Origin of the sequence: Paenarthrobacter sp. NPDC057981, from assembly GCF_042886835.1 — a bacterium.
In the GTDB taxonomy this organism is placed as follows: Bacteria; Actinomycetota; Actinomycetes; order Actinomycetales; family Micrococcaceae; genus Arthrobacter.
The window spans coordinates 1-100,353 of the sequence record NZ_JBHVQI010000017.1 but is presented as its reverse complement, the minus strand read 5'-3'; the positions used below and the strand labels follow the sequence as shown (position 1 = coordinate 100,353).

General features: G+C 63.0%; 100 protein-coding genes, 1 tRNA gene, 1 rRNA gene and 1 riboswitch. Of the genes, 51 read left to right on the top strand and 51 right to left on the bottom strand.

Annotated elements, in window-relative coordinates; genetic code table 11:
* From rrf to ACFVSI_RS15665, 3 genes are all read left to right on the top strand, one after another.
* A 5S ribosomal RNA gene (gene rrf, locus ACFVSI_RS15675) occupies positions 1 to 94 on the top strand; the annotation flags it as partial.
* A 184-nt stretch (positions 95 to 278) separates the two neighbouring features.
* Positions 279 to 770: an SRPBCC domain-containing protein gene (locus tag ACFVSI_RS15670; protein ID WP_387825463.1), complete on the top strand. Its 492-nt coding sequence runs from the start codon at positions 279 to 281 to the stop codon at positions 768 to 770.
* Entirely contained in the window at positions 763 to 1,284 is a 522-nt protein-coding gene (locus tag ACFVSI_RS15665) for a GNAT family N-acetyltransferase (RefSeq protein WP_387825460.1), read from the top strand. Before ACFVSI_RS15670 ends, ACFVSI_RS15665 begins: the two co-directional genes overlap by 8 nt.
* A gap of 25 nt (positions 1,285 to 1,309) precedes the next feature.
* On the opposite strand, the gene ACFVSI_RS15660 is transcribed toward ACFVSI_RS15665, so the two are convergent.
* Both ACFVSI_RS15660 and ACFVSI_RS15655 read right to left on the bottom strand, forming a co-directional pair.
* Positions 1,310 to 2,332 carry a LacI family DNA-binding transcriptional regulator gene (locus tag ACFVSI_RS15660; RefSeq protein ID WP_387825457.1) on the bottom strand — a complete coding sequence of 341 codons (1,023 nt, stop codon included), beginning with the start codon at positions 2,330 to 2,332 and terminating at the stop codon, positions 1,310 to 1,312.
* Positions 2,333 to 2,351: 19 nt separating this feature from the next.
* The gene (locus tag ACFVSI_RS15655; RefSeq protein ID WP_387825454.1) at positions 2,352 to 4,079 is read right to left on the bottom strand and encodes a glycoside hydrolase family 13 protein; all 1,728 of its coding nucleotides are present in this window, start codon (positions 4,077 to 4,079) and stop codon (positions 2,352 to 2,354) included.
* A gap of 234 nt (positions 4,080 to 4,313) precedes the next feature.
* Here ACFVSI_RS15655 and ACFVSI_RS15650 point away from each other — a divergent pair, with 234 nt between their 5' ends.
* From ACFVSI_RS15650 to ACFVSI_RS15640, 3 genes are all read left to right on the top strand, one after another.
* Positions 4,314 to 5,774, top strand: a complete 1,461-nt coding sequence (locus ACFVSI_RS15650; protein WP_387825451.1) for an FAD-binding oxidoreductase — start codon at positions 4,314 to 4,316, stop codon at positions 5,772 to 5,774.
* A 252-nt stretch (positions 5,775 to 6,026) separates the two neighbouring features.
* Positions 6,027 to 7,373, top strand: coding sequence for an MFS transporter (locus ACFVSI_RS15645; protein WP_387825448.1), 1,347 nt, complete (start codon positions 6,027 to 6,029; stop codon positions 7,371 to 7,373).
* Positions 7,339 to 7,824, top strand: a complete 486-nt coding sequence (locus ACFVSI_RS15640) for a pyridoxamine 5'-phosphate oxidase family protein (protein WP_387825445.1) — start codon at positions 7,339 to 7,341, stop codon at positions 7,822 to 7,824. The genes ACFVSI_RS15645 and ACFVSI_RS15640 overlap by 35 nt, the downstream gene beginning before the upstream one ends.
* Positions 7,825 to 7,907: 83 nt before the next feature.
* Here ACFVSI_RS15640 and ACFVSI_RS15635 read toward each other — a convergent pair whose 3' ends face one another.
* The 6 genes from ACFVSI_RS15635 to ACFVSI_RS15610 all read right to left on the bottom strand — a co-directional run bounded on the left by ACFVSI_RS15635 (position 7,908) and on the right by ACFVSI_RS15610 (position 15,180).
* Positions 7,908 to 9,167 (bottom strand): amidohydrolase family protein, encoded by a 1,260-nt coding sequence (locus tag ACFVSI_RS15635; RefSeq protein ID WP_387825442.1) that lies wholly within the window; start codon positions 9,165 to 9,167, stop codon positions 7,908 to 7,910.
* Between the two features lie 37 nt (positions 9,168 to 9,204).
* Positions 9,205 to 10,227 carry an ABC transporter ATP-binding protein gene (locus ACFVSI_RS15630; protein WP_387825439.1) on the bottom strand — a complete coding sequence of 341 codons (1,023 nt, stop codon included), beginning with the start codon at positions 10,225 to 10,227 and terminating at the stop codon, positions 9,205 to 9,207.
* 7 nt (positions 10,228 to 10,234) lie between these two features.
* Positions 10,235 to 11,281: an ABC transporter ATP-binding protein gene (locus ACFVSI_RS15625; protein ID WP_387825436.1), complete on the bottom strand. Its 1,047-nt coding sequence runs from the start codon at positions 11,279 to 11,281 to the stop codon at positions 10,235 to 10,237.
* Complete coding sequence (locus tag ACFVSI_RS15620) at positions 11,278 to 12,279, bottom strand: ABC transporter permease (RefSeq protein WP_144662842.1); 1,002 nt, start codon at positions 12,277 to 12,279, stop codon at positions 11,278 to 11,280. The genes ACFVSI_RS15625 and ACFVSI_RS15620 overlap by 4 nt, the downstream gene beginning before the upstream one ends.
* A 73-nt stretch (positions 12,280 to 12,352) precedes the next feature.
* A complete protein-coding gene (locus ACFVSI_RS15615; protein ID WP_387825433.1) occupies positions 12,353 to 14,077 on the bottom strand; it encodes an ABC transporter substrate-binding protein in 1,725 nt (574 codons plus the stop codon).
* 35 nt (positions 14,078 to 14,112) lie between these two features.
* Positions 14,113 to 15,180 (bottom strand): ABC transporter permease, encoded by a 1,068-nt coding sequence (locus tag ACFVSI_RS15610; RefSeq protein WP_387825430.1) that lies wholly within the window; start codon positions 15,178 to 15,180, stop codon positions 14,113 to 14,115.
* 142 nt (positions 15,181 to 15,322) lie between these two features.
* Here ACFVSI_RS15610 and ACFVSI_RS15605 point away from each other — a divergent pair, with 142 nt between their 5' ends.
* Together ACFVSI_RS15605 and ACFVSI_RS15600 are read left to right on the top strand one after the other, a co-directional pair.
* Positions 15,323 to 16,789 (top strand): chlorohydrolase family protein, encoded by a 1,467-nt coding sequence (locus tag ACFVSI_RS15605; protein WP_387825426.1) that lies wholly within the window; start codon positions 15,323 to 15,325, stop codon positions 16,787 to 16,789.
* A 52-nt stretch (positions 16,790 to 16,841) separates the two neighbouring features.
* Positions 16,842 to 17,525: a GntR family transcriptional regulator gene (locus ACFVSI_RS15600; protein WP_260842513.1), complete on the top strand. Its 684-nt coding sequence runs from the start codon at positions 16,842 to 16,844 to the stop codon at positions 17,523 to 17,525.
* On the opposite strand, the gene ACFVSI_RS15595 is transcribed toward ACFVSI_RS15600, so the two are convergent.
* The 5 genes from ACFVSI_RS15595 to ACFVSI_RS15575 form a co-directional block, all read right to left on the bottom strand.
* The gene (locus tag ACFVSI_RS15595) at positions 17,526 to 18,947 is read right to left on the bottom strand and encodes a DUF4032 domain-containing protein (protein ID WP_274262604.1); all 1,422 of its coding nucleotides are present in this window, start codon (positions 18,945 to 18,947) and stop codon (positions 17,526 to 17,528) included.
* Positions 18,944 to 20,533: a beta-N-acetylhexosaminidase gene (locus ACFVSI_RS15590; RefSeq protein WP_387825422.1), complete on the bottom strand. Its 1,590-nt coding sequence runs from the start codon at positions 20,531 to 20,533 to the stop codon at positions 18,944 to 18,946. Before ACFVSI_RS15590 ends, ACFVSI_RS15595 begins: the two co-directional genes overlap by 4 nt.
* An 88-nt stretch (positions 20,534 to 20,621) precedes the next feature.
* Positions 20,622 to 21,704, bottom strand: a complete 1,083-nt coding sequence (locus ACFVSI_RS15585) for an ABC transporter ATP-binding protein (RefSeq protein WP_262277492.1) — start codon at positions 21,702 to 21,704, stop codon at positions 20,622 to 20,624.
* Positions 21,705 to 21,910: 206 nt separating this feature from the next.
* Positions 21,911 to 22,708 (bottom strand): trehalose-phosphatase, encoded by a 798-nt coding sequence (gene otsB / locus ACFVSI_RS15580; RefSeq protein WP_387825418.1) that lies wholly within the window; start codon positions 22,706 to 22,708, stop codon positions 21,911 to 21,913.
* Positions 22,698 to 24,197, bottom strand: a complete 1,500-nt coding sequence (locus tag ACFVSI_RS15575; protein ID WP_144662835.1) for a trehalose-6-phosphate synthase — start codon at positions 24,195 to 24,197, stop codon at positions 22,698 to 22,700. The genes otsB and ACFVSI_RS15575 overlap by 11 nt, the downstream gene beginning before the upstream one ends.
* A 176-nt stretch (positions 24,198 to 24,373) precedes the next feature.
* On the opposite strand from ACFVSI_RS15575, the gene ACFVSI_RS15570 reads away from it, so the two are divergent.
* On the top strand, positions 24,374 to 25,252 hold the full coding sequence (locus tag ACFVSI_RS15570; protein ID WP_387825413.1) for a DsbA family protein: 879 nt from the start codon (positions 24,374 to 24,376) through the stop codon (positions 25,250 to 25,252).
* A 162-nt stretch (positions 25,253 to 25,414) separates the two neighbouring features.
* Positions 25,415 to 25,491: transfer RNA gene (locus ACFVSI_RS15565), tRNA-Thr, on the top strand.
* 96 nt (positions 25,492 to 25,587) lie between these two features.
* On the opposite strand, the gene ACFVSI_RS15560 is transcribed toward ACFVSI_RS15565, so the two are convergent.
* Together ACFVSI_RS15560 and ACFVSI_RS15555 are read right to left on the bottom strand one after the other, a co-directional pair.
* A complete protein-coding gene (locus ACFVSI_RS15560; RefSeq protein WP_387825410.1) occupies positions 25,588 to 26,196 on the bottom strand; it encodes a putative toxin-antitoxin system toxin component, PIN family in 609 nt (202 codons plus the stop codon).
* A 6-nt stretch (positions 26,197 to 26,202) separates the two neighbouring features.
* Positions 26,203 to 26,664: a helix-turn-helix domain-containing protein gene (locus ACFVSI_RS15555; protein ID WP_387825407.1), complete on the bottom strand. Its 462-nt coding sequence runs from the start codon at positions 26,662 to 26,664 to the stop codon at positions 26,203 to 26,205.
* A gap of 485 nt (positions 26,665 to 27,149) precedes the next feature.
* On the opposite strand from ACFVSI_RS15555, the gene ACFVSI_RS15550 reads away from it, so the two are divergent.
* The 4 genes from ACFVSI_RS15550 (at position 27,150) to ACFVSI_RS15535 (ending at position 28,669) form a co-directional block, all read left to right on the top strand.
* The gene (locus tag ACFVSI_RS15550) at positions 27,150 to 27,659 is read left to right on the top strand and encodes a hypothetical protein (protein WP_387825404.1); all 510 of its coding nucleotides are present in this window, start codon (positions 27,150 to 27,152) and stop codon (positions 27,657 to 27,659) included.
* Entirely contained in the window at positions 27,652 to 27,834 is a 183-nt protein-coding gene (locus ACFVSI_RS15545) for a hypothetical protein (RefSeq protein WP_387825402.1), read from the top strand. Before ACFVSI_RS15550 ends, ACFVSI_RS15545 begins: the two co-directional genes overlap by 8 nt.
* A 332-nt stretch (positions 27,835 to 28,166) precedes the next feature.
* Positions 28,167 to 28,403 (top strand): hypothetical protein, encoded by a 237-nt coding sequence (locus tag ACFVSI_RS15540; protein WP_387825399.1) that lies wholly within the window; start codon positions 28,167 to 28,169, stop codon positions 28,401 to 28,403.
* Complete coding sequence (locus ACFVSI_RS15535; protein ID WP_387825396.1) at positions 28,400 to 28,669, top strand: hypothetical protein; 270 nt, start codon at positions 28,400 to 28,402, stop codon at positions 28,667 to 28,669. The genes ACFVSI_RS15540 and ACFVSI_RS15535 overlap by 4 nt, the downstream gene beginning before the upstream one ends.
* A gap of 15 nt (positions 28,670 to 28,684) precedes the next feature.
* On the opposite strand, the gene ACFVSI_RS15530 is transcribed toward ACFVSI_RS15535, so the two are convergent.
* From ACFVSI_RS15530 to ACFVSI_RS15520, 3 genes are all read right to left on the bottom strand, one after another.
* On the bottom strand, positions 28,685 to 28,948 hold the full coding sequence (locus ACFVSI_RS15530; protein ID WP_387825393.1) for a hypothetical protein: 264 nt from the start codon (positions 28,946 to 28,948) through the stop codon (positions 28,685 to 28,687).
* A 518-nt stretch (positions 28,949 to 29,466) separates the two neighbouring features.
* Entirely contained in the window at positions 29,467 to 29,970 is a 504-nt protein-coding gene (locus ACFVSI_RS15525) for a DUF2306 domain-containing protein (protein ID WP_387825390.1), read from the bottom strand.
* Between the two features lie 4 nt (positions 29,971 to 29,974).
* Positions 29,975 to 30,622, bottom strand: a complete 648-nt coding sequence (locus ACFVSI_RS15520) for a hypothetical protein (RefSeq protein WP_387825387.1) — start codon at positions 30,620 to 30,622, stop codon at positions 29,975 to 29,977.
* Positions 30,623 to 30,797: 175 nt separating this feature from the next.
* Between ACFVSI_RS15520 and ACFVSI_RS15515 the strand changes: the two genes are divergently transcribed.
* Together ACFVSI_RS15515 and ACFVSI_RS15510 are read left to right on the top strand one after the other, a co-directional pair.
* Complete coding sequence (locus ACFVSI_RS15515; RefSeq protein ID WP_387825384.1) at positions 30,798 to 31,001, top strand: hypothetical protein; 204 nt, start codon at positions 30,798 to 30,800, stop codon at positions 30,999 to 31,001.
* Positions 31,002 to 31,026: 25 nt separating this feature from the next.
* Complete coding sequence (locus tag ACFVSI_RS15510) at positions 31,027 to 31,485, top strand: Clp protease N-terminal domain-containing protein (RefSeq protein ID WP_387825381.1); 459 nt, start codon at positions 31,027 to 31,029, stop codon at positions 31,483 to 31,485.
* Between the two features lie 5 nt (positions 31,486 to 31,490).
* Here ACFVSI_RS15510 and ACFVSI_RS15505 read toward each other — a convergent pair whose 3' ends face one another.
* From ACFVSI_RS15505 to ACFVSI_RS15475, 7 genes are all read right to left on the bottom strand, one after another.
* The gene (locus ACFVSI_RS15505; RefSeq protein WP_387825378.1) at positions 31,491 to 31,880 is read right to left on the bottom strand and encodes a response regulator transcription factor; all 390 of its coding nucleotides are present in this window, start codon (positions 31,878 to 31,880) and stop codon (positions 31,491 to 31,493) included.
* Between the two features lie 303 nt (positions 31,881 to 32,183).
* A complete protein-coding gene (locus tag ACFVSI_RS15500; RefSeq protein ID WP_387825375.1) occupies positions 32,184 to 33,077 on the bottom strand; it encodes a glucose 1-dehydrogenase in 894 nt (297 codons plus the stop codon).
* A 104-nt stretch (positions 33,078 to 33,181) separates the two neighbouring features.
* Positions 33,182 to 34,255 carry a LacI family DNA-binding transcriptional regulator gene (locus tag ACFVSI_RS15495; RefSeq protein WP_387825372.1) on the bottom strand — a complete coding sequence of 358 codons (1,074 nt, stop codon included), beginning with the start codon at positions 34,253 to 34,255 and terminating at the stop codon, positions 33,182 to 33,184.
* Between the two features lie 38 nt (positions 34,256 to 34,293).
* Positions 34,294 to 35,202 carry a carbohydrate ABC transporter permease gene (locus ACFVSI_RS15490; RefSeq protein ID WP_387825369.1) on the bottom strand — a complete coding sequence of 303 codons (909 nt, stop codon included), beginning with the start codon at positions 35,200 to 35,202 and terminating at the stop codon, positions 34,294 to 34,296.
* Entirely contained in the window at positions 35,199 to 36,080 is an 882-nt protein-coding gene (locus ACFVSI_RS15485) for a carbohydrate ABC transporter permease (RefSeq protein WP_387825367.1), read from the bottom strand. Before ACFVSI_RS15485 ends, ACFVSI_RS15490 begins: the two co-directional genes overlap by 4 nt.
* Positions 36,081 to 36,129: 49 nt before the next feature.
* Positions 36,130 to 37,467 (bottom strand): ABC transporter substrate-binding protein, encoded by a 1,338-nt coding sequence (locus tag ACFVSI_RS15480; RefSeq protein WP_387825364.1) that lies wholly within the window; start codon positions 37,465 to 37,467, stop codon positions 36,130 to 36,132.
* 45 nt (positions 37,468 to 37,512) lie between these two features.
* Positions 37,513 to 38,949 (bottom strand): GH32 C-terminal domain-containing protein, encoded by a 1,437-nt coding sequence (locus ACFVSI_RS15475; protein WP_387825361.1) that lies wholly within the window; start codon positions 38,947 to 38,949, stop codon positions 37,513 to 37,515.
* Positions 38,950 to 39,276: 327 nt separating this feature from the next.
* On the opposite strand from ACFVSI_RS15475, the gene ACFVSI_RS15470 reads away from it, so the two are divergent.
* Positions 39,277 to 40,836, top strand: coding sequence for a glycoside hydrolase family 32 protein (locus ACFVSI_RS15470; RefSeq protein ID WP_387825358.1), 1,560 nt, complete (start codon positions 39,277 to 39,279; stop codon positions 40,834 to 40,836).
* Positions 40,837 to 40,856: 20 nt separating this feature from the next.
* Here the strand turns inward: ACFVSI_RS15470 and ACFVSI_RS15465 are convergent, their stop codons facing one another.
* Together ACFVSI_RS15465 and ACFVSI_RS15460 are read right to left on the bottom strand one after the other, a co-directional pair.
* A complete protein-coding gene (locus ACFVSI_RS15465) occupies positions 40,857 to 41,324 on the bottom strand; it encodes a hypothetical protein (protein WP_262277508.1) in 468 nt (155 codons plus the stop codon).
* A 207-nt stretch (positions 41,325 to 41,531) separates the two neighbouring features.
* The gene (locus tag ACFVSI_RS15460; protein WP_387825355.1) at positions 41,532 to 42,140 is read right to left on the bottom strand and encodes a TasA family protein; all 609 of its coding nucleotides are present in this window, start codon (positions 42,138 to 42,140) and stop codon (positions 41,532 to 41,534) included.
* A gap of 270 nt (positions 42,141 to 42,410) precedes the next feature.
* Between ACFVSI_RS15460 and ACFVSI_RS15455 the strand changes: the two genes are divergently transcribed.
* The gene (locus ACFVSI_RS15455; protein ID WP_387825352.1) at positions 42,411 to 44,090 is read left to right on the top strand and encodes a RecQ family ATP-dependent DNA helicase; all 1,680 of its coding nucleotides are present in this window, start codon (positions 42,411 to 42,413) and stop codon (positions 44,088 to 44,090) included.
* On the opposite strand, the gene ACFVSI_RS15450 is transcribed toward ACFVSI_RS15455, so the two are convergent.
* Genes ACFVSI_RS15450 through ACFVSI_RS15440 form a run of 3 tightly spaced genes read right to left on the bottom strand, consistent with a single transcriptional unit; the run spans position 44,087 to position 46,289 of the window.
* Entirely contained in the window at positions 44,087 to 44,593 is a 507-nt protein-coding gene (locus ACFVSI_RS15450) for a hypothetical protein (RefSeq protein ID WP_387825349.1), read from the bottom strand. The two genes, ACFVSI_RS15455 and ACFVSI_RS15450, sit on opposite strands and share 4 nt — an antisense overlap.
* 21 nt (positions 44,594 to 44,614) lie before the next feature.
* Positions 44,615 to 45,526: an NAD(P)H-hydrate dehydratase gene (locus ACFVSI_RS15445; RefSeq protein ID WP_387825346.1), complete on the bottom strand. Its 912-nt coding sequence runs from the start codon at positions 45,524 to 45,526 to the stop codon at positions 44,615 to 44,617.
* Complete coding sequence (locus ACFVSI_RS15440; RefSeq protein ID WP_387825466.1) at positions 45,504 to 46,289, bottom strand: histidine phosphatase family protein; 786 nt, start codon at positions 46,287 to 46,289, stop codon at positions 45,504 to 45,506. Before ACFVSI_RS15440 ends, ACFVSI_RS15445 begins: the two co-directional genes overlap by 23 nt.
* Before the next feature lie 127 nt (positions 46,290 to 46,416).
* Here ACFVSI_RS15440 and ACFVSI_RS15435 point away from each other — a divergent pair, with 127 nt between their 5' ends.
* Positions 46,417 to 47,712 (top strand): NAD(P)/FAD-dependent oxidoreductase, encoded by a 1,296-nt coding sequence (locus tag ACFVSI_RS15435; RefSeq protein WP_387825343.1) that lies wholly within the window; start codon positions 46,417 to 46,419, stop codon positions 47,710 to 47,712.
* Here ACFVSI_RS15435 and ACFVSI_RS15430 read toward each other — a convergent pair.
* On the bottom strand, positions 47,698 to 47,982 hold the full coding sequence (locus ACFVSI_RS15430) for a DUF3040 domain-containing protein (protein ID WP_387825340.1): 285 nt from the start codon (positions 47,980 to 47,982) through the stop codon (positions 47,698 to 47,700). The genes ACFVSI_RS15435 and ACFVSI_RS15430 overlap by 15 nt on opposite strands.
* A 141-nt stretch (positions 47,983 to 48,123) precedes the next feature.
* Here ACFVSI_RS15430 and ACFVSI_RS15425 point away from each other — a divergent pair, with 141 nt between their 5' ends.
* Positions 48,124 to 48,585 (top strand): GatB/YqeY domain-containing protein, encoded by a 462-nt coding sequence (locus tag ACFVSI_RS15425; RefSeq protein WP_387825338.1) that lies wholly within the window; start codon positions 48,124 to 48,126, stop codon positions 48,583 to 48,585.
* A gap of 11 nt (positions 48,586 to 48,596) precedes the next feature.
* On the opposite strand, the gene ACFVSI_RS15420 is transcribed toward ACFVSI_RS15425, so the two are convergent.
* The 7 genes from ACFVSI_RS15420 to ACFVSI_RS15390 form a co-directional block, all read right to left on the bottom strand.
* Complete coding sequence (locus tag ACFVSI_RS15420) at positions 48,597 to 49,328, bottom strand: DUF72 domain-containing protein (RefSeq protein WP_387825335.1); 732 nt, start codon at positions 49,326 to 49,328, stop codon at positions 48,597 to 48,599.
* Between the two features lie 103 nt (positions 49,329 to 49,431).
* A complete protein-coding gene (locus ACFVSI_RS15415) occupies positions 49,432 to 50,079 on the bottom strand; it encodes a hypothetical protein (protein WP_387825332.1) in 648 nt (215 codons plus the stop codon).
* Positions 50,080 to 50,171: 92 nt separating this feature from the next.
* Complete coding sequence (locus ACFVSI_RS15410) at positions 50,172 to 50,699, bottom strand: hypothetical protein (RefSeq protein ID WP_377549607.1); 528 nt, start codon at positions 50,697 to 50,699, stop codon at positions 50,172 to 50,174.
* Positions 50,700 to 50,831: 132 nt separating this feature from the next.
* Positions 50,832 to 53,138, bottom strand: coding sequence for a DNA/RNA non-specific endonuclease (locus tag ACFVSI_RS15405; RefSeq protein WP_387825329.1), 2,307 nt, complete (start codon positions 53,136 to 53,138; stop codon positions 50,832 to 50,834).
* Between the two features lie 32 nt (positions 53,139 to 53,170).
* Positions 53,171 to 53,506, bottom strand: a complete 336-nt coding sequence (locus ACFVSI_RS15400; RefSeq protein WP_387825326.1) for a DUF6507 family protein — start codon at positions 53,504 to 53,506, stop codon at positions 53,171 to 53,173.
* Between the two features lie 17 nt (positions 53,507 to 53,523).
* The gene (locus ACFVSI_RS15395; protein WP_387825323.1) at positions 53,524 to 53,829 is read right to left on the bottom strand and encodes a pore-forming ESAT-6 family protein; all 306 of its coding nucleotides are present in this window, start codon (positions 53,827 to 53,829) and stop codon (positions 53,524 to 53,526) included.
* A gap of 3 nt (positions 53,830 to 53,832) precedes the next feature.
* The gene (locus ACFVSI_RS15390) at positions 53,833 to 54,171 is read right to left on the bottom strand and encodes a hypothetical protein (RefSeq protein WP_387825320.1); all 339 of its coding nucleotides are present in this window, start codon (positions 54,169 to 54,171) and stop codon (positions 53,833 to 53,835) included.
* A 450-nt stretch (positions 54,172 to 54,621) separates the two neighbouring features.
* On the opposite strand from ACFVSI_RS15390, the gene ACFVSI_RS15385 reads away from it, so the two are divergent.
* The 6 genes from ACFVSI_RS15385 (at position 54,622) to ACFVSI_RS15360 (ending at position 62,448) form a co-directional block, all read left to right on the top strand.
* Positions 54,622 to 54,885 (top strand): hypothetical protein, encoded by a 264-nt coding sequence (locus ACFVSI_RS15385; RefSeq protein WP_387825318.1) that lies wholly within the window; start codon positions 54,622 to 54,624, stop codon positions 54,883 to 54,885.
* A complete protein-coding gene (gene eccD / locus ACFVSI_RS15380) occupies positions 54,882 to 56,234 on the top strand; it encodes a type VII secretion integral membrane protein EccD (RefSeq protein WP_387825317.1) in 1,353 nt (450 codons plus the stop codon). The genes ACFVSI_RS15385 and eccD overlap by 4 nt, the downstream gene beginning before the upstream one ends.
* Positions 56,235 to 56,301: 67 nt before the next feature.
* Positions 56,302 to 57,246 carry a hypothetical protein gene (locus tag ACFVSI_RS15375; RefSeq protein ID WP_387825315.1) on the top strand — a complete coding sequence of 315 codons (945 nt, stop codon included), beginning with the start codon at positions 56,302 to 56,304 and terminating at the stop codon, positions 57,244 to 57,246.
* Between the two features lie 6 nt (positions 57,247 to 57,252).
* The gene (gene eccCa, locus ACFVSI_RS15370) at positions 57,253 to 61,212 is read left to right on the top strand and encodes a type VII secretion protein EccCa (RefSeq protein ID WP_387825313.1); all 3,960 of its coding nucleotides are present in this window, start codon (positions 57,253 to 57,255) and stop codon (positions 61,210 to 61,212) included.
* Complete coding sequence (locus ACFVSI_RS15365) at positions 61,202 to 61,582, top strand: hypothetical protein (protein WP_387825311.1); 381 nt, start codon at positions 61,202 to 61,204, stop codon at positions 61,580 to 61,582. The genes eccCa and ACFVSI_RS15365 overlap by 11 nt, the downstream gene beginning before the upstream one ends.
* On the top strand, positions 61,579 to 62,448 hold the full coding sequence (locus ACFVSI_RS15360) for a DUF6177 family protein (RefSeq protein WP_387825310.1): 870 nt from the start codon (positions 61,579 to 61,581) through the stop codon (positions 62,446 to 62,448). The genes ACFVSI_RS15365 and ACFVSI_RS15360 overlap by 4 nt, the downstream gene beginning before the upstream one ends.
* 12 nt (positions 62,449 to 62,460) lie before the next feature.
* Here the strand turns inward: ACFVSI_RS15360 and ACFVSI_RS15355 are convergent, their stop codons facing one another.
* From ACFVSI_RS15355 to ACFVSI_RS15340, 4 genes are all read right to left on the bottom strand, one after another.
* Positions 62,461 to 63,693 carry a MinD/ParA family protein gene (locus ACFVSI_RS15355; protein WP_387825308.1) on the bottom strand — a complete coding sequence of 411 codons (1,233 nt, stop codon included), beginning with the start codon at positions 63,691 to 63,693 and terminating at the stop codon, positions 62,461 to 62,463.
* Positions 63,694 to 63,844: 151 nt separating this feature from the next.
* A complete protein-coding gene (locus ACFVSI_RS15350; protein WP_387825306.1) occupies positions 63,845 to 64,363 on the bottom strand; it encodes a hypothetical protein in 519 nt (172 codons plus the stop codon).
* A gap of 90 nt (positions 64,364 to 64,453) precedes the next feature.
* The gene (locus ACFVSI_RS15345) at positions 64,454 to 64,675 is read right to left on the bottom strand and encodes a hypothetical protein (RefSeq protein WP_387825304.1); all 222 of its coding nucleotides are present in this window, start codon (positions 64,673 to 64,675) and stop codon (positions 64,454 to 64,456) included.
* A 138-nt stretch (positions 64,676 to 64,813) separates the two neighbouring features.
* A complete protein-coding gene (locus tag ACFVSI_RS15340; RefSeq protein WP_144662785.1) occupies positions 64,814 to 65,272 on the bottom strand; it encodes a MarR family winged helix-turn-helix transcriptional regulator in 459 nt (152 codons plus the stop codon).
* 139 nt (positions 65,273 to 65,411) lie between these two features.
* On the opposite strand from ACFVSI_RS15340, the gene ACFVSI_RS15335 reads away from it, so the two are divergent.
* From ACFVSI_RS15335 to ACFVSI_RS15285, 11 genes are all read left to right on the top strand, one after another.
* Complete coding sequence (locus ACFVSI_RS15335) at positions 65,412 to 66,350, top strand: SDR family NAD(P)-dependent oxidoreductase (protein ID WP_387825300.1); 939 nt, start codon at positions 65,412 to 65,414, stop codon at positions 66,348 to 66,350.
* Positions 66,351 to 66,352: 2 nt separating this feature from the next.
* The gene (locus ACFVSI_RS15330) at positions 66,353 to 67,243 is read left to right on the top strand and encodes an amidohydrolase family protein (RefSeq protein ID WP_387825297.1); all 891 of its coding nucleotides are present in this window, start codon (positions 66,353 to 66,355) and stop codon (positions 67,241 to 67,243) included.
* Position 67,244: 1 nt separating this feature from the next.
* Positions 67,245 to 68,459, top strand: a complete 1,215-nt coding sequence (locus tag ACFVSI_RS15325; protein WP_387825294.1) for an acyl-CoA dehydrogenase family protein — start codon at positions 67,245 to 67,247, stop codon at positions 68,457 to 68,459.
* Between the two features lie 35 nt (positions 68,460 to 68,494).
* Positions 68,495 to 68,950, top strand: a complete 456-nt coding sequence (locus ACFVSI_RS15320) for a MaoC family dehydratase (protein ID WP_039239911.1) — start codon at positions 68,495 to 68,497, stop codon at positions 68,948 to 68,950.
* A gap of 73 nt (positions 68,951 to 69,023) precedes the next feature.
* Positions 69,024 to 70,349 (top strand): MFS transporter, encoded by a 1,326-nt coding sequence (locus tag ACFVSI_RS15315; RefSeq protein ID WP_387825291.1) that lies wholly within the window; start codon positions 69,024 to 69,026, stop codon positions 70,347 to 70,349.
* Positions 70,350 to 70,359: 10 nt separating this feature from the next.
* A complete protein-coding gene (gene menE, locus ACFVSI_RS15310) occupies positions 70,360 to 71,910 on the top strand; it encodes an o-succinylbenzoate--CoA ligase (protein WP_387825288.1) in 1,551 nt (516 codons plus the stop codon).
* A 244-nt stretch (positions 71,911 to 72,154) separates the two neighbouring features.
* Entirely contained in the window at positions 72,155 to 72,646 is a 492-nt protein-coding gene (locus ACFVSI_RS15305) for a DUF805 domain-containing protein (protein ID WP_387825285.1), read from the top strand.
* A 125-nt stretch (positions 72,647 to 72,771) separates the two neighbouring features.
* A complete protein-coding gene (gene lhgO, locus ACFVSI_RS15300) occupies positions 72,772 to 73,971 on the top strand; it encodes an L-2-hydroxyglutarate oxidase (RefSeq protein ID WP_387825282.1) in 1,200 nt (399 codons plus the stop codon).
* A 70-nt stretch (positions 73,972 to 74,041) separates the two neighbouring features.
* Positions 74,042 to 74,248 carry a hypothetical protein gene (locus ACFVSI_RS15295; protein WP_387825279.1) on the top strand — a complete coding sequence of 69 codons (207 nt, stop codon included), beginning with the start codon at positions 74,042 to 74,044 and terminating at the stop codon, positions 74,246 to 74,248.
* 127 nt (positions 74,249 to 74,375) lie between these two features.
* Entirely contained in the window at positions 74,376 to 74,678 is a 303-nt protein-coding gene (locus tag ACFVSI_RS15290) for a DUF4193 domain-containing protein (protein ID WP_387825276.1), read from the top strand.
* A gap of 216 nt (positions 74,679 to 74,894) precedes the next feature.
* Positions 74,895 to 75,440: a hypothetical protein gene (locus ACFVSI_RS15285; protein WP_387825273.1), complete on the top strand. Its 546-nt coding sequence runs from the start codon at positions 74,895 to 74,897 to the stop codon at positions 75,438 to 75,440.
* Between the two features lie 107 nt (positions 75,441 to 75,547).
* Here ACFVSI_RS15285 and ACFVSI_RS15280 read toward each other — a convergent pair whose 3' ends face one another.
* The 4 genes from ACFVSI_RS15280 to map all read right to left on the bottom strand — a co-directional run bounded on the left by ACFVSI_RS15280 (position 75,548) and on the right by map (position 80,097).
* Positions 75,548 to 77,098: an APC family permease gene (locus ACFVSI_RS15280; protein WP_387825270.1), complete on the bottom strand. Its 1,551-nt coding sequence runs from the start codon at positions 77,096 to 77,098 to the stop codon at positions 75,548 to 75,550.
* Between the two features lie 12 nt (positions 77,099 to 77,110).
* Entirely contained in the window at positions 77,111 to 78,136 is a 1,026-nt protein-coding gene (locus tag ACFVSI_RS15275; protein WP_387825267.1) for an agmatine/peptidylarginine deiminase, read from the bottom strand.
* Positions 78,133 to 79,149, bottom strand: a complete 1,017-nt coding sequence (locus ACFVSI_RS15270) for a nitrilase-related carbon-nitrogen hydrolase (RefSeq protein WP_387825264.1) — start codon at positions 79,147 to 79,149, stop codon at positions 78,133 to 78,135. The genes ACFVSI_RS15275 and ACFVSI_RS15270 overlap by 4 nt, the downstream gene beginning before the upstream one ends.
* Positions 79,150 to 79,317: 168 nt before the next feature.
* Positions 79,318 to 80,097 carry a type I methionyl aminopeptidase gene (gene map / locus ACFVSI_RS15265; RefSeq protein WP_387825261.1) on the bottom strand — a complete coding sequence of 260 codons (780 nt, stop codon included), beginning with the start codon at positions 80,095 to 80,097 and terminating at the stop codon, positions 79,318 to 79,320.
* Positions 80,098 to 80,165: 68 nt separating this feature from the next.
* On the opposite strand from map, the gene ACFVSI_RS15260 reads away from it, so the two are divergent.
* Positions 80,166 to 80,468 (top strand): helix-turn-helix domain-containing protein, encoded by a 303-nt coding sequence (locus tag ACFVSI_RS15260; RefSeq protein ID WP_387825258.1) that lies wholly within the window; start codon positions 80,166 to 80,168, stop codon positions 80,466 to 80,468.
* On the opposite strand, the gene ACFVSI_RS15255 is transcribed toward ACFVSI_RS15260, so the two are convergent.
* Positions 80,465 to 81,058, bottom strand: coding sequence for a helix-turn-helix domain-containing protein (locus ACFVSI_RS15255; RefSeq protein ID WP_387825256.1), 594 nt, complete (start codon positions 81,056 to 81,058; stop codon positions 80,465 to 80,467). The genes ACFVSI_RS15260 and ACFVSI_RS15255 overlap by 4 nt on opposite strands.
* A gap of 102 nt (positions 81,059 to 81,160) precedes the next feature.
* On the opposite strand from ACFVSI_RS15255, the gene ACFVSI_RS15250 reads away from it, so the two are divergent.
* A complete protein-coding gene (locus tag ACFVSI_RS15250) occupies positions 81,161 to 82,162 on the top strand; it encodes an NAD(P)/FAD-dependent oxidoreductase (protein WP_387825253.1) in 1,002 nt (333 codons plus the stop codon).
* A 41-nt stretch (positions 82,163 to 82,203) separates the two neighbouring features.
* Complete coding sequence (locus tag ACFVSI_RS15245; protein WP_387825250.1) at positions 82,204 to 82,416, top strand: hypothetical protein; 213 nt, start codon at positions 82,204 to 82,206, stop codon at positions 82,414 to 82,416.
* Positions 82,417 to 82,498: 82 nt separating this feature from the next.
* Here ACFVSI_RS15245 and ACFVSI_RS15240 read toward each other — a convergent pair whose 3' ends face one another.
* The gene (locus ACFVSI_RS15240; RefSeq protein WP_387825247.1) at positions 82,499 to 83,740 is read right to left on the bottom strand and encodes an amidohydrolase; all 1,242 of its coding nucleotides are present in this window, start codon (positions 83,738 to 83,740) and stop codon (positions 82,499 to 82,501) included.
* 106 nt (positions 83,741 to 83,846) lie between these two features.
* On the opposite strand from ACFVSI_RS15240, the gene ACFVSI_RS15235 reads away from it, so the two are divergent.
* Complete coding sequence (locus ACFVSI_RS15235; protein ID WP_387825244.1) at positions 83,847 to 84,506, top strand: cyclodeaminase/cyclohydrolase family protein; 660 nt, start codon at positions 83,847 to 83,849, stop codon at positions 84,504 to 84,506.
* Positions 84,507 to 84,509: 3 nt separating this feature from the next.
* Here the strand turns inward: ACFVSI_RS15235 and ACFVSI_RS15230 are convergent, their stop codons facing one another.
* Complete coding sequence (locus ACFVSI_RS15230) at positions 84,510 to 86,060, bottom strand: MFS transporter (protein WP_387825242.1); 1,551 nt, start codon at positions 86,058 to 86,060, stop codon at positions 84,510 to 84,512.
* 72 nt (positions 86,061 to 86,132) lie between these two features.
* Between ACFVSI_RS15230 and ACFVSI_RS15225 the strand changes: the two genes are divergently transcribed.
* From ACFVSI_RS15225 to ACFVSI_RS15180, 10 genes are all read left to right on the top strand, one after another.
* A complete protein-coding gene (locus ACFVSI_RS15225; RefSeq protein WP_387825239.1) occupies positions 86,133 to 86,672 on the top strand; it encodes a TetR/AcrR family transcriptional regulator in 540 nt (179 codons plus the stop codon).
* 93 nt (positions 86,673 to 86,765) lie between these two features.
* Positions 86,766 to 86,863, top strand: a riboswitch (glycine riboswitch).
* Positions 86,864 to 87,040: 177 nt separating this feature from the next.
* Positions 87,041 to 89,887 (top strand): aminomethyl-transferring glycine dehydrogenase, encoded by a 2,847-nt coding sequence (gcvP, locus tag ACFVSI_RS15220; protein WP_387825236.1) that lies wholly within the window; start codon positions 87,041 to 87,043, stop codon positions 89,885 to 89,887.
* 9 nt (positions 89,888 to 89,896) lie between these two features.
* Positions 89,897 to 91,030, top strand: a complete 1,134-nt coding sequence (gene gcvT / locus ACFVSI_RS15215) for a glycine cleavage system aminomethyltransferase GcvT (protein WP_387825233.1) — start codon at positions 89,897 to 89,899, stop codon at positions 91,028 to 91,030.
* 100 nt (positions 91,031 to 91,130) lie between these two features.
* Positions 91,131 to 91,517: a glycine cleavage system protein GcvH gene (gene gcvH / locus ACFVSI_RS15210; protein WP_377546084.1), complete on the top strand. Its 387-nt coding sequence runs from the start codon at positions 91,131 to 91,133 to the stop codon at positions 91,515 to 91,517.
* Positions 91,518 to 91,715: 198 nt separating this feature from the next.
* The gene (locus tag ACFVSI_RS15205) at positions 91,716 to 93,128 is read left to right on the top strand and encodes an L-serine ammonia-lyase (protein ID WP_387825230.1); all 1,413 of its coding nucleotides are present in this window, start codon (positions 91,716 to 91,718) and stop codon (positions 93,126 to 93,128) included.
* Positions 93,129 to 93,443: 315 nt separating this feature from the next.
* The gene (locus tag ACFVSI_RS15200; protein WP_387825227.1) at positions 93,444 to 94,265 is read left to right on the top strand and encodes a DNA/RNA non-specific endonuclease; all 822 of its coding nucleotides are present in this window, start codon (positions 93,444 to 93,446) and stop codon (positions 94,263 to 94,265) included.
* Positions 94,266 to 94,313: 48 nt separating this feature from the next.
* A complete protein-coding gene (locus ACFVSI_RS15195) occupies positions 94,314 to 94,865 on the top strand; it encodes an NUDIX hydrolase (RefSeq protein WP_387825225.1) in 552 nt (183 codons plus the stop codon).
* 161 nt (positions 94,866 to 95,026) lie between these two features.
* Positions 95,027 to 96,115, top strand: coding sequence for a lipid II:glycine glycyltransferase FemX (locus ACFVSI_RS15190; RefSeq protein WP_387825222.1), 1,089 nt, complete (start codon positions 95,027 to 95,029; stop codon positions 96,113 to 96,115).
* A 111-nt stretch (positions 96,116 to 96,226) separates the two neighbouring features.
* Entirely contained in the window at positions 96,227 to 97,543 is a 1,317-nt protein-coding gene (locus ACFVSI_RS15185; RefSeq protein WP_387825219.1) for a peptidoglycan bridge formation glycyltransferase FemA/FemB family protein, read from the top strand.
* 28 nt (positions 97,544 to 97,571) lie between these two features.
* Positions 97,572 to 99,059, top strand: a complete 1,488-nt coding sequence (locus ACFVSI_RS15180; RefSeq protein WP_387825217.1) for a threonine/serine exporter ThrE family protein — start codon at positions 97,572 to 97,574, stop codon at positions 99,057 to 99,059.
* Positions 99,060 to 99,075: 16 nt separating this feature from the next.
* Here the strand turns inward: ACFVSI_RS15180 and ACFVSI_RS15175 are convergent, their stop codons facing one another.
* Together ACFVSI_RS15175 and ACFVSI_RS15170 are read right to left on the bottom strand one after the other, a co-directional pair.
* The gene (locus ACFVSI_RS15175; protein ID WP_387825214.1) at positions 99,076 to 99,915 is read right to left on the bottom strand and encodes a siderophore-interacting protein; all 840 of its coding nucleotides are present in this window, start codon (positions 99,913 to 99,915) and stop codon (positions 99,076 to 99,078) included.
* A 136-nt stretch (positions 99,916 to 100,051) separates the two neighbouring features.
* On the bottom strand, positions 100,052 to 100,353 hold a 302-nt coding region (locus ACFVSI_RS15170; RefSeq protein WP_387825211.1), incomplete at its 5' end, for an IS3 family transposase.

Genomic DNA, 100,353 nt, shown 5'->3' with positions numbered 1-100,353 from the left:
AACGCCCGGTCCCATTCCGAACCCGGAAGCTAAGACCCACAGCGCCGATGGTACTGCACCCGGGAGGGTGTGGGAGAGTAGGACACCGCCGGACACACATTCAGAAAGGCCCCAACCACGACGGTTGGGGCCTTTCGACTTTAACAACCACACACGCCATGCAATGAGGGCAGCCTCCTCCACCCCCGGCGCCTCCACCCCCGGCGCCTCCACCCCCGGCGCCTCCACCCCCGGCGCCTCCACCCCCGGCGCCTCCACCCCCGGTAGAGTTGGTGGTCATGGAAAACCTCTTCAGCCACCCTGAACAAGAACCCGAGGCGGCCCGCGAAGGCGAGGATCTTAAGCCACTCATCGTCAACGTCGTTGTGCCCACGACCGTCCCCCACGCCTTCCAGGGGTTCACGGATCATCCTCATCTCTGGTGGCCGCTGGAAGAGGAGAGCGTTTACGGCGCTGGCTCCCACGTGGAGTTCGAGGAAAACCTCATCCTGGAGACGGCCGAGGATGGCCGCACCTCGGTGTGGGGAACTATTGACGACTGGCAGCCTCCGTTGTCCTTCCACGCCAGCTGGTACCCCGCGGGCACCCCTTTGTGGTCCACCGAGATCCGTGTGGTTTTCAGTGCAGTGGAGGGCGGTACGGAAGTCCGCCTGATCCATGACGGCTGGGAGGGTGCAGAAGATCCTGCAGCTTCGAGGGCGTCGTACGCGGACGGCTGGCCACGGGTTCTGGAGCGTTACGCGAGGTTCATGGGCGGAGCAGTTGCCTAGGGTTCGCAGGCTCAACGCAGGGGACTGGCAACTCCTGAAGAAGATTCGTTTGGAGATGCTCGCGGATACGCCCATGGCCTACATCGAGAGCATTGACGCTGCACGACGCCAGACGGACAGTCAATGGCAGGAACGGGCCGTGGCCATGTCCGGTGACGCGAGCATAACGTTGGTGGCTGACGACGGTGAGGACGGCTCCAGGTTCTGTGCCCTCATGCGGGTAGCCGTGAAGCATCCCCAGGATCCGGCAAGGCCGCTCCAGGCAATGCTGATCAGTGTGTACGTAGCACCCGAATTTCGTGGACTTGGATTGGCCGATGAACTCCTGCAGGAGGCGTGCGAGGCGGCGGCTAAGGAGCTCAGCGCGCATTCCCTTGAACTGGGTGTCCACGAGGACAACGCGCGTGCCCAGGCGTTCTACCGCCGCCACGGTTTCGGGATCAACGGCGCCAGCCGTCCGTATCCGCAGGACTCCTCCAGGCTGGAGCTCTTCATGGAGCGCCCGCTGCCGTAGAGACCCCGGACGCCGACATCCGCGCCTAGGTAACAACAGCTTTCGGCACAGCCGTGCTGTTCCGAACCACCAACGTGGTGGGGTGCTCAGCATCGGCGGGCTCAAGGGCCAGGCCGTTGTTGATCGCTCCAAGGAGAGTTTGGACGGCCAAGGCCCCCTGGCCTTTGGCGTCCTGATCGATCGTGGTCAGGCCCAGGACACCTCCAAGGTCGTGTCCGTCGATGCCCATGACGGAGAGGTCCTCAGGAATGCGTAGTCCGAAATCGCGGGCGGCCAGAATGGTACCTATAGCCATTTCATCAGAGGCCGCAAAGACGGCGGTGGGCCGGTCACGTGCACTCGCCAGCAGATGACGCGCAGCGGCGTAGGCGCCTTCGATGGTGAAATCAGCCGAAACGATCCATTCGGGCCTCACTTGGCAGCCGGCGTCGTTCATTGCCTTTTCGAAGCCGCTGCGGCGGGTTCCGGGCAGCTGGAAGTCTTGGTCGTAGGCTTCGTTTCCCGTGATGTGCGCGATCTTGCTGTGGCCGAGTCCCAACAGATGGTTGGTGGCCTGCATTGCGATGCCGACATCGTTGATCCGAATAGTCGAAGCTCCCGGAAGTGGACCGCCAATGCCGACGATGGGCCGGTGCATGGCGTGGAGTTGCCGGGTCTCACGTTCGCTGAGCTCCAGGGACACGGCGATCACGGCGTCGACGCGTTTGCGCAGCAGGAAATCGCTGAAGACACTGTGCCGGCGCGCAGGGTCTTCGCCGATGTTGTACAGGGTGAGGTCGTAGCCGGCTTCGAGGAGCGCTGCTGAAGCACCCTCGACCACCGCTGAATAGAACCAGCGGTGGACCGAGGGAACCACCAGGCCAACGTTGTGCGTACGGCCGGAGGCCAGGCTGGAGGCATGGTAGGACAACACAAAACCGAGCTCGGCAGCCGCGGCGCGTGCACGCTCCCGGCTGGCGGGGGAGACGTGCCCTTTGCCGCTCAAGGCCCGCGACACCGTGGCGACGGAAAGCCCTGCGTGCTCGGCTACGTCCTTGATGCCGGTCATGCTGCTCCTTGGTGGGAAATTAGCTGGCTGACAGCCAGATTGTCTCCCCCGAGCCTAGTGGATGCGTGGCTTCGGCCGCGGAGCTGCGCAGGATGACCTCGCCCGCTGGCAGCGGGAGGGGTTCTGCCCCGACATTCATGATTACCAGGGTGTTTCCGTTGAGATAGGCGAGGGTGGATTCCGTGCAGTAGTCCTCCACCCAGGCGAGCGACCCTGCGCCCAACCGCAACCGCGCCCGTTCGGCAAGCAGCGCGCGGTACAGGTTAAGGTGCGACGCCGGATCGGACTCCTGCTGGTCCCTCGCCAACGTGGGCCAGGACTCGGGTTGCGGCAGCCAGGGATCCAGGCCGTGCCCAAATCCAGCGTGGGTTTCAGCGGAACGCCAGGGCAGCGGTACTCGGCAGCCGTCGCGTCCGATTCTTGCCCCGCCAGTGCGGGCGAACGTGGGGTCCTGGCGCATGCTTGCCGGGATGCTCGTGGAGTCGGGAAGGCCAAGCTCTTCGCCTTGGTAGAGGTACGCCCCGCCCGGCAGGCCGAGCATGAACGCGGTTGCTGCGGCAGCCCGCCGTCGTCCGAGTTCTTCGTTGGGTTGGACGTCGTCCGGACCGATGCCGTCGCCGTCGCGGGGGCCCGGGCCGTCGTAGCCGAAGCGCGAGACGTGGCGGACGACGTCGTGGTTGGACAGAACCCAGGTGCTCGGGGCGCCCACGGCGTCCAAGGAGATCAGCGAGTCGGTGATGATCTGGCGCAGGCGGTGGAGGTCCAGGCCTGCGTGCAGGTAGGGGAAGTTGAAAGCCTGGTGCATTTCGTCAGGGCGGACCCATTGGGCCAGGCGGGGGAGCGGATCCACGTTGGCCTCGGCGCACAGGATGCGGTCCGGGCCGTACTCTTCCAGGATGGAACGCCAGCGGCGGTAAATGTCGTGCAGGGCTGGCTGGCCAAACATGGGAGCGTCCTGCCCCGGGAAGCCTTCTGAACTGTTGCCGTCGGCCCGTCCGCCCCAGTTCGGCAGGCCGGGAGCCTTGACCAGTGCATGGGCTACGTCCACCCGGAAGCCGGAAATTCCACGGTTCAACCAGAAGCGGAGGACGCGTTCGAATTCGGTGTGGACCGCAGGGTTGTCCCAGTTGAAGTCCGGCTGCGAGGAATCGAAGAGGTGGAGGTACCACTGTCCTGCCTGGCCGTCCGGCTCGATGACCCGGGTCCAGGCCGGTCCGCCGAAGTGCGACTGCCAGTTGTTGGGTGGTTCGTTGCCGTCCGGTCCAAGTCCGTCCCGGAAAATGAAGACCTCGCGCTCGGGACTGTGCGGTCCCGCTGCCAAAGCGGCCTGGAAAGCGACGTGCTGATCCGAGCAGTGGTTGGGGACGATGTCGGCAATCACCCGGAGATTGAGCCTGTTGGCTTCGGCAATCAGGGCATCGAAGTCTGTCAGCGTTCCGAACAGGGGATCGACGTCGCAATAGTCGCTGACGTCGTACCCGGCGTCACGCTGCGGCGAGCGGTAGAACGGCGACAACCAGACGGCGTCGACTCCCAGGCCTGCCAGCTGCGCGAGCTCGGCGGTGATGCCCGCGAGGTCGCCGATGCCATCGCCATTGAGGTCCCGGAAGGACCGCGGATAGATCTGGTAAATCACTGCGGAACGCCACCAACCGTGGGCCGTGGAGGCATCGTGGATGGGGGTGATTTGCGTAAACGCTGCAGGGGGCTCGAGGGCGGAATCCTGGAGCAAGGAATCAACGGACATGGAGTCATCGTAGAAGAGGATCGCCAAAATTGTAAACGTTTCCAGTGCTAAGGCTGCTGTTATTACAAGCCTTTAGCTATGCATGCCGTATTGCGTGCAGTGTGACAGCCGCACGGGTGGAAACGTTTGCAGACGCGGCCCTGAAAGCATCCGCGATGCTCTGGCTAGACTGGCCTGAAGACTGCGAAGACTGCCGGTTTGGCGTGTCCGCGGTGCTCATGTGGAGGGAATGTCTTGTCGGACGAAACGGCCATCGCCGGAACATCAGCAGAAAGCATCAGAAGCCGCACCATCGGTGAGGCAGAAGCCGGGGTGCGCACTGAACGTGTAGCCTTCCTTGACGAGCTCGCCACCGGGCTTGAGGCCCGGCAGGTAGCCAGGGACGAAGCAACTTTGACGGTCTACTCGATCGATCAAGGCCCAATGATTGAGCGACACCTGCCGCTCGCCGTCGTGTGGGCAGAATCGGTGGACGACGTGCAGCACGTAGTTCGTAGTTGCGCGGCCCACCAGGTACCGATCGTCGCCCGAGGCGCCGGAACCGGCGTGTCGGGAGGGGCCCACGCCACCGAAGGCTGCATAGTGCTGAGCCTGGAACGGATGAACCGCATCCTGGACCTTAACCCCGACGACGAGACCGCCGTCGTCGAACCCGGCGTCATCAACGCCGACCTGAATGTTGCCGCCGCGGAATACGGCCTCATGTACGCGCCCGACCCCGCCAGCTACAAAATGTCCACCATCGGCGGCAACGTAGCCACCAATGCCGGAGGACTTCGCTGCGCCAAATACGGGGTGACGCGCGATTCGGTACTGGCGCTGGATGTCGTCATGGCGGATGGGTCACTGATGCATACCGGCCACCAGACCTTCAAAGGCGTGGCCGGCTACGACCTCACCGCGCTGCTGGTGGGCTCGGAAGGAACCCTCGGCATCGTGGTGGGGGTGACCGTCCGGCTGAAATACCTGCCGCGGGAAGTCCACACCATCGCCGCGTTCTACCAGGACTTCCGCGGTGCGGCCGCGGGCGTTCTGGCCGTTGGCAAGGCGCGCGTGCAGCCAGCCATCATGGAATTGCTCGACAACGGAACACTGGTCCAGCTTGATGAACTCCACGGTGGGGATCTGCAAAAGCGTGGCAAGTCGTTGCTCCTGATCCAAACCGACGGTTTCGGTGCGGCTGCAGAGGCCGACGTCGTGCGGCAGGTTCTCGCCGCGGGCGGCGCCACCGTGACCACGGAAGCCAGCGCCGAGGCTGAAATGCTGGTGGAAATTCGCCGCAACAGCCGCGGCGTGGAGGTGGACGATGAGTTCAGGGTAGGCGAGGACATCGCCGTGCCGCGGTCACGCCTGGTGGACTTCGTGGCCTCGCTCGAGGCAATGGCCAAGCGCTTCGAGGTCAACCTCAAAGTGGTGGCCCACGCCGGCGACGGTAACCTGCACCCAACGTTCTGGATGGACCGGGTCGATCCCGCAACAGACGCCGATGCCCTGGTGCGACTCAATGCTGCCCTGGACGAATCGATCCGTGTGGGCCTGGAGATGGGTGGCACCATCACCGGTGAGCATGGGGTAGGGCAGTACAAGCTGCGGTGGCTCGGGCTGGAGCAGCCTGAGCCGGTGCGCGAGCTGCAGCGCAGGATCAAAGAGCTGTTTGATCCGCAGGGGATCCTGAACCCGGGGAAGGCCATCTAGCGGGTTTTTGTACAGCTAACGCGCTCAAAAGGGCGTCTTAAGGACGTTAGCTGTACAAAAACTCCATGGGGGCGGGCGTAACTCCGAAGGGGCGGGCGTGTGGCGGGGTTCCTGGATCCCACGAATTGGTATCCCAAGGCTGTCACTACGTAAGGCCTGGTTACTTCGTGCCGCTTGTGGACGCGGATTTACATCCGGACGATCAACCCATACTCTTGTTTGGTATACCAAAGAAGCTATGAGGAGATCGACGTGTCAGAACAGCGCCGGGTGGTGCCCCAACCTTCGGGACGTCGCTCCCACGTCTCAACGGCTTTGGTGTTGCTCGCCTTGGTGCTGGTGTCTGTCAATCTCCGTCCCGCCATCACCACCGTTGCAGGCGTCATGGCGCAGGTACCCGGAGTGTTCGGCCTGGATCCGGCTTTGCTGCCCTTGTTGGGCACCCTGCCTGTGTTGGCTTTCGGCGTGTCCGGGCCGATCGGACCGTGGTTGGCCCGACGCCTCGGGACGGGCCGGGCCGTCGCCGTCGCGCTTCTGGTATTGGCGGCAGCATTGATTATTCGGTCGACCGTACCGACACTCCTGCTGCCAGGGACCTTCTTGGCCGGTATGTCCATCATGACCGCCAGTGTGCTGGTGCCCCAGATCGTCAAGGCCAACAGAGGGACTGGTTGGTGGACGGGTCTGTGCACCATGGGATTTGGTCTGGGCGCTGCGCTTGGAGCAGGCCTGGTCCAGCCACTGGAACAGGCCTTTGGCGGCAATCTGGCTTCAGCCCTGGCGGTGTGGGCTGTCCCGGCCCTCATCGGCGCATTCCTGATTCACCGCTCCGGAGGACGGCCGACGGCGGCACTCGCGTCCTCCGCGTCCGTCACCACGGCGGTCGTCACCACGGCGGTCGGCGCCGAAGCAGCGACGACGGGAGCCCCGCCGTCGGACGTTAGCGCTCCGCTCCGAAGGCAACCCACCGCGTGGGCCGTGACGGCGTTCTTTGGCCTGCAGGCCATGCTGTACTTCGCCATCACATCCTGGCTGGCGGTCTACCTGGTATCCCGTGGACTTGGCTCTGCCGATGCCGCTGCGCTCCTTGCGTGGTTCAGCCTCGCCGGACTCCCGGCCAGCCTGTTGGCTCCCGTGCTGGCCAGCCGGCCTGTGATCCTTCGGATCCTGGCGCCGGGTCTGGGACTCTCTGTGGCTGCGGCACTGCTGGGTGTTCTGGTGGCGCCTGCGGAGCTCCAGTTCCTGGCAGTGGGGATCCTGGGGGTTGTGCAGAGTGCCGGGTTCGGACTCGGCATGGCGTTGGTGGTGATTCGATCAGCCGGACCGGAGTCGGCCGGGAAACTGTCCGCCATGAGCCAAGGGTTTGGCTTCGCGCTGGCCTCGTTGGGTCCGTTGCTGGCAGGGCTACTGCACGAGATGACCGGAGGCTGGGAGGTAACCTTCTGCGTGCTGGCCGCGGAAGCGGTGGTGCTCGCCGTCGCCGGCTTCTTCGCCATCCGCGGGCCTTTGGTGAGCGTCGGTCCCGGGACTGTCAGAGGGCAATCCAGCGGCGTATCCTCGCGGTATGAGCAACTCATCATCGACGAACCAGCCAAGTAGCCCGGCCACGGAAATCCTTGAAACCAACGAATGCTGGGAGCTGCTCCGCGGCGTTTCTGTGGGCCGGCTGGCCGTGGTGGTGGACCACCACCCGGACATTTTTCCCGTGAACTACAAGGTGGACCACGGCACCATGGTGTTCCGGACAGGAGAAGGCACCAAGCTGCACGCGGCACTCAGCGATACCCCTGTCGCCATCGAGGCCGACGGCGTGAATCCTGAAACCGGAGTGGCCTGGAGCGTAGTCGTCAAGGGACAAGCCACCGCCGTGAGCCTGACCCAGGAAGTGCTGGATACCATCGGCCTCCTGCTCTTCCCCTGGGAGGCGGGCCAGAAAGACCAGTTCATCAGGATCATTCCCTCTTCCGTGACCGGACGCCGGTTCATGGTGACACCACCGGATACGTGGTGGACCCCCATGGATGGAGCGCCCACAGCGAGGAGTGAGTAGGCCGGGAATGACAAACCCGCCCTTACGCGGAGCCCTCACCGTACGACGGCCAGGGCTCCGTGCAAGAGCGGGTTCGGCAACAGCTAAACGAGTTCCAGCTGGTCCGCCACAACGCGACCGGCGTGAATGACCGTGCGGTCCTTGCCCCGGTCCATCACCGTGGAGGCCACGGTTTCGCCGTCCACCAGGAGCAACTCCGCGGGATCGCCGACCTCGACGCCGGGACGGTGGGCGGTGTCCTTCAGCCTGGTCGCGTCGGGGTCCAGAATGCTGGCGCCACCGATGGTGGCGATAGCCAGGCAGTGCTCAATCAGCTCGTCCTTCCGGAAACCGTGGGTGAAGGCCAGCTGCCAGGTCCGGTCCAGCATGTCCGTGTTGCCATAGGGGGACCAGTAGTCGCGCTGGCCGTCCTCGCCCAGGCCAAGGCGGACCCCGGCCTCGGTCAGCAGAGGTATGGGCAGCTGACCGGCGGCAGCGGGAGCAACCGAAGCCAAGGAGACGTCAAGCTCCGCGAAGGCATCAATCAACCTCCGGGTGGTGGACTCATTAACGCTGCCCAGTTGGTAGGCATGGGACATGGTCACCTTGCCCTGCATGCCCAACGCGCGGGTGCGCTCCAGTACCAGATCGGTGCTGAAGACCCCCAGCTCGCCCGGTTCGTGGAGGTGGATATCGATGGGAACCTGGTATTTCTCCGCCAGGCCGAACACGATGTCCAGATGCTTGGCCGGATCCCGGTCCAAACTGCAGGGATCGATCCCGCCCATCACGTTGGCCCCGGCTTTGAGGGCTTCTTCCATGAGTTCCACGGTGCCCTCCTCCAGCAACAGGCCGGCCTGCGGGAAGGCGATGAGGTCCACGGACGCCTGCGCCGCGAACTTCTCCTTGGCGGCAGCAACGGCCTCGAAACGCTCCAGACGGCAGTCCACGTCGACCTGGGCGTAGGAACGCACCCGGGTCGTGCCCCGCGCGATCATCCGGCCCAGGGTGTCGTTCACACGGTCCTGCAAGGGCACCTCGGCGTTGCGCCAGTTCTGCCGGTCGTTCATCATCATGGTCCACACACCCGGGCCGCCGGTGTGCTCACGGAACGGCAAGCCGACCCGGGTGGAATCCAAGTGGACGTGCACGTCGGAAAAGGACGGCAGCAGCAAGCGCCCACGGCCTTCCACTACGGTCACGTCACCTGGAATGACGCGTGACGGGTCATGCGGTTCGACGGCGGTGATCTTGCCGCCCGCTTCGACGCCGCCCGCTTCGGCGCCGCCCGCTTCGCCTGCGGCGAGGGTGACGTCGCTGAGGGCCTGCCCCCAGGGGCGGACGGCGCGGATCAGGGTATTCAATGGTTGCTCCTTCGGTTGTGAATCCATTGACTGCCGGTTATTGCGCGGCGGTCAAGACTTTTGCGGCATTGTCCACGTGGTGGCAGGCCGGCGAGGCGGGGGTGGCCGGTGCAGGAATCGAGTCGATGCAGCGCCGGCGTTGTTCCTCCGGCAGCGTGCCAATCAGCGGGCAACGGGTCCGGAAGACACATCCGCTGGGCGGATTGGCGGGAGAGGGGAGATCACCCCGGAGCCGCACCTTCACCTGTTCCCGGGCAGCACGCGGATCCGGCAGCGGGACCGCGGACAGCAGGGCCTTGGTGTACGGGTGCAAGGGGTTGCTGAACAAAGCATCACGGGGTCCTTGTTCCACGATCTTGCCCAAGTACATCACAGCGACTTCGTGGGAGATGTGCCGGACCACAGAGAGATCGTGCGCAATGAAGATGTAGGAAACCCCGGTGTCGCGCTGGATTTGCTGCAGAAGGTTCACCACCTGCGCCTGCACCGAAACGTCCAAGGCGGACACAGGTTCGTCGCACACGATCACCGACGGATTCAGTGATATGGCCCGGGCGATGCCCACCCGCTGCCGCTGCCCGCCGGAAAATTCATGGGGGAAGCGGTTGTAGTGCTCCGGCTTGAGGCCCACCTGGTCCAGGAGTTCCTTGACCCTGTTCTTGAGTCCACCCGGAGGGTTGATCTTCTGCGCCACCATGGGAGCCGCGATGGCGGTCCCCACGGATTGCCGCGGGTTCAGGGATGCGAAAGGGTCCTGGAAGATCATCTGGACCTTGCGCCGGAAGTTGTACAGGTCCCGGCCGCGCAGCTGGCTGATGTCCTCGCCGTCCACCAGGATTCGTCCGCCGGTCGGATCCAGTAGCCGGGCCACCATGCGTCCGGTGGTCGACTTACCGCACCCGGACTCACCGACCAGCCCCAAAGTCTGGCCTCGGGCGAGACTGAACGATACGCCGTCGACCGCTTTTACCGAACGTTTGGGGGCGCCCGGAAGGAGGCCGCCCTTCAGCGGGAAATGCTTCTGCAGGTTCTCAACCTGGAGGATTGCTTGCTGTTCCATGGCAGTCCTAACGGGAATTCCGGATGGTGATGATCTGTGGGCCGCTCAGGTGGCAACGCGTGCCGTGCCCATCTTCGACGCGAAGCCCGGGCCGTTGACTGATGCAGACGCCGTCGCCGGCAAGGTCGGCGTACTGGCACCGTGCGCTGAAGATGCAGCCCTTGGGCAGGTCAAGGAGCGACGGCGGCTGGCCGGGGATGGGGGTCAGCTGGCTTGCGGAGCTGTTGAGGGTCGGCATCGAGTTCAGCAGACCCAAGGTGTAGGGGTGCTGGGTGTCGTAGAAGACTTCGTCCACCGTTCCGGACTCGACACACTGGCCGCCGTACATGACCAAAACGTTGTCGCAGACCTCAGCCACGACGCCGAGGTCGTGGGTAATGAGGATGAGCGCCGAGTTGGTCTCCTCCTGGAGCTCTGACATGAGATCCAGGATCTGCGCTTGGACCGTCACATCCAAGGCTGTGGTGGGCTCATCTGCGATCAGGAGTTCGGGTTCGCAAATCAGCGCCATCGCGATCATGGCACGTTGGCGCATGCCGCCGGAAAAGTGGTGCGGGTACTCGTCGTAGCGCTGCTCCGGGCTGGGGATTCCCACCCTTCCCAGCATGTCGACGGCGGCAGCCCGGGCCTGCTTCTTGCTGGCCTTGTTATGGACCAGGTACGCCTCGGCGATCTGGTGCCCCACCGTGTAAAAGGGGTGAAGGGCCGAGAGCGGATCCTGGAAGATCATGCCGATGTTGCGGCCGCGGAGTTGGCGCATGGCCGACTCCGGCAGGGCCACCAAGTCCTTGCCCTGGAACATTGCCTGGCCGGTCACCTTGGCCGAGGTGCCCTTCAACAGGCCCATCAGCGCCTGGCTGGTGACGGACTTTCCGGAGCCCGATTCGCCCACGATGCCAAGGGTCTGGCCGCGATCCAGCGTGAAGTCCATGCCATTCACTGCGGAGACAACGCCGTCGTCCGTAGGGAATTTCACGGTCAGGTCGCGGACCTCAAGGAAAGGCGCGGTAGCTGTGGCGCTCGCCGATGTTGTTGCGGTGTGCAGCTGGGTCATTGGAGCCTCACTCGGGGATCGATGGCGGCATAGGCGAGGTCCACGGCAACGTTGGCGACGATGACGAAGAACGCCGCCAGCATGGTGATGGCCATGGTGACAGGGAGGTCGCCGGAGATGGCGGCGTGCACTGCCGTGAAACCCAGCCCGGGGACGGAGAAGATCTGCTCCGTGAGGACAGCGCCACCGAGCAAGAGGCCAATGTCCATGCCCAGCATCGTCACTACCGGGGTAATTCCGGCCCGGACGCCGTGCTTGAACGTGACGGTCCGGGGTGCGAGGCCTTTCGCGCGTGCTGTGCGGATGAAGTCCTCACCGAACGTCTCAATCATGTTGGTGCGCGTCACCCGGATGTAGGAGGCGCTGAAGAGCACTGCCAAGGCGATCCAGGGCAGCAGGTAATTGGCCACCCAGGCTCCCGGACCCTGTGGACCGAACGGGCTGTTGATCTCGTTGGTGGTGAAGGGCAGCAGATGGAGTTGGTTGACGAACAAGAGCAGCAGGAAGAGGCCTGTGACGGGGATGGGCAGCGACACGCCCACAGAGGCGGCCCCCACGATGAACTTGTCCACCGGAGTTCCCTTGCGCAACGCAGCGAGGAGGCCGAGCCCCACGCCCGTGATGGTCCAGAGCACCAACGCGCCGATGGCCATGGAGAACGTGTAGGGGAGAGAACGGCCGATGATGTCAGCGACGTTCTCGTTGGTTTGGAAGGACTTGCCCAGGCAAGGCCATTCGCAGAGGGTCTGTGCCCCCGGGGCTCCGATCATCCTCGAGGAGAAGAGCCCTCGGATGTAGTCGAAGTACTGGATGAAAAACGGTTGATCCATGCCCAAGGCAACACGGGCCTCGGAGACGCGCTCGGGTGTGCACTCCTGGCCGCAGGCAGCCGCTGCGGGGTCGGACGGTCCCAGCTGGAACAAGGTGAAGGTGATGAAACTTACCGCGAAGAGGAGCAGGACCAAAGATCCGGCCCGGCGAAGAATGAACGTCATCATGGTGGTGGTTGCGGGCCGCCCGCTACTGCAGGCGGCCCGCTTCTCCTTCTGGACTAATGGTTCGAAAGCGCAGTTAGTGCTCGACGCCGACGATCGAGAGGTCGATGCCACCGAAGAAGTAGCCCACCTGTGCGTTGCGGACATTGGAGCCCACCACGCTGTTGGTGTGGGTGCGGATGAGCGGCACAATCGGGTAGGTCTTCAACGCCGTACCAAAGGCTTCCGACCACTTCTTACCGAGTTCCTCGGAGGAGCCGTCCGTGTTGCGCAGCTCGAACATCGTCTTGGAAACTACGGGATCGAAGTAGCGGGACGTGTTGGAGAAGCCGTAGCTGGTGCCGTCATTGTTCGGTCCCAGCAACGGATCCGCGGAGGTGCGGACGGATGCCGGGTCGGCGCCGCCACACCAACCGGAACGGCCCATGTCCGGGAGCTGCTCGCTTGCAAGGACCGAGTAGTAGTTCGGGGCAGGAATCGGCACGAGCTCCACCTCGATTCCCAGGGCCTTCAGGTTCTGCTGGACCACGGTGCCGGTGTTCTTGAAAGCATCGCGGTTGTTGGCGTAGCCGTAAGTGAGGGTCTTGGGGTACTCCTTGCCCTCGAGCAGCTTCTTGGCTTCTTCGAGTTTGGGCTTACCGGCCGGATCCAGTTCCAGCTGCGTCTCCACGTAGCCGCGCATCTTGTCGTTCAGCGGGCTCTGGGTCAGTTCGCCAAAGCGTCGTCCGCCGTACTGCACCAGAATCGATTGGCGGTCCAGGGCCAGGGCGATCGCCTTACGGACATCCGGGTCCTTGATCTTTTCCGTGTTCAGGCTCAGGACGTCGTTGCAGCCAAGCAGTCCGGATGCCACACGGTCCTTGACCTTGGCGTCAGCGAGCTTCGCCGAGTCCGAGGTCTGCAGGGCGCCGTTGGAATCAAGCGTGATGGCGTTTGGATCCGAGTCCGCCAGCAGCTGTTGGCTGATGGTGGCCTGGGACGTGGAGAGGGAGAAGCTGAACGTGTCCGGAAGCGCCGAACGGTTGGGGTCCGTGGACGGATCCCAGTGCGGGTTGCGGACCAGCTTCAACGACTTGCCCCGGTTGTAGGACTCCACCATGTACGGACCGGACGATACCGGGTGGTTGGTGTAGTCCAGCTTGGTGTCCTTGGCCTTGGGGACCGGCGCGGTGTTGGACCGGGAAGCCAGCGCCGGGAATTCGGCGAACGGCTTCTTCAGGTGGAAGACCACGGTGCGCTCGTCCGGTGTTTCAACCGCCTTGAGCACAGCGGAAGGATCCTTGTAAGGCCCCTTGTACCCGCCGGCGTCGAGCGCTGCATTCAACTCCTGCGGCGCCTGGGTGAACACGTCCTGCGCAAAGGTGCGCTCCACGCCGTACTTGATGTCGGCCGAAGTGATGGGCGTGCCGTCCTCGAACTTCACGCCTTCCTTGAGGGTGAAGGTCCAGCTCAGGCCGTCGTCGGAAGCCTTGCCGGTGTCCGTAGCGAGGTCCGGCACCACTGTCGGCGGTTGCCCCGCCGTTTCCTTGGCCATGGTGAGTGTCCGGTAGTAGAGCTGTCCGACGTTGGCGGTCTGAACGTAGTTGCTGTTTCCGGGATCCAAGGTCTGGAAGTCCGAGGACATCAGGACGTTGATGTTGCCGCCCTTGCCGGTGAAGCCGGACTTGACCACAACGGGCGCCAGTTCGGTGACGGATTCGGCAGGCTTGGAACTGCCGGGCTGGTTTTGACCTGCCGCGCAGCCGGTAGCGGCCACTGCGATCAGCACGGAAAGCGCCAGTGCTCTCGTGGGGGTTTTCATAATGCTCCTAGGGATGTGAGTGAAACGGAGGTTTGTTAGTGGCGTGAGGCCTTGGGATCGAGTGCATCCCGGACGGCATCGCCCAGGAGGTTGAACGCCAGCACGGTGACGATGAGCATGACGCCCGGGACGGCAAGGAACCATGGATCGCTGAGGTACCAGTTGCCGGATTGGGCGGCGTTGAGCATCTGACCCCACGACGGTGTGGGGTCCTTGACGCCGACGCCCAGAAAGGACAGGGCCGCTTCAGCGGAGATGTTGGTGGGGATCAGCATGGTGGCGTAGACCAGGACGACACCCATGACGTTGGGGATGATCTGTTTGAACAGGACGCTCAAATGCGACGCACCGAAGGATCGCGCGGCTTCGACGAACTCGCGCTCGCGGAGGCTCAGCACCTGGCCGCGGACGATCCTGGCGAGGTAGGCCCAGCCAAAGAAGCCAAGGATGATCACGAGCGAGGCCATGGGGAGGAAGCTGCCTTCGCCCAGCGGGGTGTCGCGGAGGCGTGACTGCAGGATGGGCGTGAGGGAGAGCACCAACAGAAGGTGCGGGAAGGCGAGGAACAGGTCCATGATCCGGCTGATGATGGCGTCGGTCTTGCCGCCAAAGTAGCCGGCGGCGGCGCCGAGGACCGTTCCAAGGACCACGGAAACCGCCGTGGACAGCAAGGCGATGGTCAGGGAAACCTGGCCGCCGTATGCGAGCCTGGCGAAGAGGTCCCGGCCCAGGCCGGGCTCCACGCCCAACCAGTGCTGGGCCGAGGGGTACATGTAACCGGGGAGGGGCAGCCCGGGGGTCTGGAAATCGTCCAGTACTTCAGGGCTGGTGTTTGAGGTGAAGGGGTCGTTCCCGGACATTGCGCTGAGCACGGGTGCCAGGACCGCGAACAGCATGATCGCCACGACGACGCACAAGCTGGTGAGGGCGATCTTGCTGCGCCTGATCCTCATCCACGCGGTGGCGAGCAGGGATCGTGCTTCGGCGGTGGCGGCGGCAGTGCCCTCCGGCGTCGTCGCCAGCGTCGTTGCTGGTGGAAGCGGCGGGCTGCCGGTGTTGGGCTCGACGGACTGTATTTGGGTCAACGGTTCTGCTCGTTTCATGATCTGGAGCGGGCTCCGGAGTTCTTGTATACCAAAATAGATTAGATCAGGATTCATGCGATGTAAATCACAAATAATGTACTGTTTGGAATACCAGAGACTATTACGAGCTGTCCTTCCCGGACAGGAAACAGGAGCTGCCGTGCCCACCAAGGTCACCGCCCGCTATGTGCTGGGCCATCACAATGGACACCATGTCCTGCTCGAGAACGCCTGCGTGGTCTACAGCGGCCACACCATCGACTACGTGGGCCATGACTATGCCGGCCCGGTGGATGAGCGACGTGATCTGGGCGATGCCCTGCTGATGCCGGGATTGATCGACCTGGATGCCCTCACGGACATCGACCACCTCATCCTGGACAGCTGGGCCGGTCCGGAGCAGGCCAAAGGCCATCAGTGGTCGGAGGACTACTTCCGGAATCGCCGCGCCAACGTCTTTACCGCCGAAGAACGCCAGGAGATCCGCGAATACGCCTTGATCCAGCTGGTCCTGCACGGCATCACCACCTACATGCCCATTGCCTCCGAAGTGCACTCCGAATGGGCCGAGCCCGTCGAGGAACTGGTGGGCATGGCGGAGACCAGCCGGCGCCTGGGGCTGCGCGGATACCTCGGCCCCGCCTATCGCTCGGGCGTGAACGTGGTGCTGTCCAACGGTGAACGTTCAGTGATGTTCGACGACGACCGCGGCCGTGAGGGGCTGGCCGGTGCCTTGCGCTTCATTGACTACGCCAACGAACTCAACGATCCCTTGGTCAACGGAGTACTGCTTCCCTGCAGGATAGAGACCTTGGACCTCCAGCTGCTCAAGGAGACTGCAGCTGCCTCCACCGAATGGGACGTCCTGGTGCGCCTTCACTCGCTCCAAGGCCTGGTTGAACGTCAGCTCATCATGGACTGGCACGGCATGACGCCCCTGGAACTCCTGGATCAGGTTGGCCTGCTCAACGAGCGCCTCCTGATACCGCATGCCACCTACACTGACAGAAATCCCGCAGTATACGGCGAAGACCGCGGAGACCTCGCCCGGCTGGCCGACAGTGGCGCCAGCATCATCCACTGCCCCCTGACCTCCATGCGCTACGGCAGCACACTGGATTCCTTCAACGCCTACAAGGAAGCGGGAATCAACATCTCCCTGGGCTCGGACTCTTTCCCGCCCGATCTCATTCGCGGCATCGATGCCGGAGTTCAGCTCGCCAAAATCCTCGCCGGAACCAACGACGCCGGTGACGTCGCCGGGTACTTCGACGCCGCAACCCTGGGCGGTGCGCAGGCGCTAAGGCGCCCTGACCTCGGCCGGCTCGAACCGGGTGCCCAGGCAGACTTGGTGGCGTTCTCCTTGGGGGACATTCGCGACGGCGTACACGAGGACCCGCTGCGAACCCTCCTTCTCAACGGAACAGCCCGCCAGGCCGTGCTGTCAGTAGTAGCCGGACGGACCATCATGGCCGATGGTGCCATCGACGGTGTGGACCTGGATTTCTGGCGGTCCAGGGGGCAGGAACTTTTCGACACGATGCGCCGGGCCTACAGCCAACGTGACATCAGGAACCGTCCTGCCGATGAGCTGTTTCCTCCCGTGTATGCTCGGTTGGAACGCTGACCGGCGCCGACCGGTGACGGGAGCGTACGCAGGATTGAAGGGAAGTTCCACAGTGGCTGAGGCGACGCCGGAAACCGGGAATGGCCGCGATGACGAGGCCCGCGCGGAGAACGTGTACCAACTGGTGCTCGAAGGCATTGTCACAGGCAAATACGCCCAGGGTGCCCGACTGCGTGAACGTGAACTTTCCGAGATCTACAACGTCTCCCGCATCCCGGTCCGTGAGGCCATCCAGCGGCTGGAACAGGACGGCTTCGTGGCCACCTTTCCGCGCCGCGGCGCCGTGGTGCGACAACTGACGCTCACCGACGTCAATGAACTCTTCGACGTCCGGCTCTGCCTGGAGACGTTCGCTGCCCGCATGGCTGCAACCCGCGTGGCCGAAGGTGGCGACGGCGGGCGGCTCGAGGAACTCATGGAGGCCTCCCGTGCGGCCATCGACGACGACCGCACTGACGACGTCGCCTTGATCAGCGCCGAGCTGCACGCCGAAATCGTGCGCCTCTCCGGAAACAGCCTCTTGATCGAGTCGGTGAAGCCGTTGTTCGGGCGCATGCGCTGGATTTTCGGCCTCACCCACAACCGCAGCCACGAACTCCAGCGCGACGAACACACCGAGCTGTGCAATGCGATCCTCAAGGGCAAGCCCGACTTGGCCTACTCCCTGGCGTACTCGCACATTGAACTGGGCCGTGAGCCCGTACTGGCCGGTCTCGCGGAGACCCTGGAACCCTGACTAGTCGTCGGCGTCGGGGTAGGCGTCTTCTTCTTCGTCGTCGTACCGGCCGGATTCTTCCACCTCGACCTCAAGGATCTTGAGCAGTTCCGTGTCCGGGTTCAACATGATGGCTGCCTCGTCGCGGCGGTGCTGCAGCACGGTGTCCAGATACGACTGCACCGTCTCAGCCAGGGGCACGTAGCGGTCCTGCTTCTGGCTCATGTACCAGCGGTGCTCCAGGACTTCGTGCACCACCTCCGCGGGCTCCAGCTTTCCAGCGAGGTGCCTGGGGATGGAACGCACGATGGGTTCGAAGATCTGGCTGACCCAGATGTGGGCACTAATTTCCTCGTCCAAATCCGGGTTGTTGTCAGCGCGGAACTGGTCCATGTCGTTCAGGAGCCTGCGTGCCTGGTTCTCCTGGGCATCCAAACCGGTAAGGCGCAGCAACCGCCGCTGGTGATGGCCGGCGTCGACGACTTTTGGCTGAAGCTGGATGGTGGAGCCGTCCGCCGTGGTCTTGATGGCGTATTCCTCGACGTCGAAGCCGAGCTCGTTGAGGCGACGGATGCGGGCACCCACGCGCCAGCGCTCGCCCAGTTCGAACGATTCCTTCTCAGTCAGCTCTGTCCAGAGCCGGCGGTAGCTGCCCATGATCAGCTCGCTGGTGGCCACTGGATCCACCTTCTCCTCGATGAGCCCGCCGTCGAGGAGGTCCATCAGCTCGCCGGCGATGTTCACACGGGCGATCTCGAGATCGTATTCCCGCTGGCCCATGGACAGGTCCGGGTAGAGCTCGCCCGTCTCCGCATCCACAAGGTACGCCGCAAAGGCGCCCGCATCACGGCGGAACAGCGTGTTGGACAGGGAAACGTCGCCCCAATAGAAGCCAATCAGGTGCAGCCGGACCAGCAGCAGCGCCTGCGCGTCGATCAGACGGGTCAGCGTGTCCTTGCGGAGCATCTGCGAAAACAGGGCGCGGTACGGCATGGAGAACTTCAAGTGCCGGGTCACGAGCACGGGGTTGAGCGGCTTGCCATCGGCTGTGGTGCGGCCCGTAATGACGGCCACGGGCTCCACGCACGGGACGTCCAGACGGGCGAGTTTGCGCAGCATGTGGTACTCATGGCGTGCTACGTGCTCGGAGGTTTCCTTGATGGCGATCACCGAGCCGCCCAAGTGGGCGAAACGGACGATGTGCCGGGAAATACCGCGGGGGAGCGCAGCCAAGTACTCGGCTGGCCAATCCTCCAGGGCGATGTGCCACGGCAGGTCCAGGAGCTCAGGGTCGGCGGCCGCGGCCGTGATGTTCAGCGAACCAATGACGCTGGCCGGAGGCGCAGAATCCTGTGCACTTGCGGCCTCGGTCCGGGGGAGCTTGCCGATCTGCCCGTAGTCGGTTGGTTCGTCGTGCCACTGGGCTTCGTTTTGCTCGCTCATGCCTCAATTGTTCCGTATTCGGGGGATCCCGGCGCACCTGGCGCCGGGAAGGGATCTGCCGGCTTTGCCGACCATTCGACGTCGGGGGCCTCCTGAAAGACGACCCCCTGCTTGGCGAGGCGCTCACCAAAGGCGCCCAGCCGACGTCGGAAGTCGCCGGCGTTGCGGACCTCCTGTTCGGACCAGCCGACTTCCGCAAGGGAAATGGCCCGGGGGTACAGGAGCCACTGTGCCTGTTGGTTGTTGCGCACAGTTTCGGTCCAGAGTGGTCCTTCGATACCCAGGATTTGTTCGTCGTGCAGGCCGCCCTGGGCCGGATCCCAGTTGTAGTACTCGGCCCAGGCGAAGGGCCCGCCCTCAACCCATTCGAGGCCGATGGGGCTTTCCGGAGAGTACTTCTGGTCCAGGTACGTGTTGGCCGCGGGGGACATGATCACAGTGGGTGCGGTAGCGGAGGCTTTCCGGACGGTCGCGTCCAGATCGCCGAACCAGTACTGGATCACCGAACCCTCTGGAAGCTCGACGGCGGCGTACTCGTTCCAGCCGACCACCGCCTTGCCGGTTTCCGCGCCGATCCGAACGAACTCCTGGACCATGGTGATGTAGTCATCGTGCCCGGTGAGGTGGGCCTCGTCGCCGCCTATGTGCACATAAGGGCCGGTCGTGATCGCGGCAAGCTGGCCGAGGACTTCGCGGACGAATTCGTAGGTCACCGGCAGGTCCGCACTCAACGTTGACCATCCCACCTCCGAGGTGGTGCTCATGGGCTTGGCCTGACCGTCCGGGTTGAGCTGGGGGATAGCCGCGAGGGCCGCGTTGACGTGGCCGGGAAGGTCGACCTCAGGTATCACCACCACGTTCTTGGAGGCGGCATAGGCCTGGAGGTCCTTGAAATCCTGCTGGGTATAGAAGCCGGAGGTGCCCCGCGGCGGAATTGCCGTTGGCACCTCCACAGCGCCCTGCCCGCCGATCGCCGTCAGCTGCCGGTAGTCCAGGCCGGAAGGGCTCTCCGCCGGTTGGTGGATCTCGATCCGCCAGCCCTGGTCATCGGTCAAGTGCAGGTGGAGGGCGTTGAACTTGAACTGGGTCATGACATCGATCTGCTCCTTCACCTCCTCCACTGTGAGGAAGTTCCGGGCAACGTCCAGCATGAGCCCGCGGTAGCCAAAGCGGGGGGCGTCCAAAATTTCGACGGCGGGAACCGCCCAGGTGCCGGCGTCGCCGGCGCCGGAGCCGTCCTCAATGGCGGCCGGGAAGAGCTGCCGCAGCGTCTGTACTCCATTGAAGAGGCCCGCAGGGGTGGAGGCCGTAAGCCGGACACCGTCGACGGCGACGTTCAGCGAATAAGCCTCAGGGCCGCCGTCGGGCGATTCATCCAGCTCCAAGGCGATGTCCCCGGGGCGGGAAGCTTCGACGATGGGCAGTTCATGGCCCGTGCCAGAGCGGAGCAACGCGGCCAGCTGTTCGGCGGGCTGCGTGGCGGAGCCGCTGGCTACGATCCTTGCGTCGGCTGCGAGGGTGAAGGCCGGGCCGTTTTGGGGCGCAACGTGGGAGGGCCGGGGAATCAGGTTGTCTGTGGTGTTCATGCCGTTCTTTCCGGGAAGAAGGTTAACGTGATAACGGCCCGACCGGAAGGGTCGGGCCGCCATCACACTGCGGAACGTACAGACGCGATTAGTCGCCCAGGCGCAGGCCCGTCTTGGTGTCGAACAGGTGCACGTGGCCGGACTGCGGACGGACGAAGATGGACTCACCCTTCATCGGAGGGCGGCGGCCGTCGACGCGTGCAACGATGTCGTGGCTCTTGCCATCGAGGACGGTGTGGCCGTAGACGTAAGCGTCGGCGCCGAGCTCTTCGACGACGTCCACCTCAACCTGGAGGCCTTCGCCCTGCGGAGCGGTCTCGAGGTCCTCGGGGCGGGAACCGACGGTGACGGTCTGGCCGTGTGCCTCTTCGAGGACGTCGCGCGGCACGGGGTAAACCGTTCCACCGAACTGGACGCCGCCGTCGACAACCGGCAGTTCCAGCAGGTTCATGGCAGGGGAGCCGATGAAGCCTGCAACGAAAACGTTCTGCGGGCGGTCGTAGAGGTTGCGCGGGGTGTCAACCTGCTGGAGCAGGCCGTCCTTGAGGACTGCTACGCGGTCACCCATGGTCATGGCCTCGACCTGGTCGTGCGTCACGTAAACCGTGGTGACGCCGAGGCGACGGGTCAGGGATGCGATCTGCGTACGGGTCTGGACACGGAGCTTGGCGTCAAGGTTGGACAGCGGCTCATCCATGAGGAAGACCTGCGGGTTACGGACGATTGCACGGCCCATGGCAACACGCTGGCGCTGACCACCGGAGAGTGCCTTCGGCTTGCGGTCCAGGTACTGCTCAAGGTCAAGAAGCTTGGCGGCTTCGCGGACACGCTCTGCGCGCTCTTCCTTGGAGACGCCGGCGATTTTCAGAGCGAAGCCCATGTTGTCCGCAACGGTCATGTGCGGGTACAGGGCGTAGTTCTGGAAGACCATTGCGATGTCGCGGTCCTTCGGGGGAACATCCGTCACGTCGCGGTCACCGATCAGGATGCGGCCGGCGTTCACGTCCTCAAGACCTGCGAGCATGCGCAGGGAGGTGGACTTACCGCAACCGGAGGGTCCAACGAGGACCAGGAATTCGCCATCGGCGATGTCGATGTTGAGCTTATCGACGGCGGGCTTATCTGTGCCCGGGTACAGACGCGTAGCGTTATCAAAAGTAACTGTAGCCACAGTTATCAATCCCTTCACCGGCAGGTACGTGCCGGACGATCCGTTGTGAATGGTTCATTTTCTTCAGTTGAACTCCCCGGCCGAGGGCCGGGGAGGATCCATAACGCCGCACGGTTACTGTGCGTCACGTCACAAGCAAGAGTATGTCAGACTTTTTGAGTAACCGCCTAAATGTTACGAACATCACATGTTGACTTGATCACGTTCTAGGCTTCGGCCGTCACGCGGCGACGCTCCTTGAGCAACGCTTCCAGCAACTCCGCAACATGGACCGGAGCTTCCACCCGGAACTGCGCCTGGGTGAAATCAAGGCCTACTTTGATGCCTACGTCGTCCCCCATGAGCCTGCCCAAGGCGTCTTCGTCCGTGACGTCGTCACCGGCAAAGAGGATGGCCGTGGCACCTGTTGCCTGCCGGAGGAACTCCACCGCCTCACCCTTGGAAGCATGGACCACAGAGGTTTCCAGCACGCGTTTGCCCGTCTTCAGGTAGACGCCCGGGTGCTTGCTGAGGACCCTGGTTGCGGCTTCGACGGCGTCCTCGGCTACGTCGTCGTCAGCCATCCGGGTGTGGAGGACCACCCCGGCGGGCTTGTCTTCGAGCACAGTGCCGGGGGCGATGTTCACGATTTCGGCAAGGACTTCACGGACGGCGGCCAGTTTCTGCCGCTGGTCATCGTCGAGTTCCAGTCCGAGGGATCCTTCGCCCAGCCACACCTCGGCCCCGTGACTGCCGATCAGCAGCGTGCCTGCCGGCGGAGAGGCGACCAGCCGCAGACTGTCCAGGGCGCGTCCCGAGATGAGTGCCGTCGTCGTGCGTGGCAGTTCGGCGAGGCTCTCCAAGGCCGCCGCCGACCGTGGCAACGGCCGTGCGTCCTCGGCCCGGTCAACGATCGGTGACAGTGTTCCGTCGAAGTCCAATGCCACCAGCAGGTGTTCAGTGGAGGAAATGCGCCGCACCGCGTCCAGCAACTCCGGGGACAAGGTCAGATGCTCAGCTGTCATCCCGAACCACCTTCTCTTCGAGGGCAGCCAGGAAAGCAGCCGACCAGTAGTCGACGTCGTGGTCCAGGATTTGCTTGCGCATCAGCTTCATGCGCCGACGTGCTTCCTTCGGCGGGAGGTTCACGGCCCGCAGGATCGCGGACTTGAGGCCGTCGATATCGTGCGGGTTGATCAGGAACGCCTGCTTGAGCTGGTCGGCGGCACCGGCAAACTCGCTGAGGACAAGCGCGCCGTCGTCGTCCGAGCGTGCCGTGACGTATTCCTTGGCCACCAGGTTCATGCCGTCGCGCAGTGCCGTCACCAGCATCACATCCGCGGCGAGGTAGAGGGCCACCATTTCCTCCACCGGGTAGCTGTGGTGCAGGTAGCGGACTGCAGTGTTTTGGATGGTGTCGTAGGTGCCGTTGATGTGCCCCACGGTGCCTTCGATTTCCTCGCGGAGAAGCCGGTACTGCTCCACGCGCTCCCGGCTGGGGCTTGCGACCTGGATGAGGGTGGCGTCTTCGACCTTGATCTGGCCGTCCGCCAGGAGTTCCTCGAAAGCCTTCAGCCGGTGGCCGATTCCCTTGGTGTAATCCAGGCGGTCCACGCCCAAAAGGATGGTTTTGGGATCGCCGAGGTCCTTGCGGATCTGCTTGGCGCGCTCAATGATGTCCGGGCGGCCTGCAAGCTCGCGGATCTGGTCGACGTCGATGGAGATCGGGAAAGCCTGCGCCCTGGCGATATGCGTGACTTCGCCGTCCGGGCCCTTCACGTGGACCTGCTGCTGCTTGACGCTGGCACCTAGGAAGCGGCGAGCCGAGCGCATGAAGTTGCCGGCATCGCTGGGCCGCTGGAAACCGAGAAGGTCGGCTCCAAGCAAGCCGTCGATGATGTCACGGCGCCACGGGAGCTGCGCGAAGATCTCCGGGGGAGGGAACGGGATGTGGTTGAAGAAGCCGATCTTGAGGTCCGGCCGGGCTTCACGGAGCAGGCGGGGAACCAGCTGGAGCTGGTAATCCTGGACCCAAACGGTGGCGCCGTCGGCAGCGTGGCGGATGACGGCGTCGGCGAACTTCTTGTTCACGGCACGGTAGGAATCCCACCACGTACGGTGGAACTCCGGCGGAGCGATTACGTCGTGGTACAGCGGCCAGATGGTGGCGTTGGAGAAGCCTTCGTAATACAGCTCAACTTCATGGCTGCTCAGCTGTACCGGGACCAGGTCCATGCCTTCGTGGCTGAACGGGCGCACGGTCTCATCCGGGGCGCCATGCCAACCCACCCACGCGCCGTCGGACTTCGTCATCATTGGCGCCAAAGCCGTGACCAAACCGCCGGGCGAACGGCGCCAGCCACCTCCGCCGTCGTCTCCGTCGTCATTGCAACGGTCCACCGGCAGTCTGTTGGAGACCACCATGAACTCGAACTTGCTCGCCGTGGGCTTCTTGGTCGGAGACGACCGAGTGCCCTGCTCGGTTGTGAGTTTTTCGCTTGCCGGTTCCTGCATTAATGCTCCCTGGGGTTGCTGTGACTCAACTCCCAGCCTACTAGCGGAATCTTCCCCGGCGGTTGATCGTTCAACAACCGGACGGGAGGGTATGCGGTGGAGCTCCAAGTTGGCTCCCGTAAACTGTCCCCGTTGCCCTAGCTATTCACTACGACGTCGAGTAACCCGAGGAACTGATGAGCCCCGCAAACGAATCCCGCCTGTCAAAGGCTGAACGCACCGCCCAGGCACGGGAGAAAGCGCGGGCAATCCGCGAAGAACAGTTGAAGAAGGACAAGCGCAACAAGCTTCTGGTCGGCTGGGGCATCGTGGTTGCCATCGTCGTCATTGTTGCGATCATCGCAGCCGTGGTTGTCGGCAATATCCAGAACAACGCCCCGATCGCCGATCAAGGCCCGACGCCGGCCAACGGCAACGTCCACGGCGGCGTCACGCTGCTGGCAGGCAGCGAAGTTCAGAAGTCTGAGCCCAGCTCAGTCAACCTGGCAGACGTCCCCTCCGCTCCTGCCACCAAGCCTGCCACGGTGACCGTGCCCGGCGGCGAGGCCGAGGCCGGGAAGCCCGTCAAGGTGGTTGCCTACATCGACTTCATCTGCCCGATCTGCAAGCGCTTCGAAACCACTTACGGTGATGCGCTGACCAAGCTCCGCAACGACGGCAAAATCTCCCTCGAGTACCGTGCCCTCGGGTTCCTGGACCAGCAGTCCACCACCAACTACTCCTCCCGCGCTGCCAACGCAGCAGCTTGCGTAGCGAACACCTCCCCTGAGAAGTACGCGGACTTCTTCAACCTGCTCTTCGAGCGTCAGCCGGCCGAAGGAAGTGCGGGTATCTCCGACAAGGACCTCAAGGCCATGGCCACGGAGGTTGGAGCTGCCAACATCGACTCATGCGTGGACAGCAAGCAGTACCGTCCGTGGGTGAAGTTTGCCACCCAGGAGGCCGCAGCAATCGGCATCACGGGCACTCCGACCGTCTTCGTCGACGGCAAGCAGTGGGACGGCAGCACCGACCTCAACGCCGAGATCCAGACCGCCATCACCGCAAAGGGCTAAGCCTCTTAGTTGAATTACGACGGCGGCCGGTCACCTTGCGTTATGGGGTGGCCGGCCGCTGTGGTTCAGCCGGGTGTTGGTTCAGGCAGATTTCGTTGAAGGGAATGGTCTGGGCTACCCTTATCTAGCGCTCTTTAGCGTGGCTCCGGGATACCGGAGCGCGCCTCCTTAGCTCAGTTGGCCAGAGCACCGCTCTTGTAAAGCGGGGGTCGTCGGTTCGAATCCGACAGGAGGCTCCAACGAACCCGGAACCACGACGCGCCTGCGGGCGTACCACTTGTCCGGGACCTCAAGCTGACCCCTGAGGTGGCCGACCGTGCCCCTCGCACCAGTGATCACCCACCCGGGACCGTTCCGTGCGCGGTGCCCGCAACAAACTCCAGATAAACGCCCGCTCCTTCTGATTCCTGAGCGGCATCAGCAAACTGTGGTGCTGTCTGGCTGAGACTGTTATAGAACTCGGACCGGGTGAAGCTCGGGTTCCTGTAGGCGGCTCGCTGCTGTTGCAGACATCGGGTTGTTTGTTGCGGGTAGAGGTCGAGCTGGTCCAGCAGAAACTCGTCCGGGTGCACCGCCTCGATGCCATAGGGCGCCAAAGCCTCGGCTGGGAAATCCTTGAGGTTCGCCGTGACGATGAGTGCAACTTGTCCGTGGATGGCTGCGGCCAGCACATGGCGGTCCTTGGGATCGTTTGTCATGGCCGGGACCAAGGCCTCATATCCGATCACGGTTGCGTGCGGGAAGACTTTTCGCATCTGCCCTACACGACGGGCGGCCTGCTGCTCCGTCCGGCCCAAGGATGTGACCAGGTTGCGTTCAACTTCTTCCAGGATCTGGTCGGACCATAGCGGCTGGTAAATGTCCGTTTCGCCAAGGCGAAGGAGCAGATCGCAGAGCTGATAGGGCAGCAGGACGCACGCGTCAATAAGTACTCTGAAAGCCATGGACGCTTAGCGGGTTTCGATGAAGGTGTTCAGCTTGGCATAGGAGTCATCTTCCGCGGCATCTCTGGTCATGGTATCCAAGGTTTCCCGTCGCGTTTCTCGAAGCCGCTGCTGATAAGCCAGCACGTCCGCGAGATAGACGCGGCGGTGGCGGCCGGGCTGCGTGAATGGGATCTCTCCCGCTTCGAGTAGCCGCACCAGAGTGGGGCGGGACATATTGAGCAGATCCGCCGCTTCCTGGGTCGTCAGCACGGTGTTGTGAGGTGCGATAGTGATGGCCTGACCGCCGGCCATTGCCGTCACGACGTCGCGCAATGCCTCGTATACCTCTGCCGGCAGTTCCAGCGTGGAACCATCGCCCGTCACCAGCGCAGCGTGGTCATTGCGGTGCAGTGCTTCTGCGACAGCAGGCAACGCGTCTTCGTTCGCGGGAGGTAGGACTGTGTGGTCCGGCAAGAGTGCAGTCATACCTTTGAGGATAATCGAAAAATTCGAACACACAAGCGATAGGAGGATGGCTGCAGGCTCTTGTTCATAGGAAGTCCCTCGCGGCGGCAGCGACAGCGGCAGGCTGGAGTCCGAGCTTCTCCAAGACCTCGGCAGGCGGCCCCGGCGTTGGCCGGTCCGCAGGAATGCCCCCAGACGATGCCGTGCTCGTCCTGACGGGTCGTCGACGCCAGGATGCCGATCGGTTCGGTGCGGTGCACTACGCAGACGGCCGGCCCGTCCTCCCGGCTGCCGATGATCTCGAAGTCCACCTTCCAGTAGTGACCGACCGGGTCAATGATGTGATCACCACTTCCACAGTGCTCTCTGGGTCGACGGGCAGTGGAACTTCTTCCGAAATAATCCCAAGGTCAGAGGTAACCACAACTTGGGGCTGGATGCCGACTGCTACATTGATCCCGATGGGGGCGCACTGGGTACTCCCTGCACTCTTAGAGGGAACCCGTATGAGCCTGCAACTTCCTCGCCCAAGCGACTTACCTACAACTGCTGCGCCAACCGCGGCCACGAAACAACTCCGCAAGGGACGAACCAGCGTCGGAATCGCCCTTCTTGTTGTTGGCGCGTTCAACATCTACAGCATGATCTGGGCGTACTCGACCTACGGCTATCTTCTCGAAACCCTCACCGCGAGCCAAAAGAGCGAGGTCGTGGTGGCGGATACCCTTGTCGTTCTTCTCATTCTGGCGCTGGTTGGGGTCGGAATCTGGAACATTCTCGCCCGCAGAAGCCCGTCCTTGATGCCGCTTACCGCTGCCCTGGTCATCGCGGTGATCAGCTTGGCGTCCGATCTGTTGAGCATCGTCGACACCGTTGAGGTCAGTGGCAGCTTCCCGTACTTCATACTGTTCCTCCAGTTCGGCCTCATCGTGCAGACGATCCGACTCCTGCGGCTCAAACCGGACGCCACCGAACCGGACTCCGGCCGCGGGCAGACAAGTCAGAACGTTGAATAAGGAACTGCGGACGTTCTTCCACACGGCACTTGGTGTCTGGGGAGGGCCAGCCAGAGCCTCCGACGTCTTCGCACGGCAGCACGGCTTTGACGACGCCGCCGCCTTCACCGCATGGCGGCAGGAGCTCATGGCGCAGATGGAAGCCGGTACTGCCCTCTCCCTGGCGGCGCTGTGACGGTTACTTCGGATCGCGCGCATTGCCGTCTATGACGACTACTACGGGGCAGGCTGGGAGTGGATCCATGTCACGCCTTACAGCCAGCAGGAAGCCGAGCAACTGCTGCAGCAAGCAGAAACGCAACTGCAGGCACTCGAGAATCAAAACTGACGCAGGAAAGCCCGCCGATGGGGACCGGCGGGCTACCACTTCCAAGCTATGCTGACTGGTTTCCGCCATCACTTGGATTCGCTGACAGTGTTTCCGGAGCTGCCGTCCGACTACCCGCTTCGCGGTGCGGCAGAATCACGACGGACTGAACTGAGCGAGGCGAGGGGGAGGTGATGGTCATGTCCAACGAAGCACGGAAGAATGCGGCTTTGCGGACCCTGTCAAAGTCCGTGCTGCGCGCACGCTTGGTCCAAGAGCACTCTTTGGCCGCAGACAAGCAACTACTCGCGAAGCATGCTGCATGGACGCTGTCGTTCAATATGATCGTCAGCCCTGTCACTGGTGCGAAATCCGTCGGGAGGCGGACCCTGACTATCGGCAGGGCCGGCCCCGTGCAACTCGATCGGCGCCCATGACGTCGAACAAGGAGATCGCCGGAGCTTGGCTGCACGGTCACCTTCTGCATGAAGATGACGTACGCCGCTCCTACGCGCAGGGCATCGCCGCCGAAGAAATGCTGCTGAACGCCACGAAAACCGTGTGCAGCGAAATGCTCGCAACCGTCGAGGGCCTCCATTTGATCGAGCGGCTCGTCGTTAGCGGTGGGCAAGCACCTCAACGATCCGGTCGTCTTCCCAGCGGATGTGAAGTCGGTACGTGCTGCCTTCCGGTGCCAACGTGACTGTGCTGACCGCGCTTAAACCCCTGTTGATCCTGTCGGGGTTTTAATCATGACGGCATTCAAGTTGCCTACGAGACTGAGCTCCTCTACGGCGTCGAGCCGAAAGACCACATCGGACTCTTCTTCGTGGAGTCGGCCCAATCGGTCGGTGATGCGCCGGAGCACGATCTCCACTGAGTAGCCGTGGTTTTCCGGGCTCAAGTTTGTCAGCAAGGACTCCGTAAGGGATGCGTTATCGGCCAGCCACGCACTTACAGCCTCCGCCGAACCGATTCTCACGTTTTCGGCACCTCGCGCGACATCTCGCTATTCACCGAGCAATCCTGCCATGAACCAGCCCGAGCTTCCGTTCCAGCTCACCTGGTCGAGGGTAACTTGCTTAGGACTCCAACGACGAGGTGCCGGAACTGCCCTGTGGTCAGGGACCTAGGAGACCTTTGAACGTCGACGGATTCCAGGCGCCGCCGAGAACTGACTGAAGACCCGTGATGAGGTCATTCAGCCATCCATAACCTAGGTTGCGTTGTCAAATAACAATAGCCGGGAAAACCTGACTTAGGTTATAACGCTTCAGTCAAGCACGATCTTGCTGACGCGGCACGTCCAGAGGTAGACCCGGCGGTGGCAACCGGGCTGCGTGGATCCGCCCAACCTCTTACTGGCTCCCGGTCCTCCCTGGAGTCCCGGGTTCCTTTGAGAAGACTAAGAGGTAGTTTTCTCATATTGAAGGGAAAATGAGAATATCCGGCCTGCTTGTTCTCAAGACTGCAACGCTCGTCGCAACGGCCTTCAGGAAGCTAGGCGTCGGACTTGCGGGACTGGAGAACGCCATCGGCTGTCCCGCGCAGCTGCGCCAATCCTGCAACAGTCAGTCCAGCAGTGAGCGCCAGCGCGGCAACCCAGAGGGCGAGTCCAGCGATGTCGTGGACGGCCATCTGCGGCAAGCGCCGTTCGGGTACGGCGACGACTCCGATGAAGGCTCCAACGAGCCCGAAATAGCTGCCCGTCATGAATCGCTGGTGGGATGCTATGTTGCCTTTGCGCACCGCCCACAAACCCAGGGTGAGGGTGCAGAACGTTAGCGCGGAGAGGGCATGCAGCCAGTTGAATCCGCCGTCGATGGTCCGGATCCCGAAGGAGCTGAGCACCACTATGTACATGCTCGCTGCCCAGATGCGGCCCAGGATCTTGTGGGCTGATGTGCCCTTGTTGCGGCGAAGCAGGTTAACTGCGCCAAAGATCAGCGCGTAGCCTGCTGCGATGGCGTGCAGGGCGATAAGCACGGTCCACGGTGATGCCATGGGTTCAGCCCTGGGTTCCCGCGGAATTGTCGGTCCAGAACGCCTTGGCCCCCGCGGCCGCGGTCCGCAGTTGTCCGCCGTCGAGAATCAGGGAGCTTTCATCGATGCCGAGGGCGGGCCATTGCGTGACGATCCGGAGGTTGCCGGCCTCGGGCAGGGGCCATAGCCAGAGCGATCCCGAGCCTGCCAGTTCGTCATCCCCGCCGCTGCCACCACCGCCGTTGAAGGTCAGGACGGGAGCCGTTGGTTGCTGGGACGGGTCCATGTACCGGTTGCCTCCGTGAGCCCCGGTGAAGGCGCGGGAACCGTCAGGGAGTTCGACGCCGAACAGAAACAGCACATCCAGCAGGTTCTGGCCGGCTTTCGGCCGGAATCCGTGCTGGAAGAACACCCCGTTGAGCGCTTCCCACTCCTCGTCGGTCTCGGCGGCCCGGCGGATGATCCAGGTCAGGTCGATGTTGCATCCGGTCGAGAAGACCTCGACGCCCTTGACGGCGATCACGCGACTCGGGCTGTAGTGCAGGAACTGGCCCACCTGGACCAGCGCGGGGAGCTCGTAGCGGGGTGCGCCGGACCACGGTGGTGGAACGTACCGGACCTGGCGGCCACGTTGTGGCTGCGTCGGGAGGGGGAAATCCTGGAAGAAGGCCACAGTAGTCCTTTGCTCGCTGGTTTCGACCGACCAGCGGAACGACGATTTCGCGTCGTATGGATCCCCCAATCCGTCCTTCTGATGATGAGTCTAGCTGCGACGGCAAGCCATGACAGCCAAAGCATCCTGTCAGTCTGCATTGACAACCCCATCCTGTCAGTCTAGCCTGACGGATATGGAAGCCGATGAACTGTCCCAGCAGATCCACTCCACCAGCCCCGCCGTCGGATTGCGGGCCGTGGGTGCCCTTCATCGCCTGGCCGAACAGGTCGAGGCCGTCCACGTCCGGGCTGCCCGCGAGCAGGGCTGGACGTGGGAGCAGATCGGTGACGCCTTAGGGGTGTCCCGGCAATCGGTGCATGCCAAGTACAGGGAATGAGCAACTACAGGGAGTGAGTTGAGCCATGTTTGAGCAATTTACGCATGACACCCGTCGGATCGTCGGGTATGCCATGGAGGAGGCTCGCAGCCTGGGCGACAAGAGGATGGGAACCGAGCACCTTCTGCTGGGCGCCCTCCACGAACGTGGTCCGTCCGAGGCTCTGGGAGTCTCGCTCGAGGATGCCCGGAAGGCGGCGGCGCGATTGGACGCCGCTGCGTTGGAGGCCATCGGATTCGACAGCAAAGACCTGACCCGGGCAGCGATGCCGACCCGTGGAAGGAAGCCTCCCTTCAGTTCCGGCGCCAAGGAAGTCATGGCCGCGCTGCTGAAATCCGCGGTGGACCAGAAATCCAGGAAGATCACGGCGTCGAACCTTGTGGTTTCACTACTGGAGAGGGGGGAGCACGACCCCGTGACCGCCCTGCTTCAAGAACTCAGGGTGGATCGCGCGGCCGTTCGCGACCGCCTGATGGCTCAATAGCCGAACTACGCCAGCGGGGTGGGAGCCAGCTCGTGGGGAGTCAAGTCCAGTGCGGCTTCCCGGAGTTGCCGGGGCCGGAATGGCTTGATCAGGTAAGCCGAAGCGCCAGAGGCGATGCCGTGGAGTTCATCCTCCCGCTCAGCGAACGCCGTGATCATCAGGATGGGTGCCGGGGAAACGGCGGCGATCAGCTTTGCCGCCTCACGGCCGTCCATGTCTGGAAGCCCCAGATCCAGGGTCACGAGGGTGGGGTTCAGACGCTCGGCAGCCATCACGCCTTCGGTTCCCGTTTCGAACGCGTGGACCTCGAAGCCTTCGGCGCTCAGGATCAGGTCGATGAGGTCGCGGATGTCGTGGTCATCTTCGATGACAACGCAGATCCCTCGTGACGTCATGTGCACCCCCTTCAAGCCCAAGTGTAGGGGTTCCGGCGCGAGCAAGTAGCTCCAGCTCCGAAAGTGTCAAAAAGCGAGTACCCATTACTCGTGTCTTTGCCCGCCGGCGCGCCTTTACTGAATCCAGCGGATCCTTGCAACGGCCCATGACCCCCCTCGTCGGCCGGTGCTGCCCAAGGGATCCGCGGCGCAGGGCCGGACTCATTTCCCTGAAGTGCTGTCCGGCCCTGACGCGAGGGCGGTACGACGACGGCGACGCCCCCGCGCGTGGAGGCGTCGCCGTCGTACTTCTGCTGTGTCGCGTTACGGCGTGGGGCTGCCGCCGTTGACGTTCAGCGTCTCTCCCACGATGTAACTGGACTCCGGAGAGGCCAGGAAGACATAGGCGGGTGCCAGTTCTGCCGGTTGACCGGCGCGGCCCAAGGGAGTGGACTGGCCGAACTCGGGCAGCTCCTCCTTGGGTTGGCCGCTGCTGACCTGCAGCGGGGTCCAGATGGGGCCCGGCGCCACGGCGTTGACGCGGATGCCCTTGGGTGCGAGCTGCTGGGCAAGGCCCTTGGTGAAGTTGTTGATGCTGGCCTTGGTGGTGGCGTAATCCACCAGGGTGGGCGACGGGTTGTACGCCTGGATGGACGTCGTGTTGATGATCGTGGAGCCGGCGGGCATGTGGGGGAGCGCCGCTTTCGTCAACCAGAACATCGCGTACACGTTGGTTTTCTGCGTGTGGTCGAACTGCTCGTCGGTAATATCGGCCAGGTTTTCCTGGGCCACCTGCTTGCCGGCGTTGTTGACCAGGATGTCGATGCCGCCCAGAACCGCGACGGCGGTGTCCACCACTTCCTGGCAGGTTGAGGAGTCCTTGAGGTCGCCCGGGACCTTCACGGCCTTGCGGCCTGCGGCCTCGATAAGTCCCGCGATCCGCGCTGCGTCCTCTTCTTCTTCCGGAAGGTAGGAAAGCACGACGTCGGCCCCCTCGCGTGCGAAGGCGATGGCGGTGGCTGCGCCGATTCCTGAGTCCGCGCCCGTGACGATAGCCTTGCGGCCCTCGAGCCGCCCGGTGCCGCGGTAGCTTTCCTCTCCGAGGTCCGCCTTGGGTGTGAGTTCGGCGTCGAGGCCCGGTTCGGGCTGGTGTTGCTTTGGCGGGGAGATCTGCTCGTAGGCAGTGACCGGGTTGCGGAAGGTGTACTGGTCAGTCATGGTGGTCCTCCGGTTGCTTAGGCGTGGAACACAAAGCTAAGTAAGCTTACGATTTCCAGCCTAGACAGGTGAAGGCGTCTCTGCCAAACCCGGCGGGCCCGGTATCAAGCAGCCGAGTGCACCGCCACCGAGGCCCGCTCAACGGCTGGGCACTCGATTTTCACCGGACCATCACCGCTTGCCTGGTCCAGCCCCAGCAAAAGGCGGACCCCTGCCGCGCCAAGTTCGTAGTGGGGGAGGGACACCGTGGACAGCGGAGGCCGAAGGTGGGCGGCGATGACCTCCTGGTTATCGAAGCCCACCACGGCAATGTCGTCGGGGATGGCGAGCCCGTGCTCCCGGAGACCGTCGTAGAGGCCCATGGCCATGCGGTCGTTGTAGCAGTACACGGCGGAAACGTTGAGCTTGAGCAGCTCCTCCGTAGCGCCGTAGCCACCTTCCTGGTCCGGGTAGGCCTCCAGCACCAGCCCGGGATCAAACGCAATTCCTTCAGCCGCCAGAGCATCCATGTAGCCCTGAAGCCGTCCATCCTTGGCCGGCGCAGGAGTGGTGGTGTTGATGAAGGCAACGCGACGATGCCCGCCGCGGAGCAGGATTTCAGTAGCCGACTTCCCGCCCTGCGCTTCATCCGGCACTACCGCGCGGGAGGTCAATGAATCGGGCGAAAAGCAGTTGACCAGCACAAAGTCCGACTCCCGCAGCGTTTCCGGCACCTCCGTGGCGCGATGGAACCAGGTGGAGTACAGGATGCCGCGGACCTTGTATTCCAGCATCATGGCGATGGCGTCTTTTTCCAGGTCCACGTTGCCCTCGGTGTTGGCGATCAACAGGGCATAGCCGTGCTTCCACGCTTCGTCCTGAGCGCCATGGATGATCTGGCCGGCGAACGGGGTGGTAGCGACACCGTCCGCTACGAGCCCGATGAATTTGGAGGTTCCGCTGACCAGGTTCTTGGCCATGGCATTGGGCCGGTAACCCAGTCGCCGGATGGCCTCCTGGACGCGCCGCCGTGTCTCATCCGCGATGCGGGCATTCTTCTTTTTGTTGATCACCAAGGAGACCGTGGCCGTTGAAACACCGGCTGCTTCAGCAACTTCGCGGAGGGTGACCGGATGGACGCGGTCGGTGGTGAGTGGAACATCGGCCGCGCTGCCTGAATTTTTCTCCTGCGAAATCATCTGTCCTCCATCAGGAGTATATCCACCTGCCGTGACGGTCATCCCTTTGTCGCCCCACTCTCGAGGCCCTGGATCATGGCCTTGTTCAGCACCAGGAAAACCAGCAGCAACGGCGTGATGGTGACGCAGACTGCAGCGAACGTGGCCGTCCAGTCCACCTTGCCCATGGCCCCGATGTAGTTCTGCAGGCCCAGGGGGATGGTCTTGAGCTCTTCGGAGAGGACAAAGGTGTTGGCGAAAATGAAGTCGTTCCAGATGAAGATGCTGTTGACCAGGACCACGGTGACCACGGTGTTCAGGGACAGTGGCAGGGTAATCAGCCCGAAGATCCGGTAAGGCCCGGCACCGTCCAGGGAAGCGGCCTCGTAGGTTTCGCGGGGGATGTACTCAAAGAAGGACGAGAACAGGTAGATGGACATAGGCAGGGCAAACCCGGCCAACGGAATGATCATGGACTGGTAGGTGTCCAGGAGGTTCACGGTGGAGTAGTCGATGAACAGGGGGACCAGGGCGATCTGGACGGGAACGATGATGCCCACCATGAACAAACCGCGCACAAACCTGCTGAAACGGAAGCCAAGGACCTGGAGGGCGTAGGCAGCCATCATTCCGAACAGGACGATCAGCAGGTTGGCGCCCATGGTCACAATGAAGCTGTTCAGGATGTTCCGGCCAAGGTCGCCGGTTTCAAAGGCCCGGGCGTAGTTCTCCCACGTGAGCGAACTTGGCAGGGCAAAGGGGTCTCCGGTGGCGAAGTCGTGTTCGGTACGCAGGCTGGTGAGGAACAGCCAGGCCAGCGGGTACACCTGGACGATCACGATGAGCAAGATCAGGACCCGTGAAAGCGTCCGGTACAGGCTCGGCTTGCGGCGTCGCCGCTTTGCCACGGGCCGCGACGACGGCGGGACCGTCGGAGTGTGGGTGGCCGGGGCTGTCTGGGCGATCATGAGTCTGCCTTCCGCTTGAGCAAGAAAAGAATGAGGCCGACGGCGACGAGGCACTCGATCACGATGAACACGGAGATAGTGCTTGCGTACCCGAAGTCCGTGCTGGTGAATGCCGTCTTGTACATGTAGGTGGTGAGCAGCTCGGAGGATTGTCCGGGGCCGCCGTTGGTCATGAGGTACGGGATGTCGAATCCGCGCAGGCCGTAGGTGGTGGCCATGATGGTGGTGGTGATCCAGACGGGACGGATGTAGGGGAAACGGATCTTGGTGAAGAGGGTCCACTTCGACGCGCCGTCCAGGACGGCGGCTTCTTCCAGTTCCTTGGGGACCGCGATGAGTGCGGCGTAGATGATGAGCATGTAGAGCCCGGTGAACCGCCATCCCTCGGGAGCGGAAACAGCGGCCAGCACTGTGTTGACATCTGAAAGCCAGGCGCGTTCAAGGGACCCGAGCCCAATCCAGTTCAGGAGCTGGTTGAGCAGGCCGACGGGATCGATCGAGTAGATCCGGACGAAGAGGAAGGCAATCGCCACGGTAGAGATCACCGCGGGCAGCAGATAGAGGGTTTTGATGAGCTCCCGGCCGCGGCGCAAGGAGGTCAAGAGGCTGGCTACCACAAGGGCACCGCCGAGCTGCAGGACCAGGCAGATGGCCAGGTAGAGCAAGGCATTGAAGAAGGAACGCCAGAAGATGTCGTCCGCCGTCAGCATGCGGATGTAGTTCTGGAGTCCCACGAATTCCATGTCACTGATGCCGTTCCAGGAGAAGAAGCTGAGGAACAACGACTGCAGGATGGGAAAGAGCACGGCTGCGCAGTAGAGCAGCAGTGGCGGGAGCAGGAAGACCAGGACGGACGTCCTTGACCGGTTGGGAAGCATGGCAGGGCCTTTCGGGGCGGGGGGCCTTGCGGCCCCCCCGCTGCTACGTTTACTTGAAGAACTTGGGCGCGTTCTGCTTGATGGCGTCGTTCATCGTGGTGGTGAACTGTTCGGGCGTGATGTTGCCCTGGACCAGCAACACCAGCTCTTGTTGGAGCCTGCCGTTGGTGGTGGGGTCCAATTGCGTATCCCACGGCATGGCCTGCTTGTCCCCGAGGTCGTTCGCAGTCTCCAGAGCCTTCTTGTAGAGCGGCGTGGCGTTGGCCGGAATGGTGGTCTGCACGTTGGTGGTGGGGGACAGGGCGCCCGTGGCCGCATACTCGGTGGGGTACTTCTCCAGCGCGAACTTCAGGAAGTCGCTCACCAGGGGGTCGTACGTCTTGGAGTTCACGGCCATGCCGATGCCCGACGGCGAGACGAACTCATTGGCCGACGTCACCGACCCCGTCGTGGTCGGAAGGGTGAAGAAGTCGACGTTGTCCCGGACGGCCGGGTTCAGCTTGTCGGTGGCAAGGCTCGGCAGTTCCCACGTTCCGATGTTGTACATGGCGGCCTGGCCGGACGTGAACTGGTTCTGCGCGTCCGAGTATCCCTGCGAGGAGAAGCCATCCTGGAAGCAGTTGGCCTTGCCGAGCGCAGCCATCCACTGCACCGTCTTCTGGCCGGGAGCGTCCGAGAATGATGCTTCGCCCTTCTTCAATTTCTGGACGAAGTCGGGGCCGGCCTCACGGAAGGGTTGGTAGGCAACGTAGCGTTCCAGCGGCCATTGGTCCTGTCCGTCGATGGCGATCGGGGTGATTCCGGCGTTCCGCAAGGACGTGCACATGGCGGGGATGTCATCGAGCGACTTCGGAACGGAAACTCCGGCCTTCTCCAGGAGGGCTTTGTTGTACCAGATGAATTCGAGCTCGAACTGGAACGGAATCATGTACAGCGAGCCGTCGTCGAAGCGTTGGTAGTCCAGGGCGCCCGGGCGGTAATTGTCGTAGAGGTTCAAGGACTTCAGCAGCTTGTCGGCGTCCACCATCTTGCCTTGCTTCGCCAGTTGCTGGGCGAACGGTGTGGCGTCGGTGTCGAACAGCTCAGGGAGCTTGTTCGCTGCGGCCAGTGTTTCCAGCTTTTGGATGTAGGACGGGCGGTCCGGTGTGGTGATGAGGTTCAGCGAGAAGCCCGGGTGGTCCTTGGCATAGTCATCGGCGAGCTTCTTCATGATGTTGATGACCGCACCGTCGGCGGGCCTGGAGAGCAGCCATGAAATTTCGCGTGGTTTGATCTCGCCGGTGGGGCTGACGTTGGCTGGGTTGGCGGTGCTTCCTCCACCGCCGCAGGCTGTCAGAGCCAGTGCGGCTGCGGCAGCGACGGCGGCAGCGCGGAGTAGTTTTTTCATTGCGGGCAATCTCCCTTGATTGGATCTGAGGTGGGGTTGGGGTGTTTAGTTTTCGATGCGTTGGCGGATTTCAAGTTCGGTGACGCTGACGGAACCCTCGCCGGCGAAGACGCCGATCCGTCCCGTCGTCAGGTCGTAGATTCTGGCGCTGAGCGCAACCTGACGGTCGACGACGGCGACGCACGTGTCGCCGTCGACGATCACCTCGAGGGTGTGCTCGCCGGGGGTGAGGCTGCAGGGGCGCTCCAGTTCGATGTCGAAGGGAACGTCTCCGGAGACGTGCCACTGGGCGTCGCCGGTGATGGTGCGCGGCCAACGGTCGAAGACGAGGCGGTTCCGCTTGGGCTCCAGGCGCAGGATGTAGGACTGGTCGCCGTCGTCGCTTGATCGCAGGAGCAGCCCGCATTCGGTGGTGTCGGCTGCGATGTCCAGCACCGCTTTTGCGTAGAACTGCGAGGGCAGTTCTTCCTGCGAGACCAGGGCGGCGTAGCTGTCCGGCACGTCCAAGCGCGCTGGCAATTCCGAGGTCAGGGACACCGGCACGTCCTCCCAGAAGCTCTCCACCAGTTCATCCGCGAAGGAGAAGCCGAGGGTGCCGTCCGGATTCTGTCTGGCCTCCAGGACGGACATGGTGCCGGCCCATTCCCAGGGCCCTTGGTCCCTGTTTCCTTCTTTGCTGGCGATCCAGCCGAAGAAGAAGCGCCGTCCGTCGCGTTCAGCGGTTTTGGATGCATAGAAGGCCCTGCCATCGATGCTGTCCAGGGCCGGCACTGTCCACGGGCCGTCGGGGCTCTTCGCCATCCTGTACCTGGTGGTGAAGGACTCGGAGAACTCGGAGTACACCATGTACCACCAGTCGCCCCACTGGAACACGTCCGGGCATTCATGGGTGATGTATCGGCGTGGATCCCAGAAGGGCTCGGCGTGCTCCCACGTCATCAGGTCCGTGGAGAGGCACTGGGCGATCACGCCGCGGCGCCGTTCCGGGCCGGTTGAATGCCGGGCTGCGAGCAGCATCCGCCACTGGCCTTTGGCCTCGTCGCGGAAGACGAACGGATCCCGCCAGTCTCCGGACTCGTAGCCTTCCGGAGCGCCGAATGTCAGTTCCGGGTGCTTGGTCCAGCTCTGCATGCCGTCAGTGCTGGTGGCGTGCATGACCAGTTGGAGGGGGAGGCCATCGGGGCCGAGGTTGCGGGGGTTCTGGCCGGTGTAGAACAGGTGGTGGACACCGGATTCATCGACGACGACGCTGCCCGTGTAGGCGTTGAAGTCCAGTTCGGCGGTGGTTCCGTGGGGGAGGGCGACTCCGTGATCCTCGAACTGCGTGAGGTCCTTGGTGGTGATGAGGTTCCAGGAGGTGCCGGGTTTGGGGTCCGAGCGTACTTCGTGGAGGTAGAAGAGCCAGAACTCCCCGTCTTTCTCGAAGGGGATAAGGTCTCCGACCCAGCCGTTGGCGGGTTGGAAGAAGACTGGGCGTTTCATCTGCGCTGATGTCCATTCTGCTAAAGCGTTTGATCACCATGAAGGTAGCGCAGGTCGCGCTGGCTGATCAAGCGTTTTAGCAAACTTAATTTTCGACAGGAACTTTCCTCGCTAAAACGCTTGACCAACGAAACCCCAAGCCGCTAACGTCCTTGCTACCGACGGCACACCCATGTCCCCTCGACGCCGAGCGGACACACCGGGAAAGCCTTCCGGACGAAGTAATCCAGCCCCTTTGATGGCGCACTTTGGCGTGCCCGGATGCGCAGTTGTGTCCGCGCCGCCATCGCGTTCTCAACCAATGAATGCTTGAGAGGAACCCACTTCATGACGCCCGAATTTTCACGACGAACCATCCTGCAAGGAACTGGAGCGGGTGCCCTGGCGCTCCTGATGGGTGGAGCGGCCGCCGATCCAGCCAGGGCCTCCGCGTCCCAGCGGGCGGTCTATCACATGACCCCGCCATCGGGATGGCTCTGCGACCCCCAGCGACCGGTGTACACGAACGGGGCCTACCAGCTCTACTACCTGCACTCCAGCATCAACAACGGCCAAGGCGGTTGGGACCACGCGACCACAACCGACGGGGTGTCGTTCGCCCACCACGGTGCCGTCCTGCCGCTCCAACCGAACTTCCCCGTATGGTCCGGGTCAGGGGTGGTGGACAACGCCAACACCGCCGGCTTTGGTGCCGGGGCCGTCGTCGTACTGGCTACCAAGCCGACGGGAGGCATCCGCAAGTACCAGGAGCAGTACCTGTACTGGTCCACGGACGGCGGCTACACCTTCACTGCGCTCGCGGACCCGGTGATCGTCAATACGGACGGCCGGACGGCAACTACCCAGGCCGAGATAGACAACGCCGAGTGGTTCCGTGACCCGAAGATTCATTGGGATGCGGTACGCGGTGAATGGGTGTGCGTGATCGGACGCGCAAGGTACGCCGCGTTCTATACCTCACCGAACCTCAAGAACTGGCAGTGGAAATCCAACTTTGACTACCCCAACCACGCGCTTGGAGGTATCGAGTGTCCCGACCTGTTCGAAATGACGGCAGGGGACGGCACCCGGCACTGGGTTTTCGCAGCGAGCATGGACGCGTACAGCATTGGGCTGCCCATGACCTACGCGTACTGGATGGGAACGTGGAACGGCACGTCGTTCGTGGCGGACAACCTTACCCCTCAGTGGCTCGACTGGGGCTGGGACTGGTACGCCGCGGTGACCTGGCCGTCGGTGGATGCCCCGGACACCAAGCGGCTGGCGACGGCATGGATGAACAACTGGAAGTATGCCGCCCGCGACGTCCCGACCGATGCCACGGATGGCTACAACGGCCAGAACTCCATCACGCGGGAGCTTCGCCTGGAGAAGCAGGGTGGCGGCTGGTACTCCCTGCTGAGCACGCCGGTCAGCGCGCTCAGCGGATACGTCACCGCAACAACCACCGTTCCCAGCCAGGCCGTGAACGGCAGTTACGTCCTGCCATGGACCGGCCGTGCCTACGAGCTTGAACTCGATATTGCCTGGGATACCGCGGCGAACGTTGGAGTATCCGTAGGGCGCTCCGCAGATGGAGCGCGGCACACAAACATCGGTAAGTACGGCAACGAGGTGTACGTCGATCGGAGCCCCTCGGACCTGAACGGGTACTCCTTGGTTCCTTACACGCGGGCTGCCGCGCCGATCGACGCCAGTGCCCGTTCAGTGCACCTGCGGATCTTCGTGGACAAGCAGAGCGTGGAAGTGTTCGTCAATGCGGGGCACACAGTACTTTCGCAGCAGGTCCACTTTACGGACGGCGATACGGGTATCTCCCTCTATTCCGACGGCGGTCCAGCGAACTTTACGGGGATAACCATCCGGGAGTTCGGCAACCCCATCTGAAGCGTCGGCTGCGGCGGCACTCAGGGGCAGTTCAGTGTGCCGGTAAGGGGCAGGCCAGCCCAGCTGTTGGTGGAGTTGGGAACTTTGTAGTAACCACGGATCTGGTAGGTCCACGTTCCACTCAGGCTCGCAGCATTCTGGACACCCGAACTGTAGGACCGGCCGGCCGTCTTACTCAGGTCACCGGTGAACTGCACCACGCCATCGGGGTCAATGACCTTGAGTTCGTAGTAGTTGGCGTACGTAATCGCCGTGTAGCTGCCGACGCTGATCTTGGCCTGGCCAAACCACAGGAAAGAGTCGCAGCTCTTGGTCACGGTAACAGTGTTGGCTGCGGGCGCCTGGATCTTGGCCGCGGCCACTGGCATGCCGGCACTTTCGGTGTCGTTGAATCTGGCGTGCGCCGGCGAAATCGAAAAGCCCATCAGCACGAGCAGGAGGGCCACAAAGGTGGCCGGTACCCGCCAGAGGATGGGCTTGACGTGCATGATTCGTCGTCACTTTCGTTTCGATGGTGTGGATTGCGTTGTTCCAAGTCTCCCAAGCGGACCTCAGGAAAGAATCCTTCGTAGCCTCAAGGTCCGCTCAAGAGTCCAGGAACCGTGTGGTGCCCGGCCCAGGAACGACCCACGACAATGGCCGGAAACCGGCCCGAAGGGCAAGCGGGCCGGTTTCCGGGGTCTGGGGCTTGGTGGTTATTTGGTGGTTTCGGTGCGTTGGGTGCCGGTGAAGGCGAAGGCGATGGTGGAGGTGGCGCCTTGGAAGGTGTTGTCCGCGGTGGTGGGGAACGCGGTGGTGACTTTGAGGTTGTCGGTCTTGGTCGAGGTCAGGGAGGTGAGGTTGTTGAGGACCTTGTTCGCTGCGATGACCGGCGCCGAGGCCAGGACGGTGGTTTTGGTTCCGCCGCAGGTGTAGGGCGCTGCCGCACCGGTCCAGGCAACACTGCAGTTTTCGATGGTCAGTTGCAGGCCGTTGGTGGTGTCGGTGGTGAGCAGGGATCCGGTGGCTCCGGCGCTGGTGGTGAGGGTGACGTTGTTCAGGTCGGAGTTGCCGGTGTTGGCCAGGGTGACGAGTTTTTCGACTTTGTCCCCGGGGAGGAGCCCTGCGATGGGGACGTTGAGGGTGTTGGCGGGGCCGGGGGCGCCCAGGGCGATGGTGACGGTGCCTGCGGTGACGGCTTGGGAGGCGGAGGTCGAGGAGGTGAACGCGCCGTAGGTTCCCATGCCGGCGACGGCGGCTGCGGTGCCGACCAGTGCGACGGAGGCGAGGATTTTGCCGGAAGTGGTTTTGAGGCTGATGGCCATGGGGATCAGTGTTCCTTTCCTGTGGCCACCGTGAGACCGGCCGGCCTGTTGTTCCAGCCTGTGTGGCTGACAGGAATTACTTTGCCGGGCCCGGATCAAGAACAAATCCTGCAAACCCGCAACACTTCCTCAGGAAACCCTCAAGAAAACCGCAATGGTTATCCACAGCTCCCATCCGGCGAAAAGACGCTTCCCTCCGGCTCGCGCTAGGCTGGAGATCTCGGCTGATGCAGGTGGCCGCAGGAACCACCAAGCGGAGCCATCTCTTACATGTCAGCTGACCTTGACCTGACTGCCCTCGCGGCGTCCTCCTTTTCGCTTCCGGAGTTGCGCGACGGCCAACTCGCCGGGATGAGCGCCCTGGCCGAGGGCCGCGACGTTCTGGCAGTCATGCCTACAGGGTACGGAAAATCCGCTACCTACCAAGTCGCGGCCCTGTACCTTCACCAACAAACGAAACGTCCCGCCGTCGTGGTTTCACCCCTCATCGCCCTGCAGGAAGACCAACTGGAGGGGCTCGCAGAGGACCTTGGCGACGGGGCTGCCGTCGCCATTAACTCTTCGCGCACCGATGCGGAAGTTGAGGCGGCCTGGCAGGCAGCGGAGTCGGGCCAAGCAGTGTTCCTCTTCCTCGCCCCGGAGCAACTGGCCAAGCAGGAAACCGTCGAGCGGATCGCCAGGCTGGACGTCACCATGTTCGTGGTGGATGAGGCCCACTGTGTTTCGGCCTGGGGTCATGATTTCCGGCCGGACTATCTTGAGCTGGGCAACGTCCGGGAGCGCTTGGGGAATCCGCCGGTGATCGCCCTGACTGCCACGGCGTCGCCACCGGTTCGTGACGAGATCGTGGAGCGGCTTGGCATGCGCGACCCCTTGATCTTGGTCCGGGGTTTCGACCGTCCCAACATCAGCCTTGATGTGGTGCGCCACCAGGAGGACAAAGCCAAGCGCAAAGCCGTGGTGGAACACGTGGTGGAGCTGGCCGGCTCGGAAGGGCTGGGCCTGCTCTACGCCGCCACGCGGAAAGACACGGAGAGCTACGCTGCCAAGCTGGCGGAGCAGGGTCTGCGGGCGGAGGCCTACCATGCGGGGCGCGCGGATGCTGACCGCGAGGACATCCACGAGAGGTTCCTGGAGGACCAACTGGATGTCGTGGTGGCCACGACGGCCTTCGGCATGGGCATCGACAAGGCCAACGTGAGGTTCGTGGTGCACGCGGACATTCCGGAGTCCCTGGACTCGTACTATCAGGAAATCGGTCGCGCCGGCCGTGATGGTGAAGCCGCCGCGGCGATCCTTCATTACCGGGCCGAGGACCTGGGTTTGCGCAAATTCTTCGGCACCCACTCACCGGATCCCGAGGCCCTGAGAGCTGTGCTGAAGGTTGTTAAGAACGCTGGAGGGCCGGCTCCCAAGCCCGCGATAGCGGAGCTGACAGGATTCCCGGCGCGGCGCGTTACCGGGCTGGTAAACCAGCTGGAAGAAGCCGGTGCAGTAAAGAGCGGCAAGCGCGGAACCCGGCTCGCTTCCAAAGCGAAGCCCGCCACGCTGGTCAAGCGCGCGGTGGAACTGGCCGAAGCGCGGCAACGTGTTGACCAGTCCCGGCTCACCATGATGCGGGCCTACGCCGAGACGGACGGTTGCCGTCGCCAGTTCCTGCTGGGTTATTTCGGTGAAGACCTGCCCGATCCATGCGGCAACTGCGATGCCTGCGCTGACACCCGGAACCATGACGCCCGGAACCATGACGAGCCGGCTGCGGGCAGCCCGGCAGATTCCGGCGCGGAGCAACTGTTCCCCCTGCAGTCCACCGTGATCCACAAGGAATGGGGTCCCGGCTTGGTGATGCGGCACGAGGACGACGTGATGACTGTCCTGTTCGAGCAGGAGGGCTACAAAACCCTGTCCAGTACCGCCGTCGTCGAACATGAACTGCTGAAACCCGCCTAGGCGCGGGCCGTGGCGGCCCCGTAGCGCCTCCGAAAGATCGTCACCAACAGTGCTGCCGTCAGGGCCGCGGCACTCACCAGACACAGCAAGCCACCCCACGGTGCGTAGTCGCCACCGGAAATGAAGAACGCATCAGCCAAGGCCATGCCGGCCGGGAATGATGTGACGAAATAGATGGGCGCGCCCATGGACAGGATCAGCAGGTCCAAGATCACAACGATTCTCATCCGTGAAACAACCCGTGTTGCAGTCAGCAGAACCACCACGCCGGCAAGAACCGTGCCAATGCTTGACCACGCTACAACCGCCGCCACTGAAATTGACTCGTTGCCTCGGGCCAGACCCGCATGTATCTCCTCCAGCGAGGCACCCGGAACAGCGGCGAGCGGATTCCATACAAGGATCTGCAGAGCTGCGGCCACGGAATATACGGCTATTACGACCAGCCCGAGCAAGCTAACCGTGACCCGCCCTGTTTGAGTGCTGCTTTCAATTGTCCCCATGCAGGGAGCCTAGCCGAAGGTTCAGGTATTCAGTTCCAACATCAGCGCCGGCAGTTCGTCGGCCAGCTCGCGTGCCAGGAATCCGAGCGGACCCAGCTTGCTTGCCAGGCGATCCGCGGCGGCCGCATGCAGATGGGTGCCCCAACAGGCGGCCTGGGCATTGCTCGTTCCGCGGGCCCTCAGTCCGGCAACCGCGCCCGCCAGGACGTCGCCGCTGCCGGAAGTCCCCAGGCCACCGTAACCGGTGGTGATCTTCCAAAGTTCAGGCTCCGTGCGCTCCGGACCGGCGATGAAACCTTGGCAGCTGACCACGGCGTCAAAGCGCCGGGCAATGTCCATCAGGGCAGCTGGCAGGTCGTCGACATCCTTGCCCAGCAGGATTCCGGCCTCCGTCGGGTTCGGGGTGAGGATCAGGCGGCCACGCCATGGTCCAAGGAGCTCCTCAACCTTCCCCAGCGCCCCTAAGGCATAGGCGTCAAGCACGACGGCGGGACCCCGGTCGGCGTTCGTGCCGCCGTCGGCTTCCTCCCGTTCCAACAGCGTTCGAAGCAGGGTCTCGGCGAGATCGAGGTCGTCCAATCCAGGGCCGACCAGCAGGGTGTCGGCGCGTTCCAGATAGGTGGAGATCCTGTCCAGCCCCTCGCCCGTCAGCGAACCGTCAGCCGTTTCCGGCAGCCCGATCGAACCGCACTCCGGCAGCGCAACGCCCACCTGGACCGCCGCGGATTCGGCAACGGCCAACGTGATTTTGCCGGCCCCCGCACGCAGCGCCGCAGTCCCTGCAAGAATGGCCGCTCCCGGGGTCGCCCGCGCACCGCCGATGACAAGGACCGCTCCACGTGAATACTTATCGTCTCCGGGGGCCGGCAGCGGCCAGTCACGCAGAAGCGATGGAGTGACCAGGGTGGGTTCACTGCGGGTGGACACTGGCATCCCCGGCGTGTTCGGTGACTGTGACACCCTGCTCTGTCAGGTGGTCGGCAACGTTGAAACTCTCCAGTTCCCAAGGCCCGGACCCGGTGGGCCGTACGTATCGCGTGATGGAGGCATTGAGCACTGATGTGGTGGCGGCGAGGTCCAGGATTTCGTCTTCCGACATGCCCTCCAACACGTACCGGACCAGGAGGATCACAGCATCGTGACAGACCAACATCACCCGTTGGCCCGTTCCCAGGGTGTTGAGTTCGTCCAGGACCGAGCGAAGACGCAGGGCCACATCCGCCCAGGACTCACCTCCGGGCGGCCGGTAGTACAGCTTGCCCAGCCACGCACGGCGCTCGAATTCATCGGGGTAGCGGTTCTTCACGCCGAGGCTCGTCAGCCTGTCCAGAATGCCCAATTCCCTGTCACGGAGTCGCTCGTCGGTGAGTACCTTCACGGGCCACCCTGCAGTTTCGACGGCGATTTCCGCGGTCTGCCGGGCGCGGGCGTAGGGGGAGGAAACAACCGCGTCCGGTCGCAGGTCCTCGGCGATGCGGGCCAGCGCGGTCCCCAAAGCCTTGGCTTGGTCCTGGCCGGTGCCCGAGAGGTTTACGTCCGGGTCCCTCGCGGGCACGTCGATGATCTCTGCTCCCGCCAACCGCGCCTCGGTGGCGGCCACGTTTCCTTCGCTCTCACCATGCCGGACCAGCAACAATTCCACGGCACCGGCCTCCTGCACGGCGTCCGTCAGACCGTCCTCGTTCACACAAGCCACCCCTTTCGCGTGCGTTGCCGAATTGCAGAACACTACCCACTGCGTACCCACCGGTCCAGAGAATAAACGCCCGACGGCGGTTCGGGAACCTCTGTTGCCTGGACCGCCAGTGAAGTATGTTGCTCGCATGAAGGACTCATACCAGGTCATTGTGGTCGGTGGCGGATTCGCGGGCGTTGCGGCAGCCAAGGGACTCGGCCGCAAGGGTGTACGCGTCTTGCTCATCGACTCGAACAACTACCACCAGTTCCAGCCCCTTCTCTATCAGGTTGCCACCTCCCAGATAGGGGTGTCGGCCATTGCACGGCCACTGCGCTCGGTGTTCCGTCGCCTCAAGACGGTCAAGGTCCTCACAGCCAGGGTGGAATCCGTGGACGCAGCACAACGGACCGTTACCACCGCGGACGGGCAGACCCTCAAGGCCCAAATATTGGTCCTTGCGGTCGGGGCTGTTCCGAACTTCTTCAATACCCCGGGTGCGGAAGAGCTGGCCTTTCCCCTGTATTCCGTCACTGACGCCACCAGGCTTGGGGCTGGGCTCACCCGGCTGTTGGATGAGGCCGATGGAAATCCGGACATGTCCGTGGACGTGGTGGTGGTTGGCGGCGGTCCGACCGGTGTTGAAACCGCCGGAGCCATGGCTGAAAACGTCAAGTACGTAGTGCAGAAGTACTTTTCACCCGAGCTTGCCGCCCGTTGCCGGGTGCATCTGGTGGACATGGTTCCCAGCGTTCTGAACATGTTCTCGTCCAAGTCCCAGAAGTACGCCACCGAGCATCTGCAGAAGGTGGGCGTTCAACTTCACATGGGCGTCGGTGTTACCGAGGTCCGGCGCGATGGTGTGACGTTGGCTAACGGAAGCTCCGTTCCGGGGCAGATTGTGGTGTGGGCCGGAGGCCTGAAGGCCGGCGACATCATTGCCGGTTCAGGGCTTGCTCAGGGGAGGGGCGGGCGGATCGACGTCAACCCGGACCTGACTGCGCCAGATGCAGAGGGTGTGTATGTCATCGGAGATGCCGCCAACATCACGGACTCAACCAGGGCCAAACTTCCCCAGCTGGGTTCAGTCGCGCAGCAGGCCGGAAAGTGGGCGGCAAAGAACATCCTCGCGGACCTCAACGGAGGCACCCGCGAGCCATTCCGCTATCTGGACAAGGGGTACATGGCAATGGTGGGTCGCGGCGCTGCCGTGGCCGAACTTGGCCGGAAGCGCATCCAGTTGCAGGGTGTCTTCGCGTTCTTGTCGTGGCTCTTGGTCCACCTGGCGCTGTTGTCCGGGCTGCAGCAAAAGATCCGGGCACTGTTTTCGTGGCTCAACGGCTATCTCCTGCACAGCCCTGCGCAGGTAGTTGTCAGCAGCCCCTTGGAGGTTGAACCTCCCTCGGAGGCCCCACCTGGGGCGCTGCCATCAAAGGAGTCTTGAGGGGGACTGACTCTTGTACTTCTTGTGGGACACCACGGCGTAGACCACAAGGAAGCCGCCGACGAGGGTAAGCGGGACCACGTGTAACGGGATTGCCAGCAGGACCAGGAGGACTCCTAAAGCGGCTGCCATGACGTCACGGACGCGGGGCTGGACCGGACCGTGCACTGGGACGCCTGATTCCAGTTGCCGGGCCAAATCGGGATCCTGGATGAAAAGCTCCCGCTCGAGCTGTTGCAGAACCCGGCGCTCGCGTTCCGAAAGGGGCATAGTGGGTTCCTCCTCCAAGCTCAGTGTTCCAATAAGCTAAGCATGCTTATTATTCAGACCGCAAGCATCAAATCGGGGATATTGAGCCCCCGCGGGCATCTGCTGGGAAGATGGCAGGAGGAAACCCGATCGAGGAGAGCCATGACACTCAAAGAACGCTTGAAGGCAGACGTCGTCGACCACATGAAGGCAGGCAACAAAGTCGCCCTGACTACGGTTCGCAACGTCTTGGGTGAAATCACCACCCGCGAAAAGTCAGGCAAGACGCCGGTAGAGCTCGACGACGCCCAGGTCACCTCGCTGCTGCAGAAGGAAGCCGCGAAGCGGCGCGACACGGCAAGGATCTACACCGAGGCAGGGGAGGCTGACCGTGCGGCGGCCGAAGTCGCAGAGGCCGAGATCATCGAGGCGTACCTTCCCAAAGCGCTCACCCGTGAAGAGGTAGAGGCGATCGTGGACGAGGCCATTAATGCCTTGAAAGCTGAAGGCCAGGAACTCTCCATGCGGTCCATCGGTGCTGTCATGAAGCCTGTTACCGCAAAGGTTGCGGGACGCTTTGATGGCAAGACCGTCAGCGAAATCGTTCGCGCCCGCTTGGCATAGCTGCCACGGGGTCAGTTGACCCCAAGCAGCCACCGCAGAGTGTCAGCGTTGCGCACGGCGTTACCACCGCCGTCGTTGTTGAAGTAGACGTAAACATCCTTGCCGGAGCCGCTCCACTCCCGGATCCTGTCCGCCCACCACCCCAAATCGTCCTCTGAGTAGGAGCCGCCGTAGAGGTGCTGGTGGTCCGGCCCGTGCATGCGGATGTAGACGAACGGGGCGGTGGCGCGGAGGATGCATGGCAGGTTGGCGCCGCTCATGATGCAGTAGGCGGCCTGGTGGCGTTCCAGGAGGGCGTACACATCCGGGTGGTCCCAGCTGTCGTGCCGGAACTCGACGGCGACGCGGATCCAGTGCGGCAGCGCGGCCAGGAAGTAGTCGAGCCGGGCATCATCGCGGGCAAAATCAGGCGGCAACTGCGCCAGCAGGACGGCCCTTTTGTCACCGAGTTCGTGCCAGCAACGCTCGATGCGTTCCACCCATACCTCGGGGCTGTACAGCTTCTTGGCGTGCGTCAGTCCGCGCGGCGCTTTGACGGACATGGCGAATCCCGCCGGCAGCCTTTCCTGCCAACCTGCGAAGGTGGTGTCGCGGGGCCAACGGTAGAAACTGGCATTCAGCTCGACTGTGTTAAATCGAGCTGTGTAGTGGGGCAGGCGTTTGGCGGCGGGCAGGCCCGGGGGATAGAGCACGTTCGCCCAGTGGTCGTAGCTCCAGCCCGATGTGCCGATGTGGATGCCCATGGTGAGGATGGTAGCTGGTTGTTCCTTTGGGGGCAGGTCATGCGCAGTCCGTCCCAGTACTTCGAGTGGGTTCTGAGCCGCGCGCGCTGCCCACCGGGGGCCTTCAGCGGCCGAAGAGCTTCTTGCCCATTTTTGCGAACACACCGGGTTCTTTGGAGGTGTCGATGATTTCCGGTTCGGCAGAGAAGTCGGTGCCGGTGGCGGTGACGGGGAGTCGTTTGTTGGCCCAATCGACTGTTCCGAGTTCCGGGTTGTAGACCGGTGGGGTTACGCCTTCGGCGCGGAACACTCTCCACATCCACTGCGGGATGTTGTCCACTGTGCGCGGGAAGGCTTTGAGGTCTTGAAACAGTGTCAGTGCATCCGCGGGGTGATCCGTTAGGTTGCCTTGGTTGTCTCGCTCGATAAGCTCGATATCAAAGGTCTCCAATTTTCCTCCCCTGTCCGGGTAGAGGTAGACCTTGCAGCTCGTCCAGGTTCCGGCTCCCCGCTCGTAGGACTCGCATTGTACATCTCGAAGCCAGTAGTCCATGGATTGAACGGAAAAATTGAGAAACCCTTCTGCGTAACCCCAGACGCCATTCCGAAGGATGTCTTCAGACCGGCTTGAGCAGGCTTGATGGACGACAGAAGTGCTCACCACCTCTTGGGCGCCGAAGCCCAAGGCGCCTTCTCTGAAAGTTTCACTCCTCAACCGATTGAGGCCCACCTGGACTATTGGACCAGAAATGATTTTGCCAGTGCTCAGCATGACTCCTTAGGGTTTTCGCACAAATTCGGGAGGGTCGGCATGATCTCCGTTGGCATGGGCTCAACCCGACGCTTGTCTGGTCCCGGTTGTTTTTAGCCGCCGAAGAGCTTCTTGCCGATTTTTGCGAAGACGCCGGGTTCTTTGGAGGGGTCGATGATTTCCGGTTCGACGGAGAAGTCGGTGCCGGTGTCGGTGACGGGTAGACGCTTGTTGTCCCAGTCCACAGATTTTAGTTGCTCGTTGTAGACCGGGGGTGACAAGGCTTCCTTACGGAGAGCATCCCACATCCAATCCTGAATATTGCTGAATGTACGAGGGAACGCTAGAAGATCTGCTTTGACGGCCTGTCCAGACGCTGGGCTAGAGGAACTGGCTGGATCGCCGAAAATGCCTCGTGTGAGAATTTCACGATCAAATGCTTCTAGGCGCCCCTCTTGAGACGGGAAGAGGAACACTCTAAATGTCTTCCATGCGCCTACACCGGGGGAATACAGTTCTCGCCTTACTTCCATCAGCCAGTACTCAAGGAGCTCGGCAGGGAAATCAATGTCCCAATCGCGGCCTCCCCATTGGCCTCGGCGGCAAACATCGGTGAACCGCTTCGACGTATCGTAAGACATCAAGGATGTGCTTATAACCTCCTCGGCTCCAGAACCTAGGCCAATATCGGAAAACGTGTGTTCTTGAAGCCGGGCTAGCCCTTTCCGTATTAGCGGGCTTTCAACAACTGAATCTTGCATTTAGAGGCCTCTTTACTTGGGGAGTTCAAGATTGGGGAAGAAGTCATCTTGGGGCAAGTCTCTGTCAAATGAGTGGGAAACTTTGAGCCCGCTTGGCAGCCCGGGTTTTGGCCCGGGGACGGCTTCTACCTTTAGGTGCAAGTCTAGGGGCTGTCCGGTGTCGATGCGGTGGAGGGCTTTTGTCATGAGTTCTCTTTCGAGTTGGAAAAAGGCCTGTGTGTTGGCGGGCACGTTGGGGACTCCGTGGCCTCTGTTTTGGAACATGAGTTGGGCTAGGAGGTTGGCTCCTTCGCCGGGGCCGGCGAAGAGGGAGGCGATGAGGTGGCCGCCGTCGTAGCCGGGTCCGCCGACGCGGAGGCCCGCGAGTATTTGCTGCCATGTGTTCCGGTTGATGTCGCCTTTGAGGAGCCCGGTGATGTGCGCCTCGACGCTCTTGGGCTTGGCGAAGTCATCGGTGATGATCGTGAAGTGGTTCTTGAGACCAGCGTCGGCTGTTGCCACTACGTTGTAGGTGACGTTGGGCATGCGCTTGTTGAGTTCGGCGGACCAGGCACCCTTGACGCCAGCGAAAGTGTCTACGCGTTCGACCCGTCCTGTGGCGTCGGTGTAGAACCTCTCCAGTGTGTCTGCAGTGAGGCCACCTGCGTCGTCCCGCATTTTTGTGCGGTGCTCGACGATGTACTCGGTGTGGGGTTGCAACCCGGTTTTTGCGGCAAAGTTGTCTGCGCGACTCACTGGGAAGAGATCGTGACCATGTCGAAGCAGCACGGTGTTCGCGATCTTTGGGTGCGGCGGGAACGGGTCAGGTGTAACCGCAGGTAGCGCCGTGGATGTGGTGCTGTCCATACGTGCGCCGGAACCGGTCGTCGGGTGCGCGGTGTTCTCGCGGATTCCGGCCGTGACGTTGTCCAGCCGGTTCGGCACCCCTGCCGGTTCCGGATGCAAGGCGGTAGGAAGGTGCGCTTCGGCGTTTCGCAGGCCCTGACCAATGTTGGTAAGGCTATCGGCCGTGGCTCGCTTCAGATCTTGGGCCAGTTCGATGGTGCCCGCCTTGGCAAGGCTGAGCCCAGCCCATCCCGCGGCCCGTGTCTGGGTGAGTCGGTCAAGTATCTTGGCGGTGGTCTCTGGCATGACGAGGTCTGCTACCTTCAGTGCCAGCGACCCTGGCTTGTCCAAGAACATGCTCGTCCGGTGCAACCCATTGGCAGCGTTACCGAGCGCCGATGAGATCCGGCTGAGCCTGGCGCTGTCCATCGTGGCGATGCTCAGTCGTTCAGCTGCCAGGCCGAGCTTTGCGGCGGCTGATCCGGCGACCAGGCCCGCGCCGGTGCCGCCCGCGAGGAGCGAGGCGACGTCGAAGGTGGTGGCGCCCGCGGCGTGCCAGGGGTCGGTGCCCCATTCGTCGTAGTGGATGGTTTCTTTGGCCAGCCCTGCGGTGGTTTGCAGGGCTTGGGCGTCGTGGGCGGTCATGTCTTTGCCGCCGCTGGTGATGACGTTTTTGGTGGTCAGGACAGCACCGCCGAGGGCGAACAGGCTGTGCCAGGCGAGGGCTTGTTTGATGCGGTCGGTGGTGCCCAGTAGGGTGTGCAGGCCTTGGCCGGCACCGATCAGGGAGCTGACAAATCCTTGGCCCGCGGAGCCGAGGCCTCCCAGGCGCAGGGACACGTTCGGTGGACCCCAGGGCAGGTCGGGGAGTTTCTCGTCGGTTCCGAAGAAGTGCTGGACGTGGTTGAACGCGTTGGAGAGCAGGTCGGTGGAGTTGTTGAGGTTGGACCGTGGGATCCTCGCGGCGGTGTATTTTTGCCCGCAGGTCAGGGCGCTCAGTTCGGTGGCGCAGGCCGCGTCCGAGTCGAGGATGGCTTGGGCCAGGGCGCTGGCTTTGTCCATGGTCTCGCGGTGCTGATCGACGATGTGCAGGACTGATTGCCAGTTATCGTTGCCCAGGATGGTGGCATCCAGTGCCTGGATGTCGGCGCGGAGGGTATTGATGCGCTGTTTCAGTTCCCTGGCCCGGTCCGCGTACGCGCTCAGCACGGTCGCGGCTTTCCCGGTCAAGGCAGCCAGGTCCCGGGACTGGGTGAACACCGGGCCGAAGCCGGCCAGGACTTGCCCGGCCTCGGGGGCTTCGTAAACACCCGAAAGCCCGGCCCAGGACCGTGCAGCGTCATTGATCCCGGAATGGACCGCTTCGCCGGAGGTGGCCAGGGCACGGGCTTGGCTGTCCAGAGCCTCAGGGTCCGGCAGCGGAGGCAACCCGTCCACACTGATCCCCGACGGGCCCCCAGCAGGGGTACAGACATCGGTGAAGTCCACGCTCATGAGAAATTCTTTCCTTCCAACGCCCCGGGAGATTATTGGAGCCCGCTGCGGGGGCCGTGCACGGTCGCAGCCGAGGCGGCGGCGGTGGAGGCCATGGCCAGGTCGCCGTTGGCGTAATGGCTGATCGCCTCGGATGTTCCGGTCAGGACAGCGGTGCTGCGCTCCATCACGGCCTTGGTGGCAGGGACCATCCCGGTCTCTACCAACGCCCCGAGTGCTTCCTGGACCTGGGCGGACGGGACGGCCCCGGCAATGCCCTCGACCGCGGTCTGCATCTTCGCCAACGGGGCATCCAACCCTGCGACAGAGGCCGCGGTCGTCGAGATCACGGCCCTAGCCGCGGCGACGTCGATGTTCCAGACAGCCATGATCGAGAAGCCGGGGGTTAGCCGATGCTCTGCACGGCGTTGCGGGCAGAGGTCGCGGCGGTGGTGGCGGTTTCGTCGTTCTGGCCCAGGGTGGTGCGGACGAGGGTGATGATGGCTTTGACTTCGTCGGCGGCGTTGTTCCAGCGGGTTTCGACGGTCTGGTATTCGGTGTCGACGCCGTCGGCGCGGAAGTCGGCCATGGCCTGGTTGACGTCGGTTTGGCGGGCCGCGATGAGGGACTCGAGTTGCGCGGCGAGGCCTTGGATGTCGGATTGGACCTGGGCGGAGATGTTGGTGTCGTAGGCGATGCGGTTGGTGGTCATGGGTTAGGCCCGTCCTTGGAAGCGTGCGGCGTCGAAGTTCGCGGCGCCTTCGGAGCGGCGCGCGTTATCGGAGGCGTTCAGGTCGCCTTGGGTGAAGGCGGTGTTCATTCCGGACTGGCCGGTGACGATCGCCGCCAGGGCGGTGTTCAGTTCGGACGCGACGAGGTCGGAGCGGTTTTTGAAGGCGTCGAACGCGGCTTTGCCCGCGCCGCTGAATTTGCCTTCGAGCGGGGTGACGGCGTCGACGAAGCGGCGGACCAGGGCGCCGAGGTCCTGGTGGGAGGCGTCGGTTTGTTTGTTCAGGTGGCTGAGCGTTTCGGCGCCCATGTCGAAGATGGCCATGCGTTCCCCCAAGGGTTGATCATCGGTCGTGGCGGTGCCGGAGCACCTTAACAGCATCCTGAAAACCGTTTATTAAGTCCAGTCGATGCACTAACAGGTGTTGAATCCTTTATGACGGGCCGGTCACACGCCGGATGGTCCGGCGAGCTGTCCGACCGGAACCAAGCATGCCCCACACCACCGACACTAGGTGGCGGAACAGCCAAACTAGGGGGTGAAAAGGCCCAATCTAGGTGCTGAAACCGCCAAAATGAGTGCTCACCAGTCACCATCTAGGTATTAGCGGGACAATACCGACCACACGCTCCCTTCCAACGAAGTGCATGCGGCAGCCCGTGTAAACCTTCCCATCCAATCGGATGCTAGGGTCTGGACGGTAATTTAGTCGGTGCCGTGGATTAGGGTTGGTGCCACAATGACGCCGTACAGGAGCCTGATTGGGGAGGCCACATGGCTGAAGACTACGATTCCCGCCTGCTCGAGTCTGCGCGGGTCAGGAAGCATAGGCTCGATGATTCCGTCCTTTTTGGACGGAATCATCAGGAGCGTACTTACGCGACGGCGACGACGAGGTTGATGCAGTCGCTGCTCATTGCCGCGCTCATCGCCGCGATCTGTGTGGGCTTCAGCTTTGTCCAGCATCTGCTCAGCGAACAGGCGGCCAAACAAACAGTGCCGACCGCATCGGTATCTCTCTCCAAAGGAACCCTATGAGCACGGCCTTAAGCCGGGTCACGGTCATCGCGGCCCACCGCCACCTCGATGTACGGCTCCCGTCCGATGAACCCATCGCCTGGTTGATGCCGCAGATCCTGGACCTGATGCATGAGGACAGCGACGCCGGACCAGCCAGCAGCACGGGCACGGTACTGCTCACTTCCTACGCGCTGACCACCAGTTTGGGTGTCACTTTGGAGAGTGCCACGACGCTCCGTGAGGCAGGCATCTCCGACGGTTCCATGCTGTACCTGCGCGAGGAACGCGATGTTCCGGCCGCCCCGGATGTGTACGATGTTCCGTCCTTCGCTGCGGAATCAACCGAACGGCTCCCGGCATTGTGGACCGGACCATTGAGGGCTGTAGGTCTGTCCACGGTTGCTGGACTGCTGATGGCCGCCGCGGGTTCTTCGTTTGTGATGGTTCTGCGTGGAACAGGAAACAAGAGTGCCGCCCTGATCGGCATTGCGATCGCCGCCGGCCTGATGATCGCCGGTTCCCTGACAGGACGTACACGATCCGTACCGGCGGGTCTGGCACTGGTGTTTGCAGGCTTGGCGACCGCCGCGTCAGCGGGTTTCCTCGTGGCTCCGTTCGCCACCGGCGCGCTGCTCCTGTCGGCCGCGTTGGTGACGGCCTTGGCTGCCTCAGCTGTGGCCACAGGAAAATATGTGCCGTTCCTCGCCAGCGGGGGTTTGCTCCTCACCCTCGGAGGTTTGTGGGCGGTGCTGGGCTTCAGTACCAGGGACCAGCCGCTGTCGGCAGGCATCACGGCTATCGCGGCCATTTTCGCGCTCGGAGTCGCGCCCCGTCTGGCGACCGTGCTCACCGGACTGAGCGGGCTGGACGACGACCAACGCCAGGGCAAGCGGATCACCCGCAGCACAACCCTGGACGCCATCCACGCCGCTCACGCCACCTTAACTGGCTGGACCTTGACCGCAGCGGCGGTTGCCGGCGTCGCCGTCGTGGTTGTTGCAACTGCGAAGGACCGGCCCGTCTGGGCCGTCCTGTTATCGGTTGCGCTGCTGGGTGCCTTGACCTTCCGCGGCCTTGCGCTGCCCCTGGCTGCGCAACGGGCTGGCCTCTACATCGCCGCTGCCGGCGGATGTTGGGGCGCAATCCAGGTCTTTGCTTTGGCCACCAAGCAACCGCTGCTCCTCGTTATCGCTGCACTCCTGGCCGGACTGGTGCTCCTTGCCGCGGTCCTTAAGGTCCGCGATCAGGCCGCTGCCCGGCTCCGTGTCATCGCAGCGCGCATCGAACTCATGTGCGTCCTCGCCACCATTCCGCTGGTACTGGGACTCTCCGGTGCCTACACACAACTAGGACAAACTTTTGGCTGAACAACCGCGCTCCGGTTTCCCCCTCGGCGAATCGTTGGCTGACCCGCCACGTCAGGAAACTGTCGGGATGAGAACAAGCACGGCGCCGTCCCGCGGCTTCCCGGGGATGGGCGCCAATGCGCCGCTGCTGCCGCCGTCGAATCCTTCTGTCCCGCAGCCCCCAGCGGCGCCAGCTGGTCCAGTACGGAAAAGCGGCGACACCTGGTGGGAGCGGCTCCGGTTTGAGGTGACAGACGCCGTGACTTCCGGCGCGCTGTCCGAGCGCTTGATCCGTGCGAGTTCAGCGGTTGAAGCTCCCATCACTACCGGTCGGCGCATCGTGGTTCTCGGAACGGCCGGGGGAGCGGGAACCACCACCGTGACAGCGTTGCTTGCAAGACTGCTGGGCAGTATCCGGCAGGAACCGGTTATTGCCGTGGACGCGACCGACCACTACGGAAGCCTCTTGCAGTACCTGGGGGCAGCGCACTCGACGCCGCTGACTGCGCTGATGCAGCAGTTCCGCACCCAGCCCGTCCGCATTTTGCCCGACGCCGTAAGCAATGCCGCTGCCTGTGGAAACCAGGTGTTCGCCACCGGTCGCTCCGACGTACCCGCCCTGGCCGATGCCCCCATTGCCTTGCAGGAGTGGACAGATGTTTCGTCGACCTTGTCGCGTTTCATGTCGGTGACGGTTGTCGACGGCGGGAGCTCGCCCTTGTCACGTCACGCGGCTGCGTTGCTGGCTACTGCCCACGCAGTGGTGCTGGTTTCGCCTCCAGGCAATCCCGAGGCAAGCAAGGCCGCCTCCATCCGGGATTCCCTGGCCAAGGAGTTCCCGGATGTACAGCAGGTCCCTGTCGTAGTCCGTTCCCGGCAGAACCATGATCTGGCAACTGCCGGTGACGCCTTTCCCTTTGACCGGCATCTGGCCGAAGGCGGCACCCTGCAACTGAGGCGGCTGGGCTTCCGTTCCCGGATCGCCGCCACCGAACTAACAGGCAAGGCCCTGATGGCCGCCAACAGGGCATAGGCAGATATGACAACGCGAATCGTTCATCGTCCTGCCCGGACCACTCTTCCCGAGAGGATACCTGAAGCCGCGCAGTTGGATGCGCCGCCGCAGCTGGCCGGGGGAGCGGGCGGGATGAACCTGCTTGCATTGGTACCGATGTTGGGTGCCGCAACGTCGGTGACCGTCATGATGCTTTTCCGTGGATCATCGCTGGCGGGCATTGGGGCGATCATGATGGTTGCCACTGTCCTGGCGTCGGTGGTGCTCATGTTCTCCCAGCGCGGCAAGGCCACACGGCAAAGGGCAACCAAGCGCCGTTTGTACATGGATTACCTTCGGCGCCGCCGTGCGGATTTCGAGGCAGAGGAGCACCTGGCCAGAGTGGCGGCCAACGCTGCCCACCCGCCGGTCGACCGCCTCGTACAGCGGGTAGTGAATGATCCACACCGGCTCTGGGAGCGACGCCGGACCAGCCCGGACTTCCTCGTGACGCGCTTCGGTACCGGCAGCGTTCCCCGCAGGCCCATCATGGTGCAGGACAGCGGTGATGCCGTGGAGCGTCCGGACGCCTTCATGCTTTCCGAAGCCGAACAGCTTCGCCAGCGTTTCGGCACCAACCCGGACATGCCGTTGACTCTGCCGTTGGCCGCGGTGTCGGACGTCTCCATTGTGGGAGACCGGGAGACGGCTCTGATGGTGTGCCGCAGCCTGGTCTGCCAGCTGGTCTCGGCACAATCACCTGAGGACGTTGAACTGGCGATTGTCGTGGACGACCCTGAGCTGGCGGAATGGGAATGGACCAAATGGTTGCCCCATCTCCAAGACAGGGGAACCCTGCGCAGGGCGGGATCCCCAGCCGAACTGGCTGGCCTGCTGGAAAATTCCATGGGAGCGAGGCTGACGGCCCTGAGCAGTGCTGCCCGGAACTTCCAACAAGTCCCGGCAGACGCCCTTCCCCGTCTCATCATCATCTCCGACCTGCCGGGCAGGAACGCCGGCAATATGCCGGGCGTTCCTGCGGACCTTCCCTTGTCCAAGCTCGCTGTGACCCGTATCCACCTCTTGGCAGAGCAGCAGCACGAGCCGGAGCGGGTCGACCTCCGTCTGGTGGTCTCCCCAGAGGCATTGACCATGGAAGCAACCGCCACCGGACAGGTCACGCATGGCGTGGCAGACCACGTGTCTGCTGTGGTGGCTGAATCTGTAGCCAGGGCGTTGGCCCCGCTGCGCTTGTCAGAGCTGTCCCACGAATTTGGAGAGCACAAGTCCTCGCGCAGCTACGCCGAAGCACTAGGCCTCTCCGACTACACGGCCGAGGCCATGCTTGAGCTGTGGAAGAGCCAACGAGGGCCTGATTTCCTCCGGATGGCCATCGGAGAAGATGAAGACGGAACGCCCGTCCACCTCGACCTGAAAGAACCCGCCCAGCAAGGCATGGGACCCCACGGTCTCTGCGTCGGCGCAACGGGATCAGGTAAGTCCGAGTTGCTGCGGACAATCGTTCTTTCCCTGATCGCCACCCACTCGCCAGAGGATCTCAACATGGTCCTGGTGGACTACAAAGGCGGCGCGACGTTCGCTCCTTTTGAAGACGCGCCGCATGTGGCAGGCCTGGTGACAAACCTGGTCAGCGACGCCAGCCTGGTGGACAGGATCTATTCCAGTCTGGCCGGGGATGTGAAGCGGCGGCAGGAACTGCTGAAAAACGGTGGCGACTTCGCGCACATCAACGATTACCGCAACGCCCGCCGCAGGAACCCTGACAACCCTGTGCTAGCCGAACCGTTGCCCTACCTCTTTGTCTGCATCGATGAATTCGGTGAGCTCCTCACCGCCCGCGCGGACTTCATCGACCTGCTGCTGTCCATCGGCAGGATCGGCCGTTCCATCGGCATCCATCTGCTTCTGGCCTCCCAGAAAGTGGAGCAAGGCATGCTCCGTGGCCTGGACACCTACCTCGCCTACCGGATAGCGCTCCACACCAACTCTGAAAGCGAAAGCCGGAGCATCATTGACGTCCCGGATGCCTACCACCTGTCCAGCACCCCCGGGCACGGCATCCTCAAAGTGGACACCACCGTCTTCAAAAGGTTCCGTGCAGCTTACGTTTCCGGGGCGTTGCCTTCGCAGGATGACGACGCCGTCCCTGCCGTTGCGGAGGCCGTCCCAGTGCGGCCGTTCAGCCTGGCTGAACAAACGGGCACTACGCTCCCTGACCTGGTCCCGGCGAGGGGCACCGTAGTCGATGCCACGCAGTCCCCGGACCAGGCCGACAGCGCAACCATTTTGTCCGCCGTCGTGGGTTTCGCCGCCGGGCAGCCGCGTCTGACGCAACCCGTGTGGCTCCCGCCCCTGCCCGAGGCTGTCTCGCTGGCCGGGACGGGTGCGTCCTTGGACCTCACCTCTACCGGCCCCAGGCTCGCCCAACCACGGTACTTAAGTCCCGCCGTCGGGATCCTGGACGACCCCGCCCGGCAGTGGCAGGGGCCATGGCATCTTGATCTGACAGCCCGGGGTGGCAACCTCGCGGTCATTGGCGCACCTCAGAGCGGTAAGTCGACGGCGCTGCGTACCATTGCGGCGTCGCTGGCCTTGAGCCACCGGGTGGAGGACGTCAACATCTACGCGGTGGACCTCCTCGGAAACGCGCTGGCTGGCCTATCGGCACTCCCGCACTGCAGCGGTGTGGCTGGTCGCGGCAACCGGGAGTTGCTCCGACGGACCATCGAAGAAGTCCAAGGCCTCTTGAATGCCCGACAGGCAGAGTTCGATCATCACAAACTGGACTCACTCCAAGCGATGCGCGCTTTGCGTTCCAGGGGTGGGCTGGACGGGTTGGGCTGCACGGACGCCTTTCTTTTCATCGACGGCTTCGGAAGCCTGACCTCGGAATTTCCTGAACTGGAAGAGGCCGTACACGACGTCATGACCCGCGGCAGCACCTTGGGCGTCCACGTGATCGTGAGCATGCGGAACTGGTCCGAGGTCAGGATGTCGAGGCAGTCGCTGCTGGGAACCAGGATCGAGCTGCATATCGCGGATCCTGCCGACTCCCTCGACCGGCGACTCGCCACCACGCTGGGTGCCAACAGGCCTGGCCGGGCCCTGACCATGGACAAAACGATCGGGCATTTCTCCCTTCCGTCCCTGGCTGCGAGCCCCGATCGTGATAACACAGGGCAGGAACTCTCGGAGCTGGCCGCGGTGCTGCAGAAGTACGCCACGACCATCGCGCCTCCTGTACGCGTCCTGCCTGGCCTGGCGCGGCTTCCGGATGGACACGTGAGCTCCCGCGGCAGCATAGCGCTGGGGGTGCGGGAGCACGACGCCGGCATGGAGAACCTCGATCTGTTCGGCGTCGACAGGGCAGCGGTGATCCTCGGAGACCCCGAAACCGGCCGGACCAACCTGCTGCGGACGGTGGCCTCGCAGTTGATGGGTAGCTATGCGCCGGGGGAATTGGCCTTTGCTGTGTTCGACCCGCGACAACAGTTGCAGGACTTCATTCCGGAGGCGTACCTGGGTGAATATGCTGCGAACGGACAGCGGGCGGCGCAGCTGGCTGAATTTGTTGCCGGCCAGGCCCAGGAGCGCTTGGGCGATGGCAGCAGCATGCCGGTCCGCACCCCGCGAATAGTTCTGTTGGTGGATGACTACGACATTCTCGCCGCCACCGGCAACCAGCCGCTGCGCGCATTGGCAAGCTATCTCCCCTCCGGAGCCGACATCGGCCTTTTTGCCGTGGTTACCAGCAGGACAACGGGCAGCGGCATGATGATGCACGACCCCTTCATCGCCAGTCTGCGGGCCGCCGGCGCACCTGTCATCATGTTCTCGGGGGACCGCTCAGAAGGAGTGATAGCCAATGGTGAGCGGCCCGTCCCGCTTCCCACCGGACGGGCCCGGATTCTGCGTACAAGCCGCCCACCCGTGACCGTTCAGACCTTCCATTACGACTACGAGGTTGCATCCCATGAGCTATGACTTTCACTTGATTTGTGATCAGGATCCGCGGGAAGGCCGGTTTTCCTACGCATGTGGAGAATTCGAGAACAAATTCCAACTGGTTGCTGCGAAAGGCTCCGAGAAACTGATCGTGAACCTGGCAGGGGAGGACCTGGGGTTGATCAGCGCTCCCTTGCAGGTGCCGAACCCCGAAGTGCGGCGGATATTCGGTGATGAGGTGGCCCGGCAGATCGGCGGTGACGGGTGGGTATCCGAGGTCAACTGCCCTTACGACAAGGACACCGCCGAAGCCGTTCGGGCCTTCCTCATGATTACCGTGATCGGCACCAAGGGAGTCCTGATTGATCCGCAGTCCAATGAGGTCATCAACGCGGAATGGGGATCATGACTTCCCTGCCCTTGGTCCCCGTAATGACTCCTGCCGGACGCGCCTGGCTAAGCGGGACGCTGCACAGGGACCTGCAGCAGGCCGCATTTGAAGCGGCAGGGAAAGGCATTCCGGCACTGCAGACGCCTGCCGATGCGACCGCCAGCTACCCCTTGGTGGCCTTCCTCAAGGCCGCAGGATTGCCGTGGGTTGTGGAAGGACCCGACGGCGCGTTGCTTGATGCCTTTGAGGCGAGCGGCGCACCCCAGCCGAGCCCCGCCGTCGTGATGTATGGCAGTGTGCTGCACGCTGCCACCGGCGACCTGGTGCTGGGCGCCTTTACCTCCGGGATGTTGGCAGCGGCCGGGTGCGCTCCCGAATACATGGGTTTCGCGGAGCCGCTGCAGGAGCCTTGGAATCCGGAGCTGCTGACCGCCAGGCTACGAGAGAAGATGCCCCTGGCAATCGGACTTCTGTCGGGGAACGGAAGTGCCGGAGTCCTGTCCGCCTACCGTAGTGAAGCCGGTGTGGTGGAGTCCTTCGACGTGTTGGTGGCGGCACACCCCGGTATGTCTCCAGCCGGGCGGGAGCGGCTGGAGGTGGCGGCAGTGCAGGCCAACGCACAGGAGTTCGGAATCGACCTTCATTTCGGCGCCGCAGGGCTCAGCATACCTGTGGGCGGAGACGGATTCAGGGTGCCGCAACTGCTGGTACTCGGGCCGACGCTCCATCAGGGACCAGATGGGCATGCCGGCGCTGATACCGAAATCCTCGGAACCGCGCCGTTCCAGCATTTGGCTATCCGGTACCCGGAGTCATCCTCCTGGGATGGTGGAACGGCCCGCCGATTGCAGCTGCAGGCTTTGGGTCCGGCCCGCGCTGGCTAGTCCATTCGGGTTCTAAACGTAGCCGTCAACAATCCCAGCTGCGATCTCTTTGTACGCCCGGCGGGTGCTGGCAGCGATCTTGTCCAGTGAGATGCGGTCGCCGTCTGCGACGCCGCGGTCGTGCGGCACAGTGATGAGTTGACGGCAGAATCCCGCCAGGTGTTCTTCGATGGCCCGCTTGTTCACGCGGCTGGATACCTGGTCCTTGTCCGTAACCACCACTATGGCGTTCCTGGCGAGGTTCTCGTAGCCATGATCGGCCAACCATTGCAGCGTATTGCGGGCGCGCTTGGCGCCGCTCACTGCATAGCCGGATGCGATGACCAAGTTGGTAGCCTCCGGGAGGACGCCAGCCATGGCCGGGTGTGAAACGCCTGTGCCGCAGTCGGTGAGAGTCACCGAGTAGTACTGGGACACCAACTTCTTGATCTTCAAATACTCCTCGGCTGTCAGGGCATCGGACAAGGCGGGATCTTGCTCGCCGGCCACAAGATGCAACCTGTTGGCGTGATGCATGTAGTCAGTGAGCATGGTCAAAGAATTGATCTGGTCGATGTCGCGGACGATGTCCGTAATGGTGCGCGGTTTGACCTTCTGGTAGAGCATTTCGCCGAGGGCGCGCTCTGCGAGGTCGCCGCTGTCAGGGTTCGCGTCGATGGCGCACGGGTGGTCACCACGGTACTCGGCGAGGATCATGCCCACGCCTACCGTGGTGGATGTCTTGCCAATGCCGCCCTTGAGGCTGAGGATGGCGGTGTTGAAACTTCCCGAGAGCGGGCGGGCGATCCTGCGTTCCAGCTCGGCCTCGTTCTGGTCCTTGGCGCTGGGGCCGAGGTTCAGCAAGCCGCCGGTTGCCGAGTACAGGGCGCCCCGAATTCCGCTGGTGGGGCGCGGCTTGTCCGGCCGGACGAATTGGGTCTCCAAATGAGATGAGCCATAAGCGGTGTTTGCCGCGGCTGCCACTACTGGGGGCCTTGATGGTGCCGCTGGCGAGCCCGCTGTACCTGGGAAACCATTCACGGCCTCCGCGCGGCCGTCCTGGTGAACGTGAAACCGGCCCTGCTGCCCCTTGACGTGGTCGATTGCGTCGGCAAGCACCGGCGCCCCGGACGCCTTGGCGTAGTCTGCGAGAACAGCGATTGCCGCCGAGTAGGGATCGATTCCGTCCGGCGGGGAGATGGCCTCTCCGCCTACAGTTACCCTGCCGTCCGCGAACACTTCGACACGTGTGGGCCCCAGTTCCATCGTTGTACCCTTCGATATTCCGCTGTGCATCGTAGTGACGCTCTCCAACCAGTGATACTAGCCGGGGTAAGCAGGGCGGGTCATGTCACGTCTGCTGCGGAGGCACTTTCAACTTGGACGTGAGCGGCCCGTCTGCTTATGACGCTCAGGACTACGTGTGACTGTAAATCACGCGCCAATACCCGGGAAAGTTCTCTTGGACGGCCGCGAAAAGGTCCTGGTGATCCCACCCGTAAAGGGCAAGCGCCAGGTTGCCCCGCGCCACCCGGGAGTTTTCATCAGCGAAATCAAGAACAGGCTTTTCTTCGCCGCACGAGTCGCAGGCGACGTTTGGCTGCGTCTCAAGTGTCCAACCACTCTCGGACCAGTCGCTGTACGCCTCAAAGAGGATGTCTTCGTCCAGAATCTCCCGGCACTCCGGGCAGGGGGGTGGGGTGAAGTTCTCGCCCATCGAGTAGCCGTTACGGCCATGAATGAGTGTCAGGTTACTGGTGGGCAGCGCGTGCCCGTTTTCGAGCGGTCGTGGACCGGGTGCGAGGCATAGCCCCTCAACCCAGTCGGGCTCTCGTTCGGCGCCGGCCCATCCTCTGGTTTCGAGCCAGCCCTTCAGCCTCGGCACAGCGCTCTGCGCTTCCGTTGCAGAAACGGATAAGTTCACCAGGTACCACATGTGCAAGCCCACGGCTCGGCCCCCAACAAATAGATTATTTGTCTGGATACTACCCAGTCCGAGTCGCCGCAGCTAAGCGCTAATGCCTGTTTACCGCCCTCCGGAGGTCCTCGCCATCAGCGCGCGGAGGTCATCGGCAACCTTTGCTACTTCCCGCTGGCGTGCGCTGCGGGGCGTCCTTGTCCCGTGGGTTGACGACCGTGGCGCCTGTGTGGCGGCGCGGGAGGGGCGGTGGATCTGGGGATCACGCACGGGCTGGACGTCAACAGTGACGGTGCCCTGCAAGGGATCGTGGAAGAGAGGGAAGCTCATGATCCCTGATCCTGACACAACCCGACGAGCGCCGAAATGGACAATCGCATACCGACTTCAGGAGTGGCTGTGCAACTGTCCATGAGTGCAGTGGATGAGCATTAACGCCGCCGGCTCAAAGAAGCCGCACGCGAGCTTCTACCCCCACAGCGCCTTCTTCAACAGCGCCCTCAGTTGAGCGTTCTCTTCCTCGTTCAGCGCAGCGAGCTGTGTTTGCTCGCACACCTCGAGCGCAGCCCGCGCCTTGTTGTGGATCCGCCGGCCCTCTGACGTGGAGACGATGATCTTCGCACGCCGGTCCTGCTTGCCCTGAGCCCTTTTCACCAAGCCGCGGTGCTCAAGATCATCCACCAGGCTGACCACTTGGCTGGGGTCGAGGCTGAGGAAATCGGCAAGCTCGCGTTGGGTTGGCTCCAGCCCGCTGCAGGCCAAAGTCAACACCGAGAAGGACCTCTCGCGGAGCCCGTAGTCCGCCAGTGCCTTGTTGTTCAGGAGGGACCCGGTGGCGTGCAGCTTGGCGAGCAGCAGCCCCACATCGCTGCCGATTTTGGCCTCGGCCAGGCGCGGGGTTTCCACTTCGGTGCTTTGCAGGCCCATGACAACTCCAATAGTAATGAAAAACAATCGTTGACTTTCTCAATGATCCGTATTCTCATTGATCATGACAAGGATCTCACGCCGCAGTGGGATCGGCCCCACCGGCTTCGGCCGGTTACTGCATGCGAAGGAGCACGCCATGAGCTTGAACGGCAAGGTTGCAATCGTCACCGGAAGTGGACAAGGCCTTGGACTCGCCTACGCGAGGGAGCTCGCCCGCCAGGGTGCCGCCGTCGTTATTAACGACGTGAACGCTGAGACAGCGGCGGAAGCGGTCGCCCGGATCGAGGCCGAGGGTGGCAAAGCCACTGCGGTGGTGGTCCCCGTAGGTTCAACGGACGCTGCCAAGGCGCTGGTCGCCGGTGCTGTTGAGACGTTCGGCCGCTTGGACATCCTGGTGACAAACGCCGGTATCCTCCGCGACAAGAGCCTCCTGAAGATGACCGACGAGGACTTCGACCTTGTCATCAACGTCCACCTGAAGGGTACGTTCACCTGCGTCCGTGAGGCTTTCGCCTACTTCAAGGAAAACGACATCCCGGGCCGGATCATCACCATCGGCTCGCCGACCGGCCAGCGCGGGAACTTCGGTCAGAGCAACTACGCCGCAGCAAAAGCCGGAATCGTCGGTATGGTCCGCACCTGGGCACTGGAAATGAAGCGGGCCGGCGTGACCGTCAACTCCGTCATCCCCGTGGCCGCCACCGCCATGACCAAAACCGTCCCGTACTTCCAGAAGGCCGTTGAGGCCGACGAACGAGGCGACGCCATGCCGCGCTTCTTCCGCCACGACCTCGGGTTTGGAACGGCCGACGACGTCGCCGGGCTGATTGCCTTCCTCGCCTCCGACTCAGCATCCGACATCACCGGCCAGGCGATCGGCGCCGGAGGTGACCGGCTTCAGGTGTGGACGCACCCGACGCCGGCAACCACCGAATACCGCGAGGGCGGCTGGGGCTACGAGGCCCTGCAGGAGAGCGCTGGTGAACTGTTCAGCAAGGAAACTCTGCAGAGCTACGGCGAGGAATTCCTGCCGCTGCCCGAGGAACTCCAGCCCGAAGCTGCACAGGTCCGCTGACCATGACTACCCGCTATGAACCTGGCCTTGACGTCACAAGGCTGGACGCGATCGACATGCACGTCCACCTTGAAGTGGACAGCTGCGGACATGGCTCGCTGCCTGACGCGCTGACAGAGGCCTCGGCGAAGTACTTCAAGGCCGAGGACAGGACGCCGTCGCTGGACAGGATCGCCGAGGTCTACCGCGAACTGAACATGGCCGCCGTCGTCTTCACCGTTGACGCGCGCACCCAGCTGAAGCACGAACCGAACAGCATCCCGGAACTGATCCAGGGTGCGGCGAGGAACAACGATGTCCTGATTCCCTTCGGCAGCATCGACCCCCGAACAGGGGAGGACGCCATCGCCGGCGCGAAGCAGCAGGCGGTTGATCTCGGCGCCCGGGGGTTCAAGTTCCACCCCTCACTGCAAGGGTTCGATCCTTCCAACGAGCAGTTCTACCCACTGTGGGAGACGCTCCAGGAGCTCGGTTTGCCGTGCGTTTTTCACACCGGCCAAAACGGTATGGGTGCAGGGCTCCCGGGCGGCTACGGCATCAAGCTCGCGTACTCCAATCCGCTGTTGCTGGATGCTGTCGCCGCAGACTTTCCCGGGCTGCAGATCATCATGGCCCACCCCTCGGTGCCGTGGCAGGACGAGGCGAACTCGATCGCAACCCACAAATCCAACGTCTTCATCGACCTCTCCGGCTGGTCGCCCAAGTACTTCCCCGAGTCGCTGGTCCGCCTGTCCAACAACGTGCTGCAGGACAAGGTTCTGTTCGGCACGGACTTTCCCCTGATCACGCCGCAGAAATGGTTGGGAGCGTTCGCGGACCTGCCGTTGAAGGACGAGGTCCGGCCGAAGATCCTCAAGGACAACGCCGTCCGCCTGCTGGGTTTGGGTGGCTGAGATGACAACAAGCACGACGACGGAAGCCGGCCTGGGTGCCCGGCTTTACCCGGTGGCGGATTGGTACGACGCCGAAGCGCTCCTGGGCTTTGACGAGCGCGCAGTGCTGGCCAGGCTGCGGGAATTCCTGGACACCGAAGCCAAGCCGCTCCTGGCCTATTACTGGGAGCGCGGGGAATTCCCGGAGCAACTGGCGCAACCATTGATCGACCTCGACTTGATGGAACCGTTTGACGCTCCCGCCCGCGGGATTTATCACGGTTTCCGGATCTTCGAGCTCGCCCGCACCGATGCTTCCCTTGCCACGTGGTACACCGCGCAAGCGGGCCTGTTCCGGACGGCAATCCGGGTGGGCGCCTCGGAGGAACAGCAGCGCGAATGGATGCCCCGCGTGATCGACTTTTCGCTCAAGGGCGTGTTCTCGCTGACCGAACCTGAGCACGGCTCCGACATCGCCGGCGGGCTCGCCACGACGGCGCGTTTCGAGGCAGACCTCCCCGGCAGCGGAACGTGGGTCCTGAATGGCGCGAAACGGTGGATTGGTGGCGCCTCCACGGCGGATGTGCTCTGTGTTTTCGCCCGGGACGTCGCCGATGGACAGGTCAAAGGCTTCCTCGTGGACCGCAACGCGCACGGAGTGACGGTGGAGAAGATCCACGGCAAGGCCTCGCTGCGGATGATGCAGAACGCGCACATCACTCTGGCAGGTGTCCAGGTTCCCGAGTCGATGCGGCTGCACAACGTGGACTCATTCAAGGACGTTGCAGCCATGCTGCGCGCCATGCGCTCGGATGTCGCCTGGATCGCCACGGGCATCCAGGCCGGGGCTTTCGAAGCGGCTTTGGCCTACGTCAGGGAACGCCGGCAATTCGGCCGCACCCTCGGTTCCTTCCAACTGGTGCAGGAGAAACTGGCCCGGATGCTCGGTAACCTCACCGCCTCCCTGGCCTTGGTGGTCAGGCTGAACGAACAACAATCCCAAGGCAGCTACCGGGACCCGGATTCCGCACTGGCAAAAATGCAGACAAGCCTCATGATGCGCGAAACCGTCGCCTTGGCCCGCGAAGTCGTGGGCGGCAACGGCATCACGCTCGCCGCCGACGTCGCGCGTTTCCATGCCGACGCAGAAGCTGTCTATTCGTACGAAGGCACCCACGAAGTCAATGCGCTGATCGTCGGACGCGCCCTCACGGGCGAGAGTGCTTTCACCCACTGAACCACGCGATACAACACAACAACCAGGAGGCAAAGATGCCCAATCTCGTCGTCGATTTCGACACCCTGCTCACCATGTCCGGCAAGGACCTGGGCACCACCGACTACCGGGAAATCACCCAACAGCAAATCAACCTGTTCGCCGATGCCACGGACGATCAGCAGTGGATCCACGTTGATCCCGAACGTGCCAAGGACGGCCCGTTCGGCGCCCCGATCGCGCACGGTTTTCTCACCCTGTCCCTGATCATCCCGTTCTGGGGTGAACTGTTCGACGTCGATGGCGTCACCACGAAGGTCAACTACGGGCTCGATAAAGTCCGCTTCACTTCCCCGGTCAAGGTGGGCTCGAAGGTCCGCATGCAGGGAAGCATCGCCGAGGTCACCGAAGTCAAGGGCGGTGCCCAGATCAAGGTCAACGCCACCATCGAAATCGAAGGCCAGGAACGTCCCGCCGTCGTCGCCGAATTCCTGGCCCGCTTCTACAAGTAAGCCGGATCTGTAAATAAGCCGCTTCTGTAGGTAACTCTCCACAACAAAGTCCCTCCTCTTCCAAGGAACAGCCATGTCAGGACACACTGCACTCGCACCGTCGAGCACGGCCGCCAAGCGTAAAGAAGCGCGTACGGTCATCATGTCCAGTTATCTGGGCAGCACCATCGAGTTCTACGACTTCCTGTTGTACGCGACGGCGGCAGCAGTTGCCTTCCCCAAGGTGTTCTTCGCCGGAACGGACGAGTGGGTAGGAGTCGTGGCGGCCTATGCAACGTTCGCCGCGGGCTACGTCGCACGGCCCTTGGGTGGCATCGTCTTCGGCCATTTCGGTGACCGGATTGGCCGCAAGGGCATGTTGATCGTCTCCATGGCCATGATGGGCATCGCGTCCACGTTGATCGGCCTGATCCCGGGATCCAGCGTGATCGGTCCGTGGGGAGCGGTGCTTCTGGTGATCCTGCGGGTCTTCCAGGGCATCGCCGTCGGCGGTGAATGGGGCGGCGCTGCGCTGATGGCCCTGGAACACTCCGATCCGAAACGGCGCGGCTTCGCGGCGTCGTTTGTGAACGCGGGTGCGCCGACGGGCGCTGTTCTGGGCACCGTGGTGATGGGTATCTTCTCGGCCCTTCCGCAGGACGCGTTCCTGGCCTGGGGGTGGCGGGTGCCGTTCCTGCTTTCCTTTGTGCTGCTGATCGTTGGCATGTTCGTGAGACTGCGGGTTTCCGAAAGCCCCATCTTCGCCGAGGCTGTGGCCAAGGAAAGCGCGTTGGGAACCAAGCGCAAGGTCCCGCTTGTGGAAGTGCTGAAGCGTCCCAAAGCACTGATCATGATCATGTTTGCCGGAGCCGCCGGATTTGGCCTCCAGGTAGTGCTCCCCACTTTCTCGGTCACCTATGCAGTGTCCAAAGGCGCGCCCCAGCAGGGTGTGCTCTATGCCTTCGCGGGTGCTTCGGCCATCTCCATCCTCTTTGTCCTGTTGGGCGGGCGCTTGTCAGATCGTTTCGGCCGCCGCCCGGTCATGGTTGCTGGCCTGGCCCTGTTCATCCTGTACCTGTTCCCCATGTTCGGAATGCTCAGCTCGGGCAACATCGCCCTGATCTTCCTGGCGTTCACGGTGGCACTCATCCTGCATTCTTCGCTCTACGGGCCGCTTGCGGCGTTTGTCTCCGAGCAGTTCGGCACCACCAACCGTTACACCGGTGCGGCTGTGGGCTACCAGCTGGCGACGTTGATCGGCGCAGGCTTTACCCCGGGCATCGTTGCGGGCCTGTACAAGGATGCAGGCCAGAGCATCGTCCCCGTGGTGGTCTTCCTGGCCGCTATGTCGCTGGTGTCAATTGTCTTCATCCTGCTGACGCGGGAGTCTAAGAACAACGACCTTTCCACGGTCAGTTAGGAGTACGCACATGGACAACAACGGAGTTGGATCCTGGTTGCACCGCCGCCGCATCAAGTCCGGAAACCAGACAGCGCTCATCCATGGCGAGCAAACCTTGAGCTACCTCGAACTTGCCAACCGGGCCGACCGCCTCGCCAACGCCCTCCAGGACAGGGGAGTGGCCAAGGGCGACCGCGTGGCCTACCTCGGCGAAAACCACCCGTCCTTTGTTGAAACCTTCTTTGCTTGCGGGCTGCTCGGAGCGATTTTCGTTCCGCTCAATACCCGCCTGGCGGCACCGGAACTGCAGTTTCAGCTTCAGGATTGCGGCGCGAGCGTCCTGGTCAACGCCGAAGCCCTGGACGTCGTGGCTTCAGCATCAGTGGCGGACACAGCGGTAATCCACCGTCTTGTGGTGGCGCCCGACGACGGCCCTGCAGGTGCCGCTGCCCAGCTGCCATCCGGCGTCGAACAGTACGGCGAGGTGATCGCCGGCGCCGACGCTGCACCGCTGGATGAAGCGGTGACCCTGGACGACGGCGCCATGATCCTCTACACCTCGGGCACCACAGGCAAGCCGAAGGGTGCTCTGCTGACCCACGGCAACATCACGTGGAACTGCGTCAACACCGTGGTGGACATGGACCTTGGCCGTAACGACGTTGCCCTCATGATTTCGCCGCTCTTCCACGTGGCATCCCTGGACATGGGCCTGCTGCCGATGCTGCTAAAAGGCGCGACAGTGATCCTCGAGTCCAAGTTCGACCCCGCACGCGTCCTGGAACTCGTGGGCCGGCACAAAGTCACCACCCTCAGCGGCGTTCCCACCACCTTCCAGATGCTCTGCGACCATCCGGAATGGTCGACGGCGGATCTCAGGTCCCTGGACAAGCTCACCTGTGGCGGTTCTGCCGTTCCGCAGCGAGTACTGGACGCGTATGAAGAACGCGGGATTGGATTTACGGCGTGTTACGGCATGACCGAAACGGCTCCCGGCGCCACCATGCTGCCGGTCTCCGCCTCCAAGGAGAAAGCCGGATCAGCGGGGCTACCACACTTCTTCACGGATGTGCGGATCGTCGACCCGTTCGGTGGGGTCGCAGGAGCCGGCCAGGTAGGCGAAATCCAGATCTCCGGGCCCAACGTCATCAAGGAATATTGGAACCGGCCCGAGGCCACAGCGGAAAGCTATGCCGACTCGACCTGGTTCCGGTCAGGTGACATGGGCTCCCTGGACGGTGACGGCTTCTTGTTCGTCTCGGACCGGCTGAAGGACATGATCATTTCCGGTGGCGAGAACATTTATCCCGCCGAGGTGGAAGCAGCCATTGCGGAGCTCGAGGCTGTGGGGAGTGTGGCTGTCATCGGGGTGAGCGACGACAAATGGGGAGAAGTGCCCCGCGCCATCGTCACACTGCGCGAGGGGACTTCCTTGACTGAGGAGCAGTTGCGCTCGCATCTGGAAGGGAAGCTGGCCCGGTACAAGATTCCCAAGTCCGTAGTGTTCGTGGAGGAAATGCCGCGCACGGCCAGCGGGAAGATTCGGAAGACCGACCTCCGCAAGCAATACGCCCGGTAACCCACCCTCGCTCACGTCCCACCCGCCTGGGCCGAACGCTCGCTCACATCCCGTCGGTTTGGCGCCAACGCTCGCTCACATTTGGTCGGTTTGTGGGCGGCGTCACGTGCGAAACAATCCGTCAATGGGCTAAATCCGGGTTAACTTTGTCCATCGAACTGCCTAAATAGCTTCCGGGGCATTACGATTGGCACGACTCGTCTCTGAGTACGCATTGTCACAACGAAACCCGGGGGATATACCAATGAGCTACCCGCAACAACCGCAACAGACCCAGCCTTACGGCACGCAGGCGGGCGAACCGCCGCTGTGGGCTCCCTACTACGGCGCCCCGATTGGCGCGGCTATCCAGCGTTTCTTCAAGAAGTACGCCGCCTTCAGTGGCCGCGCCAGCCGCAGTGAATACTGGTGGGTCGCCCTTGCACTGGGCGTCATCGGCTTCGTCCTTCAGATCCTTACTCTGGTTCTTGGAAGCGCCGGAGCCACTGTCTCGGCAAATGGCACCGCCGTACCGGGCCCTGGAGCGGTAGTCGGCGGAATCTTGGCCGTCGTTTTCTACGTGGCGGTCCTGATTCCGTCCATCGCGCTGCTGGTTCGTCGTCTGCACGACGGCAACTTCAGTGGCTGGCTTGCCCTCCTGGGACTTATCCCGTTCGTGGGCGGCCTCGCCATCCTGGTCTTCGCACTCCTGCCGTCCAACCCGGCAGGCCAGCGCTTCGACCAGCCGACGGCCTAGCACGTCACGCACTCAGTAAAAGGGGCGGCACATATTGTGCCGCCCCTTTTTGCGTGCCCCGCCAGCCATGGTCGTGACATGCTGTCACTGACGCGGACCGACCCCAACGATGAGGAGCGCCAGCCATGGGAACGATCAAACGATGCGCCGTGGTGGGTGGCGGAATCATCGGTGTTGCGGTTGCGCGGGAACTTGCCAACAAGCTCGACGGCGCGCAGGTCACCATCTTCGAAAAAGAGGACCGTCTGGCCGCCCACCAAACCGGCCACAATTCAGGGGTGGTCCACGCCGGCCTGTACTACGAACCCGGCGGGCTGAAGGCACGGTTGTGCCGCAGGGGAGTGGAACTGCTGCAGGAATTTTGCGCCTCCAGGAACCTGCCCTACGAGGCCTGTGGGAAATTGGTCATCGCACAGACAGCCGGGGAGCAGCAACGCCTGAACGCCATCTTTGCGCGTGCCACGGCCAACGGGGTCCCGGGCGTGCGGATGTTGAACAGCGACCAGATACGCGAGGTGGAGCCGAACGCCGTCGGGCTTTCTGCCTTGCACTCGCCGGAAACGGCGATCGTGGATTACACGGCCATCACCAACGCGCTCGCCGACGACGTGCGCGCCTCGGGCGGGACCATCCGGCTCGGGCAGGAAGTAACGGCGTTGGATCAGCAAGCGGAGGGGGTGGTGGTTCGCACGAAAGGCGGCAGCGAGCATTTTGACCTGGTAGTGGCTTGCGCAGGCCTGCAATCGGACCGGCTGGCCGAGGCCACTGGTGAGCCTGCCACCCCGAAAATCGTGCCCTTCTTTGGGCAGTACTTCCTCTTGGGCCACGAAGCCCGCCAACAGGTGAGGGGCCTGATCTATCCGGTACCGGACCCCAGGCATCCCTTCCTCGGAGTCCACCTCACCAAACGCATCGACGGTGAAATGATGCTGGGTCCGAATGCCTTCATTTCCTTTGGCCGTGAGTCCTACGCCTGGAACGCGGTGAATGTCCGCGACATGGTGAATTACGCGCTGTTTCCAGGGTTCTGGAACTTCGCCCGAAAGAACGTGCCCTCCGCTGTGCGGGAATTCCAGACCGTCGTGAGCCAAAAGAAGTTCATCCGCGAAGCCATGCGCTTTGTTCCGTCGCTGGAGGGCGCAACCGTTCTCCCCGGCACCCGCGGCGTCCGCGCCCAGGCAATGAACGGTGACGGATCGCTGGTGGACGACTTTGTCATCGCCGGACGCCGGGACACCGTTTTGGTGCGGAACGCGCCGTCGCCCGGGGCTACTTCGTCCATGGCGATTGCGGAGTACATCGTGGAACAGGCGCTTGCCGGCTGAGGGACGTGAATTAACAAGCCTGTGACCACCCGGAAACGGGGTCCACATCCCGTGTGGATAGCTTTGGCCCATGATCACTTCACTGGCAACCCGTATTGGCCAGGCCTTGGGGCGCTGGATTGAGGCAGCGTACGTCTTGGATTGCGTGGATCCTGAAGAGGAAAAATCGCGAGGTGTGGCTGCGGATTGGACCTGGTTGCCCGCCTTGAGTGGTGTCACGGTGGCTGGTGCCCAGGCGATCCAATCCCACGCCGGCAGAGCACCGAAAGCCAGCTAGGAACCGCATCGGAAGCTGCATTTGTGTTGCGTTGAGCACACTATTCGTTATTGCCGGGTAGTATGCCCTAAACTCCTTCACTGAGGTGCCGGAATAGGCACTATGCAGCAACGAAAGCGAACCCTCAATGGCTACTGATTACGACGCCCCGCGCAAGACAGAAGAAGAGTCTCCCGCTGAATCGCTTGAGGCCTTGCAGGCGTCCCGCGGGGGTGGCGCGCAGACTGCTGTCATCGACGTTGAGGATGTCGATACCGCCGAAGGAATCGACCTTCCCGGTGCCGATCTATCGGGCGAGGAACTGACCGTCGTTGTGGTCCCCGAACAGTCCGACGAATTCACCTGTGGCTCCTGTTTCCTGGTCCGGCACCGGTCTCAGATTGCCTTGGAAAAGAACGGCCTCACGTTCTGCAAGGACTGCGAAGGCTGAATAACGCGCTGATCACGTTATCTTTGATTACGAAAACGTGGCAGATGCCATGTGAAACAGCCCGTACTGGGTGCTTGGCACAGCCTTTAATAATCCTCCTGTGATCAGCTGGCCGTCCTTTTAACGGTTATGCGCCGAAGCGGCCACAACCGGTCCAACGGACTGAATGCGCTCCTACAGTTGAAGTATCAACTTCGCCTGAAGGGGGCACAAAAAATGAGGAAAATTGGAGCGGGTTTGGCAGTTGTTCTGGCAGCTGCCGGGCTCGGTCTGGCAGTGCCGGGGCCAGCCTCGGCGGCGTCGTATTGCGGCATCACCTGGGGTTCGCTGGCTAAGGCTGATCCGGATATGAGTTCGGGCAATGTCACTGCGGTGCGTACAGGGCAGCAGGCGTGCTTTGACCGGCTGGTGATTGATGTCAGTGGCAAGGTGGCCGGATACTCCGTGCAGTACGTTCCGGTGGTGACCCAGGATCCCACCGGGTTCCCTATCCCGGTTCTGGGCGATGCGGACCTTCAAGTGATGGTCACTGCGCCTTCCTATGATCAACAGGGCAACCCTACGTACCTGCCGGCAGCGAAGGCGGAGCTTTCCAACGTCTCCGGCTATCAGACGTTCCGGCAAGTGGTCTATGCGGGCAGCTTCGAGGGCACGACGAGCATTGGTCTGGGTGTCCGCGCCAGGCTTCCGTTCCGGGTCTTTGCCTTGGACGGACCCGACGGCGGTTCTCGGCTTGTGGTGGACGTCGCCCATCACTGGTAAGCCCGCAACCTCGTAGAACGCCCAGATAGCGGGAAAGCTGCCAGCTCGCACGGAAGTTTCCGGCGAACTGGCAGCTTTCCAGCGTTTTCGGCGTTACACAGGCGGGGCTACTCGGGAACCACCAGCGCCGGAGTGTCCTTCCGGATGGTTTCGCCGCGGAAGAAGCCGGGCCGCATGCGGGACTGGATCAGCATGACCACGGCACCCAAGGCCAGGATCCCGATGCCCAGGATGAACACGAGTCCCACCCCAAAGATCTCCGAGCCACTGCCGAACTCCGGATCCCAGCTGTCCATGGCGGTCTGGAGGAACACGACGAACAGTCCCACACCGCCCAGTACCGGGCAGACCAACCGCAGGAAGAAGTTGCGTGCGCTGTTGAATACGCTGTTGCGGAAGTACCAGGCGCAAGCGATGGCCGTGAGCCCGTAGTAGAAGCAGATCATCAGGCCCAGGGCCAGGATGGTGTCGTTGAGGACGTTCTCGCTGATCACGTGCATCACCGCGTAGAAGCCCGCGGACAGGACACCGGCCGCAATGGTGGCGAAGCCCGGCGTCGAGAACTTCTTGCTCATGTGGCTGAAGCGTTCCGGGAGGGCGCCGTAGTGCGCCATGGCCAGCAGGCTGCGCGACGGCGAGGTGAACGTGGACTGCAAGGAAGCCGCAGAGCTGGAGAGCACAGCCAAGGACATGAGGATCGCGAATGGCCCCATGACCGGTGAAGCGAGTGCCGTGAAGACGTTGGCGTGGTTCTCAGGGTTGTTCAGGCCGATGCCGGTGTCGCCGACGCCGGCGAACATCATGGTGGCGATGGTCACCAGCAGGTAGATGCCGAGGACGATGACGGCGGTAAGGGTGCCGGCTGCACCCGCGGTCTTCTTGCCGTTGGCGGTTTCCTCGTTCACGGTGAGGCAGACATCCCAGCCCCAGTAGACGAAGATCGACAACGAGATTCCGGCCGCGATCTGGCCGAACGTCTCAACTTTGGTGACATCGAACCAGTCCCAGCTGAACGGAACTGCGGTTTCGGACGTGGACCAGTTGGCGAAGGCCATGGCAACAAAGAGTCCCAGAACCAGGAGCTGGAAACCGACCAGCCCGTACTGCACTATCTTGGTGGTGTGCAGGCCGCGGTAGCTGATCCAGACGGCGAGGGCCACAAAGACGAAACAGGTGGCGACGTTCAGGAGCTTGTTTGACGCGAGGTCGGCCAGCTCGGGGGAGCCGGTGGCCTGCGCCAGGAACAAATAGAAGAAGTCCACGGCGACGCCTGCCAGGTTGGACAGGACGATAATGTTGGCGGCGAGCAGCCCCCAGCCGCCCATCCAGCCAACCCAGGGGCCGAAGGCTTTGGTGACCCAGGTGAACGTCGTGCCGCTGTCCGGGGAGTCTGCGTTGAGCTCCCTGTAGGCCAGCGATACCAGGATCATCGGAATGAACCCGATCAGGAAGATCACGGGCAACTGCAGCCCGACTTCATTCACGGTTGGGCCGAGCGCACCGGTGAGGGTGTACGCCGGGGCGATGGTTGAAATGCCAAGAACGACGACGGCGAGGAGCCCCAACTGCCCCGTCTTCAGTCCCTTGCCGCTGATGTCGTGCGAGTCTGCAGCGGCGGTGGTGCTTGTGGAAGCACCGTTGCGGATTGTCTGGCTCATGAAGGGCCCTTTCTAGATGGCCGAAGGCTGCTGCTGCGTGATGCAGTGGATGCCCCCGCCCCGGGCGAAGAGTTCGCGCGCGTCAACACTGACCACGCGGCGTCCGGGGTAGGCATCGGCGAGAATGCGGAGTGCTTTCTCGTCCATGGGGTCATTGAAACTGCAGGCGATGACCCCGCCATTGACGACGAGGTGGTTGATGTAGCTGTAGTCCACGTACCCTTCCTCGTCGGTGAGGGTTTCCGGTGCCGGAACTTCGATGATGTTCCATTCCCGGCCTGCTGCGTCATGGGTGGTGCGCAGGAAGTCGATGATTTCCCGGGAGACTTTGTAATCCGGGTGTTCGGGGTTCTGCTGGGAGTGGACCAGCAGGGTTCCCGGCGAAGGAATGGCAGCCACGATGTCCACGTGGCCGCGGGTGCCGAACTTCTCCGAGTCACGCGTCAGGCCCCTCGGGAGCCACACCACATGGGTGGCGCCGATGGTGCGGGCCAGCTCCTCTTCGATGTCGGCCTTGGTGAGACCGGGATTGCGGCCCTCGTCCAGCTGGACGGTTTCGGTCACCAGGACAGTGCCTTCGCCATCCACTTGGATGCCACCGCCCTCGTTCACGATCCCCGAGGGAAGGTGTTGCGCTCCAGCCCGGCCGGCAACGAACCCGGCGATGAGGGAGTCCTTGTCCCAGGCCGCCCAGTCCTGGGCCCCCCAGCCGTTGAAGATCCAGTCCACGGCGCCGAGCTGCTTGTTGGCATCCAACACGAACGAGGGCCCGATGTCCCGCATCCAGGCATCGTTGAGCTCAGCGGTAAGTACCTCAACGCGGGGGTCGAGGTAGCGCGCGGCCGTTTCGACGTCGTCGGGCGCTACCACCATGGTGACCGGCTCGAACTCGAGGATGGCGTTCGCGACGGCGGCCCAGGTGGAGCGGGCGGCGTGCGCCTCCTCTTCTGTGTCGCCCAGGGTGTAGCCGCCGGTGGGGAAGGCCATCCAGACGCGGTCCTGCGGAGCCGTCTCCGACGGCATGCGCCAGGCGCTCACGCGGAAACTGCCTGTCCAGCTGCTGCACCCAGCGGTGCGTTGGGATCTACCGGCTCGGTGAGGCGGCCGTAGGTTTCCGGACGGCGGGTCGCAAGGAACGGGAAGAGCGTCAGCCAGTCCTTGCGCTGGTCGAGGTCCAGGTCTGCCACCAGGACGGCGGACTCATCACGGGGCGCCTGGACGAGGATGCGGCCGTACGGGTCGGAGATGAAGGAGGAGCCGTAGAAGTTCAGGGTGCCCTCGTTGCCGTAGCGGTTGGGAGCGATCATGAACAGGCCGTTGGCGATGCCGTTGCCTACGATAACCTGCTGCCAGAGCGGCTGCGTGTCGAAGTCGGGGTGGTCCGGCTCGGAGCCGATGGCTGTGGGGTAGACCAGAATTTCCGCGCCGCCCAGCGAGTACAGGCGGGCGAGCTCCGGGAACCACTCGTCCCAGCAGGTGGGCATGCCCAACCTCGCGCCACCCAGTTCGGCCGGGGCGTGGACTGCGTAGGCGTCCTCGGCGTCCGGTCCCTTACGGAAGAACTTGTCCTCGTAGTAGCCGGCAGTCACGGGGATGTGCAGCTTGTGGGTACGGGCAACCAGCTCTCCGGCGGGGGAGACCAGGATGGCCGTGTTCAGGCCGAGGCCGTCGTCGGTGCCATCCGGGTTCTCCGCACGCTGGTACAGGGAGGCGTGGACCGAGACGCCGAACTTGCGGGCTGCCTCTGCGGCGAAAGTGAACGTGGGGCCGGTCAGGAGGTCCTCGGTAATGTCCGAGGGGCGGATACCTGCCGCCGGGTTGTTCTCCGGCTTGGTGTCGGCGGGGTAGCGGGAGAGCGTCAGCTCAGGCAGGAAAACAACAGTGGCTCCCAGCTTGGCCGCGCGTTCGATGCCTTCGGAGAGTTCTGCGCGGAGCGCGGCTTCGTCGGCATGCCAGCGGTGCTGGACGACGCCGACGCGCAGCGGCGTCCGCGTGGAGGGCTCTGTGCGGGCCAGGGAAGTGGGGGCTTCGAGGCAGGTAATTTCAATCATGGGGGCATGTACTCCGGTGAGACGACAGTCACTAAATGAATAGCGTTCATTTAGTATGGCGCGTGTCACGCTGGAGCGCAAGAGGCAAATGAATGGTGATCATTTGTGACGCCTCGCCCGATGCCCCGCCGGACGCCCGCCCGACACCTCGCCTGATGCCCCGCCGCGTTACCGTGCCAGGGTCGGCGTGGTAAGGATTTCCGCCCCGTCGTGTGTGATGGCGATGGTGTGCTCGCTGTGGGCCGTCCTGGAGCCGGTTGCGCTGCGGAGCGTCCAGCCATCGGCATCCGTGACGAGCTGCGCAGTATCCGCCATGACCCACGGTTCCAGTGCCAGGAGCAGGCCGGGGCGCAGCTTGTAGCCACGTCCGGGCCGCCCCATGTTGGGAACGTGCGGCTCCTGGTGCATGGTGGATCCGATGCCGTGGCCGCCGAATTCCGTATTTACCGGGTAGCCGGCCTCGCTGAGGACTGACCCCATTGCATAGGAGAGGTCGCCGATGCGGGCCCCCGGGCGGGCTGCTGCGATGCCGGCATGCAGAGCGCGTTCGGTCGCTTCGATCATGGCTACGCTCTCGGCAGGCTTGGTGTCGCCAACGATGAAACTGATGGCGGAGTCTGCGGCGATTCCCTCCAAGGAGACGGCCAGATCGAGTGTCAGCAGGTCGCCGTCGGCAAGTGCGTAGTCCCGCGGCAGTCCGTGGAGGACGGCGTCGTTGACGCCGGTGCAGATGTAGTGGCCGAATGGTCCGCGACCGAAGGAGGGCGCGTAGTCGACGTAACAGGACACGGCTCCTGCCTTAAGGATCATGTCCTTGGTCCATGCGTCGATGTCCAGGAGATTGGTGCCCACGGTGCAGCGGTCCTTGAGGGTGTGCAGGATGTTGGCCACGAGGGCACCGGAAGCCTTTGCCCGGAGCAGTTCGTTGGCGCTAAGGATCTCGATCATGCGGAGCCTTTCTGTTATGCGTCCAATAACTATCCCGGCCATATTATCCCGGTATTACAATTGGAGCCATGGTCAGGTTGCCTCTTACACCCGCCGAGGCCGAGCGTGGACAACGCCTCGGCTCATTGTTGCGCCGCGCACGGGGCACGCGCTCCATGTTGGAGATCGCCCTCGATGCCCGGGTTTCCCCTGAGACGCTCCGCAAAATCGAGTCCGGAAGGGTAGCCACCCCGGCCTTCCCCACAGTGGCGGCGATTGCCGATGTCCTGGGCCTGTCCCTGGATGAAGTCTGGGCGGAGATCAACCAGCCCCACGCCGGCACGGACCCAAGCGCGCCGCGCCGCAGCGCGCGCGAGTTCCTGGCTTCCTAAGTTTGGTCCGGGCGTTTTGGCCGTGCCCGTACGTGCATGCGCTCGCCTTGCTGGCCGAAAAGGGTCAGAAGCTCCACTGGCTCTGACGTGGCGCTGGCGAACCAGTGCGGAGTCCGGGTGTCGAACTCCGCTACTTCGCCGGGTTTGAGGATGAAGTCGTTCCCGCCCAGGACCAGCCGCAGCTTCCCGTTGAGAATGTACATCCAGTCGTAGCCCTCGTGGGATTGCGGCTGGGGGATCTCTTTGCCAGTGCCGCTTTTCAGCACCATCTTGAACGCTTGGATCCCGCCGGGCCGGCGCGTGAGGGGGAGTGCGGTTCCCCAATCGTGGACATGAGGTTTGAGGTGGATCCGGGGATCGCCGGTTTCGGGGGCATCGATCAGGTCCTCGAGCGGCACCTGGTGAAGCCGCGCTATCGGGAGCAAAAGTTCAAGGGTGGGCTTTCGTTGCCCGGACTCCAAGCGCGACAACGTACTGACGGAAATGCCGGTCCCCTCCGAAGCTTCCGCAAGGGTCAGGTTGCGCTGGGTCCGCAGCGCGCGCAAGCGAGGTCCGACGGCGTCGAGCATGGAACTGAAATCTTGGCTCATGGACCAAGTTTGCCATACCAGCAAAATTCTTTGCTGGTTTCTTGAAAGCTGTCCCACCATGGAAGGAGCGGCACAGGGCTGCGAGGAATTCACGGAGGCGAAGTGAGCACAGAACACAACATCAAGGGGTACGACGTCGTGGTCATCGGAGGTGGCGCAGCTGGGTTAAGTGCCGCCCTCACGCTCGGCAGGGCTCTCAGGCCGGTGCTGGTAATCGACGCCGGCGAACCCCGGAATGCCCCTGCAGCGGGGGTCCACGGCTTCCTGTCCCGCGACGGCATCAACCCCAAAGAACTCCTGGGACTGGGACGGGAGGAGGCGCGCGGCTACGGGGTGGAAATCGTAGACGGCGTCGCCGTTACGGCGCGTTCGACGGCGGCAGCAGGGGATGGCGCCCAACCCGCCTTTGAGGTGGAGCTGGGGAACGGGCGCACCGTCACAGCGCGGCGTCTCCTGGTGACTACCGGGCTCACTGATGTGCTGCCTGACATTGGAGGCATCAGTGAACGCTGGGGTCGGGACGTCCTTCACTGCCCTTACTGCCACGGTTGGGAAGTAAGGAACAAAGCGATAGGGATTTTGGGGACGGTCCCGATGGCCCTGCACCAGACCCTGCTGTTCCGGCAGTGGAGCCCGGATATCACGCTGTTCCTCAACGAGGTTGTTGAGCCGACAGATGAAGAGTGGGAACAGCTTGCCGCCCGCTCCATCAATGTTGTGGAGGGCAAGGTGCGTTCACTTGAGATCACGGATGACGCCGTGAGCGGGGTGGTCCTGGCCTCTGGCAAGGTCATTCCGGTGGAAGCCGTGGTGACGGGAACCAGGATGGAGGCCCGGTCCGGGGTTCTGGAGTCCCTTGGCCTCCAGCTGGTGGAACACCCCATGGGCGTAGGGCGGCATGTCGAAGTGAATCCCCTGGGAGGCGCCACCTCGGTGCCGGGCGTGTGGGCTGCGGGGAACGTCGCCGACCTCATGGCGCAGGTCATGGCATCGGCCGCTTCGGGCGTCATGGCGGGAGCGGCGATCAATGCCCACCTTGTGGCTGAGGAAACACAGCTCGCGGTGGAAGCGGCCCGGAAAAATAGTGGTCGACGTTCGGCTTGAGTGCGGGGATCATTAAAGGATCGCCACTAAAGGAGGTTGGCATGTGCTACGCGTACTATGACGACTTCGAGCGGCGCACGAAGAAGGACTCCGCGCGCAAGCCCGAGACCCGCGTTCCAGAGGCCACAGAGCCTGCTGCCCCGGCGGAGACCCGCCGCGGGACGGAAGGAACAGTATGGACCTTCCTGGCACGTCGTCGCAGGGAGCCTGAGGTTTTCGAACCGAAGGTTGACCGCATCCACGAGAAAGTCTAGGGATCACTCCCGGACTGGAACGAGCACTGAATCCACGAAAAAGGCGCCGGGACCACCGGCGCCTTTTCCATGGGCTTTGGTGTCAGCTCTTCGCGGGCTGGTCCCCTGTTGAGCCCAGGAATTCGAGGGCAGCGGTGACCAGGGCTTCTGTTCCCTTGGCCAACGTTGGCTGGATCAAGGGTGCGAAGTAGGGGGAGTGGTTGGACGGAATGTCCTCGGGGAGCCGGCCTGTGGTGGCCCACTCCCTGAACAATGCAGGGTCAGCGCCGCCAAGGAACCAGAACACCAAAGGTGCATCGGCGCCCTTTGCCAAGGCTCCGACATCTTCGCTGCCGGAGACCGGCCCAGGGTCGATGACCTGCGCCGCCCCGAACTTGGCCTTGAAAGCTGCCGTGATTCTGCCGGCCGCCGATTCATCGTTGACCGTCAGCGGGAAGTGCTCCTCGAAGTGGATCTCCGGATCCTTGGGGGCGCCGGAGGCTGTTGATTCTCCCTGGACGATCCGCTCAATCGATCCGAGGATCTTGTCACGGGTGGAATCGCTGAAGGTGCGGACACTGAGGCCCAGTGTCGCTGTTTCGGGAATGATGTTGTTCTTCGTTCCGGAGTGGATCTGGCCCACAGTCACCACCGCCGAGTCACTCGCCGCGAGCTCACGCGACACAATGCCCTGCAAGCGGACCGTGGCAGCAGCGGCCATCAGGACCGGGTCAACCGTTGTTTCGGGGCGGGATCCGTGTCCGCCGCGTCCGTGCAGGGTGATGTTGAGGGAGTCGGCAGACGCCATGGTGACGCCGGCACGGATGCCGAACCAGCCGGCGGGGAACGGGGCGACATGCTGGCCGAGAACGACGTCGGGCTTCGGCACGACGTCGTACAAGCCGTCGGCCACCATCGTGTTCGCTCCACCGCCCCATTCCTCTGCAGGCTGGAACACGGCGATCAAGGTGCCTTGCCACTGGGAACGTTCCGTAGCGAGCGACTCCACGGCACCCACCAGGCAACTCACATGGACGTCATGACCACATGCGTGCATGACGGGAACATCGTTGCCCGCGTGGTCCACGCCGACGGCGGTGCTTGCGTAGTCCAGTCCGGTGGATTCTTTGACGGGCAGGGCGTCCATGTCGGCCCGGAGCATGACCACCGGCCCCGGTCCGTTGTCAAGAACGCCCACGACTCCGGTCTTGCCGATGTTGCGGTGCACCGAGAAGCCAAGGTTTTCCAGGTGTTCGGCGGCGATTCCCGCCGTCCTGGTCTCCTGGAAGGACAGTTCCGGGTTGGCGTGCAGGTCTTTGTAAAGCTCTTCGAGGTCAATGGTCATGGGTTTACCCTCTTCGTTCGACGCCTGTGGTCCGGCCAGTGTATCCACCGGCTGTGTGCGAACCCTGTGTGTGCGAACCCCGAGCACTCACGGCACACTGGATGCCATGACAAATTCCGAGCCCGCCACAACGCAGCACTCCACGGTCGAGGACTGGACAAAGGCCTTGGCGGAGTCGCACGGTTCGCCCGGGGGTGGCGCCGGCACGGGTGTCATGCTCTCGATCGCGGCGGCTTTGACGTCCATGGTGGCCGGGTATACCGAGCCCGAAGATCACCAGCGCGATGAACTTTCAGGCATTCATGCCCGCGCCCGCGAACTGAGGAAAACTGCCTTGCAACTCGCGGACGACGACTCCTCTGCCTCCAACGCTTTTGGGGCTGCGTTCCGACTGGACCCCGGCCCGGAACGGGAAGAGGCGATTCATCAAGCGTCGGTTGAGGCGGCCAAGGCTTCTGCCGTCCTGGGGGAGCGGGCCATCGAGGCCATCGAAGACCTTGGCTGGCTCGCTTTCCATGGCAACCCGGCACTCATCGCCGATGTCGTGGTTGGCTTCGGTGCGCTGCGGGCGGCGATAACGGGTGCGCGGACCAACGTGAGCTTCGACCTCGCGTCCCTGACCTCCGCGGGGACTCCGCTTGAGGAGGTCAGGGAACAGCATCCGGACCTGTGGGAGACGGTCAGCCGGCTCAGCGACGCGCTGGAGCGGATCGACCAACTGGCTGCCGGCGTCGACAAAAAGGCCGCACCTACCGAAGCGGTGTAGCTCCTATTTCGCTTTGGGCACCTTGCGGAGTACGACGGCGGCCATCACTGCCGCTCCGGCCATCAGCACCAGCCCAATGGCCGCAGTGATGTGGACGCCGGAGTCGAAGGCTGTCCGGGCGGCAGTGGTCAATGCCTCGGAGAGCTCGGCTGGAAGACCGGATGCTGCGTCAACGGCGCCGGCCAGTGTTTCCCCCGACTTCCTCGCAGCCTCGGCGGGGACGTCGTCGGGAATCACGAGGTTGTGCTGGTAGGACGCTGTGAGGATGGAGCCAAGCACGGCCGTACCCAGAAGCGATCCCAATTCGTAGCCGGTCTCGGAAATGGCCGAGGCCGCTCCGGACTTGTCCGCCGGAACCGATGCCAGGATCAGGTCATTGGAGATGGTCTCCGCCGCGCCGACGCCCACGGCCAGTACAGTCAGCGCGGACAAGAGGAACACCGGGCCGGTACCGTGGTCGCCCATGACAGCTACGAGGTACCCGACGGCGCTGAGCGTGAGTCCGCAGGCCACGACGAATCCAGGCCGCACGCGCTTGACCAAAGGCACCACCAGCAGCCCCGCGATGACAGTGGCCAGGAGGGCGGGGATCATTGCGATGCCGGCTTCCATGGGGGACTGCCCTTCGACCAGCTGCAGGTGCTGGGCAAAGAAGTAGATGAAGCCCGTCATGGAGAACAGGGACAAGACGTTGGCCACGATGGCCGTGCTGAACACCTTGTTCTTGAACAGGGCCACATCCAGCATGGGGCTTTCGATGCTCTGTTGGCGACGCACGAACACAATGCCCATCACCAGGCCGAAGCCCATGAACGCGGCCGCCGAGGGGCCGAAGCCGTGGACGGCGAACTCCTTGATGCCGTAAACGAACGGCGCCATGGTGACCACGGACAGGGCGATGCTTGGCACGTCGACGCGGCCTGGGTTGGCGTCCTTGGACTCGGGAATCAGGACCCGGCCAAAGGCAAGGAGTGGCAGGAGCAGGAAAGCTGCCACCAAGAAGACGGCGCCCCACCAGAAGTGTTCCACCAGCCAACCGCCGAAGATGGGGCCAAGGGCGGCGCCACCGGAGAAGCCGGCAGCCCACACCGCGATGGCGAGCCTGCGCCGGTTGGGGTCGGTAAAGATATTCCGGATCAAGGACAACGTTGAGGGCATCAGCATGGCGCCGAAGACACCAAGTGCGGCGCGTCCTGCAATAAGCCACTCAGCAGATGGCGCGAAGGCTGTAGCAGCCGAAACCGCAGCGAAGCCCGTGCTGCCGACCAGGAGCAACCGGCGTCGTCCGATCCTGTCGCCCAAGTTGCCCATGGACACCAGGAGCGCCGCCAACACCAGCGGGTACGCGTCAACGATCCACAGGAGCTGGATGCCGCCCACGTCCAAGGATCGGGCGATTTCGGGCAGGGCAAAGGTGAGCGCGGTGTTGTCGACGGCCACCAGCAGCACAGGGAACATCAAGAGTGCCAGGGCCGTCCAATCGCCCCACGGTGCTGCCTGCCCCTTGACGGGGTTGACGGAACGGGGTGCTTGGGTTGACGACGGCGAGAACATGCCTTAACTATACCGTCCAGACGGTACAGTTACAAATGCAAGGACTGCACAGCTTTAGGGAATGATGTACACATGCCACGAAAACCAGTTGCCCGGGACGCCGTTCTGGATGCCTTCGAAGCCCTCCTTATAGAGGTAGGGGAGCGGGCAGCCACCCTGGACGCCGTCGCCAAGCGCGCTGGCGTCTCCAAAGGTGGCCTGCTGTACCACTTCCCCAACAAGGAAGCCCTGATCAGCGCCTTGCTCGAACGCCTTGATGAACTGGCGGAAGAGGACATCGTGCGGATGAAGGCAGCGTCGGACGGAGCCGCCTCGTACTTCATCCGGACCTCGCTGTGGGGCGGTACGCCCATGGACAGGGCCTTCGTTGCCGCCACCAGGCTCGCCGAGGTGGCCCACGAGGAAACGCGGCGTCGGTTTGCCGGCATCCAGCAGCAATGGCTGGATGTCCTGGCCGAGGACGTGGGACCGGAGGTCGCCAAAGCCGTCAGCTACATGGGTGACGGGTTGTATTTCAACGCCATGTTCGAAGGCGGACAGGAGGGCGGAAATGCGGGCCGGGAGGCCGACGTCGACATCCTGTTGGGCGTGCTGGACCGTCTGCGGAAGTGACGCTTCTTCCATTTGCCGCAGCGACCTGCACATAGGACAATTAACTTTTGTGGCGTGTCCTGTGTGGCGCCCATGCACAATTGAACAAGCCTTTGATCTGCGGCGGGAGAGTCCTGCAAGCACGTGATGCAGGCGCCGTAGGAGCAAACCCTCCCCAGGAATCTCTCAGGCCCACGCACCGCCGCGGCGAGGCAACTCTGGAAAGCAGCAGGCGACCGTGCCCTTGGCATGGGATGCTGTGCTCACCGACGGTGCAAGCGATTCGTTGTCCTGACAAGTCGCGGAAACTCTCAGGTCCAATACAGAGCGGGGAGGAACCCGAGCCGCTGTGGCGTACCCAAACGCCACCCAAGTATTGGAGTTCCTTCGTGACGGTTAGTTCTGCCTCCACCACCTTCGTCGATCGGCATATCGGCGCCCGCCGCCAGTCCGACATTGAGACCATGCTCAAGACCGTCGGCTACGACTCCGTGGATGCCCTCGTGGACACTGCGGTTCCCAACGACATCCGCCAGGACGTCGCGCTGACCCTGCAGGACGCCCTCTCTGAGGTTGAAGTCCTGGCAGAACTGCGCAAGCTGGCCTCCAAGAACAAGACGGCCGTGCAGATGATCGGCCAGGGCTACTACGACACCGTCACGCCTCCGGTGATCCGCCGCAACATCCTCGAATCCCCGGCCTGGTACACCGCCTACACGCCGTACCAGCCCGAGATTTCGCAGGGTCGCCTCGAGGCACTCCTGAACTTCCAGACCATGGTCCAGGACCTCGTTGGCCTGCCGATCGCCAACGCCTCCTTGCTCGACGAAGCAACTGCAGTGGCCGAAGCCGTCCTCATGATGCGCCGAGCCAACAAGAACAAGGCTGCCCAGGATGGCAAGACCGTCCTCGACGCCGACTGCCTGCCCCAGACCATCGCCATCGTAAAGGGTCGTGCCGAGGCACTCGGCTTCGAGGTTGAGGTCGCAGACCTTTCCCTCGGCCTCCCGGAGGGTGCCATCAACGGCGTCGTCCTCCAGCAGCCCGGTGTTTCCGGCCGCGTTTTCGACCACTCCGCTGTCATTGCCGAAGCCAAGGAACGCGGCGCACTCGTCACTGTCGCTGCCGACCTCCTTTCCCTGACGCTCATCACCCCTCCGGGCGAGCAGGGCGCCGACATCGCCGTTGGTTCCGCGCAGCGCCTGGGTGTTCCGCTGTTCTTCGGCGGCCCGCATGCCGCGTACATGGCCGTCCAGAAGGGCCTTGAGCGTTCCATGCCCGGTCGCCTCGTGGGCGTTTCCAAGGACGACGCCGGCGTCCCCGCCTACCGCTTGGCGCTGCAGACCCGCGAGCAGCACATCCGCCGTGAGAAGGCCACGTCCAACATCTGTACGGCTCAGGCCCTGCTGGCCATCGTTGCCTCGATGTACGCCGTCTATCACGGCCCGGAGGGCCTGAAAGCGATCGCCGAGACCGCCAACGGCCACGCCTGCACCCTGGCCGCCTCCCTGAAGGCTGCCGGCGTCGAGGTCCTGCATGGTTCCTTCTTCGACACCGTCACGGTTCGCGTCCCGGGCCGCGCCGCAGAGATCGTGGCAGCGGCCGAGGCCCGCGGGATCAACCTGCGCGGCGTCGATGCTGACAGTGTTGGTATCTCTGTTGACGAGACCACGACAACTGACATTGTCGGCAGTGTCCTTGAAGTGTTCGGTGCATCTTTGGTTGAGTCCGCTGATGGCTTCGCCCTCGACGGTTCGGTTGAGCGCACCAGTGAGTTCATGCAGCACCCGGTGTTCAACACCCACCGCTCCGAGACCCAGCTCCTGCGCTACATCCGCAAGCTCTCGGACCGCGACCTCGCGCTTGACCGCACCATGATCCCGCTGGGTTCGTGCACCATGAAGCTCAACGCGACGGCCGAGATGGAAGCCATTTCCTGGCCTGAGTTCGCCTCGATCCACCCGTTCGCTCCGGATTCCCAGACCGCCGGCTGGCGTGAACTCATCGCTGATCTCGAAGCCCAGCTGACCGAGATCACCGGGTACGACCAAGTCTCCATCCAGCCGAACGCCGGCTCCCAGGGCGAGCTCGCCGGGCTCCTCGCGATCCGTGGCTACCACCTCTCCAACGGCGATGACCAGCGTAACGTCTGCCTGATCCCCGCGTCCGCCCACGGCACCAACGCCGCATCGGCAGTGTTGGCCGGCATGAAGGTCGTGGTCGTGGCCACCGCTCCCGATGGCACCATCGATCACGTTGACCTGAAGGCCAAGATCGAAGCCAACCGCGATGCGCTCTCGGCGATCATGATCACCTACCCGTCCACGCACGGTGTGTACGACGCCGATGTCCGTGAAGTCTGCGACGCCATCCACGAAGCCGGCGGCCAGGTGTACATCGACGGTGCCAACCTCAATGCGCTCGTTGGCCTCGCCCAGCCTGGCAAATTCGGTGGCGATGTCTCGCACTTGAACCTGCACAAGACCTTCTGCATCCCGCACGGCGGCGGCGGACCCGGCGTCGGCCCCGTCGCAGCCAAGGCACACCTGGCACCGTTCATGCCCGGCGACGCAGCGTCCTGGACCGAGGGCAATGACGTTCCGATTTCGGCGTCCCGCTTCGGTTCGGCCGGTGTCCTCCCGATCTCCTGGGCCTACGTGAAGCTCATGGGTGGCAAGGGGCTCACCGAAGCCACCAAGTCCGCGTTGCTGGCTGCGAACTACATCGCATCCCGCCTCAACGACCACTTCCCGGTCCTCTACACGGGTGAAGGTGGACTGGTGGCCCACGAGTGCATCCTGGACCTCCGTGAACTCACGGCCAAGACCGGCGTCACCGCTGAGGATGTTGCCAAGCGCTTGATCGACTTCGGCTTCCACGCTCCCACCCTGGCGTTCCCGGTTGCAGGCACCCTCATGGTGGAGCCCACGGAGTCCGAGGACCTTGTGGAGATCGACCGCTTCATCGAGGCCATGATCACCATCCGTGCCGAGATCGAACAGGTTGCAGCCGGTGACTTCTCCGTGCAGGACTCCCCGCTTCGCCGCGCGCCCCACACGGCAGCCGCCGTCGTGAGCTCCGACTGGGACCGCGCGTACCCGCGTGAGCAGGCCGCCTTCCCGGTCCACCACCTCAAGCAGGACAAGTACTTCCCGCCCGTCGGCCGTATCGACGGCGCAGCCGGAGACCGCAACCTGGTCTGCTCCTGCCCGCCGATCGAAGACTTCGAGAACTAAGGACTGGTCATGACAGGGAAATACACCGCACTCTACGAAGAGCACAAGAAGCTTGGCGCGTCGTTCACCGATTTTGGTGGCTGGCAGATGCCGCTGAAGTACACCTCCGAGCTCGCCGAACACCACGCCGTCCGGAAGTCCGCCGGCCTCTTCGACCTCTCCCACATGGGCGAAGTCTGGGTCACCGGCCCGCAGGCCGCCGAGTTCCTGGACTACGCCTTGGTGGGGAAGATTTCGGCGATGGCCGACGGTAAGGCCAAGTACTCGCTGATCTGCCAGGAAGACGGCGGCATCATCGATGACCTGATCGTCTACCGTCGCGGCGCGGAGAAGTTCCTCGTGGTGCCGAATGCCGGCAACGCAGCAGTTGTGGCTGCGGAACTCCTGGTGCGTGCAGCGGGGTTCGACGTCGTGGTTGAGGATGCCTCCTCCGAGACCTCGCTCATCGCCGTCCAGGGCCCTCTTGCTGAAGCCATCCTGTTGCGCCTGGTTCCGGCTGGGCAGCACTCGCTGGTCACGGAACTGAAGTACTACGCCGCCGTCGAAGTCACGTTCCTGGTGGCCGGCAGTGGCCAGGACCTGCTCCTTGCACGCACCGGGTACACCGGCGAAGACGGCTTCGAGATCTTCGTCCCCAACGAGTCCGCAGCCGCGCTGTGGCAGGCGATCACCGCCGTCGCCGAAGAGGGCGAGCTGGTTCCCGCTGGCCTCGCTTCCCGCGACTCCCTGCGGCTGGAAGCGGGCATGCCCCTGTACGGCAACGAGCTCTCCCGCGAAGGCAATCCGTTCGCTGCCGGACTTGGGCCTGTTGTGGCGCTGTCCAAGGAAGGCGACTTTGTTGGCAAGGAGGCCCTCGCGGCGCTGAAGGCTTCCGGTGCGGGCGCTTCTTCCGGCCGCAAGCTCGTGGGCCTCAAGGGCCTCGGCCGCCGTGCCGGCCGCTCCCACTACCCGGTGACGAAGCACGGAGCCGTTGTAGGTGAAGTGACCTCCGGCCAGCCGAGCCCGACCCTGGGGTACCCCGTGGTGATGGCGTACGTCGACGTTGCCTTTGCCGAGCCGGGAACTGCCCTGGACGTGGACCTCCGCGGCAAGGCCGAGCCCTTCGAAGTCGTCGCCCTCCCGTTCTACAAGCGCCAAAAGTAGCGAGTTTTTGTACAGCTAATGACCCCAAAAGCCAGCTATAAAGGCATTAGCTGTACAAAAACTCCATGAATTTTCATTCAGCACACGTAAAGGAAACAGAATGCCCAAAGTAGCGCCCGAACTTCAGTACTCCGACGAACACGAGTGGGTCTCCCGCGGCGAAGGGAACTCGGTGTCCGTTGGCATTTCCGAGGTTGCCACCGACGCCCTTGGCGACATCGTGTACGTTGACCTGCCCGAGGTTGGCTCCACCGTTACCGCCGGTGAGACCTGTGGCGAGGTGGAGTCCACCAAGTCCGTCTCCGACTTGTACTCGCCCGTGACCGGTGAGGTCACCGAGATCAACGACGCCGTTGTTTCCGACCCCGCCCTCATCAATAACGACCCCTACGGAGCCGGCTGGCTCTTCAAGGTCGCAGCGGAGTCCGATGGCCCGCTGCTCTCGGCCGAGGAATACGCCTCCAAGAACGGTGGAGACCTGGCCTAGTCGCCAGTTGCCCGGGTTCCGGACTGGACATACGGGCGTAGCGTGGTTTGTAGTAACTGAATAATTTGCGACGCCGGGTTGCCGCCTTTGGGGGCCATCCGGCGTCGCGCTTCGGTCGTCTTTCGCCACAAGCGGGGGAGGCCATCCGGCAGGACGATCTGCCGGACCGATTCAAGCTGTATAAAAGGGATCCCGGCTATGGCTGTTGGTGTTTTCGATCTGTTCTCTGTGGGCATTGGCCCGTCAAGCTCGCACACTGTGGGGCCGATGCGGGCCGCCGCGGTCTTTGCCGGAGAGTTGAAGGACAGTGGTGTCCTGGGCTCGGTGGCGTCGTTGCGGGTGGATTTGTATGGTTCCTTGGCCGCTACGGGCCGCGGTCATGGGACCATGACTGCCACGCTGCTGGGCCTTGAGGGCTACCACCCCGAGTTGATCCTTCCCGAGGAAGTGGAGGAGCGGCTCGCGGCGATCGCGGAGACCGGGGTGCTGAACCTTGCGGGTGCGTCCGGTGATGGCGTGGAGTTGCCGTATGCGGTGGAGGATATGGTGTTGCATCCGTTGACGGTGTTGCCGCGGCATACGAATGGGATGAAGTTCGTGGTCTCTGATAGCGAGGGGAACGTGCTGCGGGAGGCGACGTTTTTCTCGGTTGGTGGCGGGTTCATTGTGCGTGAGGGTGAGGAGAACGCGGCCCGGGTGGAGTTGGAGGAGTCCAAGGCGGAGTTGCCGTTGCCGTTCCGGACGGCGGCGGAGTTGTTGGGCCGGTGCTCGTCGAAGGGTTTGGGCATTTCCGAGATCATGTTGATCAATGAGCGGGCGTCCCGGTCGGAGGAGGAGATCCGGGAGGGGTTGTTGCATATTTGGTCGGTGATGGAGGCCTGTGTTGAAACGTCCCTGAAGCGTGAGGGTGTGTTGCCGGGCGGGTTGCGGGTCCGTCGTCGTGCTCCTGACTGGCTGGAGCGGTTGTTGAAGGAGGACAAGGACCGGAACGATCCGAAGTATTGGCAGGAGTGGGTGAATCTGATCGCGTTGGCGGTCAATGAGGAGAACGCTTCCGGTGGGCGGGTGGTGACGGCTCCGACCAATGGTGCGGCGGGCATCATTCCGGCGGTTCTTTACTATGCGTTGAATTATGCTCCGGGCATGGACAAGGCCACCCAGGCCGATAGGGATGATGTGGTGGTGCGGTTCTTGCTCGCCGCTGGTGCGGTGGGGGTGTTGTATAAGGAGCAGGCTTCGATTTCGGGGGCTGAGGTGGGGTGCCAGGGTGAGGTCGGTTCGGCGTCGTCGATGGCTGCTGCGGGGTTGGCTGAGGTGATGGGTGGTTCCCCGGCTCAGGTGGAGAACGCGGCGGAGATCGCGATGGAACATAACCTGGGGTTGACGTGTGATCCGATTGGTGGGTTGGTGCAGATTCCGTGTATTGAGCGGAACGCGATTGCTGCGGCGAAGGCGATCAACGCGGCGAAGATGGCGTTGTGGGGTGATGGGACGCACCGGGTCTCGTTGGATGAGGTCATCGTGACCATGCGGGAAACGGGCAAGGACATGTCCCACAAGTACAAGGAAACAGCGATGGGCGGCCTCGCCGTCAACGTCGTCGAATGCTGAGGCTGTTCCCCTTGTGAGGCCTGCTCTGCGCCCCAAGACGCTCGCGTAGCACGTAGAGCTGGCCTCGCATTCCTGGGGTCCGTTTTGTGGGGCCTGCTCTGCGCCCCAAAACTCAAGAGAAGCACGTAGAGCTGGCCTCGCATTCCTGGGGTCCGTTTTGTGGGGCTTGCTCTGCGCCCCATTTCCAAAGCAGGGCCCACGCTGCCCGGGTTCCCTGGCCGAGCTTGCGAGGTTAGGGAGGCGGTGGGGATGCAGAGCGGGTCTCACAAGGCATGGACTCTGTTCGCTGTCAGTCCCTAGTGCCATGCTGTATCCATGAGCGGGGGATATGACAGGGATTTTTTGCGGGCACGCGTCGAGCTGCCCAGTCCGTCGGCAACGACGATTCTGTTGGATTACACCCACTTCTCCGTACGCTTTCGGGCAGCCCGGAAGCTTGCGGCGATCGTGGGCGTCAACATCAGCGGCAGCGAACTGAACCCGCTGGCACGCGAAGGAACCTGGCACTTTGACGAGCGGGTTCCCAAGGAGCAGCAGGCCGGCCCCGACGTGTACAAGAACAACGCCTTCGATCGTGGGCATCTGGTGCGGCGCCTGGATCCGGTCTGGGGGGACCAGGCGACGGCAAAGAAGGCAAACCAGGACACTTTTGTCTTCACCAACGCGGCTCCACAGGTTGATGACTTCAACCAGGGCAAGGAACTATGGGTCGGGCTGGAGGACCACGTCCTGGAGCACGCCGACACCTTCGATGCCAAGCTCAGTGTCTTCACGGGGCCGGTCCTCCTGGATGACGACCCTCCCTACCGTGGCGTCCAGGTGCCGAGGAAGTTCTGGAAGATCGCCGTGTGGACCAACGACGCGAAACTGGGAGCTGCCGGCTTCATCCTTGACCAGTCGCCGTTGCTGGGCAAAGTAGAGCTCAAAAAAGCCATCACCGAGCGGTTGCTCGACGGCGAACCACCCCCGCTCGGTCCCTTCCGGACGTTCCAGGTTCCCATCGGAGAAATCGCAGACCTCACTGGGCTGAGCCTCAACCGCCTCACGAACGCCGACCGGCTCGCCAGCGGCCAGCGCGAGCTGGGTAAGGCCCCGAAGGCGATCCGACTGGAGAGTATGGAGCAGATCCGGTTGTAGGATGCTCGAGGAATCAGCCGGGACTTTGGGTCAGGATGGGGAGGGGCCGTGGGGGACGAAACCGCATGGAATGTCAGCGGTAGTCGCGTCATCGTCAGAGACAAATGGATTTCTTTGCGGGCCGACGACTGTGTGACGCCATCCGGCGTCGTGGTGGCACCGTATTACGTTCAGGAAAACCCGGAATGGGTCTCCGTTTTCGCCCTGGATCGGGCCCGGAATGTGGTGCTGATCCGTGAGTATCACCACGGTGCAGGAATAGTCGCGCTGGGGCTGCCAGGGGGCGGCGTGGAACCGAACGACAGTTCTTTCGATGATGCTGTGAGGCGTGAACTCCGCGAGGAAACGGGATACGAAGCCGGAGAGCTGCACAGCCTCGGACACTCCTGGGCCAACTGGAACAGTCAAAGCAACCGGGTCCACTTCTACCTGGCCCTGGACTGTGAGCCCACTGCCGATCCCAGCCCGGATGAGGCAGAAGACATCGCCATCTCTCTTCTGCCGTTGGGCGAATTTCACCCGGGAATGTTGGGCCAGGGCTATCACCGGCTGAACGCGTACATGGCTGATGAACAGTTGGGTTCCCGGCCAACGTCCTGAGGTGCGCAGCGGGACCGTGACCCGCCTGTGGAATGAAGATCACGGCGTTCCATGAGCCGGTCCACGCGGCGCCACTGAGCCGCGTCCTCCCATGACCGATAGACTTGGGGCTGCATGTCCGCATGCGCACCTGCTTTGAACACTGCACCAAAACCCTGAGATTGGACACGGCCACCTTGCGAGAATTTACCGCCCGCTTTGCCACTGCCGAGGAAATCGATAACTGGGACAAGCACGTCACTGCCAATCCGAACGGTGGCAACATGCTGCAGTCGGACGCCTACGCGGCAGTCAAGGACGGCAACGGTTGGCTGGTCCGCCGGCTCGTCGTCGAGACCGCCGACTACGCCAGCTACAACCTCCTGCTGGAGAAAAAGTTTCCTGTCCTGGGGCGGCTCTGGTACCTGATCAAGGGCCCCGACGCGGAGTCGGTCGACGACATCAAGCCGATGCTGGACGCCGTCGCCACTTTGGCCGGCGAGCAGAAGCTGAACGTCTTCACCATCAAGATAGAGCCCGACGTCGTGGAGTCACCTGAGGTGACTGCGCAACTGAGGGCGGATGGCCTGGTGAAGGCCCCGAACATCCAGTCGAACGACTTCACCGCCATACTCGACATCTCGGCCTCCGCCAACGAGGTCCTGCGGAGCATCTCATCCCGCGCGCGCAACGCAGTCCGCCGGGCGGAGCGCGAGGGCTGCCAGGTCATTCAGGAAGAAGCCGGCGAGGACAGTTACCGCAAGCTCTACGCCCTTATGCAGAACACGGTCAATGCCAAAGGCGCCATGCCTTTGCGGAGCTATGAGTACTACGCCACGTTCTGGGGCGAATTCAGCAGCAGGGGCCAGGGGCAGTTCTTCTTCGTTTACGAGGACGGCCAACCGAGCGTAGGCGCTTTCGTGATCAACTACGGATCCAAGGCCACCTACAAAGACGGCGGCTCCACCCAGAACCGTAAGCAATATGGTGACTCGCACTTGGTCCAATGGGCAGCGATCCAGCGCATGCAGGAACTGGGGTGTGTGGAGTACGACTTCTGCGGCACACCGCCTTCTGCAAGCATCAAGGACAAGTCCCATCCGTTGTACGGACTGGGATCGTTCAAGACCAGCTTCACCAAGACCGTCACGGATTTTGTGGGCTGCTATGACCTCGTGCTGGGCCCGGTGCGGTACAAGCTGTGGCTCAAGGGCGCGGAGAAGGTTTTCAGGAGGCTCGAAACCATGCGTACCGGCGGCCAGTTCTACTGACAGGCAGCCCGAGCCAGCAAGCCAACGAACAGGCCCGCCCCGGCCACCAACGGGCGCATATCTAATCTAGGTGAGGTAATTTCTTTGACTCCGATCGAGGCTGGAACCGACATGGAATTCGTGATTCTCAGCGACGCTGATTTCGAGACATTCGCCAAGGGACACCCGCAGGGCAGCTTCATCCAGTCCATGGACCTGACGCGTTTCCAGCGAGCCCGCGGGCAGGAGGTCGAGCTCTTTGGCGTGACCCGCGGGGGGAGCCTCATTGCAGCGGGCAAGCTGACTTACACGTCCAACCGCGTCGGCTACAAAACCGCCGACTGTGCCAAGGGACCACTGATGGACTACAGCGACCCCGCGGTGGTTCGCTTCGTCGTCGAACAGCTGAAAAAGCACGCGGCGTCGAAGAAGGCCGCGGAGCTTCGCATCTCGCCCAACGTGAAGTACATCGCCCGCGATGAGGACGGTGCTGAGCACCCGGAGATCGAGGATAACCGACCGCTGCTGAAGGAACTTGAAGAGCTTGGGTTCAAGCACCAGGGTTTCGATATGAACTTCGCGAACATCAACTGGATGTTCATCAAGACCCTGGACGGCGTTGCGGATTCGGAAGAGCTCATCATGGGCATGAACTACCGCACCCGGAAGGCCATACGAAAAGCGGAGAAGAACGGCGTGTACCTGGAGCAGGCCACGTTGGAAACTCTGGACGATTTCTACAACGCGCTCAAGACCGCCGGTGACGAGAAGGGCTTCACGTACCGCGAACGCGAGTACTACGAGCAACTGCTCCGTAGCACCTCCGATGAGTTCACCAAACTCATGATGGCCAAGATCAACATCCCGGAGTACCGGGCGTCGATCACCGAGCGCCTTGAGGCGGAGTCCAAAACCTTGGCCGAGCTCAAGCGGGAGGTCGAGGAAACCGGCAGCAAGAAGAAGGCCAACCGCGTCAAGGTGGTGCAGGACCTTGTGGACAGCTATGAGCGCAGCCTCAAGGATATTGAGCGTTTCCCGGATTCCGCAGGTGTGGCAACCGTCGCCGCCATTCACTTTGCATGCTCCGGCGATGAGCTCACCTGCGTGATCGGTGGTACCGTCCAGGACTACATCTACTTCAACGGCGCAACTTCCCTCTACTGGGGCATGATGCTCCATGCACTGAACAACGGCTACTCCCGGTACAACTTCTACGGGACCTTCGGCATCCAGGGCCAGGACGAGACCGGGCACGGCGGATACGAATTCAAGAAGGGCTTCGGCGGCGAAGTCGTTCAGTTGCTGGGTGACTTCGTTGCTCCTGTCAGCCCTGTGAAGTACACGGTGTACCGCGTGGCCAGGAAGCTCGCAGGGACCGCACAGACAGTACTGGGACGATTGCCACTTGGGAAATTGCCGGTAGTTGGGAAACTCCGGGGGAACCGCTGATCACAACAAGGCACAGGAGGATCACCGCGTGACTGAACGCCCCGATGGGTCCACCGGGAGGCCCCACACCGACGGGTTGCCGAAGACACAACCATTGCGTCCGTCGCAGGTACGGCAGAACGTCAACGCCAAGCGCATGCTCATGCGCCTGGTGCAGGGTGACAGCCCGCCCACAGCACCCATGAACATCGTGGACCGGCTTGCGGGAAGTCCCTACGCCAACCCCACCATCCAAGTGGTCGGCGTTGATGCTTCGGCCCGGAAAACCATCGACTTCGCGCTCCATTTGGCCGAGGTCATGTTCCGGTATGGTGCAGGTGCCTTGGAAGTCGAAACGAGCATGATCGCTGTCACTGCTGCGCTGGGCTTGAAGAACGTGGAAGTGGACATCACCAACCAGTCGGTGGCCATCAACTACGCTCCCAAGGACCAAACACCCATCACGCTGCTGCGTGTGGTGCGTTCCTGGACCAATAACTACGCAGGTTTGGCACAGGTCCATCAACTGGTCACGGACATCGTGGCCGGGGGAGTGGGGCGCGACGAAGCCGTCCGCAGGCTGAACGACATCATCCGCAGTGCAAAACCCTTCCCACGGTGGATGGTCACGATTGCTTTCGGTATTTTTGCCGCGGTCTTCGTTGGCGTGCTGGGTGGAGGAATCGGTGCCTCGGCTGTGGCCTTCGCCTCCAACATCGTCATCAGCCTGCTCTCGCGTCAGCTCGCAAGATGGCGCACGGCCGACTTCTTCAACACCATGGCTTGCGCCTTCTTCGTCACCTTTGTTGCCCTGATGCTTCGCTGGGCGGGGGTGGAAATAGCGCCATCAATTGTGGTGGCAGGCGGGATCCTGCTGCTGCTTCCGACTGGCCGCCTGGTGTCATCGGTCCAGGACGCGATCAACGGCTTCCCCGTGACCGCCGCAGGCCGGTTCCTTTCCACGCTGCTGACCTTTGGTGCGATCGTCGCGGGCATCGGCGTCGCCGTCGTGGTGGGAACACTCATGGGCAGCACGGTCCTGGACGTCACCCAAACCTTCCCCGACGCCTACCCTTTGTGGGGCCAAGCCATCCTGATAGCCATCGCGGTGGTCGCGATTGGCGTCACCGAGCAGACCCAAATGCGGTTGCTGCTTCCGACGGCGGCAGTTGGGTTAGTGGGCTTCTTCGTTTTGTGGGGGGTCGGCCAAGCCGGCCTTGGCGACCGTCTGTCGCCCGCCGTCGCAGCCGTGGTCATTGGCCTGGTGGCCCGGGTAGTGGCACTGAAACTGGGTGCTCCCCAGCTGGTGGTCGCCGTGCCGGCGGCACTGATCCTGCTGCCTGGTCTGACGATTTTCCGCTCGATGTATGCCCTGACCGTTGAAGGCGGAGACATTCTGCTGGGCGCTGGCGGCATGCTCAACGCAGGGGCGATCGTGCTCGGTGTTGCGGCTGGGATCGTGCTCGGCGACAACCTCGCGCGGCCACTGACGAAGGGCCTGTCCAGCAATGAACGCCGGAGGGTTCGCCGACGCTAAGACGCCTCGCCCTCGCCTAGATCTGGCCGACAGGGAGTTTCTTTTCCGCCTGGAAGACTTCCTCCACACGGCCCTGCGCCCAATACCCGGACAACGAAACCTGCGAACGTTCGAGGCTGCGCTGGACAAAGAAGATCTCCCGGAGGCCCTTCATGTATCCACGCTCGCCGTGGGCGAAGACATCTACCCGCCCGGGCAGCCATTCCGTGGCGCGGAGGGCTTCGAGGAGAAGGTCGCTGGAACCGGCCGGTGTGCCCTTGCGCAGCAGCCAATGGAGCTGGATACCCTCCGGCGCTGAAATGGGAAGGACATCGGCCTCGTTGTCCACTTCGAGATAGACATGTCCCCGGGCCTCAGGGGATAGGGCTTCAACGCAGGCGGCGATGGCGGGAATTGCAGCGTCATCTCCCGCGAAAAGGTACCAGTCGGCGCCCGGGGAGGGGCTGTAGCCGCCGCCGGGTCCGGTGAAGATCAGGGAATCTCCGGGCTTTGCTGCGGCAGCCCAGGGGCCCGCGAGGCCTTCATCGCCATGGACGACAAAGTCGATGGCCAGTTCCTGCGCCTCCAGGTTCACCCACCGGATGGTGTAGGTCCGGGTGTGCGGCCACTGTTCGCGTGGCATGGTCTCGCGGATGGCCCACAGGTCAAGGGGCTGCTCGTACTCCACGCCGTCCTGCGGAAAGACGATCTTGACGTACCGGTCCACGTAGTCGTTGTTCGCGTAGTCGCTGAACCCGGGTCCGCCGGCCACGATCCGCACCATGTGCGGTGAAAGGCGTTCGCTCCGCAGGACGGTCAGGTTGACCTGCGGGCGGGTGTTGCGTGTGGCGGACGATGTGACAGGAAGAGCGGTCATATAGGCAAGCCTAAGCTAATTGGCTGGGTGCTTGATGGGTATGCGTCGAACGTTACACACGCTCTCTCACGTTCCCTGCGTTTGAGCGTGACTGCGGTCGTCAATTTCTTGAGACAGGTTCGTTGTTTGTTTTGGGTTAGGCCGCCAGGGTTTGCTGGGCGCGGGTTTGGTAGTTGGTGTGGGCTTTGGCTGGTGCAATGCCGCCGGCCCGGCGGTTGGGCCGGCGGCGGTTGTACCAGGACTCGATGTAGTCCATGACGCCGGTCCGTGCAGCGAGTCGGGTGGTGAAGCGTTGGTGGTGGTAAAACTCGGTTTTCAGGTGGGAGAAGAAGTTCTCCGCGACGGCGTTGTCCCAGCACACCCCTACTTTGCCCATGGACTGGGTAATGGCATGATCGGCGCACCAGTGTTGGAACTCGTCAGAGGTGTATTGGGTGC

Bases quoted from the DNA above. Each gene is read 5' to 3' on its own strand.
- ACFVSI_RS15670 (WP_387825463.1), top strand. From the start codon at position 279: ATGGAAAACCTCTTCAGCCACCCTGAACAAGAACCCGAGGCGGCCCGC.
- ACFVSI_RS15660 (WP_387825457.1), bottom strand. From the start codon at position 2,332: ATGACCGGCATCAAGGACGTAGCCGAGCACGCAGGGCTTTCCGTCGCC.
- ACFVSI_RS15655 (WP_387825454.1), bottom strand. From the start codon at position 4,079: ATGTCCGTTGATTCCTTGCTCCAGGATTCCGCCCTCGAGCCCCCTGCA.
- ACFVSI_RS15640 (WP_387825445.1), top strand. From the start codon at position 7,339: ATGAGCAACTCATCATCGACGAACCAGCCAAGTAGCCCGGCCACGGAA.
- ACFVSI_RS15630 (WP_387825439.1), bottom strand. From the start codon at position 10,227: ATGGAACAGCAAGCAATCCTCCAGGTTGAGAACCTGCAGAAGCATTTC.
- ACFVSI_RS15625 (WP_387825436.1), bottom strand. From the start codon at position 11,281: ATGACCCAGCTGCACACCGCAACAACATCGGCGAGCGCCACAGCTACC.
- ACFVSI_RS15620 (WP_144662842.1), bottom strand. From the start codon at position 12,279: ATGATGACGTTCATTCTTCGCCGGGCCGGATCTTTGGTCCTGCTCCTC.
- ACFVSI_RS15615 (WP_387825433.1), bottom strand. From the start codon at position 14,077: ATGAAAACCCCCACGAGAGCACTGGCGCTTTCCGTGCTGATCGCAGTG.
- ACFVSI_RS15610 (WP_387825430.1), bottom strand. From the start codon at position 15,180: ATGAAACGAGCAGAACCGTTGACCCAAATACAGTCCGTCGAGCCCAAC.
- ACFVSI_RS15595 (WP_274262604.1), bottom strand. From the start codon at position 18,947: ATGAGCGAGCAAAACGAAGCCCAGTGGCACGACGAACCAACCGACTAC.
- ACFVSI_RS15590 (WP_387825422.1), bottom strand. From the start codon at position 20,533: ATGAACACCACAGACAACCTGATTCCCCGGCCCTCCCACGTTGCGCCC.
- otsB (WP_387825418.1), bottom strand. From the start codon at position 22,708: ATGACAGCTGAGCATCTGACCTTGTCCCCGGAGTTGCTGGACGCGGTG.
- ACFVSI_RS15575 (WP_144662835.1), bottom strand. From the start codon at position 24,197: ATGCAGGAACCGGCAAGCGAAAAACTCACAACCGAGCAGGGCACTCGG.
- ACFVSI_RS15570 (WP_387825413.1), top strand. From the start codon at position 24,374: ATGAGCCCCGCAAACGAATCCCGCCTGTCAAAGGCTGAACGCACCGCC.
- ACFVSI_RS15560 (WP_387825410.1), bottom strand. From the start codon at position 26,196: ATGGCTTTCAGAGTACTTATTGACGCGTGCGTCCTGCTGCCCTATCAG.
- ACFVSI_RS15555 (WP_387825407.1), bottom strand. From the start codon at position 26,664: ATGACTGCACTCTTGCCGGACCACACAGTCCTACCTCCCGCGAACGAA.
- ACFVSI_RS15550 (WP_387825404.1), top strand. From the start codon at position 27,150: ATGAGCCTGCAACTTCCTCGCCCAAGCGACTTACCTACAACTGCTGCG.
- ACFVSI_RS15540 (WP_387825399.1), top strand. From the start codon at position 28,167: ATGTCCAACGAAGCACGGAAGAATGCGGCTTTGCGGACCCTGTCAAAG.
- ACFVSI_RS15535 (WP_387825396.1), top strand. From the start codon at position 28,400: ATGACGTCGAACAAGGAGATCGCCGGAGCTTGGCTGCACGGTCACCTT.
- ACFVSI_RS15525 (WP_387825390.1), bottom strand. From the start codon at position 29,970: ATGGCATCACCGTGGACCGTGCTTATCGCCCTGCACGCCATCGCAGCA.
- ACFVSI_RS15515 (WP_387825384.1), top strand. From the start codon at position 30,798: ATGGAAGCCGATGAACTGTCCCAGCAGATCCACTCCACCAGCCCCGCC.
- ACFVSI_RS15510 (WP_387825381.1), top strand. From the start codon at position 31,027: ATGTTTGAGCAATTTACGCATGACACCCGTCGGATCGTCGGGTATGCC.
- ACFVSI_RS15505 (WP_387825378.1), bottom strand. From the start codon at position 31,880: ATGACGTCACGAGGGATCTGCGTTGTCATCGAAGATGACCACGACATC.
- ACFVSI_RS15500 (WP_387825375.1), bottom strand. From the start codon at position 33,077: ATGACTGACCAGTACACCTTCCGCAACCCGGTCACTGCCTACGAGCAG.
- ACFVSI_RS15495 (WP_387825372.1), bottom strand. From the start codon at position 34,255: ATGATTTCGCAGGAGAAAAATTCAGGCAGCGCGGCCGATGTTCCACTC.
- ACFVSI_RS15490 (WP_387825369.1), bottom strand. From the start codon at position 35,202: ATGATCGCCCAGACAGCCCCGGCCACCCACACTCCGACGGTCCCGCCG.
- ACFVSI_RS15485 (WP_387825367.1), bottom strand. From the start codon at position 36,080: ATGCTTCCCAACCGGTCAAGGACGTCCGTCCTGGTCTTCCTGCTCCCG.
- ACFVSI_RS15480 (WP_387825364.1), bottom strand. From the start codon at position 37,467: ATGAAAAAACTACTCCGCGCTGCCGCCGTCGCTGCCGCAGCCGCACTG.
- ACFVSI_RS15475 (WP_387825361.1), bottom strand. From the start codon at position 38,949: ATGAAACGCCCAGTCTTCTTCCAACCCGCCAACGGCTGGGTCGGAGAC.
- ACFVSI_RS15470 (WP_387825358.1), top strand. From the start codon at position 39,277: ATGACGCCCGAATTTTCACGACGAACCATCCTGCAAGGAACTGGAGCG.
- ACFVSI_RS15465 (WP_262277508.1), bottom strand. From the start codon at position 41,324: ATGCACGTCAAGCCCATCCTCTGGCGGGTACCGGCCACCTTTGTGGCC.
- ACFVSI_RS15460 (WP_387825355.1), bottom strand. From the start codon at position 42,140: ATGGCCATCAGCCTCAAAACCACTTCCGGCAAAATCCTCGCCTCCGTC.
- ACFVSI_RS15455 (WP_387825352.1), top strand. From the start codon at position 42,411: ATGTCAGCTGACCTTGACCTGACTGCCCTCGCGGCGTCCTCCTTTTCG.
- ACFVSI_RS15450 (WP_387825349.1), bottom strand. From the start codon at position 44,593: ATGGGGACAATTGAAAGCAGCACTCAAACAGGGCGGGTCACGGTTAGC.
- ACFVSI_RS15445 (WP_387825346.1), bottom strand. From the start codon at position 45,526: ATGCCAGTGTCCACCCGCAGTGAACCCACCCTGGTCACTCCATCGCTT.
- ACFVSI_RS15435 (WP_387825343.1), top strand. From the start codon at position 46,417: ATGAAGGACTCATACCAGGTCATTGTGGTCGGTGGCGGATTCGCGGGC.
- ACFVSI_RS15430 (WP_387825340.1), bottom strand. From the start codon at position 47,982: ATGCCCCTTTCGGAACGCGAGCGCCGGGTTCTGCAACAGCTCGAGCGG.
- ACFVSI_RS15425 (WP_387825338.1), top strand. From the start codon at position 48,124: ATGACACTCAAAGAACGCTTGAAGGCAGACGTCGTCGACCACATGAAG.
- ACFVSI_RS15420 (WP_387825335.1), bottom strand. From the start codon at position 49,328: ATGGGCATCCACATCGGCACATCGGGCTGGAGCTACGACCACTGGGCG.
- ACFVSI_RS15415 (WP_387825332.1), bottom strand. From the start codon at position 50,079: ATGCTGAGCACTGGCAAAATCATTTCTGGTCCAATAGTCCAGGTGGGC.
- ACFVSI_RS15410 (WP_377549607.1), bottom strand. From the start codon at position 50,699: ATGTCTTACGATACGTCGAAGCGGTTCACCGATGTTTGCCGCCGAGGC.
- ACFVSI_RS15405 (WP_387825329.1), bottom strand. From the start codon at position 53,138: ATGAGCGTGGACTTCACCGATGTCTGTACCCCTGCTGGGGGCCCGTCG.
- ACFVSI_RS15400 (WP_387825326.1), bottom strand. From the start codon at position 53,506: ATGGCTGTCTGGAACATCGACGTCGCCGCGGCTAGGGCCGTGATCTCG.
- ACFVSI_RS15395 (WP_387825323.1), bottom strand. From the start codon at position 53,829: ATGACCACCAACCGCATCGCCTACGACACCAACATCTCCGCCCAGGTC.
- ACFVSI_RS15390 (WP_387825320.1), bottom strand. From the start codon at position 54,171: ATGGCCATCTTCGACATGGGCGCCGAAACGCTCAGCCACCTGAACAAA.
- ACFVSI_RS15385 (WP_387825318.1), top strand. From the start codon at position 54,622: ATGGCTGAAGACTACGATTCCCGCCTGCTCGAGTCTGCGCGGGTCAGG.
- eccD (WP_387825317.1), top strand. From the start codon at position 54,882: ATGAGCACGGCCTTAAGCCGGGTCACGGTCATCGCGGCCCACCGCCAC.
- ACFVSI_RS15375 (WP_387825315.1), top strand. From the start codon at position 56,302: ATGAGAACAAGCACGGCGCCGTCCCGCGGCTTCCCGGGGATGGGCGCC.
- eccCa (WP_387825313.1), top strand. From the start codon at position 57,253: ATGACAACGCGAATCGTTCATCGTCCTGCCCGGACCACTCTTCCCGAG.
- ACFVSI_RS15365 (WP_387825311.1), top strand. From the start codon at position 61,202: ATGAGCTATGACTTTCACTTGATTTGTGATCAGGATCCGCGGGAAGGC.
- ACFVSI_RS15360 (WP_387825310.1), top strand. From the start codon at position 61,579: ATGACTTCCCTGCCCTTGGTCCCCGTAATGACTCCTGCCGGACGCGCC.
- ACFVSI_RS15355 (WP_387825308.1), bottom strand. From the start codon at position 63,693: ATGGAACTGGGGCCCACACGTGTCGAAGTGTTCGCGGACGGCAGGGTA.
- ACFVSI_RS15350 (WP_387825306.1), bottom strand. From the start codon at position 64,363: ATGTGGTACCTGGTGAACTTATCCGTTTCTGCAACGGAAGCGCAGAGC.
- ACFVSI_RS15345 (WP_387825304.1), bottom strand. From the start codon at position 64,675: ATGAGCTTCCCTCTCTTCCACGATCCCTTGCAGGGCACCGTCACTGTT.
- ACFVSI_RS15340 (WP_144662785.1), bottom strand. From the start codon at position 65,272: ATGGGCCTGCAAAGCACCGAAGTGGAAACCCCGCGCCTGGCCGAGGCC.
- ACFVSI_RS15335 (WP_387825300.1), top strand. From the start codon at position 65,412: ATGAGCTTGAACGGCAAGGTTGCAATCGTCACCGGAAGTGGACAAGGC.
- ACFVSI_RS15330 (WP_387825297.1), top strand. From the start codon at position 66,353: ATGACTACCCGCTATGAACCTGGCCTTGACGTCACAAGGCTGGACGCG.
- ACFVSI_RS15325 (WP_387825294.1), top strand. From the start codon at position 67,245: ATGACAACAAGCACGACGACGGAAGCCGGCCTGGGTGCCCGGCTTTAC.
- ACFVSI_RS15320 (WP_039239911.1), top strand. From the start codon at position 68,495: ATGCCCAATCTCGTCGTCGATTTCGACACCCTGCTCACCATGTCCGGC.
- ACFVSI_RS15315 (WP_387825291.1), top strand. From the start codon at position 69,024: ATGTCAGGACACACTGCACTCGCACCGTCGAGCACGGCCGCCAAGCGT.
- menE (WP_387825288.1), top strand. From the start codon at position 70,360: ATGGACAACAACGGAGTTGGATCCTGGTTGCACCGCCGCCGCATCAAG.
- ACFVSI_RS15305 (WP_387825285.1), top strand. From the start codon at position 72,155: ATGAGCTACCCGCAACAACCGCAACAGACCCAGCCTTACGGCACGCAG.
- lhgO (WP_387825282.1), top strand. From the start codon at position 72,772: ATGGGAACGATCAAACGATGCGCCGTGGTGGGTGGCGGAATCATCGGT.
- ACFVSI_RS15295 (WP_387825279.1), top strand. From the start codon at position 74,042: ATGATCACTTCACTGGCAACCCGTATTGGCCAGGCCTTGGGGCGCTGG.
- ACFVSI_RS15290 (WP_387825276.1), top strand. From the start codon at position 74,376: ATGGCTACTGATTACGACGCCCCGCGCAAGACAGAAGAAGAGTCTCCC.
- ACFVSI_RS15285 (WP_387825273.1), top strand. From the start codon at position 74,895: ATGAGGAAAATTGGAGCGGGTTTGGCAGTTGTTCTGGCAGCTGCCGGG.
- ACFVSI_RS15280 (WP_387825270.1), bottom strand. From the start codon at position 77,098: ATGAGCCAGACAATCCGCAACGGTGCTTCCACAAGCACCACCGCCGCT.
- ACFVSI_RS15270 (WP_387825264.1), bottom strand. From the start codon at position 79,149: ATGATTGAAATTACCTGCCTCGAAGCCCCCACTTCCCTGGCCCGCACA.
- map (WP_387825261.1), bottom strand. From the start codon at position 80,097: ATGATCGAGATCCTTAGCGCCAACGAACTGCTCCGGGCAAAGGCTTCC.
- ACFVSI_RS15260 (WP_387825258.1), top strand. From the start codon at position 80,166: ATGGTCAGGTTGCCTCTTACACCCGCCGAGGCCGAGCGTGGACAACGC.
- ACFVSI_RS15255 (WP_387825256.1), bottom strand. From the start codon at position 81,058: ATGAGCCAAGATTTCAGTTCCATGCTCGACGCCGTCGGACCTCGCTTG.
- ACFVSI_RS15245 (WP_387825250.1), top strand. From the start codon at position 82,204: ATGTGCTACGCGTACTATGACGACTTCGAGCGGCGCACGAAGAAGGAC.
- ACFVSI_RS15240 (WP_387825247.1), bottom strand. From the start codon at position 83,740: ATGACCATTGACCTCGAAGAGCTTTACAAAGACCTGCACGCCAACCCG.
- ACFVSI_RS15235 (WP_387825244.1), top strand. From the start codon at position 83,847: ATGACAAATTCCGAGCCCGCCACAACGCAGCACTCCACGGTCGAGGAC.
- ACFVSI_RS15230 (WP_387825242.1), bottom strand. From the start codon at position 86,060: ATGTTCTCGCCGTCGTCAACCCAAGCACCCCGTTCCGTCAACCCCGTC.
- ACFVSI_RS15225 (WP_387825239.1), top strand. From the start codon at position 86,133: ATGCCACGAAAACCAGTTGCCCGGGACGCCGTTCTGGATGCCTTCGAA.
- gcvT (WP_387825233.1), top strand. From the start codon at position 89,897: ATGACAGGGAAATACACCGCACTCTACGAAGAGCACAAGAAGCTTGGC.
- gcvH (WP_377546084.1), top strand. From the start codon at position 91,131: ATGCCCAAAGTAGCGCCCGAACTTCAGTACTCCGACGAACACGAGTGG.
- ACFVSI_RS15205 (WP_387825230.1), top strand. From the start codon at position 91,716: ATGGCTGTTGGTGTTTTCGATCTGTTCTCTGTGGGCATTGGCCCGTCA.
- ACFVSI_RS15200 (WP_387825227.1), top strand. From the start codon at position 93,444: ATGAGCGGGGGATATGACAGGGATTTTTTGCGGGCACGCGTCGAGCTG.
- ACFVSI_RS15185 (WP_387825219.1), top strand. From the start codon at position 96,227: ATGGAATTCGTGATTCTCAGCGACGCTGATTTCGAGACATTCGCCAAG.
- ACFVSI_RS15175 (WP_387825214.1), bottom strand. From the start codon at position 99,915: ATGACCGCTCTTCCTGTCACATCGTCCGCCACACGCAACACCCGCCCG.